The organism is Micromonospora sp. NPDC049366 (assembly GCF_044466625.1).
In the GTDB taxonomy this organism is placed as follows: domain Bacteria; phylum Actinomycetota; class Actinomycetes; order Mycobacteriales; family Micromonosporaceae; genus Micromonospora.
This window is the reverse complement of sequence record NZ_JBITMV010000016.1, coordinates 112,498-216,309: the sequence shown is the minus strand read 5'-3', so window position 1 is coordinate 216,309 and position 103,812 is coordinate 112,498. Positions and strand designations below refer to the sequence as shown.

General features: G+C 73.2%; 101 protein-coding genes, 1 pseudogene and 1 riboswitch (1 of these 103 only partly in view). Of the genes and pseudogenes, 66 read left to right on the top strand and 36 right to left on the bottom strand.

Going from position 1 to position 103,812, the window contains the following annotated elements; genetic code table 11:
* Nucleotides 1–370 precede the first annotated feature (370 nt).
* Nucleotides 371–1,054 carry a hypothetical protein gene (locus ACIBTV_RS23200; protein WP_396707962.1) on the bottom strand — a complete coding sequence of 228 codons (684 nt, stop codon included), beginning with the start codon at nt 1,052–1,054 and terminating at the stop codon, nt 371–373.
* A 69-nt stretch (nt 1,055–1,123) separates the two neighbouring features.
* Here ACIBTV_RS23200 and ACIBTV_RS23195 point away from each other — a divergent pair, with 69 nt between their 5' ends.
* The 3 genes from ACIBTV_RS23195 to ACIBTV_RS23185 are packed head-to-tail and all read left to right on the top strand — an operon-like array spanning nt 1,124 to nt 5,519.
* Nucleotides 1,124–3,742 (top strand): valine--tRNA ligase, encoded by a 2,619-nt coding sequence (locus tag ACIBTV_RS23195; RefSeq protein WP_396707960.1) that lies wholly within the window; start codon nt 1,124–1,126, stop codon nt 3,740–3,742.
* A complete protein-coding gene (locus tag ACIBTV_RS23190) occupies nt 3,739–5,073 on the top strand; it encodes a bifunctional folylpolyglutamate synthase/dihydrofolate synthase (protein ID WP_396707959.1) in 1,335 nt (444 codons plus the stop codon). The genes ACIBTV_RS23195 and ACIBTV_RS23190 overlap by 4 nt, the downstream gene beginning before the upstream one ends.
* On the top strand, nt 5,070–5,519 hold the full coding sequence (locus ACIBTV_RS23185) for a DUF4233 domain-containing protein (protein WP_396707958.1): 450 nt from the start codon (nt 5,070–5,072) through the stop codon (nt 5,517–5,519). Before ACIBTV_RS23190 ends, ACIBTV_RS23185 begins: the two co-directional genes overlap by 4 nt.
* A gap of 121 nt (nt 5,520–5,640) precedes the next feature.
* Here ACIBTV_RS23185 and ACIBTV_RS23180 read toward each other — a convergent pair whose 3' ends face one another.
* Nucleotides 5,641–7,029, bottom strand: coding sequence for a VOC family protein (locus ACIBTV_RS23180; RefSeq protein WP_396707956.1), 1,389 nt, complete (start codon nt 7,027–7,029; stop codon nt 5,641–5,643).
* A 143-nt stretch (nt 7,030–7,172) separates the two neighbouring features.
* On the opposite strand from ACIBTV_RS23180, the gene ndk reads away from it, so the two are divergent.
* Nucleotides 7,173–7,598 (top strand): nucleoside-diphosphate kinase, encoded by a 426-nt coding sequence (gene ndk, locus ACIBTV_RS23175; protein WP_396707954.1) that lies wholly within the window; start codon nt 7,173–7,175, stop codon nt 7,596–7,598.
* Between the two features lie 184 nt (nt 7,599–7,782).
* Here the strand turns inward: ndk and ACIBTV_RS23170 are convergent, their stop codons facing one another.
* Together ACIBTV_RS23170 and ACIBTV_RS23165 are read right to left on the bottom strand one after the other, a co-directional pair.
* Nucleotides 7,783–8,223 (bottom strand): carboxymuconolactone decarboxylase family protein, encoded by a 441-nt coding sequence (locus ACIBTV_RS23170; protein WP_396707953.1) that lies wholly within the window; start codon nt 8,221–8,223, stop codon nt 7,783–7,785.
* A 120-nt stretch (nt 8,224–8,343) separates the two neighbouring features.
* A complete protein-coding gene (locus ACIBTV_RS23165; RefSeq protein ID WP_396707952.1) occupies nt 8,344–9,501 on the bottom strand; it encodes an acyltransferase family protein in 1,158 nt (385 codons plus the stop codon).
* Nucleotides 9,502–9,636: 135 nt separating this feature from the next.
* Between ACIBTV_RS23165 and ACIBTV_RS23160 the strand changes: the two genes are divergently transcribed.
* Nucleotides 9,637–10,332 (top strand): lysophospholipid acyltransferase family protein, encoded by a 696-nt coding sequence (locus tag ACIBTV_RS23160; RefSeq protein WP_396707950.1) that lies wholly within the window; start codon nt 9,637–9,639, stop codon nt 10,330–10,332.
* Nucleotides 10,333–10,339: 7 nt separating this feature from the next.
* Here the strand turns inward: ACIBTV_RS23160 and ACIBTV_RS23155 are convergent, their stop codons facing one another.
* Together ACIBTV_RS23155 and ACIBTV_RS23150 are read right to left on the bottom strand one after the other, a co-directional pair.
* Nucleotides 10,340–11,812, bottom strand: coding sequence for a cryptochrome/photolyase family protein (locus ACIBTV_RS23155; RefSeq protein WP_396707948.1), 1,473 nt, complete (start codon nt 11,810–11,812; stop codon nt 10,340–10,342).
* 66 nt (nt 11,813–11,878) lie between these two features.
* Nucleotides 11,879–13,420: a hypothetical protein gene (locus ACIBTV_RS23150; RefSeq protein WP_396707947.1), complete on the bottom strand. Its 1,542-nt coding sequence runs from the start codon at nt 13,418–13,420 to the stop codon at nt 11,879–11,881.
* Nucleotides 13,421–13,682: 262 nt separating this feature from the next.
* Here ACIBTV_RS23150 and ACIBTV_RS23145 point away from each other — a divergent pair, with 262 nt between their 5' ends.
* The 9 genes from ACIBTV_RS23145 to ACIBTV_RS23105 all read left to right on the top strand — a co-directional run bounded on the left by ACIBTV_RS23145 (nt 13,683) and on the right by ACIBTV_RS23105 (nt 25,189).
* Nucleotides 13,683–15,668: a TIGR03960 family B12-binding radical SAM protein gene (locus ACIBTV_RS23145; RefSeq protein ID WP_396707945.1), complete on the top strand. Its 1,986-nt coding sequence runs from the start codon at nt 13,683–13,685 to the stop codon at nt 15,666–15,668.
* Between the two features lie 131 nt (nt 15,669–15,799).
* Nucleotides 15,800–17,656, top strand: coding sequence for a hypothetical protein (locus tag ACIBTV_RS23140; protein WP_396707943.1), 1,857 nt, complete (start codon nt 15,800–15,802; stop codon nt 17,654–17,656).
* Between the two features lie 111 nt (nt 17,657–17,767).
* A complete protein-coding gene (locus ACIBTV_RS23135; protein WP_396707941.1) occupies nt 17,768–18,577 on the top strand; it encodes a TIGR03936 family radical SAM-associated protein in 810 nt (269 codons plus the stop codon).
* Nucleotides 18,578–18,707: 130 nt separating this feature from the next.
* A complete protein-coding gene (locus tag ACIBTV_RS23130) occupies nt 18,708–21,743 on the top strand; it encodes an Rne/Rng family ribonuclease (RefSeq protein ID WP_396707939.1) in 3,036 nt (1,011 codons plus the stop codon).
* Between the two features lie 140 nt (nt 21,744–21,883).
* Nucleotides 21,884–22,360 carry a hypothetical protein gene (locus tag ACIBTV_RS23125; protein WP_396707937.1) on the top strand — a complete coding sequence of 159 codons (477 nt, stop codon included), beginning with the start codon at nt 21,884–21,886 and terminating at the stop codon, nt 22,358–22,360.
* 165 nt (nt 22,361–22,525) lie between these two features.
* Nucleotides 22,526–22,840, top strand: coding sequence for a 50S ribosomal protein L21 (gene rplU / locus ACIBTV_RS23120; RefSeq protein ID WP_088975625.1), 315 nt, complete (start codon nt 22,526–22,528; stop codon nt 22,838–22,840).
* 11 nt (nt 22,841–22,851) lie between these two features.
* Nucleotides 22,852–23,106 (top strand): 50S ribosomal protein L27, encoded by a 255-nt coding sequence (gene rpmA, locus ACIBTV_RS23115; RefSeq protein ID WP_013288010.1) that lies wholly within the window; start codon nt 22,852–22,854, stop codon nt 23,104–23,106.
* An 87-nt stretch (nt 23,107–23,193) separates the two neighbouring features.
* Entirely contained in the window at nt 23,194–24,669 is a 1,476-nt protein-coding gene (gene obgE / locus ACIBTV_RS23110; RefSeq protein ID WP_396707934.1) for a GTPase ObgE, read from the top strand.
* 70 nt (nt 24,670–24,739) lie between these two features.
* Nucleotides 24,740–25,189 (top strand): GNAT family N-acetyltransferase, encoded by a 450-nt coding sequence (locus tag ACIBTV_RS23105; protein WP_396707932.1) that lies wholly within the window; start codon nt 24,740–24,742, stop codon nt 25,187–25,189.
* Nucleotides 25,190–25,303: 114 nt separating this feature from the next.
* Here the strand turns inward: ACIBTV_RS23105 and ACIBTV_RS23100 are convergent, their stop codons facing one another.
* Both ACIBTV_RS23100 and ACIBTV_RS23095 read right to left on the bottom strand, forming a co-directional pair.
* Nucleotides 25,304–25,963: a DUF6766 family protein gene (locus ACIBTV_RS23100; protein ID WP_396707930.1), complete on the bottom strand. Its 660-nt coding sequence runs from the start codon at nt 25,961–25,963 to the stop codon at nt 25,304–25,306.
* Nucleotides 25,964–26,199: 236 nt separating this feature from the next.
* The gene (locus ACIBTV_RS23095) at nt 26,200–26,682 is read right to left on the bottom strand and encodes a DUF4383 domain-containing protein (protein ID WP_396707929.1); all 483 of its coding nucleotides are present in this window, start codon (nt 26,680–26,682) and stop codon (nt 26,200–26,202) included.
* Nucleotides 26,683–26,944: 262 nt separating this feature from the next.
* Here ACIBTV_RS23095 and ACIBTV_RS23090 point away from each other — a divergent pair, with 262 nt between their 5' ends.
* Genes ACIBTV_RS23090 through ACIBTV_RS23080 form a run of 3 tightly spaced genes read left to right on the top strand, consistent with a single transcriptional unit; the run spans nt 26,945 to nt 28,855 of the window.
* Entirely contained in the window at nt 26,945–27,715 is a 771-nt protein-coding gene (locus ACIBTV_RS23090) for a hypothetical protein (RefSeq protein WP_396707927.1), read from the top strand.
* 31 nt (nt 27,716–27,746) lie between these two features.
* Nucleotides 27,747–28,208 carry a phage holin family protein gene (locus ACIBTV_RS23085; protein ID WP_396707925.1) on the top strand — a complete coding sequence of 154 codons (462 nt, stop codon included), beginning with the start codon at nt 27,747–27,749 and terminating at the stop codon, nt 28,206–28,208.
* Complete coding sequence (locus tag ACIBTV_RS23080) at nt 28,205–28,855, top strand: DUF3618 domain-containing protein (RefSeq protein ID WP_396707923.1); 651 nt, start codon at nt 28,205–28,207, stop codon at nt 28,853–28,855. Before ACIBTV_RS23085 ends, ACIBTV_RS23080 begins: the two co-directional genes overlap by 4 nt.
* Nucleotides 28,856–28,945: 90 nt before the next feature.
* Here the strand turns inward: ACIBTV_RS23080 and ACIBTV_RS23075 are convergent, their stop codons facing one another.
* The gene (locus tag ACIBTV_RS23075; protein ID WP_396707921.1) at nt 28,946–30,193 is read right to left on the bottom strand and encodes a cytochrome P450; all 1,248 of its coding nucleotides are present in this window, start codon (nt 30,191–30,193) and stop codon (nt 28,946–28,948) included.
* Between the two features lie 264 nt (nt 30,194–30,457).
* Here ACIBTV_RS23075 and ACIBTV_RS23070 point away from each other — a divergent pair, with 264 nt between their 5' ends.
* The gene (locus ACIBTV_RS23070) at nt 30,458–30,847 is read left to right on the top strand and encodes a hypothetical protein (RefSeq protein ID WP_396707919.1); all 390 of its coding nucleotides are present in this window, start codon (nt 30,458–30,460) and stop codon (nt 30,845–30,847) included.
* 4 nt (nt 30,848–30,851) lie between these two features.
* Here the strand turns inward: ACIBTV_RS23070 and ACIBTV_RS23065 are convergent, their stop codons facing one another.
* Nucleotides 30,852–31,070: a DUF397 domain-containing protein gene (locus ACIBTV_RS23065; RefSeq protein ID WP_091346888.1), complete on the bottom strand. Its 219-nt coding sequence runs from the start codon at nt 31,068–31,070 to the stop codon at nt 30,852–30,854.
* Between the two features lie 69 nt (nt 31,071–31,139).
* On the opposite strand from ACIBTV_RS23065, the gene pepN reads away from it, so the two are divergent.
* Complete coding sequence (gene pepN, locus ACIBTV_RS23060) at nt 31,140–33,656, top strand: aminopeptidase N (protein ID WP_396707917.1); 2,517 nt, start codon at nt 31,140–31,142, stop codon at nt 33,654–33,656.
* 164 nt (nt 33,657–33,820) lie between these two features.
* Here pepN and ACIBTV_RS23055 read toward each other — a convergent pair whose 3' ends face one another.
* Both ACIBTV_RS23055 and ACIBTV_RS23050 read right to left on the bottom strand, forming a co-directional pair.
* The gene (locus tag ACIBTV_RS23055; RefSeq protein WP_396707915.1) at nt 33,821–35,014 is read right to left on the bottom strand and encodes an FAD-dependent monooxygenase; all 1,194 of its coding nucleotides are present in this window, start codon (nt 35,012–35,014) and stop codon (nt 33,821–33,823) included.
* A gap of 156 nt (nt 35,015–35,170) precedes the next feature.
* Nucleotides 35,171–35,779 carry a PadR family transcriptional regulator gene (locus ACIBTV_RS23050; protein ID WP_396707914.1) on the bottom strand — a complete coding sequence of 203 codons (609 nt, stop codon included), beginning with the start codon at nt 35,777–35,779 and terminating at the stop codon, nt 35,171–35,173.
* A 155-nt stretch (nt 35,780–35,934) separates the two neighbouring features.
* Here ACIBTV_RS23050 and nadD point away from each other — a divergent pair, with 155 nt between their 5' ends.
* The 9 genes from nadD (at nt 35,935) to ACIBTV_RS23005 (ending at nt 44,629) form a co-directional block, all read left to right on the top strand.
* The gene (gene nadD, locus ACIBTV_RS23045) at nt 35,935–36,531 is read left to right on the top strand and encodes a nicotinate-nucleotide adenylyltransferase (protein WP_396707912.1); all 597 of its coding nucleotides are present in this window, start codon (nt 35,935–35,937) and stop codon (nt 36,529–36,531) included.
* 110 nt (nt 36,532–36,641) lie between these two features.
* The gene (gene rsfS, locus ACIBTV_RS23040) at nt 36,642–37,049 is read left to right on the top strand and encodes a ribosome silencing factor (RefSeq protein ID WP_396707910.1); all 408 of its coding nucleotides are present in this window, start codon (nt 36,642–36,644) and stop codon (nt 37,047–37,049) included.
* Nucleotides 37,046–37,675, top strand: coding sequence for a histidine phosphatase family protein (locus tag ACIBTV_RS23035; protein ID WP_396707908.1), 630 nt, complete (start codon nt 37,046–37,048; stop codon nt 37,673–37,675). Before rsfS ends, ACIBTV_RS23035 begins: the two co-directional genes overlap by 4 nt.
* A gap of 43 nt (nt 37,676–37,718) precedes the next feature.
* The gene (locus ACIBTV_RS23030; protein WP_396707906.1) at nt 37,719–38,585 is read left to right on the top strand and encodes a DegV family protein; all 867 of its coding nucleotides are present in this window, start codon (nt 37,719–37,721) and stop codon (nt 38,583–38,585) included.
* A gap of 85 nt (nt 38,586–38,670) precedes the next feature.
* Entirely contained in the window at nt 38,671–39,438 is a 768-nt protein-coding gene (locus ACIBTV_RS23025; protein ID WP_396707904.1) for an SDR family NAD(P)-dependent oxidoreductase, read from the top strand.
* Nucleotides 39,439–39,563: 125 nt separating this feature from the next.
* Nucleotides 39,564–40,433 (top strand): helix-hairpin-helix domain-containing protein, encoded by an 870-nt coding sequence (locus tag ACIBTV_RS23020; RefSeq protein WP_396707902.1) that lies wholly within the window; start codon nt 39,564–39,566, stop codon nt 40,431–40,433.
* 140 nt (nt 40,434–40,573) lie between these two features.
* Nucleotides 40,574–42,976 carry a ComEC/Rec2 family competence protein gene (locus ACIBTV_RS23015; protein WP_396707900.1) on the top strand — a complete coding sequence of 801 codons (2,403 nt, stop codon included), beginning with the start codon at nt 40,574–40,576 and terminating at the stop codon, nt 42,974–42,976.
* 226 nt (nt 42,977–43,202) lie between these two features.
* Entirely contained in the window at nt 43,203–44,183 is a 981-nt protein-coding gene (gene holA / locus ACIBTV_RS23010; RefSeq protein WP_396707898.1) for a DNA polymerase III subunit delta, read from the top strand.
* Nucleotides 44,180–44,629 (top strand): hypothetical protein, encoded by a 450-nt coding sequence (locus ACIBTV_RS23005; RefSeq protein WP_396707896.1) that lies wholly within the window; start codon nt 44,180–44,182, stop codon nt 44,627–44,629. The genes holA and ACIBTV_RS23005 overlap by 4 nt, the downstream gene beginning before the upstream one ends.
* Nucleotides 44,630–45,121: 492 nt before the next feature.
* On the opposite strand, the gene rpsT is transcribed toward ACIBTV_RS23005, so the two are convergent.
* Both rpsT and ACIBTV_RS22995 read right to left on the bottom strand, forming a co-directional pair.
* Complete coding sequence (gene rpsT, locus ACIBTV_RS23000; RefSeq protein WP_091595936.1) at nt 45,122–45,388, bottom strand: 30S ribosomal protein S20; 267 nt, start codon at nt 45,386–45,388, stop codon at nt 45,122–45,124.
* A 287-nt stretch (nt 45,389–45,675) separates the two neighbouring features.
* Nucleotides 45,676–46,659, bottom strand: a complete 984-nt coding sequence (locus ACIBTV_RS22995) for a phosphotransferase family protein (protein WP_396707894.1) — start codon at nt 46,657–46,659, stop codon at nt 45,676–45,678.
* Between the two features lie 74 nt (nt 46,660–46,733).
* On the opposite strand from ACIBTV_RS22995, the gene ACIBTV_RS22990 reads away from it, so the two are divergent.
* The 8 genes from ACIBTV_RS22990 to ACIBTV_RS22955 all read left to right on the top strand — a co-directional run bounded on the left by ACIBTV_RS22990 (nt 46,734) and on the right by ACIBTV_RS22955 (nt 54,285).
* Complete coding sequence (locus ACIBTV_RS22990) at nt 46,734–47,270, top strand: DUF4240 domain-containing protein (protein ID WP_396707892.1); 537 nt, start codon at nt 46,734–46,736, stop codon at nt 47,268–47,270.
* Between the two features lie 87 nt (nt 47,271–47,357).
* Nucleotides 47,358–49,235: a translation elongation factor 4 gene (gene lepA / locus ACIBTV_RS22985; RefSeq protein WP_091595942.1), complete on the top strand. Its 1,878-nt coding sequence runs from the start codon at nt 47,358–47,360 to the stop codon at nt 49,233–49,235.
* A gap of 179 nt (nt 49,236–49,414) precedes the next feature.
* Entirely contained in the window at nt 49,415–49,699 is a 285-nt protein-coding gene (locus tag ACIBTV_RS22980; RefSeq protein ID WP_396707890.1) for a GlsB/YeaQ/YmgE family stress response membrane protein, read from the top strand.
* Between the two features lie 299 nt (nt 49,700–49,998).
* Nucleotides 49,999–50,286, top strand: coding sequence for a GlsB/YeaQ/YmgE family stress response membrane protein (locus ACIBTV_RS22975; protein WP_396707888.1), 288 nt, complete (start codon nt 49,999–50,001; stop codon nt 50,284–50,286).
* Nucleotides 50,287–50,505: 219 nt separating this feature from the next.
* The gene (locus ACIBTV_RS22970; protein ID WP_396707886.1) at nt 50,506–51,792 is read left to right on the top strand and encodes a sugar ABC transporter substrate-binding protein; all 1,287 of its coding nucleotides are present in this window, start codon (nt 50,506–50,508) and stop codon (nt 51,790–51,792) included.
* Nucleotides 51,789–52,775 carry a carbohydrate ABC transporter permease gene (locus ACIBTV_RS22965; RefSeq protein WP_396707884.1) on the top strand — a complete coding sequence of 329 codons (987 nt, stop codon included), beginning with the start codon at nt 51,789–51,791 and terminating at the stop codon, nt 52,773–52,775. Before ACIBTV_RS22970 ends, ACIBTV_RS22965 begins: the two co-directional genes overlap by 4 nt.
* Complete coding sequence (locus ACIBTV_RS22960) at nt 52,772–53,602, top strand: carbohydrate ABC transporter permease (protein ID WP_396707882.1); 831 nt, start codon at nt 52,772–52,774, stop codon at nt 53,600–53,602. Before ACIBTV_RS22965 ends, ACIBTV_RS22960 begins: the two co-directional genes overlap by 4 nt.
* Nucleotides 53,603–53,646: 44 nt before the next feature.
* Complete coding sequence (locus ACIBTV_RS22955; protein WP_396707880.1) at nt 53,647–54,285, top strand: MOSC domain-containing protein; 639 nt, start codon at nt 53,647–53,649, stop codon at nt 54,283–54,285.
* 94 nt (nt 54,286–54,379) lie between these two features.
* On the opposite strand, the gene ACIBTV_RS22950 is transcribed toward ACIBTV_RS22955, so the two are convergent.
* Together ACIBTV_RS22950 and ACIBTV_RS22945 are read right to left on the bottom strand one after the other, a co-directional pair.
* Nucleotides 54,380–55,285 carry a phytanoyl-CoA dioxygenase family protein gene (locus ACIBTV_RS22950; RefSeq protein ID WP_396707878.1) on the bottom strand — a complete coding sequence of 302 codons (906 nt, stop codon included), beginning with the start codon at nt 55,283–55,285 and terminating at the stop codon, nt 54,380–54,382.
* 218 nt (nt 55,286–55,503) lie between these two features.
* Nucleotides 55,504–56,361, bottom strand: coding sequence for a hypothetical protein (locus ACIBTV_RS22945; protein WP_396707876.1), 858 nt, complete (start codon nt 56,359–56,361; stop codon nt 55,504–55,506).
* Between the two features lie 404 nt (nt 56,362–56,765).
* Between ACIBTV_RS22945 and ACIBTV_RS22940 the strand changes: the two genes are divergently transcribed.
* Nucleotides 56,766–57,530, top strand: a complete 765-nt coding sequence (locus ACIBTV_RS22940; protein ID WP_396707874.1) for an SDR family NAD(P)-dependent oxidoreductase — start codon at nt 56,766–56,768, stop codon at nt 57,528–57,530.
* A 79-nt stretch (nt 57,531–57,609) separates the two neighbouring features.
* On the opposite strand, the gene ACIBTV_RS22935 is transcribed toward ACIBTV_RS22940, so the two are convergent.
* Nucleotides 57,610–58,410, bottom strand: coding sequence for an enoyl-CoA hydratase-related protein (locus ACIBTV_RS22935; protein ID WP_396707872.1), 801 nt, complete (start codon nt 58,408–58,410; stop codon nt 57,610–57,612).
* Between the two features lie 19 nt (nt 58,411–58,429).
* Here ACIBTV_RS22935 and hemW point away from each other — a divergent pair, with 19 nt between their 5' ends.
* Entirely contained in the window at nt 58,430–59,653 is a 1,224-nt protein-coding gene (gene hemW / locus ACIBTV_RS22930) for a radical SAM family heme chaperone HemW (protein WP_396707975.1), read from the top strand.
* A gap of 57 nt (nt 59,654–59,710) precedes the next feature.
* Here hemW and ACIBTV_RS22925 read toward each other — a convergent pair whose 3' ends face one another.
* Entirely contained in the window at nt 59,711–60,346 is a 636-nt protein-coding gene (locus ACIBTV_RS22925) for a DUF4870 domain-containing protein (RefSeq protein WP_396707870.1), read from the bottom strand.
* A gap of 233 nt (nt 60,347–60,579) precedes the next feature.
* On the opposite strand from ACIBTV_RS22925, the gene hrcA reads away from it, so the two are divergent.
* From hrcA to ACIBTV_RS22910, 3 genes are all read left to right on the top strand, one after another.
* Nucleotides 60,580–61,602, top strand: coding sequence for a heat-inducible transcriptional repressor HrcA (gene hrcA, locus ACIBTV_RS22920; protein WP_091595968.1), 1,023 nt, complete (start codon nt 60,580–60,582; stop codon nt 61,600–61,602).
* A 58-nt stretch (nt 61,603–61,660) separates the two neighbouring features.
* Nucleotides 61,661–62,806: a molecular chaperone DnaJ gene (gene dnaJ, locus ACIBTV_RS22915; protein ID WP_396707973.1), complete on the top strand. Its 1,146-nt coding sequence runs from the start codon at nt 61,661–61,663 to the stop codon at nt 62,804–62,806.
* A gap of 113 nt (nt 62,807–62,919) precedes the next feature.
* Nucleotides 62,920–63,654 (top strand): 16S rRNA (uracil(1498)-N(3))-methyltransferase, encoded by a 735-nt coding sequence (locus tag ACIBTV_RS22910; protein ID WP_396707868.1) that lies wholly within the window; start codon nt 62,920–62,922, stop codon nt 63,652–63,654.
* Nucleotides 63,655–63,842: 188 nt separating this feature from the next.
* Here the strand turns inward: ACIBTV_RS22910 and ACIBTV_RS22905 are convergent, their stop codons facing one another.
* Nucleotides 63,843–64,604 (bottom strand): SDR family NAD(P)-dependent oxidoreductase, encoded by a 762-nt coding sequence (locus ACIBTV_RS22905; protein ID WP_396707866.1) that lies wholly within the window; start codon nt 64,602–64,604, stop codon nt 63,843–63,845.
* Between the two features lie 67 nt (nt 64,605–64,671).
* On the opposite strand from ACIBTV_RS22905, the gene ACIBTV_RS22900 reads away from it, so the two are divergent.
* From ACIBTV_RS22900 to ACIBTV_RS22865, 8 genes are all read left to right on the top strand, one after another.
* On the top strand, nt 64,672–65,031 hold the full coding sequence (locus ACIBTV_RS22900; protein WP_396707864.1) for a histidine triad nucleotide-binding protein: 360 nt from the start codon (nt 64,672–64,674) through the stop codon (nt 65,029–65,031).
* Entirely contained in the window at nt 65,028–66,404 is a 1,377-nt protein-coding gene (locus tag ACIBTV_RS22895; protein WP_396707862.1) for a serine hydrolase domain-containing protein, read from the top strand. Before ACIBTV_RS22900 ends, ACIBTV_RS22895 begins: the two co-directional genes overlap by 4 nt.
* A 193-nt stretch (nt 66,405–66,597) precedes the next feature.
* Entirely contained in the window at nt 66,598–67,656 is a 1,059-nt protein-coding gene (locus tag ACIBTV_RS22890; protein ID WP_396707861.1) for a PhoH family protein, read from the top strand.
* 18 nt (nt 67,657–67,674) lie between these two features.
* Nucleotides 67,675–68,148 carry an rRNA maturation RNase YbeY gene (ybeY, locus tag ACIBTV_RS22885; protein ID WP_396707859.1) on the top strand — a complete coding sequence of 158 codons (474 nt, stop codon included), beginning with the start codon at nt 67,675–67,677 and terminating at the stop codon, nt 68,146–68,148.
* Nucleotides 68,124–69,539 carry a hemolysin family protein gene (locus ACIBTV_RS22880; RefSeq protein ID WP_396707972.1) on the top strand — a complete coding sequence of 472 codons (1,416 nt, stop codon included), beginning with the start codon at nt 68,124–68,126 and terminating at the stop codon, nt 69,537–69,539. Before ybeY ends, ACIBTV_RS22880 begins: the two co-directional genes overlap by 25 nt.
* Entirely contained in the window at nt 69,532–69,918 is a 387-nt protein-coding gene (locus tag ACIBTV_RS22875; RefSeq protein WP_396707857.1) for a cytidine deaminase, read from the top strand. The genes ACIBTV_RS22880 and ACIBTV_RS22875 overlap by 8 nt, the downstream gene beginning before the upstream one ends.
* A gap of 8 nt (nt 69,919–69,926) precedes the next feature.
* On the top strand, nt 69,927–70,823 hold the full coding sequence (era, locus tag ACIBTV_RS22870) for a GTPase Era (protein WP_396707971.1): 897 nt from the start codon (nt 69,927–69,929) through the stop codon (nt 70,821–70,823).
* Between the two features lie 212 nt (nt 70,824–71,035).
* Nucleotides 71,036–72,244, top strand: a complete 1,209-nt coding sequence (locus ACIBTV_RS22865) for an acyltransferase (protein WP_396707855.1) — start codon at nt 71,036–71,038, stop codon at nt 72,242–72,244.
* Here the strand turns inward: ACIBTV_RS22865 and ACIBTV_RS22860 are convergent.
* Complete coding sequence (locus ACIBTV_RS22860) at nt 72,231–73,070, bottom strand: DUF4097 family beta strand repeat-containing protein (protein ID WP_396707853.1); 840 nt, start codon at nt 73,068–73,070, stop codon at nt 72,231–72,233. The two genes, ACIBTV_RS22865 and ACIBTV_RS22860, sit on opposite strands and share 14 nt — an antisense overlap.
* Nucleotides 73,071–73,172: 102 nt before the next feature.
* Between ACIBTV_RS22860 and recO the strand changes: the two genes are divergently transcribed.
* From recO to ACIBTV_RS22840, 4 genes are all read left to right on the top strand, one after another.
* On the top strand, nt 73,173–73,982 hold the full coding sequence (recO, locus tag ACIBTV_RS22855) for a DNA repair protein RecO (protein WP_396707851.1): 810 nt from the start codon (nt 73,173–73,175) through the stop codon (nt 73,980–73,982).
* Nucleotides 73,979–74,791 carry an isoprenyl transferase gene (locus ACIBTV_RS22850; RefSeq protein ID WP_396707850.1) on the top strand — a complete coding sequence of 271 codons (813 nt, stop codon included), beginning with the start codon at nt 73,979–73,981 and terminating at the stop codon, nt 74,789–74,791. The genes recO and ACIBTV_RS22850 overlap by 4 nt, the downstream gene beginning before the upstream one ends.
* 94 nt (nt 74,792–74,885) lie before the next feature.
* Nucleotides 74,886–75,071: a hypothetical protein gene (locus ACIBTV_RS22845; RefSeq protein WP_396707848.1), complete on the top strand. Its 186-nt coding sequence runs from the start codon at nt 74,886–74,888 to the stop codon at nt 75,069–75,071.
* Nucleotides 75,072–75,318: 247 nt separating this feature from the next.
* Nucleotides 75,319–75,546, top strand: a complete 228-nt coding sequence (locus tag ACIBTV_RS22840; RefSeq protein ID WP_396707847.1) for a thioredoxin reductase — start codon at nt 75,319–75,321, stop codon at nt 75,544–75,546.
* Nucleotides 75,547–75,675: 129 nt separating this feature from the next.
* On the opposite strand, the gene gndA is transcribed toward ACIBTV_RS22840, so the two are convergent.
* Together gndA and ACIBTV_RS22830 are read right to left on the bottom strand one after the other, a co-directional pair.
* Nucleotides 75,676–77,118 carry an NADP-dependent phosphogluconate dehydrogenase gene (gndA, locus tag ACIBTV_RS22835; RefSeq protein WP_396707845.1) on the bottom strand — a complete coding sequence of 481 codons (1,443 nt, stop codon included), beginning with the start codon at nt 77,116–77,118 and terminating at the stop codon, nt 75,676–75,678.
* Nucleotides 77,119–77,214: 96 nt separating this feature from the next.
* On the bottom strand, nt 77,215–77,511 hold the full coding sequence (locus tag ACIBTV_RS22830; RefSeq protein WP_396707843.1) for an MTH1187 family thiamine-binding protein: 297 nt from the start codon (nt 77,509–77,511) through the stop codon (nt 77,215–77,217).
* Nucleotides 77,512–77,819: 308 nt separating this feature from the next.
* Between ACIBTV_RS22830 and ACIBTV_RS22825 the strand changes: the two genes are divergently transcribed.
* Nucleotides 77,820–78,068 carry a hypothetical protein gene (locus tag ACIBTV_RS22825; protein ID WP_396707841.1) on the top strand — a complete coding sequence of 83 codons (249 nt, stop codon included), beginning with the start codon at nt 77,820–77,822 and terminating at the stop codon, nt 78,066–78,068.
* A 47-nt stretch (nt 78,069–78,115) separates the two neighbouring features.
* Here the strand turns inward: ACIBTV_RS22825 and ACIBTV_RS22820 are convergent, their stop codons facing one another.
* The 3 genes from ACIBTV_RS22820 to ACIBTV_RS22810 form a co-directional block, all read right to left on the bottom strand.
* Nucleotides 78,116–78,916, bottom strand: a complete 801-nt coding sequence (locus tag ACIBTV_RS22820; RefSeq protein ID WP_396707840.1) for an energy-coupling factor transporter transmembrane component T family protein — start codon at nt 78,914–78,916, stop codon at nt 78,116–78,118.
* The gene (locus tag ACIBTV_RS22815; RefSeq protein WP_396707838.1) at nt 78,913–80,328 is read right to left on the bottom strand and encodes an ABC transporter ATP-binding protein; all 1,416 of its coding nucleotides are present in this window, start codon (nt 80,326–80,328) and stop codon (nt 78,913–78,915) included. The genes ACIBTV_RS22820 and ACIBTV_RS22815 overlap by 4 nt, the downstream gene beginning before the upstream one ends.
* Nucleotides 80,329–80,459: 131 nt before the next feature.
* Entirely contained in the window at nt 80,460–81,053 is a 594-nt protein-coding gene (locus ACIBTV_RS22810) for an ECF transporter S component (protein WP_091596010.1), read from the bottom strand.
* Between the two features lie 72 nt (nt 81,054–81,125).
* Nucleotides 81,126–81,231: riboswitch (TPP riboswitch) on the bottom strand.
* 74 nt (nt 81,232–81,305) lie between these two features.
* On the opposite strand from ACIBTV_RS22810, the gene ACIBTV_RS22805 reads away from it, so the two are divergent.
* From ACIBTV_RS22805 to ACIBTV_RS22790, 4 genes are all read left to right on the top strand, one after another.
* Nucleotides 81,306–82,142 (top strand): alpha/beta fold hydrolase, encoded by an 837-nt coding sequence (locus ACIBTV_RS22805; protein ID WP_396707836.1) that lies wholly within the window; start codon nt 81,306–81,308, stop codon nt 82,140–82,142.
* Complete coding sequence (locus ACIBTV_RS22800; protein ID WP_396707834.1) at nt 82,139–82,888, top strand: sugar isomerase domain-containing protein; 750 nt, start codon at nt 82,139–82,141, stop codon at nt 82,886–82,888. Before ACIBTV_RS22805 ends, ACIBTV_RS22800 begins: the two co-directional genes overlap by 4 nt.
* 152 nt (nt 82,889–83,040) lie before the next feature.
* Nucleotides 83,041–83,541: a DUF6328 family protein gene (locus ACIBTV_RS22795; protein ID WP_396707832.1), complete on the top strand. Its 501-nt coding sequence runs from the start codon at nt 83,041–83,043 to the stop codon at nt 83,539–83,541.
* A 115-nt stretch (nt 83,542–83,656) separates the two neighbouring features.
* Nucleotides 83,657–85,669: an acyl-CoA dehydrogenase family protein gene (locus ACIBTV_RS22790; RefSeq protein WP_396707830.1), complete on the top strand. Its 2,013-nt coding sequence runs from the start codon at nt 83,657–83,659 to the stop codon at nt 85,667–85,669.
* Nucleotides 85,670–85,720: 51 nt separating this feature from the next.
* Here the strand turns inward: ACIBTV_RS22790 and ACIBTV_RS22785 are convergent, their stop codons facing one another.
* The 8 genes from ACIBTV_RS22785 to ACIBTV_RS22750 all read right to left on the bottom strand — a co-directional run bounded on the left by ACIBTV_RS22785 (nt 85,721) and on the right by ACIBTV_RS22750 (nt 90,234).
* Entirely contained in the window at nt 85,721–85,888 is a 168-nt protein-coding gene (locus tag ACIBTV_RS22785; RefSeq protein ID WP_396707828.1) for a hypothetical protein, read from the bottom strand.
* Nucleotides 85,889–85,897: 9 nt separating this feature from the next.
* A complete protein-coding gene (locus ACIBTV_RS22780) occupies nt 85,898–86,503 on the bottom strand; it encodes a hypothetical protein (RefSeq protein ID WP_396707826.1) in 606 nt (201 codons plus the stop codon).
* A 75-nt stretch (nt 86,504–86,578) separates the two neighbouring features.
* Nucleotides 86,579–86,980 (bottom strand): Fur family transcriptional regulator, encoded by a 402-nt coding sequence (locus ACIBTV_RS22775; protein WP_396707824.1) that lies wholly within the window; start codon nt 86,978–86,980, stop codon nt 86,579–86,581.
* A 25-nt stretch (nt 86,981–87,005) separates the two neighbouring features.
* Nucleotides 87,006–87,305: a helix-turn-helix transcriptional regulator gene (locus tag ACIBTV_RS22770; RefSeq protein WP_091596021.1), complete on the bottom strand. Its 300-nt coding sequence runs from the start codon at nt 87,303–87,305 to the stop codon at nt 87,006–87,008.
* 43 nt (nt 87,306–87,348) lie between these two features.
* On the bottom strand, nt 87,349–88,215 hold the full coding sequence (locus ACIBTV_RS22765) for a metal ABC transporter permease (RefSeq protein ID WP_396707822.1): 867 nt from the start codon (nt 88,213–88,215) through the stop codon (nt 87,349–87,351).
* Between the two features lies 1 nt (nt 88,216).
* Nucleotides 88,217–88,978 (bottom strand): metal ABC transporter ATP-binding protein, encoded by a 762-nt coding sequence (locus tag ACIBTV_RS22760; protein ID WP_396707820.1) that lies wholly within the window; start codon nt 88,976–88,978, stop codon nt 88,217–88,219.
* Nucleotides 88,975–89,922, bottom strand: a complete 948-nt coding sequence (locus ACIBTV_RS22755; RefSeq protein ID WP_396707818.1) for a metal ABC transporter substrate-binding protein — start codon at nt 89,920–89,922, stop codon at nt 88,975–88,977. The genes ACIBTV_RS22760 and ACIBTV_RS22755 overlap by 4 nt, the downstream gene beginning before the upstream one ends.
* A gap of 54 nt (nt 89,923–89,976) precedes the next feature.
* On the bottom strand, nt 89,977–90,234 hold the full coding sequence (locus ACIBTV_RS22750; protein WP_396707817.1) for a hypothetical protein: 258 nt from the start codon (nt 90,232–90,234) through the stop codon (nt 89,977–89,979).
* 26 nt (nt 90,235–90,260) lie between these two features.
* Between ACIBTV_RS22750 and ACIBTV_RS22745 the strand changes: the two genes are divergently transcribed.
* The 4 genes from ACIBTV_RS22745 (at nt 90,261) to dusB (ending at nt 94,027) form a co-directional block, all read left to right on the top strand.
* Entirely contained in the window at nt 90,261–90,602 is a 342-nt protein-coding gene (locus ACIBTV_RS22745) for an antibiotic biosynthesis monooxygenase family protein (RefSeq protein ID WP_396707816.1), read from the top strand.
* 24 nt (nt 90,603–90,626) lie between these two features.
* Nucleotides 90,627–91,196, top strand: coding sequence for a hypothetical protein (locus ACIBTV_RS22740; protein WP_396707815.1), 570 nt, complete (start codon nt 90,627–90,629; stop codon nt 91,194–91,196).
* A 134-nt stretch (nt 91,197–91,330) separates the two neighbouring features.
* Nucleotides 91,331–92,710, top strand: a complete 1,380-nt coding sequence (locus ACIBTV_RS22735; RefSeq protein ID WP_396707813.1) for a glycine--tRNA ligase — start codon at nt 91,331–91,333, stop codon at nt 92,708–92,710.
* 144 nt (nt 92,711–92,854) lie between these two features.
* Nucleotides 92,855–94,027 carry a tRNA dihydrouridine synthase DusB gene (gene dusB, locus ACIBTV_RS22730; RefSeq protein ID WP_396707811.1) on the top strand — a complete coding sequence of 391 codons (1,173 nt, stop codon included), beginning with the start codon at nt 92,855–92,857 and terminating at the stop codon, nt 94,025–94,027.
* Nucleotides 94,028–94,237: 210 nt separating this feature from the next.
* On the opposite strand, the gene ACIBTV_RS22725 is transcribed toward dusB, so the two are convergent.
* Together ACIBTV_RS22725 and ACIBTV_RS22720 are read right to left on the bottom strand one after the other, a co-directional pair.
* Nucleotides 94,238–94,891, bottom strand: coding sequence for a C39 family peptidase (locus tag ACIBTV_RS22725; RefSeq protein WP_396707809.1), 654 nt, complete (start codon nt 94,889–94,891; stop codon nt 94,238–94,240).
* 1,097 nt (nt 94,892–95,988) lie between these two features.
* A pseudogene (locus ACIBTV_RS22720) lies at nt 95,989–97,794 on the bottom strand (beta-N-acetylhexosaminidase); the annotation flags it as partial.
* Nucleotides 97,795–98,167: 373 nt separating this feature from the next.
* Between ACIBTV_RS22720 and ppdK the strand changes: the two are divergent.
* From ppdK to ACIBTV_RS22700, 4 genes are all read left to right on the top strand, one after another.
* The gene (ppdK, locus tag ACIBTV_RS22715) at nt 98,168–100,903 is read left to right on the top strand and encodes a pyruvate, phosphate dikinase (protein ID WP_396707807.1); all 2,736 of its coding nucleotides are present in this window, start codon (nt 98,168–98,170) and stop codon (nt 100,901–100,903) included.
* Between the two features lie 196 nt (nt 100,904–101,099).
* Nucleotides 101,100–101,450 (top strand): VOC family protein, encoded by a 351-nt coding sequence (locus ACIBTV_RS22710; protein ID WP_396707805.1) that lies wholly within the window; start codon nt 101,100–101,102, stop codon nt 101,448–101,450.
* A gap of 9 nt (nt 101,451–101,459) precedes the next feature.
* The gene (locus ACIBTV_RS22705; RefSeq protein ID WP_396707804.1) at nt 101,460–102,737 is read left to right on the top strand and encodes a deoxyguanosinetriphosphate triphosphohydrolase; all 1,278 of its coding nucleotides are present in this window, start codon (nt 101,460–101,462) and stop codon (nt 102,735–102,737) included.
* Nucleotides 102,738–102,752: 15 nt separating this feature from the next.
* Nucleotides 102,753–103,583, top strand: coding sequence for a siderophore-interacting protein (locus ACIBTV_RS22700; RefSeq protein ID WP_396707802.1), 831 nt, complete (start codon nt 102,753–102,755; stop codon nt 103,581–103,583).
* Between the two features lie 45 nt (nt 103,584–103,628).
* On the opposite strand, the gene ACIBTV_RS22695 is transcribed toward ACIBTV_RS22700, so the two are convergent.
* Nucleotides 103,629–103,812: the 3' portion of a low temperature requirement protein A gene (locus ACIBTV_RS22695; RefSeq protein ID WP_396707800.1), read on the bottom strand. It continues 1,031 nt past the right edge of the window; only the last 184 of its 1,215 coding nucleotides appear in the window; the start codon falls outside the window, past its right edge; its stop codon occupies nt 103,629–103,631.

Below are 103,812 nucleotides of genomic sequence, written 5' to 3'. Positions count from 1 at the left end.
TGGGAGAGTAGGACACCGCCGGACAATCTTCCCGTCAGGGCCACCCTTTGTGAGGGTGGCCCTGACGCGTTTTCCACCCCAATTCCCGGACGTCGGCCGACAGTTGTGCGAGGAGCCCGGTACCGGCGACCGACCCGAGGTCGGCACCGGACCTTCACGGCGAAGGCTCCGCTGGGGGAGCGGTAAGGCCGTGGAGGCTCGCTGGGCCCGTCAGCGCGGCCGAGGGCCGCGGCGACGCGCAGAGGCGGTCGACGTGGCGCGTCAGGAGGCGCATCCCCGGGATCGCTGACACTGGTGGCGGCGCCAGGAGGCGTACGGGGATCGCTGACACCGGTGGCGCCAAGCGGCGTACCCCCGGAACGGGCCCCGGTCAGTCGCGGGTCTGGATGCCCTCGCGGAGGTCGCGGAACAGCCTGCTCGCGTCGTCGACGCTACGCCCGGGGAACATGGCCATCGCGACGCTGCCGTGGTCGGCCCACCCGCAGATGGCGAAGTCGCCGCCCTCACCGCTGGTGGTGCCGCACTTCATGACGCCGCCCAGGTCGCCGGCGGGCACCTCGCGCAGGCCGTTCACCTTGCCCGTCTCGTCGGACATCAGCCCGAAGAGGCTGTCCAGGTCACGCTCCGGCTGCCACAGCAGGGTGGTGCCGCCGAACACGAGCACCGAACGCTTGTCGTCGGCCGGGTCCCGGTAGACGGTGCCGAAGCTGCGGTCCAGCTGGATGTCGGCGGCGAAGCCGCTGCGCAGGTAGTCGGCGGTGCTGCGTGCCCGCTCGCTGTCGTCCCGGGTCAGCCCGGCCACCCGGTCGGGGCTGGCGAGCTGGGTGTCCTTCTGCTGGGCGATCCGCCAGCCGACCACCCCGAGCGTGCCCGCGCCGGCGAGGCCGATGGCGAGCGCCACCGACCAGCCGATCCGTCGCCGTCGTGACCGCGCCGACCGCTGCTCGGAGCCACCGCCGGGCTCCCGGTTGCTCAGCTGGATCGGTTCCTCGGTCAGCTCGACGGGTTCGGGTCCGTCGTCGAGAGGACGCTCGGTGAGATGTGCGTCGGACATAGCCGACACCGTACGCGAAGGACCGGTGGCGCACGTCAGGTCCGCGGAAGCCCTCCGTAGACTTTCAGGGTGACCGAGAGACTGGATGCCCGACGCCCCGACGCCCCGACCCTTGCCGGCCAGTACCAGCCGAGCGAGGTAGAGCAGCGACGGTATGAGCAGTGGGTAGCCGACGGCCACTTCCGGGCGGACGCGGACAGCGACAAGCCACCGTTCACCATCGTCATCCCGCCGCCGAACGTGACCGGCTCCCTGCACATGGGGCACGCCCTCGACCACACCGTCCAGGACGCCCTGGTGCGGCGGAAGCGGATGCAGGGCTTCGAGGCGCTGTGGCTGCCCGGCATGGACCACGCCGGCATCGCCACCCAGAACGTGGTCGAGCGCCAGCTCGCCGCGCAGGGGCTGTCCCGGCACGACCTGGGTCGGGAGAAGTTCGTCGAGCGCGTCTGGCAGTGGAAGGCCGAGTCCGGCGGCGCCATCCTCGGCCAGATGCGCCGACTCGGCGACTCCGTCGACTGGGAGCGCGAGCGCTTCACCATGGACGAGGGCCTGTCGCGTGCCGTCCAGACGATCTTCAAGAAGCTGTACGACGACGGCCTCATCTACCGGGCCAACCGGATCATCAACTGGTGCCCGCGCTGCCTCACCGCGCTCTCCGACATCGAGGTGGAGCACACCGACGACGACGGCGAGCTCGTCTCCATCCGCTACAGCGACGAGGTGGTGGTCGCCACCACCCGGGCCGAGACGATGCTCGGCGACACCGCGGTCGCGGTGCACCCGGACGACGAGCGGTACCGGCACCTGGTCGGCACCGAGGTCGAGCTGCCGCTGACCGGCCGCCGGATCCCGATCGTGGCCGACGCGCACGTCGACCCGTCCTTCGGCACCGGCATGGTCAAGGTGACCCCGGCGCACGACCCCAACGACTTCGAGATCGGCCAGCGGCACGACCTGCCCGCGCTGACCGTCATGGACGAGCGTGGCGTGATCACCGTGCCGGGGCCCTTCGAGGGGCTGGACCGGTTCGAGGCGCGGCCGGCGATCGTGGCCGCCCTGCGGGAGCAGGGCCGGATCGTGTCGGAGAAGCGGCCGTACGTGCACGCGGTCGGGCACTGCTCCCGCTGCCGTACGACGGTGGAGCCGCGGCTGTCCCTGCAGTGGTTCGTCAACACCACGCCGCTGGCCCAGGCCGCCGGTGACGCGGTGCGCGACGGCCGGGTGCGGATCGAGCCGGCGGAGCTGGCGAAGCGGTACTTCGCCTGGGTCGACAACATGCACGACTGGTGCATCTCCCGGCAGCTGTGGTGGGGGCACCGCATCCCCGTCTGGTACGGCCCGGACGGCGAGGTCGTGTGCGTCGGGCCGGACGAGCAGCCGCCCACGGGTGCGGGCTGGCGCCAGGACGAGGACGTGCTGGACACCTGGTTCTCCAGCGCGCTGTGGCCGTTCTCCACGCTGGGCTGGCCGGAGCAGACCGTCGACCTCGCCAAGTTCTATCCGACCAGCGTGCTGGTCACCGGCTACGACATCCTCTTCTTCTGGGTCGCCCGGATGATGATGTTCGGCCTGTACGCGATGGACGGCCGGCCGCCGTTCGACGTGGTGGCCCTGCACGGCATGGTCCGCGACGAGCACGGCAAGAAGATGTCGAAGTCGTTCGGCAACGTGGTCGACCCGCTGGACTGGATCGACCGCTTCGGCGCGGACGCCACCCGGTTCACCCTGGCCCGCGGCGCGAACCCCGGTGGGGACGTGCCGGTCAGCGAGGAGTGGTGCCAGGGCTCCCGGAACTTCTGCAACAAGCTGTGGAACGCGACCCGGTTCGCGCTGATGAACGGCGCGCACACCGAGGGGCCGCTGCCCGCCGCCGAGCAGCTCTCCACCGTCGACCGGTGGATCCTGTCCCGGCTGCAGCACGTCGTGGCCGAGGTGGACGAGCAGTTCGAGGCGTACGAGTTCGCGAAGGTCTGCGACCTGCTCTACCACTTCGCCTGGGACGACGTCTGCGACTGGTACGTGGAGCTGACCAAGCCGGTGCTCGCCGAGGGTGGGCCGGCCGCCGAGGCGACCCGCCGGGTGCTCGGTCACGTGCTGGACCAGCTGCTGCGGCTGCTGCACCCGATCGTTCCGTTCGTGACCGAGGAGCTCTGGACCGCGCTCACCGGCGGCGAGACGATCATGTACGCGGCCTGGCCGGTCGCCGACCGGGGTCGCGTCGACGACGCCGCGGAGGCGGAGGTCGGCACCGTGCAGCGGGTGGTGACGGAGATCCGCCGGTTCCGCTCCGACCAGGGTCTGCGCCCCACGCAGCGGGTCGCGGCCCGGCTGGAAGGCCTCGCGGGCGCCGGGATCGCCGCGCACGAGCCGCTGATCCGCTCCCTGGTGCGGCTCGACCCGGCCGAGGAGGGCTTCCAGGCGAGCGCGACGCTGGCCATGCCGGGCGAGGTGAGCGTGGCACTGGACACCCGCGGCTCGATCGACGTGGCCGCGGAACGGGCCCGCCTCACCAAGGACCGCGCGGCGGCCGAGAAGGAGGTCGCCCAGGCCCGGGCCAAGCTCGACAACCCGGCCTTCGTCGGCAAGGCGCCCGAGGCCGTCGTCGGCAAGATCCGGGACCGGCTGGCCGTCGCCGAGGCGGACCTGGTCCGGATCGACGCCGCACTGGAGGCGCTGCCGTCGTGAGCGATCAGAACGCCTTCGCCGAGGTCGAGGCCGAGCTGGCCGAGCGGGGTTTCACCCGCATGGTCTTCGAGCTGGACCGCATCGAGTCCCTGCTGCACCTGCTCGGCAGCCCGCAGCGCGCGTACCCGTCGATCCACCTGACCGGCACCAACGGCAAGACGTCGACGGCCCGGATGATCGACTCGCTGCTGCGCGCGTTCGGGCTGCACACCGGCCGCTACACCAGCCCGCACCTGGAGACCGTGCGGGAGCGGATCAGCCTGGACGGCGAGCCGGTCAGCGAGGAGCGGTTCGTCGCCACCTACCGCGAAGTCGCCCCGCTGGCCCGGCTCGTCGACGAGCGGTCGGCCGAGCCGTTGACGTACTTCGACATGACCACGGCGCTGGCGTTCGCCACGTTCGCCGACGCGCCGGTCGACGTGGCGGTGGTCGAGGTGGGGCTCGGCGGCGCCGAGGACTCCACGAACGTCCTCCAGGCCGGGGTCGCGGTGATCACCCCGATCGGGCTGGACCACACCGAGTGGCTCGGCGACACGATCGAGGACATCGCCCTGCACAAGGCCGGGATCATCCACCCCGGGGCGACGGTCATCTCGGCGGCGCAGGAGGAGGAGGCGGCCCGCCCGATCCTGGAGCGCTGCGCCGAGGTGGGCGCCACGGTGGCCCGCGAGGGCGCGGAGTTCGGCGTGCTGCGCCGGGCGGTCGCGGTCGGCGGTCAGGTGCTCACCCTGCAGGGGCTCGGCGGGGTGTACGAGGAGGTCTTCATCCCGCTGCACGGCGCCCACCAGGCGCAGAACGCCGCCGTGGCGCTCGCCGCGGTCGAGGCGTTCCTGGGCGCCGGTGCCCGCCGCCAGCTCGACGTGGAGGCTGTCCGGGAGGGCTTCGCGACGGCCAGTTCGCCGGGCCGGCTGGAGCGGGTACGCAGCGCGCCGACCATCCTGCTCGACGGTGCCCACAACCCGCACGGGATGACCGCGACGGTCACCGCGTTGCAGGAGGAGTTCGCGTTCAGCAAGCTGGTGGCGGTCGTCGGTGTGCTCGGCGACAAGGACGCGCCGGCCCTGCTGGAGCTGCTGGAGCCGGTGGTCGACCAGCTGGTCGTCACCCGTAACAGCTCGCCCCGGGCGATGCCGGCGCGCGAACTGGCCGCACTGGCCGCCGAGGTGTTCGGCCCGGAGCGGGTGGAGGTGGCCGAGGAGATGCCGGACGCGATCGAGACCGCCGTGGCGCTGGCCGAGGAGGACGTCCCCGGTGAGCTGAGCGGAGTGGGTGTCCTGATCACGGGGTCGGTGGTGACCGTGGCCGACGCCCGCCGGCTGCTCAAGCGATGACCCGGCCGGAGCAGCCCCCGTCCGAGCCGGGGCAGGTGCCCGGTGCCGGGTCGCAGCAGCAGCCGGGATCCGGGCCGGAGCCCGGCGGGGACCCGTCGGAGCCGCCGCGGCGGTCCGGGTTGCGCAACCCGGAACGGGCGGTACGCAGCCTCGGTGCCGGCACGCTCGCCATCGAGGCCCTCGTCCTGCTGCTGGCCATCCAACCGATCCGGGTGGTCGGCGGTGACCTGAGCGGCACGGCGATCGGCGTGGTGGTGGCGCTCGCGGTGGCGGCGGTGGTGCTCGCCGGCATGATGCGCCGTTCGTGGGCCTGGCACGCCGGCACCGTCCTGCAGGGGCTGCTGATCCTCGCCGGCCTGCTGCACTGGTCGCTGTTCGTGCTCGGCGTCATTTTCGCCCTGGTCTGGGGGTACGCGCTGCACGTCCGCCGGGTCATCCTCGGCTGACCCGGCGCGCCCGGCCGAACACCGGAGGCCGCCCGGCGCGCCCGGCCGTACACCGAAGGCGCCGGCGCGGTCGGTCGCCACACCGGAGGCTGCCGCCCGGCGCTCGGCGCGGCCGGTTGCGTCAGGCCTCGGCGCGTTCCCGCCACTGGGTCAGCGCGACGCCGTGGCCGTCCGGGTCCCGGAAGGCCGCGGCCCAGCCCTCCAGCCGGGTGCCCTGGTTGAGGAGCCGGGGCTCCGACGTGAAGCGGATGCCGGCCCCGCGGAGCCGCCGGTACGCCGCGTGGATGTCGTCCACCTCGAGGTTGACGTGGACCGCGCGGCGCTTCACCTGCCCGGCCTCGGCGTCCTGCTGGAGCAGCAGCTTGATCGTGCCGGAGGTGAGTACGGCGGTGCGGTCGTCCGCGTCGAGTTCGGTGAAGCCGAGGGCGTCCCGGTAGAAGGCGAGGGACCGGGCCAGGTCGGCGACCTGAAGGGTCAGGCCGAGGCCACTGATCGGCGCCCCCGCTCCGGCCGGCTCGTCCGACGTGGGCTCCGACCCGTAGCCGAAGACAACCTCGTCCAACTGCTCCGGGGTCGGGGTGACGGCCTGGGCCGGCGGGGCGGGCAGCGTCGGATCGTCCAGCGGCAGGTCCAGCGGATCGAGCGGGTCGAGCGGCATGGACCGGGCTGTGCCAGGCCCGCCGGGGGTGCCAAGGTCGCCGGGGGTGTTGGAGGCGCCGGTCCTGGTCGGGTCGTCGGCGGGCGGCGGCTCGTCCGGCAGGACGGCCGAGCCGTACTGCTCCTGCTCCTCGACCGGCGGACGTGGAGCCGGGGTGGCCCGATGCGGCAGGGTGTTGGCCGGCGCGTCGACGACCGTGCCCTCCAGCACCACGCCGGTGCCCGGGCGCGGGTGCTGGACCACCAGCGGCTCGTGCTCGTCGCGCAGCGGGTCGCCGAGGGGGTCGCCGAGCGGGTCGCGGAAGTCGTCGTCGGCCGACCGCCCGGCCCACGGCGGGGCGTCCTGCGCGATCAGCACCTCCTCGACGGGTTCCGGGCCGGCGTACTCGGGGGGCAGGTCGGCGGCCACCGCGGCGGCGCTCTCGGCGTGCGTGGGGACCTCGTCCCAGAGCACCCGCACGTGCCTCTGGTCGTCCAGGGCGACGCGGATGGGCAGCGTCTGCCCGAGCGACGGCCACTTGGAGACCGGCACCCGCGGCTCGATGATCTTCTTGCTCCGCGGCGGCAGCCCCGGGGCGTCGATGACGAGCTGCAGCTCGCAGCGGCCGAAGGCGTACTGGGTGGGTGGCTCGGACGCGCTGTGCACGTGCCCCTCGCCGATCACCCAGGTGCGCCCGCCGCCCCGCACGGTGCCCAGGGCGATCGCCAGCACCAGCAGGGCGACGCCGAGCGCCACGATCGCCCAGCTGGTCATGCCCAGGCCGAAGAGGATCACGAAGGTCGCCACGGTGCCGAGCACCGCCGCGATCAGCTTGCGTACCGGCGCGATGGGTCGGCTCCCGCCATTCGCCACAGTGGACCTCCCGGGGGTCAAGGGCCAGGCTAGGCCGCGGCGGCCACCGGGGGAAAGGCCAGCCGCCGCGCCGGCGCCGGGACCGGGTCGCTAGGCTGACCGTACCCAGCCGAGCCGTCTTCCGTGCACAGGAGGAACCCAGCGTGTCCAGCCCCAACCCCGACGAGCGCACCCTCGTACTGATCAAGCCGGACGCGGTGCGCCGCGGGCTGGTCGGCGAGGTCCTCTCCCGCTTCGAGCGCAAGGGGCTGCGGATCGAGGCCATGGTGACCCGGACGATGGACGCCGCGCTGGCCGACGAGCACTACGCCGAGCACGTCGACAAGCCGTTCTACCCGCCGCTGAAGGCCTTCATGACCGGCGGGCCGCTGGTCGCCCTGGTGCTCTCCGGCGACCAGGCCATCGAGGTCGTCCGGGCGCTGGTCGGCGCCACCGACGGTCGTCGGGCCGCGGCCGGCACGATCCGTGGCGACCTCTCGCTGTCCAACCGGGAGAACCTGGTGCACGCGTCGGACTCGCCGGACAGCGCGAAGCGCGAGATCGCGCTCTGGTTCCCCGAGCTGGGCTGACGCCTTCCGTCGGCACCCGCGCGACGCTCTCCGGCGACCGTGGGGTGACGGCCGGGGACGACGCCGTGCGCGGCCGACCGGACCGACACCGGTAGGCCGCCGGACCGACGCCGGAAGCCCAGCGGAACGACAGCGGCCGGTGCGCGGATCGCGCACCGGCCGTCTCCGTCGCCGTGGTGGCTGCTCAGGCCTCCGTCGGCGGCTGCGCCCGCGTGGTCACGGCGATCCGGTTCCACACGTTGATCGTCGCGATGGCCATCACCAGGTCGGCCAGCTCCTTCTCCGACCACTGCTTGGCGGCGGCGTCCCAGACCTCGTCCGGCACCCCGTGCTCGCCGAGTCGGGTGACCGCGTCGGTCAGCGCCAGCGCGGTGCGTTCCCGCTCGTCGAAGAACGGCGCCTCCCGCCACGCCGCGACGGCGAACAGCCGCCGGCTCGACTCACCCGAGCGCAGCGCGTCGCTGCTGTGCATGTCGACGCAGAACGCGCAGCCGTTCAGCATCGAGGCCCGCAGCTTGATCAGCTCCAGCACCGTGTGGTCGACGTTCGTCCGGACGTACTTCTCCAGGCCCATGACCGCCTGGTAGGCCTCCGGAGCCACCGCGGCCGCGTTCATCCGCTGCATCTGCACCCTCCCTGATCGGTGTGACACCACTGGGACGAGGTGGCCGGTACGGGTCGTGACGGATCCGGGATGTGACGCCGGTCATGCCCGGCGATCAGCGACCGGCGTGGGCTCCGCGGGTCACCGGGTCGGCGCGGCCGTGTCCGCCAGCACCTCGCGGGGCCGGGGAATCTGGGCGACGGGATCGGTCGTGCCGGTCGTCCCTGCGCCGTCGGTGGTGACCTTCGGCCCGGGTCGGGACACCCGGGCGGCCAGGCGGCGGCCGACGTCGATCATCGGCAGCTCGACCCACCGGTACAGCAGATCCGCGCCCAGCAGAGCGACCACCACGGCGGCCAGGAACAGGCCGGTGCCGCGGTGACCGAGCGCCGGCACCACGCCGATCGCCGTTCGCGCCGCGATGGACTGGATGAGGTACATCGAGTAGGACCGCTCACCGACGAAGACGAGCGGACGCAGACCCAGCCCGCGGGCCAGCACGCTGCGGGACAGCAGGGCCGGCAGCAGGACCGCCGCGGCGAGGGCGTAGCTGCCGATCAGCAGCTCCTGGCCGAGCCGGGCCGGCCAGAACTGGACGGACACGTGCACCGCGACGAACGCCACGATCACCACGGACGCGGTGACCGGATGGGTCAGGGGCCGGACCAGGGCGAAGCCCCGGGGGTGGTGCATGACGACCGCGGTCAGGCAGCCCAGGAGGATGGCGACATAGTGGATCGGCCAACTCAGCCAGGCGATGTCCGGCGGGATCAGCGCGATGAAGAGCACGAGCAGGCCGAGCGTCACCGCCAGCCGGCGGCGGAACGCGGCGGTGACCAGCACGAACGCGATGGCCGGCCAGAACAGGTAGAACTTCTGCTCGATGCCGATCGTCCACGAGTGCAGGTACGGCGAGCCCGGCGGCAGCAGCTCGTTGAGGAAGAACACGTAGTACTTCAGGAGGCGTTCGACCGTCGCGGCGCCGCCGTTGAGCCGGGCGAGGGCCCAGGTCAGAAACAGCACCAGCAGGTAGACCGGCATGATCCGGAAGAACCGCCGCAGGTAGAAGGCCTTCAGTGAGACCTTGCCGTAGCGGTGCTCCTCGCGCAGCAGCAGCGTCGTGATCAGGAAGCCGGAGAGGACGAAGAACAGGTGGACGCCGATCCAGCCGGTCAGCCACGTCCAGTTCGGCCCACCGTAGTGGAAGGCGAACACCATGATCGCCGCCAGCGCCCGGAGGCCGTCCAGGGCGGGAAAACGGCGCATGGCCTGAAATTCGTCGTACCGAAGCGAACGCACCGGCGAAGTTTGCGTGAACACGAGAGTGCGGTCAAGCCGTGTAGGAAGGCCCGGTCCCGGGCACTCCCGTGAGCGGAGGCGGCTGCGTCGGCTACCGTGACACCGCCCGCTTCGCACACGACCGCCGGAGGACCAGTGCCGCTGCTCTACACCATCGGCAAGCTCACCGTGGCGCCCGCGATGCGGTTGGCGTTCCGGCCGACCGTGGAGGGGCTGGAGCACGTGCCGGAGACCGGTGGCGCGATCCTCGCCGGCAACCACCTCTCCGTGGCCGACGAGCTGTTCGTCGGCACGGTGGTGCCGCGGCACCTCGCGTTCTGGGCCAAGTCCGAGTACTTCAAGGGCACCGGCCTCAAGGGGGCGTTCTCCAAGTTCGTCCTCACCGGGCTGGGGGCGATCCCCGTCGAGCGGGCCGGCGGGCGGGCCGCCCTGACCGCGTTCGACGCGGCCATCCCGGCGCTCAAGGGCGGCGACCTGGTGGTCGTCTACCCGGAGGGCACCCGGTCGCCCGACGGGCGGCTCTACCGCGGTCGCACCGGCGCGGTCCGCCTGGCCGTCTCCGCCGGAGTGCCGATCATCCCGGTCGGCATGATCGGCACCGAGAAGGTACAGCCGATCGGCGCGCGGGTCCCCCGACCCGGCACCGGGAAGGTCACGATCCGGTTCGGCAAGCCGCTGGACTTCACCGGCCGGCCGGACGACCGCGCGTCCCTGCGGGCGATGACCGACGAGATGATGAGCGAGATCCAGAAGCTCACCGGTCAGGAGTACGTGGCCCGGTACGCCCCGCCGCGCGCCCACCCCGACCCGATCCGCGAGGGCCCGGCCTGACCCGTCGTCACGGTGGGGCGGCGCCGCGCCGCTTCTCCTGGTCGAGCACTGCGTCCACATCCGTCAGCCGGTCCAGTTGGGCCAGTTGCCGAGCCATCCGGGCGTTGGTCGGTATCCGGTCCCGGTTGCGGGCGAGGAACGCCCAGTAGCCGGCGGTGTAGGGGCAGCCCTTCTCACCGAGGCGCTGCTTCGGGTCGTACCGGCAGCCGCCGCAGTAGTCGCTCATCCGGTTGATGTACGAGCCGCCGGCGACGTACGGCTTCGTGGTCATCCGGCCCAGGTCGGCGTACTGGCTCATGCCGACCACGTTCACCGTCATCACCCAGGCGTACCCGTCGACGAAGCTGCGGTGGAAGAAGTCCACCATCTCGGCGGGCCGCCAGCCGCGCTGCAGGGCGTAGTTGCCGAGCACCATGAGCCGGGGGATGTGGTGCACCCAGCCGTGATCGCGCAGGTCGGCCATGACGTCGGAGAGGCAGTGCGCCTGGACCGCGTCGGCGTCGAGGTCGTGGAACCAGTCGGGCACCGACCGGCGGGCGGCCAGTCGGTTGGTGCCGGCGTAGCCGGGTTCGAAGTACCAGTAGAGGTTCCAGACGAAGTCCCGCCAGCCGATGATCTGCCGGATGAACCCCTCCACGCTGGGCAGCGGCGCGCCCTGCTTCCGGTACGCCTGCTCGGCGCCCCGCACCGCCGCCATCGGGTCGAGCAGGCCGAGGTTGAACGACGACGAGAGCAGGCTGTGCGCCATCCACGGGTCGGTGGAGAGCATCGCGTCCTCGTACGGGCCGAAGTGCGCGAGCCGGTGGCGCAGGAAGTGCCGCAGCCGTGCGGTGGCCTCCCGGGTCGTTGCCGGGAAGCGACGGGGGCCGTCCCGGCCGACGAACCGGACACCCTCGCGCTCCCACCGGTCGAGGTCCGCCCGGACCTCGGCGTCGATGTCGTCCTCCTTCGGCATCGGCGGCGGGGGTACGTCCAGCCGCTCCGCGTCCTTCGGCGGCGGCTCCCGGTTCTCCGGGTCCAGGCTCCACCGGCCGCCGACCGGCTCGTCCCCCTCCACGAGGATCCCGTGATGCTGCCGGGCGAAGCGGTAGAACGCCTCCATCCGGAGCGCGCCCCGGCGACCGTCGGCCCACTCGGCGAAGTCGGCGATCGCGGTGACGAAGCCGCGGGGCGGCAGCACGGTGACCCCGTCGAGCCCGCGGACGAAGCGCAGCGCCGCCCGGGACGTCGGATGGCACACCTCGAGGGGCTCGCGCACCTTCCGCAGCGCCTCGCGGTAGGTCTCGGCCCGTAGGTAGATCGCCTGGTCGCCGAGCTCCGCGGCGCGGTGCCGCAGGGCGGACAGGACGAGGTGCGCCTTCTGCCGGTGGAAGGCACGACGCCGGAAGACCGCCTTCGACTCGATCAGCAGCACCGGTTGGTGGCGGTCGTCGAGGAAGTGCGGCCCCAGCTGATCGGCGAACAGCCAACGCCGCGACATGCCCCTATTGTCACTTGTGCGGGGGCTTATCCCCTCAGTAAAGGTGAATTCGAAAACCGTGTCGTCTCAGCTTCGGTCCGCTACGACGATCTGCCCGCGCAGGTCGTCGAGGAGCGCGGCGCTGTCGGCCACGTCCAGCCGGGTGAAGACGCCGGTCGCGATGCTGCCGTGGTCGACCGAGGTGCAGACCACCACGCCCGTCCCGTCGGTACGGCCCACCGCGCAGCGCGCGTACCGGCCACGGACACCGGTGTCGACCGTCTCGACCGACTCGAGCCGGTACCGCTCGGTGAGCCGGGCGATCTCGGCGTCCGCGTCCGCCTCCGGGGTCGGCCGGAAGCCGGTCCCGCCGAAGACCGTGACCCGCTTGCCGTCCGACGTGGCGTACACGCCCGCGAACGTCTCCTCGGCCAGCCAGTGCGCCTTGCGCACCTCGGCCTCCAACTGGCGGGCGGCCTGCTTGCTGCTGCCGTCCTCGCGCAGCGCCAGGTCGTTCACCTGGGCGGGAAGGCTGGCGTTGGCCGGGTACTGCGTCCAGATCGGCATGCCGTAGTAGGCCGGGCAGCCGCAGCAGCAGGCCAGCGTGAGCAGCAGCAACCAGGGCCAACGGCGTCGCTTGCGGACGGGCACCGGCACGTACCCCCGGGGTGCCTGCCAGCCGGGCGGCGGCGCGGCCCCGCGCTTCGACCGCCGCTGCTTCGGCGGTGCCGGCGGCGCGGGCGGTGCCGGACGGGCTGTGACCGGTGGCCGGGCCCCCGGGAACGGTGACGTGGGAGGCGGCGACACGGGCCGGGCGGGCGACACCGGCGCCGGGTGGGCGGCCGGGGGCGGCGACATCGGGTACGGCGGCATCGCCTGCGGCGGAGCCGGGTGCGGTGGCCTCGCGTGCGGTGGCGGGACCGGCACCGGGGCGGCCTCCCCCGGATAGGGGTGCGTGGGTGGCGGCGCCGGATAGGGCAGCGTCGGTGGCAGCGGTGGCAACTCCGCCGAGGGCAGCTCCCAGCCGCCGGTGTCCGCGCCCGCCCACGGGTCGACGGGCGCCCGGTGCTCCGGTAGCTCCGGCGACGCGGGCGGCACCGGGGTCGGCTCGGCCGACTCGCCCCAGGCGCGCTTGCGCGGCGACGGTGGCGGGACGGCGGCGGAGCCGCTCCAGCGCGGCGGCGTCGGATCGCTCACCGCCTCGACGGCGGGCATCCGGCGCGTGCCAGTGGGCCCGGACGCGGGCGCGGTGGGCTCGTCGGTCCCGTCAGGCGTGGCCCGCTGCCCGCCCGAAGCGTCCTGCTCCGTCGGGTCGGACGCTGCCTCGCGTTTCGTGGGGTCGGCCGCTGGCACGGACTCGGCTTGTGGCACGGACCCGGCGTGCGGCACGGGGTGCGTCTCGGGCGCGGACTCGGCTTGCGGCACGGCGTCGGTCTCCGGCGCGCGTTCCGACTGCGGCGCGCGTTCCGACTGGGGCGCGGACGGGGCCGCCGGGTCCGGGCGGGAGACGCTCTCCGGCGGTGCGGGGGAGGAGGCGGTGTCTCCGGCGACGGTCGGCTCGTGGGCCGACCCGGCACCCGGGGTGTTCCCGTCGGCCGGCCGGTGTGCCTCCGGCGGCGGCTCCGACATCGCGGCAATCTCCTCTCGCGCCGGTCCGAGGTTAGTACCGCGCTGCCACCCGCCGGGACCCGCCCAGCGTCCGGCCGCGTGCGTGAGATGTCGGGTGCCGGCCGGCCGGGCACGGCGCTCGGCGGTGACCAGGGGCAGTGACCAGGGCGCGGTCCGGGGTGGCGGCTCCGGCCGGTGACACGGCGGGGTCGGTGAGCGCCCGGGCCTCGCCGCGCGGGCGTGCGCGCGGGGTTCGCCGGGCGGGCGCGTACCCTTGGGCATCATGAGCGTCCCGTCCACCAACTCGCGCCCCGTCGCGGCCAACTCCGTCTGGCCCCGCCTGGAGCCGCTGCTTCCCCAGGTGACCAAGCCCATCCAGTACGTGGGTGGCGAACTGGGCGCCGTGGTCAAGGACTGGGACGCGGCGACCGTGCGTTGGGCGTTGATGTACCCGGACGCGTACGAGGTCGGCCTGCCCAACCAGGGTGTCCAGATCCTCTACGAGGTGCTCAACGAGCTGCCCGACGTGCTCGCCGAGCGGACGTACGCGGTCTGGCCGGACCTGGAGAAGCTGATGCGCGCCCACGGCGTGCCGCAGTTCACCGTCGACGCTCACCGTCCGGTGCGCGACTTCGACGTGTTCGGCGTCTCGTTCTCCACCGAGCTGGGCTACACCAACCTGCTCAACGCCATCAGCCTGGCCGGCATCCCGCTGCTCGCGGCCGACCGGACCGACGCCGACCCGGTGATCCTGGCCGGCGGGCACGCCGCCTTCAACCCGGAGCCGATCGCCGACTTCATCGACGCCGCCGTCCTCGGCGACGGCGAGGAGGCGGTCCTGGAGATCACCGCGATCGTCCGGGAGTGGAAGGCGGAGGGCTCCCCGGGCGGCCGGGACGAGCTGCTGCTGCGGCTGGCCCGCACCGAGAGCGTCTACGTGCCGCGCTTCTACGACGTGGACTACCTGCCGGACGGCCGGATCCAGCGGGTCGTGCCCAACCGGGCCGACGTGCCGTTCCGGGTGCACAAGCGCACCACGATGGACCTGGACGCCTGGCCGTACCCGAAGAAGCCCCTGGTCCCGCTCGCCGAGACGGTCCACGAGCGGTACGCGGTGGAGATCTTCCGTGGCTGCACGCGGGGCTGCCGGTTCTGCCAGGCCGGCATGATCACCCGTCCGGTGCGGGAGCGCTCGATCACGACCGTCGGCCAGATGGTGCAGCAGGGGCTGGAGTTCTCCGGCTTCCACGAGGTCGGGCTGCTCTCGCTCTCCTCCGCCGACCACTCCGAGATCGGCGACATGTGCTCGGGCCTGGCCCAGCAGTACGAGGGCACCAACGTCTCGCTGTCGCTGCCCTCGACCCGCGTGGACGCCTTCAACATCGACCTGGCGCAGGAGCTGTCCCGCAACGGGCGGCGCACCGGCCTGACCTTCGCCCCGGAGGGCGGGTCGGAGCGGATCCGCAAGGTCATCAACAAGATGGTGTCGAAGGACGACCTGATTCGTACGGTCGTCACCGCGTACACCAACGGCTGGCGGCAGGTGAAGCTCTACTTCATGTGCGGCCTGCCCACCGAGACCGACGACGACGTCCTCGAGATCGCGGACATGGCGCACGAGGTCATCCGCGCCGGCCGCGCCGCCACCGGCTCGAAGGACATCCGCTGCACGGTCTCCATCGGCGGGTTCGTGCCGAAGCCGCACACCCCGTTCCAGTGGGCGGCGATGGAGCGGCCCGAGGTGATCGACGGCCGGTTGAAGCTGCTCAAGCAGGCGATCAACGCCGACCGGTCGCTGGGTCGGGCGATCGGCTTCCGCTACCACGACGGCGAGCCGTCGCTCATCGAGGGCCTGCTGAGCCGTGGTGACCGCCGGGTGGGCGCGGTGATCCGCAAGGTGTGGGAGAACGGCGGCCGCTTCGACGGCTGGAGTGAGCACTTCTCCTACCAGCGCTGGGTGGACGCCGCCGCCGAGGTGCTGCCCGCGTTCGGGGTGGACCTCGACTGGTACACCACCCGGGAGCGGGAGGAGCTGGAGGTCCTGCCCTGGGACCACCTGGACTCCGGCCTGGACAAGGACTGGCTCTGGCAGGACTGGCAGGACTCCCTCTCCGAGTACGAGCAGGACGACTGCCGGTGGACCCCGTGCTTCGACTGCGGCGTCTGCCCCGCCATGGACACCGAGATCCAGATCGGCCCGACCGGCAAGAAGCTGCTCCCGCTCACCCCGGTCAACGGTGGCGGCCTGCGGGTTCCGTCCGCCACCTGAGGCCGGTCCCACGCCCCTCGGCTCTGGGTGCGTCGCCGCGCGCCGCGTCCGCTACCGTGTCCGACGTCGGCGCGTGCCCGGCGCCGACAGCCGCTGCGGTCGCGGCGCCGTGACCTGAACCGTGGGGGACGATGGTGCTGCACACCGGTGCGGAGCAGGAGAAGGCTGCCCCGGAGCGGGAGCGCTCGGCCGCGACACGCGAGCCGGACGCCGCCGCCGGGCGCGACGCTCGAGCCGACGGCGACGTCGCGGTCGAGCCGGACCGTCCGGACGCACCCCCGACCGTGCGGCGGCGACCCGGGCCGTCCCGGCGCCTCGTCGTCGTGCTGCTCGTGCTGGGCTGGCTGGCCGGGGTCGCCTGGCGGGTCTGGCTGTCCCGCTCGGTGCAGATGCCGATCGCGCACACGGACGAGGACAGCTACCTCAACGCCGCCCGGGTCTTCGCCGGCGGGCCTGGGGGCTACAGCTCGGAGAACAGCGTCCTGCGGCGGGCCGGCTACCAACTTCTGATCTCGCCGGCCTTCCTCGGCGACCACAGCTTCACCACCAGCTACGGCCTGGTCCGGCTGATCAACGCGATGGTCAACGCGGCCCTGCTGCCGCTGGCGTACCTGCTGGGCACCCGGGTGCTGCGGGTGTCTCGCTGGCCGGCCCTCGGTATCGCGGCCGTCGCGGCGACCATGCCGGCGACCGTCTTCTACTCGCTCTTCGCGCTGACCGACTCCGTGCTGGCGGCGCTGACCGTCGCCTGGATCCTGCTGCTCGCCGCCTGGCTGCGCCGGCCGAACCGGCCGCTCGCCGCGTTCGGCGCCAGCGCCGCGGCGGGCGCGTACTACCTGATCCACGTCCGGGGCACGGTCGTCCTCGCCGTGCACCTCGCCGTCGTGCTGGTCTGGGTGGTGCGCCGCCGGGCGGGTCTGCGGCCGTTGGGGGTCGTGCTGGCCACGGCCGCGGCGGCCGTCGTCCTCAACGAGGTGCTGATCCGGCTGCTCGACGGCAAGCTGGCGCTCGCCGGGTCCGACCCGGGCGGGAGCACCCTGCGGGCGTTGCTCAGCACCAAGGGCGCCGGCTTCGTGTTGGCCAGCCTCGCCACCCAGACGTGGTACGTGCTGGTGATCACCGGTGGGCTGGCGGCGCTCGGCTGGTTCGCCGCCGCGCGCCTGGCGCTGGGCCGACGCACCGACCCGGCGCAGCGCTGGCTGGCGCTGGCCGCGCTCGCCGCGACCGTCGGCGTCGCGCTGGGCTGCGCGCTCATCCTGGTCGGCGTGCCGTCGGCCACCCGCGACGCGGCGTACGCCCGCTACATCCACGCGTTCGCGCCGCTCTGGATGGTGTACGGCCTCGCGGTCGTGTTCCGTGCCCGGCGGCGCGCTCTCCTCACCGGCTACGCGGTGGCCGCCGCCCTGACCGCCGCCGGCGGCGGGTTCGTCGCGTGGCGGCTCTCCGACGCGGTCCGGCACGGCTCGCCGCTGCGCTACGGGGTCTTCGGCGCGCCCGACCTGATGGCGATGACCGCCGGCTGGACCAGCATCCGGCCCCTGGTCGGCACCGCGGTCAGCCTCGCCGTCGGCACCGCGGTGGTGCTGCTCGCCCGGTTCCGGTGGGGCTGGCAGCCGGTGCTGGCCGCGGTGGTGGCCGGCCACCTCGCGATGATGGGCCTGCTGGCCGACCGGGTGCTGGCTCCGCTGAGCGTCTCCCTGTCGCCGACCCCGACCCTGGCGCAGCTGGGCCTGCGGGAGGGCGAGTCGGTGGCCACCAGCTCCGCCTACCACCTGGGCATCCGGCTGAACCAGGAGCACTCGATCACCTGGATGTCCGTGCCGAACTTCGTCTCGCAGCCGCCCGCCTCCGCCGACGTGGTGGTGGCGCGCTGGTACCCGCAGCCCGGGGCGCGGCACAGTTGGGATTGGGACGGCACGAAGTACGGGTATCACCGGATCGGCGGGAACCCCGACCAGCACTGGTCGCTGTGGCGTCGCAACGACTGACCCGTCCCCGGTCCGCCCGGGCGCGCCCGGTGTCCGAGCTGTCCGTTCCCGTTGTCCGGGTCGTCCGTCTCCGGGGAGGCGAGTGGCCGGTCGGGCGGACGCCGCGCGAGGATGGCAGCAACAGATCGAACAAGGAGCAGGACGATCAGTAAGAGACCACAGCCCGAGGGCGGGCAGGCACCCGTCGTCCAGCGCGTCCGGATCCGGTACGCCAAGCGTGGCCCGCTGCGGTTCACCTCCCACCGGGACTTCGCCCGGGCCTTCGAGCGGGCCGTACGCCGAGCCGGCGTGCCCATCGCGTACTCGCAGGGCTTCACGCCGCACCCCAAGATCTCCTACGCCAGCGCCGCCCCGACGGGTGTGGCCAGCGAGGCGGAATACCTGGAGATCGGCCTCCAGGCGCCGGTCGACCCGGTGGCGCTGCGCGCCGCGCTGGACGCCGCGCTCTCGCCCGGCCTCGACGTGCTGGAGGCCGTGGTGGCGGGCGGCGGCAGCCTGGCCGACCGGATCGAGGCGTCGTCGTGGCGGATCGAGTTGCCGGAGGTCGACGCGGCGGTGGTCCGCGCTGCGGTGGACGCGTTCACGGCCGCCGACGAGGTGCTGGTCGAGCGGATGACCAAGCAGGGCCGCCGCACCTTCGACGCCCGCAGCGCCGTGATTGCCATCGATGTGACGGGACCGGCCGAGACGCCTTCCGGGGGACCGGCCGTACCGTGTGCGATACTCGAAGTGGTCGTGCGGCAGGTCACCCCCTCCGTACGACCCGATGACGTCCTTTCCGGCCTCCGCGTGGTGGCCGACCTGGAGCCGCCGGTTCCACCACGGGTGACCCGGCTGGCTCAGGGCACGCTGACCGCGCAGGGCGAGATCGTGGATCCGTTGGACGCGGACCGCGACGGGGCAACCATCGGTGGGCACTGACCGACGGTCAGTGCCCAGGTAGGCAGACTTCGGCCGGTCGCGCACCGCGTGCCCGGCGGAAACACCTTTGCGGCGACCCTGCGTGGCAGCGCTCACCCGCGCCCGGGGCAGCCAGAACTGGAGAACGTCCATGCTCGAGAACGAGCCCGAGGGCGGCGAACGGACCGGCTCACAGCCGGCCGGTGACACCGCCGAGCAGCACGGCCAGGTCGACGGCGGCGCCGTCGGTAGCACCGCCGGGGCGGAGGGCGGCGGCGAGACCGCTGCCGCAGCCCCGGTCAAGCGCGCCCGGGCCAGCCGCCGCCGGACCACCCCGGTCAACCAGCCGGAGCAGACCGACGCGCCGATCGAGGCGCCCGCCGCGGGCACCGGCAGCGGGGAGTCCCCGCAGGCCGAGGTGCTCGCGCCGATCTCCGGCGACCTGGACACCCCGGCGAAGGCGACACGTCGCCGGCGCAAGGCGACCACCACCAAGGCCGCCGAGGAACCGCTGGTCGTGGCGTCGGCCGAGGAGGCCGGCGCCGAGGTGGTGCCGCCGGTCAAGGTGACGCGTACGCGGCGCAAGAAGACCGCCCCCGCGGCGGCCGAGCCGACCGCGGAGACGCTGGCCGAGGCCGCCGGCCTGCCGGCGGACGAGCCTGGCGTCCGGCCGACCGAGCCGGCCACCGACGAGGCCCTCGACACGGAGGCCCCCGCGCCCGAGAGCGGGCCGGCGAGCACCGAGGACCGGCCGGCCCTCGGCGGCGCCGAGGCGCAGTCCGGCGAGGTGTCGCCCGGTGTGGCGGTGCCCGGGACGGCCGAGCCCGCCGAGGTCGTCGAGCCGGAGCAGCCGCGCACCCGCCGCCGACGGGCGGCGCTCTCCGCGCCCACCGTCCTGTTCATGGCACCGCAGGCGGAGGCGCCGCCGGCCCGCGTGGTCGAGCCGGCTCCCGCTCCGGTGCCCACCGTCGAGGAGCCGGCCGCCGAGGAGCTGGCCGAGCCGGCCCGCCGCCGGCGGCGCGGTCGTCGCGAAATCGAGCCGGTGGAGCCGGTCGAGGCCGAGGAGGAGTTGGCCGAGGAGGCCGGCGAGGCCGTCGAGGCGGACGAGGACGAGGACGAGGAGACCGCGGCCGGCCGCCGCCGGCGCCGGCGCGGTCGCCGTGGCCGGGGTCGCGGCAAGGGCGGGGCCGACGAGGCCGAGGACGAGGAGGCCGAGGAGCCGGCGCAGGCCGAGGCCGAGGACGAGGGCGACGAGGACGAGGAGGCCGAGGGCGGCGACGGGCTGACCCGGCGTCGGCGTCGGCGCCGCCGTCGGGGCGCGGGCGACGTCGAGGCGGGCGCCGACGACGGCGTCCCCACCGTGGTCAAGATCCGCGAGCCGCGCCGCACCGTCGACGAGGTCCAGGGCGTCTCCGGCTCGACCCGGCTGGAGGCCAAGCGCCAGCGCCGCCGGGACGGGCGGGAGCAGCGGCGTACGCGGCCGCCGATTCTCAGTGAGTCGGAGTTCCTGGCCCGTCGGGAGGCGGTCGACCGGGTGATGGCGGTCCGTCAGCGCGGCGACCGCACCCAGATCGCGGTGCTGGAGGACGGGGTGCTGGTCGAGCACTACGTCACCCGCAACTCGTCCGGGACCATGGCCGGCAACGTCTACCTGGGCAAGGTGCAGAACGTTCTGCCCAGCATGGAGGCGGCGTTCGTCGACGTCGGCCGGGGCCGCAACGCGGTCCTCTACGCCGGCGAGGTCAACTGGGACACCACCGGTCTGGAGGGGCGGGCCCGCTCGATCGAGCAGGCGCTCAAGTCCGGCGACTCGGTGCTGGTCCAGGTCACCAAGGACCCGATCGGGCACAAGGGCGCCCGCCTGACGAGCCACATCGCGCTCTCCGGACGCCACCTGGTCTACGTGCCGAACGGCAACGCCTCGGGCATCAGCCGGAAGCTGCCGGACACCGAGCGCAAGCGGCTGCGGGACGTGCTGAAGAAGCTCGTCCCCGACGGCGCGGGCGTGATCGTCCGGACGGCCGCCGAGGGCGCCAGCGAGGACGAGCTCGCCCGGGACGTCAAGCGTCTCCAGGCGCAGTGGGAGGACATCCAGGCCAAGGCCGCCGAGGGCGGCGCGCCGGTGCTGCTCTACGAGGAGCCCGACCTGGTGATCCGGGTGGTGCGGGACCTGTTCAACGAGGACTTCCGCGAGCTGGTGATCGAGGGCGAGCAGTCGTACGACATGGTCGAGTCGTACCTGTCGCACGTCTCGCCGGACCTGGTGGCCCGGCTGCGCCGGCACGTCGGCACGACCGACGTCTTCGCCGAGTACCGGGTCGACGAGCAGATCATCAAGGGTCTCGACCGGAAGGTCTTCCTGCCCTCGGGTGGTTCGCTGGTGATCGACCGCACCGAGGCGATGACGGTGGTCGACGTCAACACCGGTAAGTACACGGGTGCCGGCGGCAACCTGGAGGAGACGGTCACCCGCAACAACCTGGAGGCCGCGGAGGAGATCGTCCGTCAGCTGCGGCTGCGGGACATCGGCGGCATCGTGGTGATCGACTTCATCGACATGGTGCTCGAGTCGAACCGGGAGCTGGTGCTGCGTCGGCTGACCGAGTGCCTCGGCCGGGACCGGACCAAGCACCAGGTCACCGAGATCACCTCGCTCGGCCTGGTCCAGATGACGCGCAAGCGGATCGGGGCCGGCCTGCTGGAGGCGTTCAGCGAGACCTGCGAGTGCTGCAAGGGTCGCGGCGTGATCATCCATACCGAGCCGGTGCCGGAGAAGCCGCGCGGCGGCGGGGCCGGCGAGAAGGTCAAGGCGGTCGCGTCGGCGGTCGCCACGCCGGCTGCCGAGACGACCGGCACGTCGCGGCGCCGGGCCCGCAAGGGTGCGTCGGCGGAGCGGACCGTGGCGGAGGTCACCGAGGCGGAGCCGGCCCCGGCGGCCGAGCCGGCCGCCGCGACCGGCACGGACACCGACTACTACGACACCATGGGCTACGACCTGTCCCGCTACGAGGCGGACACCGCCGCCGCCCCGGCGGTCGCCGACAGCCAGGAGGGCGACTCCGCCCGGCTGGCCGCGGCCGACGACCCGGACGCGCTTGGCGAGGACGGCGACGAGGAGGCCGCCGACGGCGCCGTCGGCCGGCGTCGGTCCCGCCGTGGTGGTGCCCGGCGGCGTACCCGCCCGTGAGCGGCTGACCAGGCAGATGTTTGGCAGGGCCCCGTACCCGGCAATGTGACCGGGGGCGGGGCCCTGCCCCGTCCCGGCCCGGAGGCGGCCTGCGCCGACCCGCTGCGCGGGCCGGAACGGACGCTGCTCAGGAGGAGACGATGCGCCGCCTGCTCGCCGCCGCCCTGGTGATCGGCCTCTCGTCCGTGGCGGGCTGCGCCCCCGACGGTCCGCCCACCGACACGCCCGCCACCGGGGTGGCGGAGACGGGCGCCACCGGCTCGGCGGGTGCCGGCCCGGCCACGGGCGGGAACAGCCCCACGGTCTGCGCCGCCGCCCGGCAGGCGGGCGCCGCGGCCCTGGGGACGTACGTGGCGGAGGTCGGTCGGATGGTCGCGGCGATCGGCGCGAACGACAGCGCGACCGCCGAGGCCGCCCGCCGGCGGGCCGAGGCCGCGCTCGCCGGCTGGCGGGCCACCCTGCGGCAGGAGTCGGCCCGGGCCGGCGACCCGGAGCTGAAGACGCTGCTCAGCGACATGGAGACCGAGGTCGCCGCGATGGGCGCCGACGTCGACGCGATCGACGAGACCGCGCTGGACCGGCTCCAGCAGCGCCTCGACCAGCTCTGCCCACGCTGAGCAGCAGGGGCGGTTTGGGTGGCGGGCCGGTCATGGCGTACCCTTGCCGATGGCGCACTTTGGTGTGCCGAGTTCCCGCGTGCCCGCGCCGCCGTGCCACTGCTACCCGGCGAGCCGCCGTGGGAACGACCGCCAGCAGCCTCAACGACAGGGAGTCCGCCTCCGATGTACGCGATCGTCAAGACCGGCGGCAAGCAGTACAAGGTCGCCGAGGGCGACGTGATCGAGGTCGAGAAGCTCGTCGGTGCCCCCGGCGACGCGGTGAAGCTCACCGCGGTGCTCCTCGTCGACGGTGACGACCTGGTGACCGACGCGGCGAAGCTTGCCAAGGTCGCGGTGTCCGGCGAGATCGCCGCGCACACCAAGGGCCCGAAGATCCGGATCCACAAGTTCAAGAACAAGACCGGCTACCACAAGCGCCAGGGTCACCGCCAGCCGCTGACCCAGGTCAAGGTGACCGGCATCTCCAGCGGGAAGTAGGTCGTCCTCCAATGGCTCACAAAAAGGGTGCGTCCAGCTCGCGTAACGGTCGCGATTCCGCGGCCCAGCGGCTCGGCGTGAAGCGCTTCGGTGGTCAGGTCGTCAGCGCGGGTGAGATCCTCATCCGTCAGCGTGGCACCAAGTTCCACCCCGGTGACCTGGTCGGCCGTGGCGGCGACGACACGCTGTTCGCGCTGGCCGCCGGCTCGGTCCAGTTCGGCACCAAGCGCGGCCGCAAGACCGTCAGCATCGTGCCGCAGCAGTAGTTCGACGGCGTCGCGGGCCGGGACCTCGGGTCCCGGCCCGCTTCGCTTTTCTCGTGCGGGACGGTTCCCGCTGGAAGGATTGACGACGTGACGATGTTCGTTGACCGGGTCGTCCTGCACCTGCAGGCCGGCGACGGCGGGCACGGCTGTGTCTCGATCCACCGGGAGAAGTTCAAGCCCTTCGGCGGCCCGGACGGCGGCAACGGCGGGCACGGCGGCAGCGTCTCGCTGGTCGTCGACCCGCAGGTGACCACCCTGCTCGACTTCCACTTCCGCCCCCACGTGAAGGCCCCCAACGGCAAGGGTGGCGCCGGCTCGAACCGCGACGGCGCCAACGGCTCCGACCTGGTGCTCAAGGTGCCCAACGGCACCGTCGTGCAGGCGCCCGACGGCACCGTGCTGGCCGACCTGGTGGGCGTCGGCACCACCTTCGAGGCGGCCCGGGGCGGGCGCGGCGGCCGGGGCAACGCGTCGCTGGCCAACGCCCGTCGCAAGGCGCCCGGCTTCGCCGAGCTGGGTGAGCCCGGCGACAAGCTCGACGTGGTGCTGGAGCTGAAGAGCGTCGCCGACGTCGGCCTGGTCGGCTTCCCGTCGGCCGGCAAGTCCTCGCTGATCTCGGTGATCTCCGCGGCCAAGCCGAAGATCGCCGACTACCCGTTCACCACGCTGGTGCCCAACCTCGGCGTGGTTCGGGTGGACAACCACACCTTCACCGTCGCCGACGTGCCCGGCCTGATCCCGGGCGCGGCCAGCGGGAAGGGCCTGGGCCTGGAGTTCCTCCGCCACATCGAGCGCTGCTCCGTGCTGGTGCACGTCATCGACACGGCGACGCTGGAGCCGGGCCGGGACCCGCTGGCCGACATCGACACCATCGAGGCGGAGCTGAACGAGTACGGCGGCCTGGCCGACCGGCCGCGGCTGGTGGCGCTGAACAAGGTCGACGTGCCGGACGGCCGGGACCTCGCCGAGATCGTCCGCCCCGACCTGGAGGCGCGCGGCTTCCGGGTGTTCGAGGTGTCCGCGGCCACCCGCGAAGGGCTCAAGGAGCTCACCTTCGCCATGGCCGAGCTGGTCGAGGAGGCCCGGGCAGCGGCGCCGCCCGCCGAGCCGACCCGCATCGTGATCCGCCCGAGGGCGGTGGACGACGCCGGGTTCACCGTCGAGGCGGAGCCGGACGGCTCGTACACCGTGCGCGGTGCGCGCCCGGAGCGCTGGGTCCGGCAGACGAACTTCGACAACGACGAGGCGATCGGCTACCTGGCCGACCGGCTGGCCCGGCTCGGCGTGGAGGAGAAGCTGGCGAAGGCCGGTGCTCAGGCCGGCGACCTGGTGCGCATCGGCGAGCGCGAGTTCGACTGGCAGCCCACCCTCTACGCCGGTGTCGAGTTCACTCCGGGTAACCGCGGCACGGACGTGCGGCTGGAGGAGAAGTCGACGCGGGCCAACGCCGCCGAGCGCCTCGCCGCCCGGAAGGCGCGCCGGCAGCGGCCGGACGACGAGATCGAGGCGGCGGCGTCGACCGACGCGACCGACGACCTGGACGACGTCGACGACGCCGAATAGCTCGGTACCGTCCGTGATCGGGTCGTTTGCCGTAAACCTGGCAGAAATCCGCCGGGCCTAATGTGGCCCAGTGCTGATCGAGTCGCGGGCGGCCACCGATCCGGAGATCGCCGCCCTGGTCACCGCCCAGCAGCGTGAGCTGCGCGAGGCAGACGGCGGTCTGGACGGGCAGGTGAGCGTCACCCACGACGACATCCGCTATCTCGCCGGGGTGCTCAACGGCCGGGCGGTCGCCTGTGGCGGTCTCCAGGCGCTGGACGAGGGCACCGGCGAGGTCAAGCGGATGTACGTGCGGCCGTCGTTCCGGGGTCGGGGGATCGCGCGTCAGTTGCTGGCCGCCCTGGAGGAGTTGGCCTTCCGGCGCGGGCACTCGGTGGTGTGCCTGGAGACCGGGACCTATCTGCCGGCCGCGATCGCGCTCTACACCTCGTCCGGCTACGAGCCGATCCCGGTCTACGGCGAGTACGTGGACAACCCGTACAGCGTCTGCTTCGCCAAACGCCTACCCGTCCGCGCGTAACCGGCACCCAGCCCGTCCCGCCGCCCGGTTGTGCCCGTCGCCTCGGCGTGTCGCGGCGGATAACTTCATGATCAGCGCGAGGGGTAGGGGTGCGTGGGCGGCGGGTGGGGTCGGTCAGGAGCCGGTTTGGGCGTGGGGGACGGTGACCGGCTTGGACTCGGGTGAGGCGTGCTGGCGCAGGACGATGCTCAGCACGATCAGGGTGCCGACCGCCAGGAACTCGCTCTGCCAGTTCTGCATGGACTGGAACCAGAAGTCGCTCGTGCCGAGGAACTGCCAGGCGCTGACCGGCGGTGCGCCGCTCTCCAACGCCTGCTCGGCGTTGTACGCGGCCGTGCCGCCGAGCAGGTGCCCGACGAACGAACCGGCGAAGATCAACAGGAGCGCGAGGGACAGGCTGTTCCGGTAGACCACCAGCGGCAGCCCGCCGACCCGGACCGGCCAGGGCGACTCGGGGGTGGCCCGGCGCTCGTCGTCCTCCGGCCGGTCGGTCTGACCCTCCGGCTTCGACTCGGCCGACCCCCGCTGCACCAGGTACGCGGTGAGCAGCACGTAGCCGCCCATCTGGAGGAACTCCGACTCCCAGTTCTCGAAGACGGCCTCGGCGAAGTGCCCGCTGGCGAGGTACGCCGGCCACCCGATCGGGTCCGCGCCGAACTCCACAAGCTCCTCGTTGTGCGTCTGCCAGCCGAACACGCTCTGCAGCACCAGGAAGACGAGGAACGCGGCGAACATCGCGACGGTCAACCCGTTGTTCCGTAACCAGCGCGGCACCCCGGCACCCCCTTCCGCTCGCGTCCCGATCACTGACCGTTGCCCCGGACGTCAAGCCGGCAAACGCCGGACCGGCGTGGCGTCGGCCGGCCGGAAGTGTCCGGACGGACGGGCGTACGACCCAGGCCAGGACGCCTCGGCCCAGGGCGGGGCGCGTACGACCCAGGGCGGGCGCGTACGAACGGGAACCGGCCGGGACCCGGGTCGGGTCGCCGGCCGGCGTGGGCGGTCGTGGCTCAGGGACGGTCGAAGGGCCGGTCCAGGCGGCCGCCGGTGCCGACCTGGTTGGAGAGGAGCAGGCCGAACGCGAGCATGCCGAAGCCGAGCCCCAGGTGCAGCCAGTCGTCGGCGTCGTTCAGCGGCAGGAAGTTGGCCACGCTCTCCTTGTTGACGGCGAAGCCGTACAGCCAGAGGCCCAGATAGATCGCGCCACCGGCGCCGAGGTAGACCCGGGCGCCGGCGACGCTGCGCGCCATCGCCAGGCCGAGGAGGCCGAAGAGCAGGTGCACCGAGTTGTGCAGGATCGACACCTGGAAGACGCCGAACAGCTTTGCCCCCGAGTGGTGGGTGGCCCCCTGCAACTGGTCGTAGTCCGTGGTGACGCCGGGAATGAAGCCCAGCACTCCGACGACGAGGAAGACCAGGCCCACCGCCGCCGCGGCCAGCTGGACCAGGGGTTTCGGACCCGCCGGTCGGCCCCCGCGTGCGCCCCGTGCCATCGATGCCACCTCCGTGGTCCGTCCCGCCCGCCACTACGTGTGCGGGCCCGGAGGTGAGAACTTCTCAACCTCACGACCGGTGACGCGACGTCACACAGCCCGACGATCCTCCATTTTGAAGTCGACTCCGACGTCGGCGCAGAGAAATGAACGAACAGGTATGGACTCGGCGACCCAGGGTAGGTGAATCGGCGTCGGCGGCGCGTTCGGCCGCTGAAATCCCCAGGACTACCGCGACGACTTTCCGAGCGGAAGGGACATCATGACCTACGATCTGTCACCCACGCCGACGCCCTACGGCCAGGAGTCGACCAACGGCGGTGGCGTCCGCGAACAGGCCCGCCACGTCGGGTCGGAGGCCGCCCACGCGGGCGGCGCGGTCGCCGAGACCGCGAAGGAGCAGGGCAAGGAGGTCGGCCGCGAGGCCGCCCGGCAGGCCCGCAACCTGTACGGCGAGGCCCGCACCCAGCTCGCCGCCCAGACCGGTGAGCAGCAGCGCCGGGCCGCCGGCGGGCTCCGGTCGCTGGCCGACGAGATGCGCGCGATGGCCGACAACGGCGGCCAGGCCGGCCCGGTGAGCGAGCTGGCCCGCCAGGCCGCCGACCGGGTGCACGGCGTCGCCGGCTGGCTGGAGGCCCGCGAGCCCGGCGACCTCATCACCGAGGTACGCGACTACGCGCGGAACAACCCCGGCACCTTCCTCGTCGGCGCGGCCGTGCTCGGCGTGCTCGCCGGGCGGCTCACCCGCAACCTCGCCGCCGGTGGCGACTCCGGCGCCGGGCAGCACCAGGCCCCCGCCGCGTACGACCCGGAGCGGACCGCGGTCCTGCCCACCCCCACCCCCACCCCGCGCCCGGCCCCCGAGCAGGCGCCCCCGGGCGGCTACCTCGACCCGACCCCCGGCGCGTACGCCGACCCGCAGACCACCACCGGCTACGCCGACCCGGCGGGCGGCACCGGGCAGCCGCTGCCCCCGGTGACCCGGACCGACCCGCTGCCCGGCGTGCCGTCCAGCGGGAACGTGCGCCCGTGAGCGACCGAACCATCCGAAGGGAGGCGGCGGCATGAGCATGCCGACGCAGGGGCCCGGACTGGACTCCGGGCACGCCACCGGTGCTCCGCACACCGCGGCGGAGGTCAAGGGCAGTTCCCTCGGTGAGCTGATGCGCCAGGTCAGCACCGACCTGTCCACCCTGCTGCGGCAGGAGGTGGAGCTCGCCAAGGCCGAGATCCGCCAGGAGGGCCGCAAGGCGGGCAAGGCCGCCGGGCTCTTCGGCGGTGCCGGCTTCGGCGGCTACATGGTGGCGCTGTTCCTCTCGCTGGCCCTCTGGGCCGGGCTCGCCAACGTGATGGACGCCGGTTGGGCGGCGCTGATCGTCGCCGTCCTGTGGGGCGCGATCGCCGCGGTCCTCTACTCCATGGCCCGGAAGAACGCGCAGCGCGTACGGGGGCTCAGGCAGACCAACGAGAGCGTGCAGCGCATCCCCGACGCGCTCAAACCCCACCCGGAGGGAGTCACCCGATGAGCACCGACCCGGACCAGATCCGCCGGGAGATCGAAGCCACCCGCAGCAACCTGAGCTCCGATGTGGACGCGCTGGCGTACAAGGTCAGCCCCGGCCGCATCGTCGACGACCGCAAGCAGCGGGTCCGTACCGCGCTGCAGAATGTGAGGGACAAGGTCATGGGAACCGCGTCGGACCTCGGCCACGGCACCGGCCACGCCGCCCACTCGGTGGGCGACCGCGCCTCGTCCGCGGCCTCGACCGTCAGCGACGCCGCGCACTCGGCGGCCGCCACGGTGAGCGACGCCGCCCACCGGGCGCCGCAGGTCGTCCGCCAGAAGTCGGAGGGCAACCCGCTCGCCGCCGGCCTGATCGCGTTCGGCGTGGGCTGGCTCGCCTCCTCGCTGATCCCGGCCAGCCGCCGCGAACAGCAGGTGGCGACCCAGGTCAAGGAGAAGGCCGGCGAGCACGCCGGTGTGGTGAAGGAGAAGCTGACCGAGGTCGCCGGTGAGCTGAGGGACGAGCTGCGGGAGCCCGCGCAGCACGCCACCGAGTCGGTGAAGGCCACCGCCCAGGACGCGGTGGAGGTCGTCAAGGACGACAGCCGCTCCGCGGCGCAGGACGTCAAGGACCAGGCGCAGCACGCTCGCCAGCAGGTGGGCTCCTGACCGTTCCCCGGTCGTACGCGCAGCTCGCGGTCACCTCCGGCGCTCCCCGCCGTGACGTGGCCGCGAGCTGTCGGTTCGCGGCCCGGCGGCTCAGGCGGTCCGGCGGACGTTGGCGACCAGGAAGCCACTCGGTGGCAGAGTCGGCACCCGGTGCAGGTCCAGGGCGAGATCCTGGGGCGGGACGTCGTACCGCATGCAGCTGGTCAGGTTCGTCACCGCCCGCTTCATCAGCTCGATCGTGAGCCACTCGCCGGCGCAGCGGTGACCGGTGGTGTGATCCCCACCGCCCTGCGGGATCAGCCGGTACGCGTCGGGCGGTCCACCGTCGAACCGTTCCGGTCGGAACCGCTCCGGCTCCGGCCAGAGCGCCGGGTGGTGGTTGGTGCCGTAGAGGTCGAGCAGGACCCGCCGCCCCCGCGGAAAGTGGTAGCCCTGCCAGTCGAAGGAGCGCCGTACCCGGGCCGCCGCGACGGGGAAGAACGGGTAGTACCGGCGTACCTCCTGCACGAAGCTCTCGGTGGCCGCGTCGTCGCCGCGGACCCGTTGCCGCCAGGCCGGATGGTCGTGCAGGGCGAGCGCGGCGAAGACGACGAACCGGTCGACCGCGACGGTCGGCCGCAGCACGTTGAGCAGTTCGACGGCGGCGATCCGGCGGGGCAGCGGTCGCCCCCGGGAGTCGCGGTGGTCGGCGATGACCCGCAGGGCGCTGCCGGCGGGTGCGGGCAGGGCGCCGGCCCGGACCCGGTCGACGAGGTCGGCGGCCCACCGTTCGCTCCGGCGACGGGCCAGCAGGCCGCGCCAGTGCCGCGGGCCGAGCGCGGCCCCGCTGTCGATCATCGAGTGCAGGTCGGCGGTGCGCCGGCAGACCTGGGACTCGGCCAGCGGTACGCCGGCCCAGGCGCACGCGGCCCGGGTCAGCATCCGCCCCACCTCGTCGTAGAGCACGATCGGCCCCGTGCCCTCCCACGCCGGGATCCGCGCCCGCCACTCGTCGTCGAAGAGCTGGCCGAGGTGCCGGACGGCCGTCGGCGTCATGAGCGACATCAGCATCGCCTTGCGGTCCCGATGCGCCGTGCCGTCCAGCCCCTGCACGCCGCCGCGTCCGGTCAGCGTCCGCTGCACCCGCAGCGGCATGGCGCTCGCCCGCTGGAAGCGGTCCGCGTCGTAGAACAGCACCGCGGCGGGCCGGCCCCGCATGCAGATCGTCCGTCTCAGCAGCAGCCGCGTCTGGAAGATGTCCGTGCCGTGGTGGGCGCAGCGGTCACCGATGAACCGGTAGCCGCCGCGCCACAGGGCGTACGTGCTCTCCGGGCTGCGGTCGGCCGGGATGCTCGCCATCGGGCCTCCTGACGCGGGTGGCGGCCGTCGCCGCCGGAACTTGCGGGCCGACTACCCGGGCCGGGGCCCCTTATCCCACGGCCGAGCCGCACGACCGGCCCGAAGCGGGGGAGGGGGCCAGTCGACCTCGACGTCCGCTGGCCCCTCCCAGGGGCGCGGAAACCTGGTTCGCTGCGAGGAGCGGTCGAGCGTGGTCGGCCGCAGGCGAGCCATCCGGTCCGGGTGGCGCCGGCTCCGGGCCGGCCGGCGACGACGGGAGGACGCATGCGGGGCGACAACTCGCCGCACTGGCGGCGGATGATCGGGGCGCTCGGCGCAGGGCCGGGCAGGGCGGACGTGCCCCTGATCGCACCGCCCCGACGGGCCGGGCGACCGCACCGGTTCTTCACCGCGCATCTCGGCTTCACCGCGGCCGGCCCGACCGAGGCCCGGGAACTGGCGGTCGGCTACGCCGAGGCGCTGAGCCTGCTCCGGCCCGAGCTCGCGCTCGGCGCCGCCGCTCTGTCACCGGCGGACGCCTGGCACCGGGCCGAGCGGCTCTTCTGCGGCGCGGTCGGCCCCGACGGGGAGCGGTGCGCCGACGTCGCCGGCCACCCGGGCTTCCACCACGCCGCCGGGCCGGGCGGGCTGGGGTGGGGCGATGGCGACGGGTGACCGTTCAGTCCAGGTCGAACTCGCCGTCCTGGGCGCCGGCGACGAAGGCGTCCCACTCGGCCTGGGTGAAGACCAGCACCGGGCCGTCCGGCTCGGCGGAGTTGCGCATGCCGATGAGGTCGTCGACGAAAGCGACCTCCACGGCGCTCTCGGAGGTGTCGCCCTCGGCCCGCTGCCAGACCGCCCGGGACAGGTCGAAGTCGCCCTTGGGGTGCTGAGCGATGGACATGTTCTTCCTCCACTGCCTTGGATGAGGGGAAGGCATTCGATCCCCATCGGGCAGGATAAGCGGATGCCCAGCCTGACCCGTGTAGAGGCGACCGCGCGTGGCGCGGCGATTACCGTCGACTCCTACCAGGTGGACCTCGACCTGACCGGCGGTGGCGAGAGGTTCCGCTCCCACGTGACCATCGAGTTCCGAGCCACCCCCGGGGCCGAGACCTTCGTCGAGGTCAAACCCACGAAACTACTCGCCGTACGCCTCAACGACGCCGATCTCGACCCCGCCGCGCTGGACGACAACCGGCTGCCGCTCGCCGCGCTGCGCGACCGCAACACGCTGACCGTCGAGGCGGAGATGGCCTACTCCAACACGGGGGAGGGGATGCACCGCTTCGTCGACCCGGCCGACGGGGAGGCGTACCTCTACGCCATGTCCTTCCTCGACGACGTGCAGCGCGTCTTCGCCGCCTTCGACCAGCCGGACCTGAAGGCGCCGGTCACCCTGACCGTCACCGCCCCGCCGGAGTGGACGGTCGCGGCGAACGGCCAGGTCGCCGCCACCCCGCGACCGGGGCGTTGGGAGTTCGCCCCGACCGCGCCCCTGGCCACGTACTTCTTCTCGCTGATCGCCGGGCCCTACCACGTCCGCCGCGACGAGCACGACGGGATCCCGCTGGGCATCTACTGCCGGCGGTCCCTCGCCGCGCACCTGGACGCCGACGCCGAGGAGATCTTCACCATCACCCGGCAGTGCCTGGACCGCTTCCACCAACTCTTCGCCGAGCGCTACCCCTTCGGCAAGTACGACCAGGCGTTCGTGCCGGAGTTCAACGCCGGCGCCATGGAGAACCCGGGCCTGGTCACCCTGCGCGACGACTACGTGTTCCGCTCGGCGGTGACCGACACCCAGCGGGAACTGCGCGCCACCACGATCGCGCACGAGATGGCCCACATGTGGTTCGGCGATCTCGTCACCATGCGGTGGTGGGACGACCTGTGGCTCAACGAGTCGTTCGCGGAGTACCTGGGCACCCGGGTGACCGCCGAGGCGACCCGGTTCGACCGGGCCTGGACGACGTTCGCGTTGCGCCGCAAGGCGTGGGGCTACGCCGCCGACCAGCGCCCCTCCACCCACCCGGTCGCCCCGGAGGAGGTGGCCGACGCCGCCCAGGCGCTGCTCAACTTCGATGGCATCTCGTACGCCAAGGGCGCCAGCGTGCTGCGGCAACTCGTCGCCTGGCTGGGCGACGACGCGTTCCTGGCGGGCCTGAACGCCCACTTCGCGGCGCACCGGTTCGGCAACGCCACGCTGGCCGACCTCCTGGGCAGCCTGTCCGCCGCGAGCGGGCGAGACCTGACCGGCTGGGCCCAGCGGTGGCTGCGCGAGGCGCAGGTGAACACCGTCCGGGCCGAGGTGACCGTCGACGCCGACGGTCGCTATCGCGAGGTGGCCCTGGTGCAGACGGCGCCCGCGTCCCACCCCGTGCTGCGGCCGCACCGCATCGGCGTCGGACGCTACGACGCGGACGGCGCGGTGGACCGCGTCGAGGTCGACCTGGACCCGGACGCCGATGGCGGCCGGACCATCCTCGCCGAGCTGACCGGGGCGCCGGCCGCCCGGCTGCTGCTGCCCAACGACGGTGACCTGACGTTCGCCAAGGTGCGCCTCGACCCGGCCTCGGCGGACGCCGTGCCCCTGGTGCTGCCGAGTCTCGCCGACCCGCTGGCCCGGGCGCTGCTCTGGGGTGAGGCGCTGGACGCGGCGACGGACGGCGAGCGACCGGTGACCGGTGTGGTCGCGCTGATCGCCGCGGCGCTGCCCGGCGAGACCGAGGTGATCATCGCCGAGGACGTGCTGTCGTTGAGTCGGTCCCTGGTGGACCGTTACCTCGACCCGGCCGCCCGGGAGACGGCGCTGGCGCTGATCGCGGTGGCCTGCGGCCGGATGCTCGACGCCGCGCCGGCCGGTGGGTCGATGCAGCTGGCCGCCGCCCGCGCGCTGATCGGGGCCACCACCGACGCCGACCTGTTGACCGGTTGGCTCGCCGGCCGCGCGGTGCCCGCCGGGCTGGCGGTCGACGCCGAGCTTCGGTGGGCGGTGCTGCGCCGGCTGGTGGTGCTGGGCGCCGCGGGCGAGCCGGAGATCGCCGCCGAGGCCGCCGCGGACCCGAGCGCGGCGGGTGCCGAGCGCGCCGCACGGTGCCGAGCGTCCCTGCCCGACCCCGCCGCCAAGCAGGCCGCATGGGAGATCATCGTCAGCAACACCGAGCTGTCGAACCGACTTATCGAGGCGACCGCGGAGGGCTTCTGGCTGCCCGAGCAGGCTGAGCTGACGGCGGCGTACGTGGACCGCTACTTCGCCGACATGCCGGAGGCCGCGCGCCTGCGTACGCCCTGGACGGCCGAGCGGGTCGCCAGCCTGGCGTTCCCCCGCTACGCCGTGACGCAACCGACGCGGGAGGCCGCCGAGGCGCTGCTGGCCCGCGACGACCTGACCCCGGGTCTGCGCCGAGCGGTGACCGACGCCGCCGACGACCTGCGCCGGGCCCTCATCGCCCGCACCGCAGTAGCCGCCGCCGCAGCCTGACGCCGCCCCCCCCGCCCGCCGTCTCCCGCCCCGCCACCCCGCCCGTCCCGCGATCGTGCACTTTGTGCCCCGGCGACACGGACGATCGCCGCCGACCGAGCGCCGCACGTGCAAGATCGCGGGATGAGGGAGGGGGCGGGGAGCGGGCAGGGAGGAGGTGGGGGCTAGGCGGGGGTGACGGGGGTGTGCCAGTCGATGACGTAGCGCTGTTCGGGGGCGAGGGTTCGTTCCGGGTTCATCGCCGTCCTGACGAGCAGCGGCATGAGCAGCGGCATCACCGCGCGGGCCACCGGGCCGGGCGCCTTGGCTCGGTTGATCCGTGCCGCCCGGGCGGCGACCCTCTCCACCCGGTCGCGCCGCAACCGCTCGTACGCGGTGAACGCGGAACCGACGTCGGGCAGGTCGCGCAGACAGCGGGCGAGCTGCACGGCGCTCTCGATCGCCAGGGACGCACCCTGGCCGGAGCTGTTCGACGGGGCGTGCGCCGCATCGCCGACCAACACCATCCGGCCTCGGTGCCAGTGCGGCACCGGCGGCATGATGAGCAGCGAGCCGACGACCTGAAGCTCGTCGGCGTCGCTGGTCTCCATCAGTTGACGGCCGGGGTCGTCGTCCCCGTACGCCGCGCGCAGCCTGCGCAGCCACTCGGTCGTCGGCACGGCCCGGGCCTCCGTCAGGGTCGTCGGGCGTTCCTGCGGCAGGTTGACACCCCAGCGGGTGCCGCCGCCCGGCTCCGGCCAGTAGAGGTAGTAGCCGCCCCGGCCGAAGGCGAAGGTCATGGTCCCCGGCTCGATGTCGACCACGTGCCGCGCCACCGCCTCGAACCCGAGCAGCCCGGTGTGGCGCGGTCCCGGCGCGTCCGGGTCGATCAGCGTGCGGACGGTCGAGCGGATCCCGTCGGCGCCGACCAGGATGTCGGCGGTGGCGGTGGTGCCGTCGGCGAAGTACGCGGTGATGCCGTCGGAGGTTTCCCGCGCGTCGACCAGGCGCCGGCCGTGCTCGATGACGACGCCGCCCGCCACGGCCCGGTCGTGCAGAGCGCGGTGCAGCGCGGCGCGGTGCACCACCTGCAGCGGCGGGACGTCGGCCAGCGCCGGCAGGTCGATCCGCTTGCGGCCGACCGCCATCGCCGTGCGGTGCACCGGGGTGGCGATGCCGGTGACGGCGTCCGCCGCGTCGACGGTGCCCAGCGCGGCCACCCCGTTGGGGGCGAGCGCGAGGGTGCCTCCGACGCCGTCGGCGGTGCTCGGGTACGCCTCGTAGACGGTGGCGGCGATGCCGGCCCGGCGCAGGGCCAGCCCGGTCACCGGGCCGGCGATGCCACCACCGATCACGATGGCGGTGCTCACTGTGGTCATGGTCCTCTCCTTGGTCGTGGCGTGCGTACGTGGCACCGACCTGGGAGGGAGCCCGGCTATCCTCTGGTTGCCGCTTCGGGCCGGTGCACCTTCCCAGGTGCGGTTCCGAGGTAAGGCTCCGGCGCGGTGTTGGCGCACCGCGTCGGAGCCGTCCAGTCACTGCGCGGGGCCGCTCCTCTCGTGGTAGGCCCGCCAGTCGTCGAGCCCGGGATAGCTGCCGTCGGTGAGTTCGGTCAGCAGGGCACGCACCCAGGCGGCCTCGGCCTCCCGGATGGCGAGGTCGTACTCCGACTCGACCAGAAACAGCCGAGGGATCTGCCCTCGGTGCTCGGCGAGTGTGTCGCGCGCGGCGCGTACGCCCTGCTCCAGCAGGTCGAGGCGCTGACGCAGCAGCGCCGTGGCCTCGTCGGGGTGCAGGGCGGCCAGCACGGAGAGCCCGGCCCGGAAGCGTGGATGCTCCGGCTCCGGCGTGGACACCAGCTCGCGCGCCCAGTCGACCAGCTCGGCCCGGCCGGCGTCGGTGATCCGGTAGACGGTGCGCTCCGGGCGTCGTCCCGCGCGGACGTTCTCCACCGCCTCGATCAGATCGTGCCGGTCCATGTTCCGGATGACGGTGTAGAAGGACCCCCACTTGATCTCCATGTCCTGCTCCTTGCCCCAGGCGCGGAGGGTCGTGGCGATCTCGTAGGGGTGCATCGGTCGTTGGGTCAGGGCGGAGAGCACGGCCAGGGCCAGCAGGTTGCCGACCTTGCGCTGTTTCGGCATGCCACCCTCCCGTTGCTCGTCGACGATTACTCGTCGCCGAGTATATGACCTGTCGGCCACCCCTCGCGACCCCGCCGAACCACCTGCCGCGGCCCCGGGTGTGGGCCACGGCACCGTAGGAGGTGCCCCGCCAGCGGTCGGCCTACGATCACGGGGTGGAGGAAGATATCCGGCGGATCGGGATCATGGGTGGCACCTTCGACCCGATCCACCACGGGCACCTCGTGGCGGCCAGCGAGGTGGCGGACCGGTTCGGGTTGGACGAGGTCGTCTTCGTCCCCACCGGTCAGCCGTGGCAGAAGGCGGACGAGCCGGTCAGCCCGGCCGAGGACCGGTACCTGATGACGGTGATCGCCACCGCCTCCAACCCGCGTTTCCACGTCAGCCGGGTGGACATCGACCGTGGCGGCCCGACCTACACGGTCGACACTCTGCGGGACCTCCAGGCCGAGTACGGCCCGAAGGTGCAGCTCTACTTCATCACCGGCGCCGACGCCCTCGGGAAGATCCTCTCCTGGAAGGACCTCGACGAGATCTTCGAGCTGGCCCACTTCATCGGCGTGACCCGGCCCGGGTTCGTGCTCAGTGACCGCCACCTGCCGGCCGACACGGTGAGCCTGGTGCAGGTGCCCGCCATGGCCATCTCGTCCACCGACTGCCGCGCGCGGGTGGCCCGGGGCGAGCCGGTCTGGTATCTGGTGCCCGACGGTGTGGTCCAGTACATCGCCAAACGCCGCCTCTATCAGCAGTGAGCGTGCCCGGTATGTCACCGTTCCGGCGGGTAGTGGGCCAGAACTGACAAGTCGCGACGCCGCCACGTGTGAGACGCTTGGAGGGTCGCACGGTTGATCGAAGGAGAACGGTGACAGTTTCCGAACGCGCACACGAGTTGGCGATCGCCGCGGCTCAGGCCGCTGCCGACAAGAAGGCGCAGGACATCGTCATCATCGACGTGGGCGACCAGCTCGCCATCACCGACGCGTTCGTGCTCGCCGCGGCCCCGAACGAGCGGCAGGTGCTCGCCATCGTCGACGCCATCGAGGAGCGCCTGCTGGAGCTGCCCGAGAAGGCCAAGCCGGTGCGGCGCGAGGGCGAGCGCGGTGGCCGCTGGGTGCTGCTCGACTACGTCGACATCGTGGTGCACATCCAGCACACGGAGGAGCGTGAGTTCTACGCGCTCGACCGGCTCTGGAAGGACTGCCCGACGATCCCGTTCGTCGACCGCGACCTGGTCGACGCCGAGTCCGGCGCCGGTTCCGCCGCGGAATGACCCGGCTGATCGTCTGGCGGCACGGCAACACCGACTGGAATGCCGCCAACCGGGTGCAGGGCCAGACCGACGTACCCCTGAACGACCTCGGTCGGGAGCAGGCCCGGGCGGCCGCTCCGCTGCTGGCCGCGCTGCGCCCGGACGCCCTTGTGGCCAGTGACCTGAGCCGCGCCGCGGACACCGCCGCCGCGCTCGCCGCGGTGACCGGGCTGCCGGTCCGCAGCGACGCTCGGCTGCGGGAGCGCCACTTCGGGCACTGGCAGGGACTGACCCTCACCGAGGTGGCCGAGCGGTTCCCCGCTGAGCACGTCCGCTGGCGGGCCGGCGACCCCGACCCGGGGACGGGCATCGAGACCCTCGACGACCTGGGCAAGCGGGTCGGCGCAGCCCTGGCCGAGGCCGCCGACGCGGCGCCCGGCGGCACCGTCGTGGTCGCCACTCACGGTGGGGCGGCCCGGCAGGGCGTGGGGCACCTGCTCGGCTGGGATGCCGTCGTGCTGCGCACCCTCGGCTCACTGCAGAACTGCCACTGGACGGAGCTGCGCCGCGACGACGTGCGGGGCTGGCACCTGCGGGCGCACAACGTGGGTGTGGTCGCCGCTCCGGCCGTGGCCGACGCCGTCTGACACGGTCTCGTCGCGCCGGCCGAGATCGGCTAGCGTGCCGGGCATGCCCGTCGCGGTCGTCACCGACTCCACCGCCTACCTTCCACCCGAACTGGTGCCCGCGCACCGGCTGACCGTGGTGCCGTTGACCGTCGTGTTCAACGGTGCCGAGGGCCTGGAGGGCGTGGAGATCTCGCCCGCCGACGCGACCCGGGCGCTGGGCGGCCGGCGGGTCACGGCCACCACCTCGCGTCCGGCCCCGGAGCAGTTCGCGCAGACGTACCGTCAGCTGCTCGACGCCGGCGCCGACGGAGTGGTGTCGGTGCATCTCTCGGCGGACCTGTCCGGCACGGTCGAGGCGGCCCGACTCGCCGCCGACGAGCTGGGCGGCCGGGTCGCCGTCGTGGACAGCCGATCCACCGGCCTGGGACTCGGGTTCCCGGTGATCGCGGCCGCCGAGGCCGCCGCCGGGGGTGCCGACCTGGAGGGCGTACGCCGGGCCGCGCTCGACGCCGTCGACCGCACCACCATCTACTTCTACGTGGACACGCTGGAATTCCTCCGCCGCGGCGGCCGGATCAACGCGGCCGAGGCCATCCTCGGAACCGCGCTCTCGGTCAAACCGATCATGCACATGCCGGACGGCGCCATCGTCCTGCGCGACAAGGTCCGCACCGGGAGCCGGGGCATCGCCCGACTGGTCGACCTCGCGGTCGAGGCGGCCGGGGACGGGGAGGTCGACCTGGGCATCCACCACCTCGCCGCGCCCGAGCGGGCCGAGGCGCTGCGCACCGCGCTGGCGCAGCGGCTCGGTGAGCGGGTAGGGGAGACGTACGTGTCGGAGGCCGGCGCGGTCATCGCCGCGCACGCCGGGCCGGGGCTGGCGTGCGTGGTGGTGCACCGCCGCCCGGAGGTGCCGCCCGAGGTCTAGGGGCGCGGGCCGGGTCCGACCGGGTCTGCGCGGAGGCTGTCGAGCTGCCCCAGAAATGGGGCGAGGTGCCGTGGAGGGAGCGGCGATGTCCTGTGTGGTGACCGGAGGCGGTCGGGGCGTCGGCCGGGCCGTCGTGGAGCGGCTCGCGCGCGACGGCGGCACGGTGGTGGTGATCGAGCACGATGCCGACGCGCTGGACTGGCTGGTCGGCCACCCGGCCGGCGACCGCCTGGTGCCGGTGGTCGGGGACGCCGGTGACGAGGCGGTCGCCGCCCGCGCCGCCGACCTGGCGGAGCGGAGCGAGCCGCTGACCGGGTGGGTGAACAACGCTGCCGTGTTCCGCGACGCCTCGGTGCACGCCGCGCCGGTCGGCGAGGTGCTCGACCTGATCGGGGCGAACCTGCGGCCCGCCGTCGTCGGCACCGCGACGGCCGTCCGCCGGTTCCTCGCCGCCGGCACCGGCGGCGCGATCGTCACCGTCTCGTCCCACCAGTCGGCTCGCCCCGTGCCCGGCTGTCTGCCGTACGCCACCGCGAAGGCGGCCGTGGAGGGGCTGACCCGGGCGTTGGCCGTGGAGTACGGACCGCGCGGCATCCGGGCCAACGCCGTCGCGCTCGGGTCGATCGGCACCGAACGGCACCGCGCCTTCCTGGCCGGTCAGGATCCGGCAGACGCGGCGCGGGTCGACGCCGATCTGGCCCGGCTGCACCCGGTCGGCCGGATCGGTCGGGTCGGGGAGGTGGCGGACGCCGTCGCGTGGCTGCTCTCCCCGGCGGCGGCCTTCGTCACGGGGGTCACCCTGCCGGTCGACGGCGGACGGGCGGTGCTCGGGCTGGACCCGGAGGCGCACTGATCGGCCACGACGGTGCCGCTAGCAGATGACGGCATGATCAGGGGGTTGTCCACAGCGCGCGTCGCTGTCCACAGGTGACGTCATCGTGGCCCCGAGGTGACCGTCGGTCGCCGTAGCGTCGCCACGTGTCAGACGACGAGGAGATCGTGCGGCGGCGGCTGCGGGGGCTGGTAGTGCCACCGGCGGGCTCGTCGCTGTCCGCCCCCGCCCCACCGTGGGAGTTCGGCGGTCGGCCACCGGCGGACGATCCGTCCACGGCGGATGGACCGAGGGCGCACGAGCCTGGCGGGCGGGTGCTCGCGCAGGAGACGTCCACGGCTGACGGCCTGCGACCGGGAGCGCCCGAGCCCGGCGCGGGCTCCGCCCGCCGGTTGCCCGGCCCCGGCGCGTTCGATCCGGGGCGTCGGGGCGTGCGGGCCCTGGCCGTTGTGGCGGCGGTGGCGGTGCTCGGGGCCGGCCTGTGGGCCTGGCGGTCCCGTCCCCGCGCCGAGCCGGTCCCGCCGATGGCGACCGCCGAGGTTGCGGTGGCAGGCGGCGCGGTCGAGACCGCCGCCGGCCCCCCGGGCGAGCTGGTGGTCGCGGTTGCCGGCAAGGTACGCCGGCCCGGCCTGGTGCGGTTGCCGGCCGGCGCCCGACTGGCCGACGCGGTGGAGGCGGCCGGCGGGGCGCTGCCCGGAGTGGACGTGGCCCTGCTCAACCCGGCCCGCAAGGTGGCCGACGGCGAGCTGATCGTCGTCGGGGTGACACCACCACCCGGGGCGGCTCAGCCCGGTGCCGCGCCGGGCGCCGTGCCCGGGCCGGGCGGTCGGCTGAACCTCAACACCGCCACGCTCGCGCAGCTCGACGCGCTGCCCGGTGTCGGCCCGGTGCTCGCCCAGCGCATCCTCACCCACCGTGAGCAGCAGGGCGGCTTCCGCTCGGTCGGCGACCTCCGCCAGGTCGAGGGGATCGGTGATGCCCGCTACGAGCAGCTCAAGGACCTGGTGACGCTGTGAGCGGCCCCGCCGACCGGGCCGCGCCGGCCCGGCCGCGAGTCTCGGCGGCACCAGCCGGGCGCTCCGCCTCGACGGCGCCGACGCGGCCCGCCTCGACGGGGCCGGCGCTGCCTGCCCCGCGTTCCACTGGCGGACCGGCCGTGGCCGGCCTGGCGGAGCGGCCGGAGGGCGGCTTCGGCGCAGCGTCGGAGCCGCCCGACCTGCGGCTGGCCGGGCTGGCCGTGGCGGCCTGGCTGACCGCCCTGGCGGGGTTGCACCTGGACGCCGCGACCGCGCTGGTGATCGCGGGCGTCGCGGCCGTGCTCGCCGTCGCCGGGACGCTGCACCTGCTCGGCCTGCTCGGCCGGCCTCGGCCCGCGGTCCGTCGTCACGGGTGGATCGCCGTCGCGGTGGGCCTGGGCGTGGTCTGCGGCGGGACGACGACGGCGGCGCGGGTGGCCGTACGCGACGCGGCTCCGCTGCGCGCCCTCGTCGAACAGCGGGCGAGTGTCATCGCCGAGCTGCGGGTGCGCGACGATCCGCGGCCGGTCCGCGGCGTGCCCGGCCGACCGCTCACCCTGATGGTGCCCGTCGAGCTGGTCGGCCTCGACGCCCCGGACGGTCGACGGGTCGCCGCACACGTCCGGGTGCTGGTGCTGGCCAACGACCCGGCCTGGCGTGAGTTGCTCCCCGGGCAGCGGCTTCGCGCGGAGGGCCGGCTCGCCGTGCCGCGTGGCGGTGACCTCACGGCCGCCGTGCTCAGCGCCGCCGGCCCGCCGCTGCGCCACGGCACACCGTCCTGGTCGCAGCGGGCCGCGGGCTCGCTCCGCGCGGGCCTGCAGCGGGCCTGCGCGCCGCTCCCCGACGAGCAGGGCGGCCTGCTGCCCGGGTTGGTGGTCGGCGACACCAGTCGCCTCCTGCCCACCGTCGAGGAGGACTTCCGGGCCACCGGCATGACCCATCTCAACGCGGTTTCCGGCTCCAACGTCGCGATCGTGGTGGGTGCGGTGCTCCTGCTCGCCCGCTGGGCGCGGGCCGGGCCCTGGCTCGCCGCCGGGCTCTGCGCGGTCGCCCTGGTGGGCTTCGTCATCCTGGTACGCCCCTCGCCCAGTGTGGTGCGTGCCGCGACGATGGGCGCGATCGGCCTCGCCGCGTTGGCGGCCGGCCGCCCCCGGGCGGCGCTGCCCGCGCTGGCCGCCGCGATCACCGTGCTGGTGCTGGTCGACCCCGAACTGGCCGGCGATCCGGGTTTCGCGCTCTCCGTGCTGGCCACCGGCGGGCTGCTGCTGCTCGCGCCCCGCTGGCGGGACGCACTGCGCGCGCGGGGCGTACCGGCGGGGCTGGCGGAGGCGCTTGCCGTGCCGGCGGCCGCCCAACTGGCCTGCGGCCCGGTGGTCGCCGGGCTGTCCGGCACGGTCAGCCTGGTCGCGGTGCCGGCCAACCTGCTCGCGGTGCCCGCCATCGCCCCGGCCACGGTGCTGGGCGTCGCGGCGGCGGTGGTGTCGCCGTTGTGGCCGGCGGGCGCGGAGTTCGCCGCCTGGCTGGCGAGCTGGCCGGCCTGGTGGCTGGTCCTGGTCGCCCGGCACGGCGCCGGGTTGCCGGCGGGCACGCTGCCCTGGCCGGGCGGGGTGTGGGGTGCGCTGCTGCTGGCGGTGCTGACCGTGGCGCTGCTGGTCGCCACGCGGCGTCCCGTGGTCCGTCGACTGGTGGCGGTGGTGACCGTCGCGGTGGTGCTCGGCGCCCTGCCGGTCCGGCTGGTCGCGCGGGGGTGGCCACCGCCGGGCTGGGTGGTGGTGGCCTGCGCGGTCGGGCAGGGCGACGCGGTGGTGCTGCCGGTCTCGGCGGGTCGGGCGGTGGTGGTGGACGCGGGGCCCGAGCCGGGAGCCGTCGACGCGTGCCTGCGCCGGCTCGGGGTCCGCGAGGTGCCGTTGCTGGTGGTCAGCCACTTCCACGCCGACCACGTGGGCGGCGTCGCCGGGGTGTTCCGGGGGCGGCGGGTGGGCGCGGTGCTCACTCCGGCGTGGGCGGAGCCGGAGAGCGGTCAGGACCTGGTGCAGGCCGCGGCCGCCGCCGGGCGCGCCGATCTGCTGAACGTCGCGGCGGGCTGGACGTACCGGGCCGGTGGGCTCACCCTGGTCGTCCTCGGCCCGCCGTACCCGCTGCGCGGCACCCGGTCCGATCCGAACAACAACTCCCTGATCCTGCGGGCGACGGTTGCGGGCACGCGGGTCTTGCTTCCGGGCGACGCGGAGTCCGAGGAGCAGCGGGCCCTGCTCGACCGGACGCCGGCCGGCGCGTTGCGGGCCGACGTGCTGAAGGTGGCGCACCACGGTTCGGCCTACCAGGAGCCGGCCTTCCTGGCGGCGGTGCGGCCGGCGGTCGCGCTGGTGCCGGTGGGAACCGGCAACACCTACGGGCACCCGCACCCGGCGCTGCTCGCCCGGCTGACCGCCGGCGGGGCACGGGTGCTGCGCACCGACACCGACGGCGACGTGGCGGCGGTCCACGGCGACGGCGGGCTGGCCGTGGTCGCCCGCGGTGTCGCACCTGGGAGGCGATCGTGACCCACCGTCCCCGAGCCCTTCGCCGACCGGTCGAAGTGCGTCCGACGCCGGGCGCGAGCAGCAGCGGAATCCGGCCTGGCCGGTGGGTCACATCAGGGGCGAAAGAGGCTGGCATTTTGTCAATTACGGGGCGGATTGACATAAATGTCTGGATTTGCACTGAGTGCGGGCTCCGCCGCCCGAGCGCCTGATGAGCAGGCACGAACCCGCTGCGGGGCGTGCGAATATGGGCGACGTGCCTCCCGCCAGCTTCGCCCCCATTCTGCTCGTCCTCGGCGACGAGGAACTGCTCGCCACGCGCGCGGTGACCGAAGCCGTCGCGAATGCGCGCAGCGCCGACCCCGATGTGGACGTCCGCGAGTACCAGGCGGGTGCGCTCACCGTGGGAGAGATCGCCGAGATGCTCAGCCCGTCCCTCTTCGGTGGCCGCCGGCTCCTGGTGCTGCGCTCCGGCCAGGACGCCCGCAAGGACCTGGTCGCCGCGCTGCTGGCGTACGCGAAGAATCCCGACCCGGACGTCCAGCTGATCGTGCTGCACTTGGGCGCCGCCAAGGGCAAGGCGTTCGCCGACGGGCTGAAGGCGGCCGGTGCGACGGTGGTGCCGGCGGCGAAGCTCAAGGGGCACCGGGACCGGGTGGCGTTCGTCCGGGACGAGATCCGCCGGGCCGGCGGCAAGTGCACCGAGGACGCGGCGGAGGCGCTCATCGCCGCCGTCGGCAACGACCTGCGCGAGTTGGCCGCCGCCTGCTCACAGCTGATCGCCGACACCGACGGGCGGATCGGCGCCGACACGGTGGCCCGTTACTACCGGGGCCGGGTTGAGGTCAGCGGCTTCACGGTGGCCGACGCCACGATGGTCGGTGACGTCCCGGCCGCGCTGGAGGCGTTGCGCTGGGCGCTGCACGTCGGGGTCGACCCGGTGCCGATCGCCGATGCCCTCGCCGACGGTGTCCGGACGGTGGCCCGGGTGGCGTCCGCCGGGCGGGGCAGCCCCTATCAGCTGGCGAGCAGCCTCGGGATGCCGGCGTGGAAGATCGAACGCGCGCAGCGACAGGGCCGCGGCTGGACGCCGGAAGGGCTGGTCCGGGCCATGCAGGTCGCCGCGGAGTGCAACGCGGCGGTTAAGGGCGGCTCGGACGACCGGGCGTACGCGTTGGAGCGGGCGGTGTTCTCGATGGCCGCCGCCCGCGGGGGCGGCACCCGGTGAGCGGAGCGCCCCGGACCTCGTGGGCCACGCTCGCGGCGGACGAGGACCAGTACCGGCCGCTCTACGCGCGCGCCCTCGGGCTGCGGTTCGTCAACCCGGGCGGGGTGCTGTGCTTCCTCTTCTTCGAGGGAGTGGTGGCGCTGGCCGCGCTGCTGGCCCTCGCCGAGCTGGTCAGCTGGTGGGCGGTGCTGATCCTGCCGGCCGCGGTCGCGGTCATGGTGAAGCTCAACGACATGGTGGCGGCGGTCGTGGTGCGGTCCGCCGCGCTCGTGCCCGAGCAGGAGCGGGACCGGTTCCGTCGACAGATGGAGCCGGTGGTCGGCCGGGCCCGGGTGGGCTGGCTCCGGCACAGCCTGCCGGGGATCGTCGTGTCGGTCGAGACCATCACCCCGAGCGCCTCGGCCGACGACTCGACGGCCGGTCGAAGCCGCGACGTGTCCTCCTGACCGCGCCGCTGGTGGCCGGCTGGAATGGTGAGGCACGACAGGCCTACGAGTAGCGGCAGTCGCGTTGGCGCGGGTGACGCCGAGTCGTTCACGACATCAGCTCCACAGCACGCGAGACCGGGGCCCGCACGGCCGGGCTTGCGCGGCCGTGGGCCGCACCGCCGGGGATCGCGCGACCGGGGCGCCCTCAGGCGATCGGTCTCGGTCCGGGCACGCGCGCCGGCCGGTCCGTCCCGGCATCGGGACGCTCAGCAGAGCGCGAACAGGCCTCGGTCAGCGGAGGCGCGGGTCAGCGGAGGCGCGAACAGCCGGAGGTCAGCGGAGGCGCGAACAGGGCCCGGTCAGGGGAGACGCGAGCAAGGCTCCGGTCGGCGGAGACGCGAACGGGCCCCCGGTCAGGGGAAGACGCGAACCCCCGGTCAGCGGAGACGCGAACAACCGGAAGCCCCCGGTGTTGCCGGGGGCTTCCGGTGAAGTCTGGCGTCGCCTCGGTCAGGCGGCCAGCGAACCGACGCGCTTGGCGATCGCGGACTTACGGTTCGCGGCCTGGTTGGCGTGGATCACGCCCTTGCTGACGGCCTTGTCGAGCTTGCGGGAGGCGTCCCGCATCAGGGCGGCAGCCTGCTCGACGTCGCCGGTCTCGGCGGCCTCGTGGAACTTGCGGATGGCGGTCTTCAGCGACGACTTGACCGACTTGTTACGCAGCCGGCGCTTCTCGTTCTGCCGGTTGCGCTTGATCTGGGACTTGATGTTCGCCACGCGACAGCCTCGTCTTGATAGCTCGGGTTGGTCAGCTTCCGCGCAACGAGCATGCGTCACCGTCGCGCGAAAAGCCAGGTTACCAGGTCCGCCCCGGACGAGCCAAAACGGCCCTGTTCCGGCCGCGTCCCATTCTGCCCGGCGCCCGCGGTTGGCGGGGAGGGCGCTTACAGATCTTGGAGGATTGGTGCCCCTATAGGCGGGTTCAACTCACCAAGATCTACGGGGCTGTCCGGCCGCCGCAGCGCACGCGAGCCCGGCGGGCCCGCCCGGTGAGGGCGTCTGCGTCAGGTCCAGCCCTGGCGGGTGGCGAGCCAGGCCAGGGACTGCTCGCCGCTGAAGCGGTGGTGTCGGTGGATCGCCGCGGAGGCGGTCGGCGGAGTGGCGGCCGCGGTGGTGAGGAAGTAGCCGGCCAGGGCGGCCAGGGTCACGTCGAGGGCGTCCGCGGGGGCGCCGGCCGCCGCCGGATGGTCGGCGAAGAGCCGGTCGGCGTCCAGGCCGCTGGCGTACGCGGCGATCAGCAGACCGGCCAGGTCGAACCAGGCGGGCCCGCGGGTCAGCCACGTCCAGTCGCAGAACCAGGCGCGCCCCTGGCGGTCGACGAGCACGTTGTCCAGCCGCAGGTCGCCGTGGATCAGAGCGTCCGGCGGGGCCGCGTCGGCGTACCCGGGCAGCCGGGACTCCAGCGCGACCAGTTCGGGCAGGCGGGCCGCCAGCGTGGCGGGCAGGGCGGGTGCGGGCTCCCGGCCGGCGGCCACCTCGCCCCACCAGAGGATGTCGTCACGAGCCAGGTCGGCGAGGCGGGGCGGGTCGAGGGCGAGCAGGCCGGGGGGCGGGTCGGTGAGCGCGGCGGCCAGCTCGGCGTACCCGGCGAGGGTGGCGTCCAGCTCCGCCGGTGCCCAGGGCAGACCGGGCGTCCGGCCGTCGACGGCGTCCAGACAGATGGCGTGCCAGCCGGCCGCGTCGAGGGTCCAGCGCAACCGGGGGACCGGCAGCCCGGTGGGGAGCCGGGCGAGGACGGCCGCCTCCCGGGCGTACCAGTCGACCAGTCGTGGCTGCTCGACGCGCCCGGCCGCCTTCACGAAGGCGGAGCCACCGTCGGCGGTGGTCAGCACGGCGGCGAAACCCCGGGTGAACCCGGCTCCGGCCACCCGGGTCGCCGTGACGGGCGCGCCGAGCCGGGCGGTGATGGCCGCGCGCAGGCCCTCGGGGAGGGTGGCCCAGCCGGGCCGGGCGGCGGTCGCGTGATAGAGCGGAGGTGGTGCGGGCACCCTCCCATGCTGGCGTACGCCGCCGCGCTCTTCCTGCTGCCCGCGCGGCGGGCTGTCTGCGAGACTGCCAGGCCATGAGGACCGACGACTTCTGGCAGTTGATCGACGAGGCGCGGGCCGGCGGTGGCGGTGAGGCCGGCGCGGTGGCGGCTCGTGCCGTGGCCCTGCTGGCCGAGCGCGACCCCGCCGAGATCGTCGGCTACGCCCACCACCAGCAGCGCGTGCTCGCCGCCTCCTACAAGGTCGACCTGTGGGGCGCCGCCTACCTGATCAACGGCGGGGCCTCCGACGACGGCTTCGAGTACTTCCGGGGCTGGCTGATGACCCAGGGCCGGCAGGTCTTCGCCCGGGCGGTCGCCGACCCGGACTCGCTGGCCGAGCTGCCGCAGGTCCGGGCCGCCGCGCTCACCGGTGAGGAGTTCGAGTCGGAGGACATGCTCGCGGCGCCCTGGGAGGCGTACCGCAAGGCGACCGCGACCGACCTGCCGGCCGACCGCGACCCGGTGCCGACGCCGGATCTCAACGACTTCTGGGACTTCGACGACGAGGCCGAGGCCCGGCGGCGCCTGCCCCGGCTCGCCGCGCTCTTCGTGGAGCCGCCGGAGGAGTGATCTGACCGCCCCGGGGCCGGCGTGGGAGCATAGAGGGGGCCGGCGTCGCGTCGGCCCGCTCACGTCAGCCGACCAGAACGGACAGCTGTGCCACCGACGCTCGATTCCGGCGCGAACGCTCCTGGTGCCACCGACCCGGCGCGGATCAGGAACTTCTGCATCATCGCCCACATCGACCACGGGAAGTCGACCCTGGCCGACCGGATGCTGCAGCTCACCGGCGTGGTCGACCCGCGGCAGATGCGGGCCCAGTACCTCGACCGGATGGACATCGAGCGCGAGCGCGGCATCACCATCAAGAGTCAGGCCGTACGGATGCCGTGGACGATCCGGGAGGGCGACCGCGCCGGCGAGCAGGCCGTGCTCAACATGATCGACACCCCGGGCCACGTCGACTTCACCTACGAGGTCTCCCGGTCGCTGGCCGCCTGCGAGGGTGCCATCCTGCTGGTCGACGCGGCGCAGGGCATCGAGGCGCAGACGCTGGCCAACCTCTACCTGGCGCTCGAGAACGACCTGCACATCATCCCGGTGCTCAACAAGATCGACCTGCCGGCCGCGCAGCCGGAGAAGTACGCCGAGGAGCTGGCCCACCTGATCGGCGGCGACCCGGCGGACTGCATCAAGGTCTCCGGCAAGACCGGCGAGGGCGTGCCGCATCTTCTCGACGAGATCGTCCGGCAGTTCCAGCCGCCCGTCGGGAACGCCGACGCGCCCGCCCGAGCGATGATCTTCGACTCGGTCTACGACGTCTACCGGGGCGTGGTCACGTACGTCCGGGTGATCGACGGGCTCATCAGCGCCCGCGACCGGATCAAGATGATGTCGACCGGCGCCGTGCACGAGCTGCTGGAGATCGGGGTGATCTCGCCGGAGATGGTGAAGTCCGAGGCGCTCGGGGTCGGCGAGGTGGGCTACCTGATCACCGGCGTGAAGGACGTCCGCCAGTCGCGGGTCGGTGACACGGTCACCATCAACGCCCGGCCGGCGACCGAGGCCCTGGGTGGCTACAAGGACCCGAAGCCGATGGTCTACTCCGGCCTCTACCCGATCGACGGGTCCGACTACCCGAACCTGCGGGAGGCGCTGGACAAGCTCAAGCTCAACGACGCCGCGCTGACGTACGAGCCGGAGACCTCCGGCGCGCTCGGGTTCGGGTTCCGCTGCGGCTTCCTCGGCCTGCTCCACCTGGAGATCATCCGGGAGCGGCTGGAGCGTGAGTTCAACCTCGACCTGATCTCCACCGCACCCAACGTGGTCTATCGGGCGATCCAGGACGACGGCCAGGAGGTCGTGGTCACCAACCCGAGCGAGTACCCGACCGGCAAGCTCGCCGAGGTCTATGAGCCGACGGTACGGGCCACCGTGCTGACGCCGAACGACTACGTCGGCGCGGTGATGGAGCTCTGCCAGGGGCGGCGGGGCACGCTGCTCGGCATGGACTACCTGTCGGCCGACCGGGTGGAGCTGCGCTACACCCTGCCGCTCGCCGAGATCATCTTCGACTTCTTCGACCAGCTGAAGAGCCGGACCAAGGGCTACGCGTCGCTGGACTACGAGCCCTCCGGCGAGCAGGCGTCCGACCTCGTCAAGGTCGACATCCTGCTGCACGGTGAGGCGGTCGACGCGTTCAGCGCGATCGTGCACAAGGACAAGGCCTACAACTACGGCGTCTCCATCGCGGCGAAGTTGCGCAACCTCATCCCGCGGCAGCAGTTCGAGGTGCCGATCCAGGCGGCGATCGGCAGCCGGGTGATCGCCCGCGAGACCATCCGGGCGATTCGCAAGGACGTGCTCGCGAAGTGCTACGGCGGTGACATCAGCCGGAAGCGCAAGCTGCTGGAGAAGCAGAAGGAAGGCAAGAAGCGGATGAAGATGGTGGGCCGCGTGGAGGTGCCGCAGGAGGCCTTCATCGCCGCGCTCTCCTCCGACTCCGCCGAGGGCAAGCCCGCCGGTAAGAAGTAGGGCCCGCACCTCTTCTGACCTGCGTGGACGGTGCCCCGGCGTGGTTCCGCGCGGGTCGGGAATCGACGTTCGCCGAGAGGTCGTACGCGGATTCGGTTTGGGTTTCGCGCGCTTCGGGAACTTGTCGCCCACGACAGGGAAACACACATCGTGTGACAGGTTCTTGGAGGAGGGCGACCGTGGAGCTGACCGTTTGGGGCATCATCACCGCGCTCATCGTTGGTCTGATCGTCGGGGCGCTGGGTCGTCTGGTCGTCCCGGGCCGACAGGACATGCCGATGTGGCTGCACATGCTGATCGGTGTGGGTGCCGCGCTGCTCGGTACGGTGCTGGCGCGGGCGCTGGGCATCGCGACGGAGACCGCGGGTGTGGACTGGGGCGAGCTGCTGGTGCAGGTCGTGCTGGCCGCCATCGCGGTGGCTCTGGTGGCCGGCGTCGGCCGACGCCGCAGCGTCACCCGCTGACGGGGCGACCGATCCGGCGCCGCCGCCGGCCTGACCGCCGGCGTACGCACCGAAGCACGTTTCGACGGGCGCCCGACCCTCGTGGTCGGGCGCCCGTCCGCGTTCGTCCACTCCGCTGGGTGGCCATGGCCGGGCGCGGTCGCGGCGGCGTTCTCGGGGGAGCGGGGTTCCTGCCGTTCCGCGCGCTCCGGTGTCTCTGTTCCGGAAGTCGGTTTGATTTTTCGGCCGATCGGGAACTCAGCGGTCACGACAGGAAGCACACGGACATCGTGTGACAACTTGGTTGAAGGAGGGCGACCGTGGAGCTGACCGTTTGGGGCATCATCACCGCGCTCATCGTTGGTCTGATCGTCGGGGCGCTGGGTCGTCTGGTCGTCCCGGGCCGGCAGAACATGCCGATGTGGCTGCACATGCTGATCGGTGTGGGTGCCGCGCTGCTCGGTACGGTGCTGGCGCGGGCGCTGGGCATCGCGACGGAGACCGCGGGTGTGGACTGGGGCGAGCTGCTGTTGCAGGTCGTGCTGGCCGCCATCGCGGTGGCTCTGGTGGCCGGCGTCGGCCGACGCGGCAGCGTCACCTACCGGTAATTCGCGCACATCGATCCACGAAGGGGCGCCCGACCGGACGGTCGGGCGCCCCTTCGTCTGGGTACGGTCCGGTTCGCCCCGCTGTCTCTGCCGCACCGACCTGACCTGCGGTACGGTCGCGTCGCTTCCCGTCGATCGCCCCCTCTGTCGTAAAGGATTTTTTCCTACTAAGGTGCGGCGGAGAAGGTAAATGCCAAGCGGTGCGAGGGGAGATGTGGCGTGAACAGGTGGAAGCGGCTGGCCCCGGTCACCGCCGTGGTGGCTTCGGCCGCGATGGTGCTCGCCGGCTGTGGCGGCTCGGGCGACGACACGGCCGACACCAGCAAGCTGACGGTCTGGATGATGGGCGAGGGCAGCGACGCCCAGACGACGTTCCTCGACGGCGTCGAGGCCGAGTTCCGGCAGAAACACCCGGACACCGACGTCGTCGTGCAGTACATCCCGTGGCTGGAGGCGCCGAAGAAGTTCCAGGCCGCCCTCGCCGGCGGTGAGGGGCCGGACGTCACCGAGCTGGGCAACACCGAGACCCAGGGCTGGGCGGCGCAGGAGGCCCTCGCCGACCTGAGCGGCCGGATGAGCGGCTGGGCCGACGCCAAGGACATCCTTCCCGACCTGGTGCGCAACGCCCAGCTCGACGGCAAGCAGTACGGGGTGCCGTGGTACGCGGGCGTACGCGCCATCTACTACCGCACCGACTGGTTCGCCGAGGCCGGCGTGAAGCCCCCGACCACCTGGGACGAGCTGGTCACCGTCGCCAAGGCGGTGCAGGCCAAGAAGCCGAACACCTACGGCATCGCCCTGCCGGGCAACTCGGAGCTGCCCTTCTACTCCTTCCTCTGGGGCGCCGGCGGTGAGATCGCGACCGAGCAGGGCGGCACCTGGAAGTCCGGCTACACCAGCCCGGAGGCGCAGAAGGCGGTCAAGTTCTGGACGGACCTGGTGACCGTCCACAAGGTCGCCCCGCCGGCCGCCGCCGGTTGGAACGAGATCGACGCCCGGACGCAGTTCGCCACCGGCAAGGCGGCGATGGCGTTCGCCGGCAGCTGGCAGCAGGGCGCGATCAAGAAGGACAACCCCGAGATCGAGAAGGTGTGGGGAACGTTCCCGATCCCCGGCCCGGACGGCAAGGCCGCGCCCGGATTCGCCGGCGGCTCGGACATCGCGGTCTGGCGCGACAGCGAGCGGCAGGACCTCGCCTGGGACTACCTGACCGTGCTGCTGAACAAGAAGAACGCCCAGACCTTCGCCGACAGCCTCGGCTTCTTCCCGGTCTACCAGGACCTGGTTGCCGGCGGCACGTACGCCAATGACAAGATCATGTCGGCGTTCGCGACCACGATGCAGAACACGAAGGTCACGCCGCTCACCCCGAAGTGGGTGGAGGTCAGCCGCACCAAAACGGTGACCCAGGCGATGAACAGCTCGGTCATGAAGGGTCAGAAGACGGTCGAGAAGGCTACCGCCGACGCGGCCGCGGAGATGGAAAGCATCCTCAACGCCAAGTGACCACGCTGACCGAGGCGCCCGAGACGCCCGCCGCGCGGGAGACCCCCGCGCGGCGGCGTCGACGGGTCGACCGCCTGCCGTACCTGCTGCTCCTGCCCTGCCTGGTGATCATCGGCGGCCTGCTGCTCTGGCCGCTCGGCCAGGTGGTGGCGATGTCGTTCTACCGGCTCAACAACGTGCGGCAGCTTCGCGGCGACCGTGAGTGGCCGTGGGTGGGGCTGGACAACTACACCCAGATCCTCGGCGACCCGTTCTTCCGCACGGTGCTGCGCAACACCGTGATCTTCGCGGCCGCCAACGTGGTGCTCACGATGATCCTGGGCACCCTGGTCGGGCTGCTGCTCAACCGGCTCGGCCGAAAGATGGCCACCTTCGTCGCGAGCTGCGTGATGCTCGCCTGGGCGACCCCGGCGCTGACCGGCACGATCGTCTGGAAGTGGATCTTCGACGACACCAGCGGGCTGGTGACCTGGCTGTTCAACGCGCTGCCGGACGGGCTTTCGCAGAGCCTGTTCGGGCGCACCGACTGGACCGGCTACGGCTGGTTCAACTCGCCGCTGCTGTTCTTCTCCATCCTGACCCTGGTCGTGGTCTGGCACTCGTTCCCGTTCATCGCGGTCAGCGTCCTCGCCGGCCTGAAGAGCGTGCCGAGCGAACTGCACGAGGCGGCCCGGGTGGACGGCGCCGGTCCGTGGCGGGTGTTCTGGCGGATCACCTTCCCGCTGCTGCGCCCGGTCTTCGGGATCCTGATCGTGCTCTCCACGATCTGGGACTTCAAGGTCTTCACCCAGCAGTTCGTGCTGGCCGGCGGCACGCAGGACCGGCCGACGTTCATGCTCTCCATCTACTCGTACGCGGAGGCGTTCTCACCCCCGCCTAAGTACGGCCTCGGTGCGGCCATCGCGGTGATCCTCACGCTGATCCTGCTCATGGTGACCGGCCTGTACGTACGGATGGTGCTCAAGCAGGAGGACGAGTCGTGAAGAAGGTCGCCCTCAACGGCGCCGGGCTGCTGGTGGCGCTCTTCGCGGCCTTCCCGGTCTACTGGATGATCGCCACCTCGCTGAAGCCCAGCCGGGAGATCTTCTCGGCCACGCCGCAGCCGGTGCCCACGCACCCCACGTTGGAGCACTATCGCGACATCCTGACCGGCAACCTCATCCCCGGCGTGACCTTCGCCGACTTCTTCCTCAACAGCGCGCTGGTCGCCGTCTCGACGGTGGTGCTCAGCGGCCTGGTCGCGCTGCTGGCCGCCACGGCGGTGGCCCGGTTCCGGTTCCGGCTGCGCACCAGCTTCCTGATCATGCTGCTGGTGGTGCAGATGATCCCGCTGGAGGCGCTGGTCATCCCGCTGTTCCTGATGATCCAGCGGCTCGGGCTCTACAACACGCTGCCCAGCCTGATCCTCACCTACCTGGGCTTCTCGCTGCCGTTCGCGGTCTGGATGCTGCGCGGGTTCGTGGCCGCGGTGCCGAAGGAGTTGGAGGAGGCGGCGGCCATCGACGGGGCGAGCCGGGCGCAGACGTTCCGGCGGATCCTCTTCCCGCTCGTCGCGCCGGGCCTGGTCGCCACCAGCATCTTCTCGTTCATCACCGCCTGGAACGAGTTGATCTTCGCACTCACCTTCATCAACGACCAGGACCGCTACACCCTGCCGGTGGCGATGACCTTCTTCTTCGGCCGCGACGACACCGCCTGGGGACCGGTCATGGCGGCGTCCACCCTCTTCACGCTGCCGGTGATCATCTTCTTCCTGCTGGTGCAGCGGCGGATGGTCTCCGGGCTCGTCGCCGGCGCGGTCAAGGGCTGAGCGGCCCGGAGCCCCCGTTCAACCCGCACACTAGGCTGGTGGCCATGACGGGCAGAGTGGCGGCGGTGAACCTCGGCGTGGTCACCGAGGCGGCGTGGGCGGGCGACGCGAGCGGCCGTACCGGCATCGACAAGCGGCCGGTGGACGGGCCGGTGCTGTTCCGCGTCGACGGAGTGGCCGGTGACTTCATCGGCGAGCGCGCCCACCACGGCACCCCGGACCAGGCGGTCTACGCGTACGCCGAGGAGGACGCCGGCTGGTGGTCCGGTGAGCTGGGCCGGTCCGTCGGGCCGGGTGGCTTCGGCGAGAACCTCACGACGTACGCGGTGGACGTGACCGGGGCCGTGATCGGCGAGCAGTGGCTCGTCGGGTCCGCCCTGCTCCAGGTGACCAAGCCGCGTACCCCGTGCCGGACCTTCGCCGGCTTCTGGGGCGTACCGGACCTGATCAAGCGGTTCACGGCGCGGGCGCTGCCCGGGGCGTACCTGCGGGTGCTGCGCGAGGGGGAGGTCGCCGCCGGCGACCCGATCCAGGTGGTGGAGCGGCCGGCGCACGGGGTGACCATCGGTGAGGTGTTCCGCGCGACGAGCCTGGAACCGGAGCTGCTGCCCCGCCTGCTGGACGCCCCCGACCTGCCCGAGTCGATCCGGGAGAAGGCCCGCCGCCGGCTCACCGCCCGCTGACCGGGGGTCGGACCACGGCGGCCCGCGCGACCCGGGGGTCGACCACGGGAAAGGGGCCCCCGCGCCGCGCGCGGGAGCCCCTTCCGGTCGGTGCTCAGCGGAGCCAGGGGATGTTGCGGTCCAGCAGGTCGCGCTGCTTGAGCTCCTTGCGCAGCGGGATCTCGTCGTCGATGTAGCCGTCCCAGTTGATGCCCCAGTAGTTCGCGGTGTGCGTGCCCTCACCGAGCAGCTGGCGCTGCACCGGCGTGCGGTTGGCCCACCACTCGGCGTCCTTGTCGACGTGCAGCTCGTCCAGCGGGCGGATCCACCGGTAGGTGTAGCCGACGAAGAGCATCTTGCGGGTGATGGTCGACAGGTTCGTCGACCGGGAGTGCCACTGGCGGCGGTCGAAGATGAACGCGTCACCCGGGTTGGCGGTGATCTCCACCGTGCCCTCCGGGTCCGGGTTCTGCACGGTCAGGTCCGCCGGTCGCGGCAGCGAGTTCCACAGGTGGCTGCCCGGGATGACCTTGGTGGCGCCGCGGCCGGTCTCGGACAGGTCGGAGAGCACGTACGCGACCTTGAGCGAGAACATCGGGCGGGGCAGGTTCGGGTCCATCGTCTCCGGGTCGGAGTTCTGCCGGTACCCGTCCTGGTGCCAACCCCAGTACGGCTTCTCCGGCTCCAGCGCCGGCGGGGTCACGTCCAGGTGGTTGTGGTGGGTGTAGATGTTCCAGCCGGCCAGGCCCCACATGTACGGGAAGGAGATGGGGTGGGTCAGCAGCTCGCCGAAGAGCTCGTCCCGCTCCAGGAAGCCCAGCAGGTGCAGGGTCCCGTCCTTGGTGGTGTTGCCCTTCGCCTGCTCCTCGGCGTAGACGCGGTCGACCGCCTCTTCCAGGGCCGCCCGGTGGTCCTCCGTCAGGACGTTGCGCAGCAGCAGGAAGCCCTGCTCGTGAAACTCCTTGCGGTCAATGTCGCTGATCGGCTCGTAACCGGTCCGGCCTCCGTAGTCGAAACCCACGTCGTATCCCTCCCCATGCGGAACCCGTGTCTGACACAGGCCGCCGAGCGTAACGCGCTGTAGCGGTGAGTGCGGGGCGCCGATGCTCGGGACTGGGGTAAAACGGGACGCTAGGCCGTCAATTGGTTGCTGAGTGTGATGCCCATGACGGGATTGAGCCATCTAAGTGGTTTGTCTGTTCGTTCATCTTCTGATGAAGCTGTAATCCGGGGGAGGGCTCAGGAGTCGCCGAAGACCTCGGCCACCACCCGGCCGGTCGCCTCCGGCTCGGCCGCCACCTTGGCCCAGGTGCCGTCGCGGGCGGTCCACTCCAGGCCGCCGAAGCGCACCCGCTTCACCCCGTGGTCCTGTGCGTGGGAGACCAGCCAGTGCGCGTACCGCCAGCCGTTGCGCTGGTCGCTCGCGGCCAGGGTGAGGCCGGTCAGGTCCGTCGGCACGGCGCTGCTGGCCAACCCCCAGTCCAAGGTCAGGTTGCGGGTCAGGGCGACCGCCGCGGCCTCACCGCGCATCACCGGAGTGCGCGCGACCGTGCACGCCACCGCGCCGGTGGCGTCGCCGAGGAGCGCCTTGCTGAGCACCTCCGACTCGTCGGCCCACTTCTCGTAGGCCTCGGGGAACGCCGAGCGCTGCACCCGCTGTGCGGCGTCGGTGACCCGCATCCGCTCCCAGCCCCGGACCTTCCGCAGCGCCTTGTAGAACCGGGTCGCGGCATAGCGCGGCTCGCGGATGCGTTCCGGGGTGCCCCACCCCTGGCTGGGTCGCTGTTGGAACAGGCCGACCGAGTCGCGGTCGCCGCCGGCGAGGTTGCGCAGGCCGGACTCCTGGTAGGCGGTGGCCAGGGCCACCACGACGGCCCGCTCCGGCATCTCCAACTGCGCGCCGATCGCCGCGATGGTCGCCGCGTTGGCCATCTGGTCGGCGTCGAGGGTCACCCGGCCGTCGGCCTGCACGGTGCAGGTCCGCGTCGCCGTCGGCAGGCGCAGGTCGCTGCCGAGTTTGCGGACGACGAGGAGGACACCCACCACCGCGAGTAGGACGAGAACGACGCCACCTGCCACGACAGCCCGAGTTCGCACCTACACCCCCTGCTCGACAGTCCGCCAAGAGTACGTCCCGTGCCGGCCCGTTCGGGTCGTCCGACCGGTTCGGGCCGGCCCTGCGCCGTCGCGTACCGATCGATGTTTCCCGCTCCGGCCCGCCTCTCACCTGCCTGTTGCCATGCTTCCCGTCCGGCCGATTTCGGCCGTTACCGAGGTTGCCGGGGTCGCTGGTGCGTTATCAACCAGTCATGGCAGTCCGCCGCGCGCCGTCTCCTGTTGCCCGTGTCACGCGACGGGTGACCCCGGAAGTTCTTGACCGGTCAAGCGGTTCTCGCAATTGACATGTCAATCAGGGGTGCGTCGGCCGACCCGGCGACGCGCCCGAGGGGCCCGCCGGCGGCGCGCCGAGCGCCACCGGGGGCCACGGATGGAGGAGAACCATGGGAACGCTGGACGGCAAGGTCGTGCTCATCACCGGCACCGGCGGCGGCGTGGGCCGCGTCGCGGCGCTGGCCTTCGCACGCGAGGGCGCCCGGGTGGTCGGCGCGGACATCCAGGTCGACGGCAACAACGAGACCGCCGAACTGGTCCGCCGCGCGGGCGGCGAGATGACCGCCATCGCGCCGGTCGACCTCACCGACCCGGAGCAGGTACGCCGGTTCGTCGACGAGGCCGCAGCGGCGTACGGCGGGCTCGACGTCGTCTACAACAACGCGGCGGCGCTCCGCTTCGGTCCGATGCCCGACTTCTCGGTCGAGGACTGGCGGGCGACCATCGTCGGCGAACTCGACATTCCCTTCTACGTGTCGAAGTTCGCGTGGCCGCACCTGGTGCGGCGCGGCGGCGGCGTCATCATCAACGCCGCGTCCATGGCCGGCATGATCGGTGGTGCCGTGCCGCCGATGGTCGGGCACGCCGCCGCGAACGCCGGGATCATCGGCATGACCCGGCAGCTCGCGCTGGAGGGCGCTCCGAGCGGGATCCGCGCGGTGGCGATCAGCCCGGGGCCGATCCTGACCCCGGCCAGCGACCGCGACCTGGGCGACAACCAGGCCGCGCGGGACGCGGTCACCGCGAAGACCCTGCTCAAGCGGTTCGCCCGGCCCGAGGAGGTCGCCGAGCTGGTGGTGTTCCTCGCCTCCGACCGCGCCGGCTACATCACCGGCGCGAACTACCCGGTCGACGGCGGCGCGACCGCGTGGTGAGCCGAGCGGCGGCCGGGACGCGGCCCACACGGGCCGCGTCCCGGCCGCCGTCCCGATCCAGTGCCGGGCCGGCCCGGGGTCAGGCGGTGTGATCCCCGTCCGAAGCGGGCACCCACCGCGCCGGCCTCCTGCTCCGGAAGGCCGCCACGCCCTCCCTCCCCTCGTCGGAGAGGAAGTAGGTGGTCGACAGCGCGGCCAGGTCGGCGACCTCGGCCCGCAGGTCGGTGGCCGCGGGGCGGCGCAGCAGCCGCTTCGCCCCGGCCAAGGCGCCGGGGGCGCCGCGCACCAGGGAGGCGCAGTACCGCTCCACCGCGGCGTCCAGCCCGTCGGCCGGCACGGCCGCCGTCACCAGCCCGATCTCGGCGGCCCGCCGGCCATCGAAGGTGTCCCCGGTCAGGTACAGCTCGGCCGCGGCGCGCGGGTGCAGCCGGGGCAGGACGGTCGCCGATATCACCGCCGGGATCACGCCGATCCGCACCTCGGTGAAGGCGAAGGTCGCCTCCTCGGCGCAGACCGCCAGGTCCGCCGCCGCGATCAGACCCAGCCCGCCGGCCCGGGCCGGCCCGGCCACCCGGGCGAGCACCGGCTTCGGGCACTCCCACACCGCGGCCAGCACGTCACCGAGCATCCCGGCCGGCACGGTCCCGCTGGCGTACGCGGCGGCGGTCTCCTTCAGGTCCGCTCCCGAGCAGAAGACCGGCCCGGTGTGGTCGAGCACGACCATCCGGACGGCCTCGTCCGCGACCGCCGCGGCCAGCCCGTCGAGCAGCTGCCTCATCAGCGGCGTGGAGAGCGCGTTGCGGTTGTGCGGGCTGTCCAGGGTGAGGGTGGTCACCCCGCGGGCCGTGGCGACCCGCACGAGCACGTCGGGAGAGGTCATGCCGGGCACACTAGTGGCCATGCCCGGCGTGCTTCCAGAAGGTGAGACGGTCCCCGTCGACGGATCGCTGCCGCCCACGGCGACTGCCGCGGTCGGCGAGCGCGGCTTCGGCGTGTACGTCCACGTGCCGTTCTGCGCCAGCCGCTGCGGCTACTGCGACTTCAACACGTACACGGCCGCGGAGCTCGGCGGCGGGGCGAGTCGGGACGCGTACGCCGACACCGTGCTCGCCGAGCTGCGGCTGGCCGCCCGGGTGCTCGGCGACACCCCGCCGAAGCGGGTCGACACCGTCTTCGTGGGCGGCGGCACCCCCACCCTGCTCCCGCCCGACGACCTGGCCCGGATCCTCGACGCGATCGACCGCACCTGGGGGCTGGCCGCCGACGCCGAGGTGACCACCGAGGCCAACCCCGAGTCGGTCAACCCCGCCTCGCTCAAGACGCTGCGCGCGGCCGGCTACACCCGGATCTCCCTGGGCATGCAGTCCGCCTCGCCCGGGGTGCTGGCGATCCTCGACCGTACGCACAGCGCCGGGCGGGCCACCGCCGCCGCGCTGGAGGCGCGCGACGCCGGTTTCGACCACGTCAACCTGGACCTGATCTACGGGACGCCGGGGGAGAGCGCTGAGGACTTCGCCGCCTCGCTGGACCAGGTGGTGGCCGCGGGCGTCGACCACGTCAGCGCGTACGCCCTGATCGTCGAGGACGGCACCCGGCTCGCCGCCCGGATGCGGCGCGGTGAGCTGGCGTACCCCAGCGACGACGTGGCGGCGGACCGCTACCTGGCGGCGGAGGCCGCGCTCGACGCGGCCGGCTTCTCCTGGTACGAGGTCTCCAACTGGGCCCGTACGCCCGCCGCCCGGTGCCGGCACAACCTGCTCTACTGGAGCGGAGCCGACTGGTGGGGCCTCGGGCCCGGGGCGCACAGCCACGTCGGCGGGGTGCGCTGGTGGAACGTCAAGCACCCGACCGCGTACGCCCAGCGGCTGGCGGCCGGGGCGTCACCCGGCCTGGCCCGGGAGGTGCTGAGCCGGGACGAGGCGCACATGGAGGACGTCATGCTGCGGCTGCGGCTCGCCTCGGGGCTGCCGCTGGACGTGCTCGACGACGCCGGGCGGGCCGGGGCCGAGCGGGCGCTGGCCGACGGGCTGCTCGCCCCGGCCGAGTACGCCGCCGGTCGCGCCGTGCTCACCCTGCGCGGGCGGCTGCTCGCCGACGCCGTCGTGCGTGACCTGCTGCCCTGACCGCGTCGGTCAGGGCAGGCGCGGTGCCCGACCGGCCGGGGGAGCGGCCGGCCGGGGTCACTTCACGAGGTTGACGGACATCGGGTAGCGGTAGAGCTGCCCCTCGTTGGCCTTGATCCCGGCGAGGATGCCGAAGAGCGTGCCGAGGATGACCGCCGCGCCGACACCGAGGAAGCCGATCAGGATGCAGGAGAGCACCCAGCCGACCAGCCCCACGATCGACCAGACCAGTTGGAAGTTGAGCGCCGACACGGCGTGCGCCCGGACGGTCGGTGACTGGTTGCCGCGGGCCAGCAGGGCGACCAGCGGGGCGATCCAGCCGAGGACCCCGGCGCTGAGGAACATGCCGGCGGCACCGCCGAAGTGGGCGACGAGCGCCCAGGTCTTGTCCTCGTTGCCGCCGAACGGGCCCCCGGGGGCGCCGCCGTAACCGCCGCCGTAGCCACCGGTCGGGTAGCCACCGCCCGGCGGGGGGTAGCCGCCACCGGGGGGTGGGTAGCCGCCCGACGACGGTTGGTCACCAGCGGGCGGCGGATAGCCACCGGGTGGGGGATAGCCGCCCGGGCCGGGTGCCCCGGACAGTGGTGCGGTGGGGGGTTCGTCCCCGGCGGACGGGCCGGGGGCGGCCGACGGCGGATACGGCTGGTTGTCGCCGGGCCCTGCGGCGCCGGGAGGGCGAGGTGGTTCAGTCATGAATGTCACGGTAGGGGCCGTCGGCAACGCCGCACCAGAGCGACATCGCCCGGCTCGCCGGTCCGTTCGGCCCGCGTCCCGCGGTGACGTGGGCGGGGCCGCACCGGCGGTCCGTCGTTGATCATCGCGTCGGCGGGCTCGCCGACGTAGACTGGCACTCGCAACAGACGAGTGCCAGGATGTCGTCCGCCGCCGCCCACAGCGGCGGCCGATGCGCGTAGGAGGTGGGGAGGATGGGTCTCGACGACCGGAAGCTCGCCGTGCTCCGCGCGATCGTCGAGGACTACGTCGCGACACAGGAACCGGTCGGCAGCCGCGCGCTGGTCGAGCGCCACCAACTGGGTGTCTCGCCGGCGACGGTCCGCAACGACATGGCGGTGCTCGAGGAGGAGGGCTACATCCGGCAGCCGCACACCAGTGCCGGCCGGGTGCCCACCGACCGCGGCTACCGCCTCTTCGTCGACCGGCTCTCCCGCGTCAAGCCGCTGAGCCCGGCCGAGCGCCGGGCGATCGAGCGCTTCCTGGTCGGCGCCGTCGACCTGGACGACGTGGTGCACCGCACGGTCCGCCTGCTGGCCCAGCTGACCCGGCAGGTCGCCGTCGTGCAATATCCCAGCCTGGCCCGCTCGACGGTCCGCCACCTGGAGCTGGTGCCCATCTCGACCACCCGGCTGATGCTGGTCATGATCGCCGACACCGGGCGGGTCGAGCAGCGGCTCGTCGAGATGCCGGCGCCGATCCTCGCCGACGACGTCACCGACCTGCGCCGGCTGGTCAACGAGAAGCTGGTCGGCAGCCGGTTCTCCGACACGCCGCCGCTGGTGCAGGCGCTGGTCGACGAGGCCCGCCCCGACCAGCGTCCGGCCATGGCGACCCTCGCCACGGTCCTGCTGGAGACGCTGGTCGAGCGCCACGAGGAGCGGATCGCGCTCGCCGGCACGGCCAACCTGACCCGGGGTGGCCTGCTGGATTTCCAGGGCTCGCTGCGGCCGATCCTCGAAGCGCTCGAGGAGGAGGTCGTGCTGCTCAAGCTCATCGGCGAGACCGAGCCCAGCACCACCCGGGTGCTGATCGGCGACGAGAACGAGATCGACAACCTCCGCGCCGCCTCGGTGGTGAGCACCGGCTACGGGCCGGGCGCCACCATCGTCGGTGGCCTGGGGGTGCTGGGGCCGACCCGGATGGACTACCCCGGCACCATCGCCACGGTGCGGGCCGTGGCACGCTACGTGGGCGACCTGCTGGCCCAGAACTGACCGCAGCCAAGGCCGACGACCGGCGCAACGCGAGACGAACATGAGGACACGGAACGCAGTGGCCAGGGACTACTACGGCATTCTCGGTGTGAGCCGGGGAGCCTCCGACGACGAGATCAAGCGCGCCTACCGCAAGCTGGCGCGCCAGTTCCACCCGGACGTCAATCCGGATCCGGAGGCCCAGGAGAAGTTCAAGGACATCAACGCCGCGTACGAGGTCCTCTCGGACGACCGGAAACGGCAGATCGTCGACCTGGGTGGCGACCCGCTCGCCCCGGGTGGCGGGGGCGCCGGCGGCCCGGGTGGCCCCGGCGGCGCCGGCCCGTTCGTCGGGTTCCAGGACATCATGGACGCCTTCTTCGGGGGCGCGGCGGGCGGCTCGCGCGGCCCGCGTCCGCGTACCCGTCCGGGGGCCGACGCGATCCTGCGCCTCGAACTGGACCTGCACGAGACGGCGTTCGGCGTCGAGGCGCCGATCACCGTCGACACGGCCGTCCTCTGCACCACCTGCTCCGGCGCCGGCACGGCGGCGGGCACCCACCTCGCCACCTGCGAGGCGTGCGGCGGTCGCGGTGAGGTGCAGTCGGTGCAGCGCACCTTCCTCGGCCAGGTGGTCTCCGCCCGGCCGTGCACCGTCTGCCAGGGCTACGGCACCACCATCCCGCACCCCTGCCCGACGTGCGCCGGCGACGGCCGGGTGCGTACCCGCCGCTCGCTGACCGTGAAGATCCCGGCGGGCGTCGAGGACGGCATGCGGATCCGACTGGCCCAGCAGGGCGAGGTCGGCCCGGGCGGTGGCACCGCCGGCGACCTCTACGTCGAGATCCACGAGCGGCCACACGACGTCTACTCGCGCAAGGGCGACGACCTGCACTGCCGGGTGACCGTGCCGATGACCGCGGCGGCGCTCGGCACCCGGCTGACGATCAAGACGCTGGACAGCGAGGAGACCGTCGACGTGAAGCCCGGCACGCAGCCGGCCAGCACGCTGCGGCTGCGCGCCCGCGGTGTGCCGCACCTGCGCGGCACCGGCCGGGGTGACCTCTACGTCCACCTCGACGTGCGCACCCCCACCAAGCTCGACGCCGACCAGGAGCGGATGCTGCGGGAGTTCGCCAAGACGCGGGGCGAGGAGGTCGCCGAGCTGAGCAAGCAGGGCGGCTTCTTCTCCCGCATGCGCGACGCCTTCAACGGTCACGCCTGATCCGGCCGGCCTCCATCCTGGCCGTGCCTTGATCCTGGCCTCGCCCTGACGTGGTCGGGTCTTGATGTGGCCTAGCCGCCCCGGCGTCCGTCGGGGCGGCTAGCCTGACCGTCGTGTCCGCGCCACTGTTCCTCGTCGAGTCGCTGCCCACCGCCGATTCCCTGACCCTCGGTGGCCCTGAGGGGCACCACGCGGCCACCGTGCAGCGGCTGCGGGTCGGGGAGGAGCTGGTGCTCGCCGACGGCCACGGCGGCACCGCCACCGCCGTGGTCACCGCCGTCGGCCGGGGAAGTCTGGATCTCGACGTCACCTCCCGGGCGTACGCGGACGCGCCCGTACCGCGGCTCGTGGTGGTGCAGGGCATCGCCAAGGGCGACCGGGGCGAGCTGGCCGTGCAGGCCATGACCGAGGTCGGCGTCGACGAGATCGTCCCCTGGGCGGCATCCCGGTCGGTGGCGCAGTGGCGCGGCGACCGGGGCGTACGGGCCCGGGACAAGTGGGTGGCGACCGCGCGGGAGGCGGCGAAACAGGCTCGCCGTCCGTGGCTGCCGGTGGTGGCCGGCGCCCCCGACGAGTCGACCACCCGGGTGGCGCGTCGGATCGCCGGTGCCGCTGCCGCGTTCGTGCTCCACGAGGAGGCCGACGAACGGCTCACCACCGCCGACCTGCCCGACCTGGGGGAGATCGTGCTGGTGGTCGGGCCGGAGGGCGGCATCGCCCCGGCCGAGCTGGACGCCTTCGCCGAGGCCGGCGCCCGCCCGGTGCGCCTCGGTCCGTCGGTGCTGCGCACCTCCACGGCGGGCGTGGCCGCCCTGAGCGTGCTCGCCACCCGCCTCTCCCGCTGGTAACCGCGCCCGCTGCCCTGCCCCGCGCCCGCGCCCCGCGCCCGCGCCCCGCGCCCTGCCCGGCGTCGATCATGCAGTTGTGGTGCCGCACAAAAGCGGCGAGGCGGTTGATACTGGGCACCACAAGTGCATGATCGTCGGGAGCGGGAGCGGGAGCGGGAGCGGGAGCGGGAGCGGGAGCGGGAGCGGGGTCAGCTGCGCAGGTAGGAGGCGCCGTTCAGGTCGACGATGGTGCCGGAGGCCCACTCCGCCTCGGGGGAGGCGAGCCAGTGCACCGCGGCGGCGATCTCCTCCGGCCGCGCGACCCGGTTGAACGGGCTCTGCGCGCGGACGGCCGCACCGCGCTCGGCCTTCAGGTGCTCGTTGGTCATGTCGGTCTCGACGAAGCCGGGTGCCACGGTGGCGACCGCGATGCCGTACGGGGCCAGCGCCACGGCCAGCGACTGCCCCAGGGCGTTGAGCCCCGCCTTGCTCGCCCCGTACGCCGGGTTGGCCGGCTCACCCCGGAAGGCGCCCCGGGAGGAGACGTTGACGATCCGGCCGCCCCGCTCGCGCATGTGCTGGGCGGCGCACCAGGTGGCGTTGGCCGCGCCGAACAGGTTGGTGTCCAGCACCTCCCGCCAGCGCTGCCGCCACTGCTCGTAGGAGCTGTCGAAGACGGGGTGCGGCGGGTCGGCCGGCCCGAAGACGCCGGCGTTGTTCACCAGCACGTCGAGGCCGCCCAGCCGCTGCGCGGCCTCGTCCACCATCGCGCGGACCGCGTCCGGGTCGGCGAGGTCGGCCCGGACCACCACGTGCCCGTCGCCGGGCAGCTCCGCGCGGAGCTTCTCGGCCAGCTCCGCCGAGTCCCGGTGGTGGATCGCCACCCGGTCACCGCCGGCCGCGAAGGCCCGCACCACCGCCCGCCCGATACCGCGCGAGCCCCCCGTCACCAGCACCGCCCGTGAAGTCACGCGGCCATCATGCCCGAGCGGCCCGGCTTCGCTCACCGGCCCCCGGGGCAGCGCTTAGGCTGCCCCGATGGGAACCGACTGCCTCTTCTGCCGCATCGTCGCCGGGGAGATCCCGGCCACCGTCGTCCGGGAGACCCCGACCACGCTCGCGTTCCGCGACATCGCACCGAAGGCACCCGTACACGTGCTGATCATTCCGAAGGAGCACTACGCGGACGTCGCCACGCTCGCGCAGGGCGACCCGGCGCTGGCCGGCGAGGTGCTGGCCACGGCCGCCGCGGTGGCCGAGGACGAGGGCCTGCTCGGCGACGGTTTCCGGCTGATGTTCAACACCGGGGCGTACGGCGGCCAGGAGGTCTTCCACGCGCACGCGCACCTGCTGGGCGGCGCGCCGCTCGGCCCGATGCTGGCCCGGGATCTCGCGTGACGTCGGCGGCGGACCGGCTGGCGCGGATGGTGCGCCAGGTCCAGGCGAAGGCCCGGGTCCCGGCCGTGTCGGCGGCGCTTCACCGGGCCGACCGGCCGCTGTGGACCTGCACGGTGGGCTGGACCGGGAACGAGACGGCCCTCGACCCGCAGACCCGGTTCCGGATCGGCTCGGTCACGAAGACCTTCACCGCGGTGCTGACGATGCAGTGCCGCGACGACGGCCTGCTCGACCTGGACGACCCGATCGGCCGGCACCTGGACGTGCCGGCGCACGGCGAGCTGACCGTGCGCCGGCTGCTCTCGCACACCTCCGGGCTGCAGCGGGAGCCGTACGGCGACGTGTGGGACACCCTGCGCGCCCCGGACGCGGAGCAGTTGCTGGCGGAGCTGGCCCGGGCCGAGCGGGTGCTGCCGCCGGGTCGCCGCTACCACTACTCCAACCTCGGGATGGCGCTGCTGGGCCGGCTGGTGGGTCAGCTGCGCGGCGGCACCTGGGCGGAGGTGCTCACCGAGCGGGTGCTGATCCCGTTGGGGCTGACCACGACCACGGTGGCGCCGGGCCGGCGCGCGGCGACCGGGTTCCTGGTCGACGCGTACTCCGACGAGGCGCACCCGGAGCCGCCGACCGACTTCGGCGCGGTCGGCCCGGCCGCGCAGCTGTGGAGCACCGCCGGGGACATGGCCCGGTGGGCGGCGTTCCTCGCCGACCCGGCGGCCCTGGACGCGACGGGCGCGGTGCTCGCCCCGGCCACGCTGGAGGAGATGCGCTGGCCGGTGACGGTGACCGACGAGGCGCTCTGGGGTGGCGGCTTCGGGCTCGGCCTGATCCTGGTGCCGCAGGGCGGGCGGGTGATGCACGTGGGGCACGACGGGGCCATGCCGGGCTTCCTGGCCGCGGCGTACGGCCGGCGCGGCGGGGAGGGCACGCCGGCCGCGATGGGCGCGGCGGTGCTGGTCTCCTCGGGCACCGCGGCGGAGGCCCTCGACCTGCCGCACCGGCTCCTCGCCGCCGCCGTCGAGCACGACCCGGCCGAGATCGAGCCGTGGCGGCCCGGCCCGCCGGCGCCGGAGGCCCTGCGCGGCCTGCTGGGCCGCTGGTGGGGTGAGGGCTACGAGTACGTCTTCTCGTGGCACGACGGGACGCTGCGGGCGCGTGGGGCGGACGACGCGTCCGGCCGGCCGCCGGCGGTGTTCGCGCCGCTGCCCGACCAGCCGGACGTGTTCCGCACCGTCTCCGGCCGGGAGGTGGGTGAGCTGCTGCGGCTGACCCGCGACGACGACGGCGTCGTGGTGCGGATGCACTGGGCGACCTACCGGTTCACCCGCCACCAGGAGACCTTCGACCGGTACGACTTCCGCGCGGGCGCCTGACGGACGCGAACCCGGGGGAATCCGCCTGTTTCCTCCGGGTTCCGCCCGCCCGCCACCCGGGTTCCGGGTCGCGGAAATGCACGCGGTGGCAGCGCTGTTGAACCGATACGATGGGTGGAACGTCCGTACGCCGCGCCACCAGGGCCGGCGCAGAGATCGAGAGCAGGTGGCACAGGGCCCCTCGGCCCGACCTATGACCGGCACCCCACCTCCCGGCCCGCCCCAGGTGCAGACTCGGATCACCGTCCCCGATCCGAAGATCATGGTCAACCTGCTCGGCGCGGGTGACGAGATCCTGCGACTCGTCGAGCGCTCGGTCAACAGTGACGTGCACGTCCGCGGCAACGAGATCACCATCACCGGCGCGCCGGCGGACAACGCCCTCGCCGAGCGACTCTTCACCGAGCTGCTCGAACTCATCGAGAAAGGCGAGACCCTGACCACTGACGCCGTCCGGCGTACCGTCGGCATGCTCGAGCAGGGCAGCGCCGAGCGGCCCGCCGAGGTCCTGACGCTCAACATCCTCTCCCGGCGCGGCCGCACCATCCGCCCCAAGACGCTCGGGCAGAAGCGCTACGTCGACGCGATCGACGCGCACACGATCGTCTTCGGCATCGGTCCCGCCGGCACCGGCAAGACCTACCTGGCGATGGCGAAGGCCGTCCAGGCGCTCCAGGCCAAGCAGGTCAACCGGATCATCCTCACCCGTCCCGCGGTCGAGGCGGGTGAGCGGCTGGGCTTCCTGCCCGGCACCCTCAACGAGAAGATCGACCCGTACCTGCGGCCGCTCTATGACGCGCTGCACGACATGCTCGACCCGGACTCCATCCCGAAGCTGATGGCGGCGGGGACGATCGAGGTCGCGCCGCTGGCGTACATGCGTGGGCGGACGTTGAACGACGCCTTCATCATCCTGGACGAGGCGCAGAACACCACACCCGAGCAGATGAAGATGTTCCTCACCCGTCTCGGCTTCGGTTCGAAGATCGTGGTGACCGGTGACGTCACCCAGGTCGACCTGCCGGGCGGGACGACGAGCGGCCTGCGTATGGTCCGGGACATCCTCGCCGGAGTCGAGGACGTCCACTTCGCGCAGCTGTCCAGCTCCGACGTGGTCCGGCACCGGCTGGTCGGGGAGATCGTCGACGCGTACGCCCGCTGGGATGCCGAGCGGGAGAACCAGCAGGCGCAGAGCGTGCACGCCGTGCCGGGGCGGGCCGCCCAGGGCGGTCGTTCCGGCCGGCGCCGCTAGATCAGGGGAAGAATTCAGTTGTCCATCGAGATCGCCAACGAGTCGGGTGTCGAGGTCGACACCGACGCCGTGCTGGCCGTCGCCCGCCACGCCCTCGACGAGATGGGGGTCAACCCCCTCGCCGAGCTGTCCGTGCTGCTGGTCGACATCGACTACATGACCGAGCTCAACCACCGCTGGATGGGTGGTGACGGGCCGACCGACGTGCTCGCGTTCCCCATGGACGAGGGCAGCGTCGACCACGGACCGGGCGAGAGCGCCCCGGCCGGCGGTGAGCCCGCCCTGCTCGGCGACATCGTGCTCTGCCCCGAGGTGGCGGCCAAGCAGGCGGCCGCGGCCGGCCACTCCGCCGCCGACGAGCTGCACCTGCTCACGGTGCACGGTGTGCTGCACCTGCTCGGCTACGACCACGCCGAGCCGGAGGAGGAGCGGGAGATGTTCACGCTCCAGGCCCGACTGCTGTCCAGCTGGCGGTCGAGCCGGTCCCAGTGATGACCGTCCAGGCGTCCGCCGCCGGCGCCACCGCCGGCCTGCCGGACCTGCAACTGCTCGCGTTCGCCGCCGGGCTGGTGGTGCTGGCCGGGCTGATCGCGATGACCGAGGCGGCGCTCGCCGCGGTCTCGCCGGCCCGCGCCGCCGAACTCGCCCGGGACGGCGCCCGCGGGGCCAGGGCGCTGCAGGCCCTGGCCGGCGACGTCGTACGCCATCTCAACCTGCTCCTGCTGCTGCGGCTGCTCGCCGAACTGACCGCCACCACGCTGGTGGCGCTGGTCGCGGTGGACACCTTCGGCGCGGGCTGGCGGGCGGCGCTGGTCACCGCCGGCGCGATGACGGTGGTCAGCTTCGTGGTGGTCGGGGTGGCCCCGCGCACCCTCGGGCGGCAGCACGCCTATCCGGTGGGCCGCGCGGTGGCCCCGCTGGTCCGCTGGCTGGGCCGGGCGCTCAACCCGCTCGCCTCACTGCTGATCCTGATCGGCAACGCGGTCACCCCCGGTCGTGGTTTCCGGGAGGGCCCGTTCGCCACGCAGCTGGAGCTGCGGGAGCTGGTCGACCTGGCCGAGCAGCGCGGCGTGGTGGAGCACGGCGAGCGGCAGATGATCCACTCCGTCTTCGCCCTGGGTGACACGATCGCCCGCGAGGTGATGGTGCCGCGCACCGAGATGGTGTGGATCGAGGAGGGCAAGACGCTCTCCCAGGCGCTCGCGCTCTTCCTCCGCTCCGGTTTCTCCCGGATCCCGGTGATCGGTGAGAGCGTCGACGACGTGCTGGGCGTGCTCTACCTGAAGGACCTGATCCGGCGGGTCAACGGCGACGACGGCGCGGCGGAGCGGCTGTCGGTCGCCGAGCTGATGCGGCCGGCGACCTTCGTCCCGGAGTCGAAGCCGGTCGACGACCTGCTCTCCGAGATGCAGGCCGCCCGCAACCACCTGGTCATCGTCGTCGACGAATACGGTGGCACCGGCGGCCTCGTCACGATCGAGGACATCCTGGAGGAGATCGTCGGCGAAATCACCGACGAGTACGATGTCGAGCGCCCGCCGGTCGAACGCCTGGCGGACGGGTCGGTGCGGGTCACCGCCCGGCTCCCGGTCGAGGACCTGGGCGAGCTGTTCGACACCGAACTCCCCACCGACGAGGTGGAGACGGTCGGCGGTCTGCTCGCCCAGTCGTTGGGCCGGGTGCCGATCCCGGGGGCGCAGGTCGAGATGGCCGGCCTCCGGCTGATCGCCGAGGGCACCACCGGCCGGCGCAACCGGATCGACACGGTGCTCGTGAGCCGGGTCGAGCCGACCGACGAGCAGGAAGGTCCGGGGCGCGGCGAGTCCGCCGAGCCCCGCAACGATCAGAACCGAGCCGAGGAGAGGCAACCCGCCGATGCCTGAGTCGTCCGCCGTGCCCGCCGCCCGGCCCGCCCCGTCCGCGCCGGTCGAGCTGAGCGCCGAGGACGCCAAGCTGGTCGTCCTGGCCCGGGGAGCCCGCGCCCGCGTGGGTGCCGTGGAGGGCGCGGCCGTCCGCGACCAGGACGGTCGGACGTACGCGGCGGCGAGCGTGGCCCTGCCGTCGCTCGCGCTCACCGCGCTGCAGCTCGCGGTCGCCTCGGCGGTGGCCGCCGGCGCGAGCCGGTTGGAGGCCGCCGTGGTGGTCACCGAGGCGTCGACGCTCGACGGGGCGGGGCACGCCGCCGTCCGCGACCTCGCCGCCGACGCGCCGATCCACGTCGCCGCGCCGGACGGCACCGTCCTCGGCACGGTGGCCGAGTGAGCGGGCCGGTGGCGGGCCCGCAGGAGCGGCCCTACCGGGCCGGTTTCGCCTGCTTCGTGGGGCGGCCGAACGCGGGCAAGTCGACGCTCACCAACGCGATCATCGGTCAGAAGATCGCGATCACCTCGAACAAGCCGCAGACCACCCGGCACGTCATCCGGGCCGTGCTGCACCGCCCCGAGTCGCAGCTCGTGCTGGTCGACACGCCGGGCCTGCACCGCCCGCGTACGCTGCTCGGCGAGCGGCTCAACGACCTGGTCCGCGAGACGTGGAGCGAGGTCGACGTGATCGGTCTCTGCATCCCCGCGAACGAGCCGATCGGCCGGGGCGACCGGTTCATCACCGGCGAGTTGGCCAGCCTGAAGGCCACCGTGCTCGCCGTCGTCACCAAGACCGACCTCGTCGACCGGAAGCGGCTGGCCGAGCAGTTGCTGGCGGTCAGCGAGCTGGCCGAATTCGCCGACGTGGTGCCCGTCAGCGCGGTCTCCGGGCACCAGGTGGACACGCTCGTCGACGTGATGACCGGCTACCTGCCGGAGTCGCCGCAGCTCTATCCGGACGACATGCTCACCGACGACCCGGAGCAGGTCATGGTCGCCGAGCTGATCCGGGAGGCGGCCCTGGAGGGCGTCCGCGACGAGCTGCCGCACTCCATCGCGGTGGTGGTGGAGGAGATGATCCCCGAGGGTCAACTCCTCCGGATCTACGCCGACGTGTACGTCGAGCGACCCAGCCAGAAGGCGATCGTGATCGGTCACCGGGGAAGCCGGCTGAAGGAGGTCGGCACGACCGCCCGCCGGCAGATCGAGGAGTTGCTCGGCACGCGGATCTACCTCGACCTGCACGTTCGTGTCGCCAAGGACTGGCAGCGCGACCCGAAGCAGCTGCGCAAGCTCGGCTTCTGACGGTTTCGTAGGGGTTCGGCCGGCGACGTCCGTCGGCCGAACGGCTCGCTCCGGGTCCACTTCGGGCGTCCGGGCGTCGGGCGACGGGCATGGTCGTCATCGGTCGAAGGTATGGGGAGTCTCACTTCTGGTCGGGGCGCTGGCTGTTTGCCGGCGGTCCGGCGGAGGGTAGGAGACATTGGCGCCCGTGCCCCCGACACAGATGCAGGCTGATGCGAAACAGATACCTGGACCTGCTCCGCTTTCTGGCCATCGTCCGAGTCGTCGTCTACCACGTCACCGGCTGGGCCGCGCTGACCCTGGTCTTCCCGGCCATGTCGGTGATGTTCGCGCTGGCCGGTTCGCTGATGGCGGCATCGCTGGAGCGGTCCGGGCCCGCCGCGGTGGTCCGTCGGCTGCGTCGTCTCCTACCGTCGCTGTGGGTGCTGGCCGCGGTCTTCGTGCCGGCGATGCTGCTCAGCGGGCTCCCCCTCACCCCGCGCGTGCTGCTCTGGCTCTTCCCCGTCTCGGACCCGCCGGCCAACTACTGGGGAGCGTTGGCGCTCAGCGTGATCTGGTACCTGCGCGACTACCTCTGGTTCGTGCTCGCCTCACCGGTCGCGCTCTGGCTGTTCCGCCGGGCGCCGCTGCCCACCCTGCTCGCCCCGTACGCCCTGCTCGCGGCCATCGAGTCCGGGATCTGGGCGACCGCACCCGGGATCGCCCGGGAGTTCGGGCTCTACTTCGGCGCGTGGCTGCTCGGCTTCGCCCACCACGCGGGGATGCTGCGCCGGATGGCGAACCGGGTGCTGGTCCCGACGGCGGCGCTCCTCGCGGCGGCGGGCGGGGCGTGGATCGTCACCCACCCGGGACCGCGCGGGTACGACCTGAACGACATCCACCTCGGCAACGCGCTCTGGTCCGCCGCGTTCATCCTCGTCGTGCTCGGCCGCGGCCCGGCCGGCGCGGACTGGATCGCGCGCAGCGCCCTGTTCGACCGTGCGGTGACCGTCGTCAACCGGCGGGCGCTCACCATCTACCTGTGGCACATGCCGTTCGTCGTCGCGCTGACACCGCTCGTCGACGTCGTGGGCTGGTCCCACCAGGACCCGCTCGGGTTGGCCATCCGGGTGGTGCTCGTCTTCGCGCTCGTGGGCGTGGTGACGCTCGCGGTGGGCTGGGTCGAGGACGTGGCCGCCCGCCGGCGCCCCGAACTCATCCCGGGGAGCCGCCGGTCCGTGCCGGCCGGGGCGCCTCCGACCAGCCCACCGCCGGCCGGTGCCGCCGCGCGTCCGGTGCCCGTGGGTGCGGCCGTCGGCGGCGCCAACCCGCCCCCCGGCGGGAACTCGTCCGGTCCGTACGCCGGATCGGCCGGCGGCCCGGCGCGCGTGCCCGCCCCCCGCGCCCCCGCTGACGCGGACGCGGACGTCAACGCTGGGTGATCGTGACGTCGCCGCTGCCCGTGGTGACGTCGAGGACCAGGGTGGCGGCGGGGTCGTCGGCGACCCCGACGGTGACGTCGCCGGAGTCGGCGCTGGACCGCACCCGGTAGCGGCCGGCCGGGACGCTCAGGCTCACGTTGCCGCTGGACGCGTGCGCCCGGGCGGACACCGGCTGGTCCAGCTGCACGTCGACGTCCCCGGACTTCGCCTCCGCGTCGACCTGGCCGGTCAGCCGCCGGGCCGAGATGTTGCCCGAGGACGCCCGCAGGTTGAGCGACCCGGTGACCTCGGACACGTCGATGTCACCCGAGCCCGTCTCCACCCGGACCGGGCCACTGGCGCCGGTGAGGCGTACGTTGCCGGAGCCCAGCTGCATCTCCACCGCGCCCACCCGGCTCAGTTCGACGTCACCGGAGCCGGACTCGCCGCGAACGGCCACGCCCGCCGGGGCGATCACCTCGTAGGAGATGCTGCACCGCGAGCCGCACTCCGTGTCCAGCACCAGTTCCTCGCCCGTGATCCGGTACTTCGCCTCCGGCTGGGCGCCCTGGTAGCGCACCACCCGCTTGACCCGTACCTCCCCGGCCGGACCGGTCGCCCGGACCACCACGTCCCCCGCGCCGGGCAGCACGCGGATCGTGCTGATCCGGGCCGTCTCGGTGTCGGTGAAGTCCAGCCGGCGGTACGCCAGGTTGTCACACCCGGTGAGGACGATGAGAGCCGTGGCCGTGCCCAGCGCGACCGGTGCGACCCGGCGGCGCCTGCCCACGTCGCGGGCCGGGGCGTGCGGCAGGGCGCGGTCGGTGGTGGTGCGGAGCAGGGCCATGGCGAGCACGCTACGGCCGCCCCGGCACCCGGCGCATCGGGGTTCGTCCGGCCCGCCACCCCGAACGGACCCTGATTTCGTACCCCGAGGGAGAATGGCCTGATGGCCGGTTACCGCCGACAGCTCTACCGCGACGACGCGGTGGTGCTGCGCGTGCAGAAGCTCGGCGAGTCCGACCGGATCATCACGCTGCTCACCCGCCGGCACGGCCGGCTCCGCGCGGTCGCCCGGGGCGTCCGGCGCACCACCAGCAAGTTCGGCGCACGGCTGGAGCCGTTCGGGCACGTCGACCTCCAACTCGCCGGCGACCCCAAGGGCAACCAGGGCAGTTCGTTGCACACGGTGAGCCAGGTCGAGGGCATCGACCTCTACGGCAAACGGTTCCTCGGGGACTACCCGCGCTACACCGCCGCCAGCGCCATCGCCGAGACCGCCGAACGGCTCACCCCCGTCGAGCGCGAGCCGTCGCTGCGGCTGTTCCAACTCACCCTCGGCGCGCTGCGGGCGCTCGCCGACGGCAGCCACGCCACCACGCTGGTGCTCGACGCGTACCTGCTGCGCGGGATGGCGCTCGCCGGATGGGCGCCGGCCCTGGTCGCCTGCGCGGTCTGCGGCACGCCGGGGCGGCACCGGGCCTTCTCCATCCCCGCCGGGGGCGCGGTCTGCCCGGACTGCCGGCCCCCCGGCGCCGCCCATCCCGCGCCGGCGACCATCGACCTGATGTCCGCGCTCAGCACCGGTGACTGGCGGGTCGCCGACGCCACCGAGCCCGGGACCCGCCGCGAGTGCAGTGGGCTGGTGGCGGCGCACCTGCAATGGCATCTGGAACGCGCGCTACGCTCGCTGCCGCTGGTCGACCGGGGTGGCCCGACCCCCGGGGGCGACGGCGCGAACAGGGGGAGACAAGAATGATCCGTACGACCAGGTCCGCCCGCCGCGAGCCGGTGCCGCCGACACCGCACCCCTCCGGTGCCCGCCCGCCCGCACTGCCGTCCGAGGCGCTGCCCCGGCACGTCGCCGTGGTCATGGACGGCAACGGCCGCTGGGCCAAGGACCGCGGGCTGCCCCGCACCAAGGGGCACGAGGCGGGGGAGCACTCGCTCTTCGACACCATCGAGGGCGCCATCGAGATGGGCATCCCCTACCTGTCGGCGTACGCCTTCTCCACCGAGAACTGGCGGCGCTCCCCGGAGGAGGTCCGCTTCCTCATGGGCTTCAACCGCGACGTGATCCGCCGACGTCGTGACCAGCTCGTCGACCTCGGCGTACGGGTGGTCTGGTCCGGTCGGGCCGGCCGACTCTGGAAGAGCGTCATCTCGGAGCTGCAGACCGCCGAGGAGATGTCGCGCGGCAACTCGACGCTGACCCTGCAGTTCTGCGTCAACTACGGCGGCCAGGCGGAGATCGCCGACGCGGCCGCCGCGATCGCCCGGGACGTGGCGGCCGGCCGACTCGACCCGGACAAGGTCACCGAGAAGACCGTGTCGAAGTACCTCTACCACCCGGAGATCCCCGAGGTGGACCTCTTCCTGCGCCCCTCCGGCGAGCAGCGCACCTCCAACTTCCTGCTGTGGCAGACCGCGTACGCCGAGTTGGTCTTCCTCGACACGCTCTGGCCCGACTTCGACCGTCGGCACCTCTGGTACGCCTGCGAGCTGTACGCCCAGCGGGACCGGCGCTTCGGTGGCGCGCTGCCCAACCCGGTGGCGCCCCAGATCTGACCCTTCGGCGGGGGCCTGGCGTCGACGGAGGCTTATCCGGGCGTCACGCTGGGTATCACTCTCCCCAGGAGCCACTGACGGAGGTGAGACCCACATGATCCAGAAGCGCATCGCCCAGTGGGCGCTGATGGCGGTAGCCGTGCCGCTGGCGGCGGCCGGCGCACGCCGGCTCAGCCACGCGCTGGAGGCGCGTCGCGGCCCCTCCGGGGTGTCCCGCCTGCTCGCCAAGGGCGCCGACACCCTGCGCCCGCAGAAGGCCAAGCGCCGCCGGTTCTGGTAACGCCCCCGGCACCCCTCCTCCCAGGCGTGCCCCCATGATCGCGTCGATCATGCAGTTGTGGTGCCTCGCGAAAGCCGCGTATCGGTATCAGTCAGGCACCACAACTGCATGATCCACTCGGCGTCGGGGTGGGCCGGGGGGTGGGTGGGCCGGGGGGTGGGTGCGGGAATGGGGGATGGGTGGGGGTTTGCGCGAATAGGATTCTCGGTGGGGGCGTCGTGGGTGCGCGCTCGGCTCGGGGGTGGGGATGCGGGATCTCCGGTACAAGATGATGGTCGCGTTGAACGCCGCCGACCTGGACGACCCGATCAGCGAGCAGGTGGCCGAGATCTGCGCCGAGGTGGCCGAGCGGCACTGCGCCGAGCTCGGTCACGCTCCGCAGGTGCGCTCCGGCGAGATCGGCGAACTGGCCACCGGGGAGCCGGCGCTGACCTGGGCACCCGTCGAGCCCGACACCCAGCAGCGCGCCTGGTGAGCGCGGGCCGGTGAACGGCCGCCCGGCCTGGTGAGCGCGGGCCGGTGAAAGGCCCGCCGGTCTGGTGAGCGCGCGGGCCGGCGGGAAGCCCGCCGGCCCGACGGTCGAAGTGGGGCGAACGAGCGCCGGTCACGCCTCCACTTCGGAGCCGTCGCCCGCCCAGAGGGTGTGGAAGGTGCCCTCCCGGTCGACCCGGTGGTAGGTGTGGGCGCCGAAGTTGTCCCGCAGCCCCTGGATCAGCGCGGCGGGCAGTCGCTCGGCCCGCAAGGCGTCGAAGTAGGACAGCGACGAGGCGAACGCGGGGGTGGGCACCCCGGCGCGGGCCGCGTCCGCCACCACCCGGCGCCAGCTGGGCACGCCCGCGCCGACGGTGTCGGCGAACCACGGCGCGACCAGCAGCGTCGGCAGGTCGGGCTGCTCGTCGTACGCCTGACGGATCCGGTCCAGGAAGCGGGCCCGGATGATGCAGCCGCCCCGCCAGATGGTGGCGGTGCCGCCGAGGTCGATGTTCCAGTCGTACTCCTGGCTGCCGGCGCGGATGTGGTCGAAGCCCTGCGCGTACGCGACGATCTTCGACGCCAACAGCGCGCGGCGGACGTCCTCGACGAAGGCGTCCCGGTCGTCCACCTGCCACGTGCTCCCCGTGTCGGCGAACGCCCGACGGGCCGCCTCGCGCTGGTCGACGTGGCCGGACAGCGAGCGGGCGAAGGTCGCCTCGGCGATGCCGGTGATGGGGATGCCCAGGTCCAGCGCGCTCTGCACCGTCCACCGGCCGGTGCCCTTCTGCTCGGCCCGGTCCTGCACGACGTCGACGAACGGGCGGTCGGTGGCCGCGTCGGTGTGCGCCAGCACGTCCGCCGTGATCTCGATGAGGAAGGACTCCAGCTCGCCGCCGTTCCAGGTCCGGAAGATCTCCGCGATCTCCGCCGGCTCCGCGCCGAGACCGGCCCGGAGCAGGTCGTACGCCTCGGCGATGAGCTGCATGTCGGCGTACTCGATGCCGTTGTGCACCATCTTCACGAAGTGGCCGGCGCCGTCGGGGCCGATGTGCCGGCAGCAGGGCACGCCGTCCACCTGGGCGGCGATCTTCTCGAAGATCGGCCCGAGCTTCCGGTACGACTCCTCCGAGCCGCCCGGCATGATGCTCGGTCCGTGCAGCGCGCCCTCCTCGCCGCCGGAGACGCCGGTGCCGACGAAGTGCAGCCCGTGCTCGCGCAGGGCCTCCTCACGGCGGCGGGTGTCGGCGAAGTGCGCGTTGCCGCAGTCCACCACGATGTCACCCGGGTCGAGCAGCGGCACCAACTCGTCGATGACGGCGTCGGTGGGCGCGCCGGCCTTGACCATCACGATCACCGCGCGGGGGCGTTCCAACGAGGCGACGAACTCCGCCATCGACTCGCCGGGCACGAACCGCCCCTCGTCGCCGTGTTCGGCGACCAGGCTGCGGGTGCGCTCGGGAGAGCGGTTGTGCACCGCCACCGTGAACCCGTTGCGGGCCAGGTTGCGGGCCAGGTTGCGGCCCATCACCGCCAGGCCGGTGACCCCGATCTGTGCCGTCGACTGCTCCGCCATGCCTGCGCCACCTCTCGCTGTCGCTGTCCGCGATCTCGAACCTATCGCGGCGCCCGGCAGCGCGTGGCCGGGCGTCGACAGCCGGTCACCGGGCGGTCACCCCTCGGCGAGTCGCGCCTCCACCCGGGCCACCTTGCCGGTGAGCGCGTCGGCCACGCCGGGGCGTACGTCCGCCTTGAGGACGACGCTCACCCGCGGGGCCTGCGCGGCGACCGCGTCGACCGCCCGCTTCACGACCGCCATCACCTCGTCCCACTCGCCCTCGACGGTGGTGAACATGGCGTCGGTCCGGTTGGGCAGGCCGGACTCGCGGACCACCCGCACCGCCTCGGCGACCAGGTCGCCCACGGAGTCGCCGACGCCGAGCGGGGTGATCGAGAACGCGATCAGCATGGGCCGATCGTGTCAGGTAATTCGCGTGCGCGCCCGCCGGGCACCGGATAGCGTGCGGGTATGCGTAAGTGACGCCCCATCTTCCGAGCCGGCCCGCCCCCGTGTGCGCGGTCTGTGCGCTCCCGGGCGTCCCATTCCCACCTGCCGCCGAGGCGGCGGTGTCCGTCGTGGTCGATCCCGGGATCCGTCCCCGTCCGTCGTGACCGCGGCTGCCAGCCAGCCCGGTTCCCGCCCAACCGCGACCGTCCCCGGCCGCCGCGACCGTTGCGGTCGCGCCCGCCGGCCGGTTCGCCGAGAAGGAGGCCCGGATGCCCGCCAGACGTAACCCGAAGAAGATCCGTAGCCCGAAGACGTCGCCGAGCGTCGCGGCGCTGACGCCGCCCGACCTCGACCAGCTGGCCGTGACGCCGGTGTCGGCGCCACCGCTCGACGCCGCTGCGGCGGCCCGGCCGGTCGCGCCGAAGGCCGGCCCGCCGGTGGCCCATGGCCGGTCAGCCGGTGGGCGCGGTGGCCAGCGGTCCGCGCAGCCCCGCCGGTACGCGTTCCGGCGCAGCTGACCGGCCCCGGTGCGGTCCGCCGTCGGTTGGCGGACCGCACCCGCGGGTCAGCCGATCAGCGGGCGGAAGGTGCCGAGGAGGATGCTCGTGGTCAGGGCCGCCCCGGCGAGCGCCGTCGCGCCGGCCACGAGGAGGGCGTCGGCGGTGGTGAACCGCTGGCGCCGGGCCACCGTACGCGGGGTGCCGGCGTCGAAGCCGCGCGCGTCCATCGCCACGGCCAGCCGGGTGCCCCGCCGGATCGCGCCGACGAGCAGGGTGAACGCGGTCGAGACGAAGAGCCGCAGCTTCGCCAGCGGATTGCGGCCGGCCTCCACCCCGCGCGCCCGCCGGGCCATGCTGATCATCTGCCACTCCTGGCCGAGCAGCGGCAGCAACCGGAACGCCGCGAGCGCGCCGATGGCGAACCGGGCCGGCGCCTTCGCGTTCTGCACCAGGGCGTCGGCGAGGTCGGTCGGGTCGGTGGTGGCGAACACGATCACGCCGGGCAGCGCCACCGCGAACATCCGCAGCACCAGACCGAGCGCGGTCAGCAGCACCCCGGAGGTGACCACGGCGGGGCCGGCCTCGACCAGCACCCGGCCCGAGCGGTCGGCGGCGAAGAGCACCAGCGTGACCACGATGCCGACGGCGCTGACCAGCAGCGGCCAGGTGCGTCGGGCCAACGCCCGGTAGCGGACGCCGAAGAGCGGCAGCAACGCCAACTCGACCGCGATGGCGATCGCCGGCGCGACCGGGTCGAGCGTGGCGACCAGCACGAACGAGAACACCAGCGCCGCCGCCAGCTTGGCCACCGGGTTGCGCCGGGCCAGCGGCGCCCCGGGCACGGCGACCGGCTCGAGGCTGATCACGGTCGCTCCAGGGTGAGCCGCCGGTCGGCCAGCGCGGCGACGAACTCCGGGTCGTGGGTGACGGTGACCACCCCGTGGCCGGCGTCACGCAGCTCGGCGAAGAGGTCGACCAGCTCCCGCCAGGTCCGCCGGTCCTGACCGAAGGTCGGCTCGTCGCAGACGAGCAACCGGGGCGCGGTGGCCAGGGCGGTCGCCACGCTCAGCCGCCGCTTCTCGCCACCCGACAGGGTGTACGGGTTGGCCCGCGCCAGCGCACCCAGCCGCAGCCGGTCGAGCAACCCGTCCACTATGGAGCGGATCTCCGCCTCGGGGCGTCCGGTGCGGCGGGGCCCGAGCGCCAACTCGTCGAAGACGGTGCTCGTGACGAACTGGTGCTCCGGGTCCTGGAAGACGGAGCCGATCCGCCCGGCCAGGGCGGGGGCCCGCCAGCGGTGCGGGGGAGTACGCGCGTCCCGGCCGGCCAGCGTGGGACTCGCGGTCACCGTGCCGGTGCCCGGCCGCATCAGCCCGCCCAACAGCAGCGCCAGCGTGGATTTGCCGGCCCCATTCGGACCGAGCACGGCGAGCGCCTCGCCGGCGCGTACGGTCAGGTCGGTCGCGGCCAGCCGGGGCGGCAGACCGAGCCGTTCGGCGGTGACCAGCGGGTCGCCGGGGGTCGTGGCGGCGCGGCGGGGCGACACGGTCCGGCCGGGCACCCACACCCCTTCGGCGGCGAGCGCGTCACCGTGGACGCGGAAGACCTCGTCGGGGGCGCCGTCGGCGCGAACGCCGCCGCCCGGTTCGAGCACCACCACCCGCTCCACCAGGGGCAGGGCGTCGGCCACCCGGTGCTCGACCAGGATCAGCGTGGTGTCGGTGTCGAGCGCGCCGGCGACCGCCGAGCGGACCAGCGCGGCGCCGGCCGGGTCGAGGTTGGCGGTCGGCTCGTCGAGCAGCAGCAGGTGGGGGCGCAGGGCCAGGACGCCGGCCAGGGCGAGTCGCTGCTGCTCGCCCCCGGAGAGCGCCGCGGTAAGCCGGTCCCGGTCGTAGGGGAAGCCGACCCGGTGCAGCGCCTCGTCGACCCGGGGCCAGATCTCGGCGCTCGGTATGCCCCGGTTCTCCAACCCGAACGCGACGTCGTCGCCGCTGCGGGCCATGACCAGGTGGCTCTCCGGGTCCTGGAAGACGATGCCGACCCGCTCCCGCCCCTTGCGCGGGTCCAGCCCGTCGATCTCGATGCTGCCCTCCTGCTCGCCGGAGTCCTCGGGAAGCAGCCCGGCGAGGGCCGCGAGGAGGGTGCTCTTACCCGCGCCGGAGGGCCCGAGCAGCAGCACCCGCTCGCCGCTCTCGACGCGCAGGTCCAGGCCCCGGACCGCCCAGCGCTTTCGCCCGGCGTGCCGCCACCCGAACCCCCGCAGACTCACCGCCGCCACCAACTCACCCCCCTCAACATCCGCCCGCCCTCCGGGCCCCCATCCTGTCGATCATGAAGTTGGTGCACTTCGCGACGGTGTGTCGGAGCGACAACTTCATGATCAACGAGGGTCGGGGAGGGCGGCTCAGGTCAGATCGCGGCGCGTTCGCGGCCGGCGGGGAAGCGGTCCAGGACGCCGGTGTTGGCCAGCGCGCGGGTCAGGGCCCAGCCGCCGACGCCCGCCACCACGGTCGCGCTGACGACGGTGAGCAGCGCGTACGGGATGCGGTAGCTGGTCAGATCGGTCTCGACGTTCCAGTAGACGAAGTCGAAGATCGCGGCGCTCAGGCCGGTCAGCGCGCCGGCCAGCAGCGCGGTCGGCAGCCGGAACGAGCGGTAGCGGAAGGCCGCGAACGCCAGCTCGGCGCCGATGCCCTGCATGAGGCCCTGGAGGATGACGATGCTCGCCCACTGGCTGCCCAGCAGGGCGGAGAGGATCGCCGCCACCGTCTCGCAGTAGAGGGCCGCCCCCGGCTTGCGGATCACCAGGCCGCCGAGCACGGCCGGCACCAGCCAGACGCCATAGATCAGTGTCTGCGCGGGCGGGAAGAACGCGAAGGCCGCGTCGGTGGCGCTCCAGACCAGGCCCCAGGCCCAGAAGATGACGCCGAACGCGACCGCGATGACCGAGGCCACGACGATGTCGATCGTCCGCCAACGGTTCGTGGAGGTGGTGTCTGTCATGATCGCTCCCAGTTCAGGCGAGGAACCAGGAGAAGACGCACGCCGCGCCCGGTGGGACCGGACGGCGGCGCGGCTGGAGGTCGACCGAACTCCCTGCGCTGGCATTACCCAGATCAGGTTCGAGGGTCTGCGGGCGTGGCCCGCACTCTCAGCGCTGTGCGCTCCCCTGTCGGATGTGAAGTTGTTTCCGCAGACGCTAGCACCGTGGGCAGGGGCGGGGCGATGCCGCCCGACCTGGGTAGGCTGCCGATCATGCGCATCGACGCCCGGGGACTCACGTTCGACGTCCGCGCCGGTGGCCCGGAGGACGGGCCGGCCGTGCTCCTGCTGCACGGTTTCCCGCAGCACGCCGGGGAGTGGGACGACGTCGTGCCCGCCTTGCACGCCGCCGGCCTGCGCACGTACGCCCTCGACCAGCGCGGCTACTCGCCCGGCGCCCGACCGGCCGACGTGGCCGCCTACCGGGTGCCCGAGCTGGTGGCCGACACGACGGCGGTGCTCGACGCGCTCGGCGTCGACGCCGCGCACGTGGTCGGCCACGACTGGGGCGCCGTCGTCGCCTGGGGCCTCGCGGCGCAGCACCCGGCCCGGGTCCGCACGCTGACCGCGGTGTCCGTGCCCCACCCGGCCGCCTTCGTGTACGCCCTGAGCCACGACGTGCGGCAGAAGGCGCGCTCGTCGTACATGGCGCTGTTCCGCCAGCCCGGCGGCAAGGCGGAGAAGGTGCTGCTGGCGCTGAACGCCGTCGCGCTGCGGCGGATGCTCTCCGGTGTCGGCGACGCCACCCGGGTGGCCCGCTACGCCGACCCGATGCGGGCGCCGGGTGCCATGACCGGCGCGCTGAACTGGTACCGGGCGATGTCGGGGGCCGACCTGAAGGCGGTCGGTCCGGTGACCGTGCCCACCACGTACGTGTGGAGCGACCGGGACACCGCGATCGGCCGGACCGCCGCGCAGGCCTGCGCGGCCCACGTGCCGGGCGACTACCGCCTGGTCGAGTTGACAGGTGTGAGCCACTGGATCCCGGACGAGGCTCCGGCGGCGCTGGCCGAGGCGATCCTCGCCCGGGTGGGGACGGAGGAGTCATGACGCTGAGCGCCGAGAGTTACCTGGCGACGGTGACCGCGACGATGGACCGGGTCGCGGCGAGCCAGCGGGAGGCAGTCGGCCGGGCCGCCGACCTGATCGCCGACGCGATCCGTGCCGACGGGGTGGTGCACGCCTTCGGCACCGGGCACTCCGAGGCGCTGTCGATGGAGATCGCGGGGCGGGCCGGCGGGCTGGTGCCCACCAACCGGATCGCGCTGCGTGACCTGGTGCTGCTCGGCGGGGCGCCGGCCGACCTGCTCGGGCCGACGTTGGAGCGGGACCCCTCGGTCGCGCACCGCCTGTACGAGCTGGCGCCGATCCGACCGCAGGACGTCTTCGTGGTGGCCTCGAACTCCGGCGTGAACGGGGCGATCGTCGAGTTCGCGGCCCTGGTGAAGGAGCGCGGCCACGGGCTCGTGGCGATCACCTCCGCGCAGCACTCCGGACGGATGACGTCCCGCCACCCGTCCGGGCGGAAGCTGACCGACTTCGCCGACGTGGTGCTGGACAACGGCGCCCCGTACGGCGACGCGACGCTGCCGCTGCCGGGCGGCGGCGCGGTCGGCGCGGTCTCCTCCATCACGGCGGCGCTGCTCGCGCAGCAGATCACGGTCGAGGTGGTGGCGCGCCTGCTGGACGCGGGGGAGCAGCCCCCGGTCTACCTGTCGGCCAACATCTCCGGCGGCGACGAGCACAACCACGCGCTGGAGGCCCGGTACGCGGGCCGCATCCGCCGCGGTTCCTGACGGGATGACGCCTCCTCGCCCGGCCTGATCCATCGATCAGGTGGCGCCGACGGGCCCGGTCGTGAGCTGGTTTCGCGGATCTCCCGATCGGGCATTGGCGTGCTGCCGGCGGCCGGGACCCGCCGGCAGTAGCGCCGGACCGGAGGTAGCGCGTGTCGAAGGAAACCGAGAAGCAACGCTGGCAGCGCAACTTCGCGGACCTGCTCCAGGAGCTGCGGGTGGCGCAGACCGGCGTGCAGATCCTCTTCGCGTTCCTGCTGACCCTGCCGTTCAGCAACGGCTTCACCAGGACCAGCGACTTCCAGAAGGACGTCTACATCGTCGCGCTGCTCGCCGCGGCGTCCGCCACCGCGCTGATCATCTCGCCGGTGGCGTTCCACCGGGCGCTGTTCCGTCAGGGCCGCAAGCCGGAGCTGGTCCGCTTCGCGCACCGGATGGCCACCGGCGGCCTGGCGTTCATGCTGATCTCGATGGTCAGCGCGGTGCTGCTGATCACCGACTTCGTGCTCGACCGTCCGATCGCCTTCCTGCTCAGCGCGCTGACCGGGCTCTGGTTCCTCACCTTCTGGGCGGCGCTGCCGTTCGCCCGGCGTAACTGGGGCGACGACGACATCGACGACGAGGACGACAGCCCACGGGTGGCGAACGACTGACCGCCGATCGGCGAAACTCGATCATCACGGAACGCTACCCCTGGGTAACACCCGGGGGTAGCGTTGCGGGTGTCGAGCACGTTGACGCAGCGGACCGAGGTTCGAGGGGGCAGCCGTGACCACGACGCAGAACAGCCGACCCGCGCCGGGCGAGTCCGGCGACGGCCCGGAGCGACCCGACACCAGCGGTGGCGCCGCCGCCCCGCTGCCCACGGAGGCGGGCCAGGTCTCCGAGAAGGAGGCCCGCCAGGTCGCCGAGGCCGCCCGTCAGTCCACCTGGGACCGTCCGAGCTTCGGCAAGGAGCTCTTCCTCGGCCGGTTCCGGCTCGACCTGATCGACCCGTGGCCGCGTTCCGATCCGGCGGAGGACGCCCGGGCCGAGGAGTTCCTCGACCGGCTGCGGGTCTTCCTCACCACTGAGGTCGACGGCGTCGCGATCGAGCGGGACGCGCACATCCCCGACGAGGTGTTCCACGGTCTGGCCCGGCTCGGCGCGTTCGGCATGAAGATCGACCGCTCCCACGGCGGCCTCGGGCTGAGCAACCTCCAATACTGCCGGGCGCTGATGCTGGCCGGCTCGATCAGCCCGGCCATCGGCGCGCTGCTCTCCGCACACCAGTCCATCGGCGTGCCGCAGCCGCTGAAGATGTTCGGCACCGCCGAGCAGAAGCAGCGGTTCCTGCCCCGGCTCGCCGCCGGCGAGGTGTCGGCGTTCCTGCTCACCGAGCCCGACGTCGGCTCCGACCCGGCCCGGCTGGGCACCACCGCCGAGCCGACCGAGGACGGCACCGGCTACCGGCTCAACGGGGTGAAGCTCTGGGCCACCAACGGCACCGTGGCGACGCTGCTGGTGGTGATGGCCCGGGTGCCGGCCGCCGAGGGGCGGCGTGGCGGGATCACCGCGTTCGTCGTCGAGGGCGACGCCGAGGGCATCACCGTCGAGCGGCGCAACTCGTTCCTCGGCCTGCGCGGCCTGGAGAACAGCGTCACCCGGTTCCACGACGTCTTCGTGCCGTCCGAGAACGTCATCGGTGGCGAGGGCAAGGGTCTGAAGATCGCGCTGACCACCCTGAACACCGGCCGGCTGTCGCTGCCCGCGATGTGCGTGGGCGCCGGCAAGTGGTCGCTCAACGTGGCCCGGGAGTGGGCGGCCGACCGCGTGCAGTGGGGCCGGGCGGTCGGCGAGCACGAGGCGGTCGCCCAGAAGCTCTCCTTCATCGCCGCGACCACCTACGGCATGGAGACGATGCTCGACCTCTGCTGCCTGCTCGCCGACGACGACCGCAACGACATCCGCATCGAGGCGGCTCTGGTCAAGCTCTACGCGAGCGAGATGGCCTGGCGGATCGCCGACGACCTCATCCAGATCCGGGGTGGCCGTGGCTACGAGACCGCGGAGTCGTTGACCGCTCGCGGCGAACGCCCCGCCGCCGTCGAGCAGATGCTGCGTGACCTGCGGATCAACCGGATCTTCGAGGGCTCGACGGAGATCATGCACCTGCTGATCGCCCGCGAGGCCGTCGACGCCCACCTGTCCGTCGCGGGCGACATCATCGACCCGGACGCCGGTCTCGGCCGCAAGGCCAGGGCGGGCGCCCGCGCCGGGGCGTTCTACGCGAGGTGGCTGCCGACCCTCGCCGTCGGCCGCGGCCAGGCACCCGGGTCGTACGGGGAGTTCGGCCGGCTCGCCGGCCACCTGCGGGTGGTGGAGCGCTCGTCGCGCAAACTGGCCCGGTCGACGTTCTACGCCATGTCCCGCTGGCAGGGAAAGATGGAACGCAAGCAGGCTTTCCTGGGCCGGGTCGTGGACATCGGCGCGGAGCTGTTCGCGATGGCCGCGGTCTGCGTCCGGGCGCACGCCGAGCGGGACACCCGGCCGGAGAACGTCGAGTTGGCCGACGTGTTCTGCCGCCAGGCCCGGGTCCGGGTCGACGCGCTCTTCACCGCGCTGTGGGACAACACCGACTCGGTGGACGTGGCCGCCGCCAAGCGCATCCTGGCCGGCCGCTACGCCGCCCTGGAGGACGGCGTCGTCCTGCCGCCCGCCGACGCACCCTGGGTGGCCGCCTGGACGCCCGGCCCGTCGACCACCCCCGACGTCCGCCGCCGGATCCCGCCACCGCAGTGACGCTCCGGTGCCCATCGGCGGGAGCCGGCGCGCCGCGCGGCCCCCGGCGGTTCAGCGTGCGATCGCCCAGGCCAGGATCGCCGCGAGGATCAGCCCGTTGAGCGCCGCCAGGCCCAGGTAGGCCGCGGGCGGGATCTTGCGACCCTTGCGGACGAAGCTGACCAGGACGGCGGCGTAGCCGAGCAGCAGTGCGGCGATGACGAGCAGGAAGTAGAACACCCGAAGACCTTAGCGGCCGTCGCGCAGGCCGAGGCGGCGCAGCTCCAGGGAGGCGAGCGCGTCGACCGTCGCGTCGTCGCCCCGACGCCACGCCTCGGCCACGTCCGGGGCGATCCGCGTCAGCCGGCCCAGCGGCTGGGTGGCGAGGGCGCGCAGGGCGAGCAGGTCCCGGCCGGCGGGCGCGGCGGCCAGCTTCGCGGCCGACCCGGCGCGACGCATCCAGCGCAGCCGCAGCGGCAGCCACCCGACGAGCACCAGGCCGAGTGGGAAGACCAGCACCGCGATGGCGAGGGCGAGGGCCAGCTGGTCGACCAGGTGCTGCTGGTCGCGTCCGGCCTCGGCGAGGGCGCGGGCCGCGTCGGCCGCGCGTTCGAACGGCGCGGTCAGCTCGTCACCTACCAGCGGCACCCGGCCGACCTTGCCGCCGGCCTCGGCGAGGTTGTCGGCGAGACCGCCGCCGGCCCCTTCCAGCTTCTGCCCGGGTACGGCGAGCTTCTGGACCAGATCGTGCAGCCACAGCGCGAAGCGGATCGCCGCGTACACCCAGGCGACGACGAGCAGGTCGGTGAGGAACTGACGGACGGCGGTCGGGAAGCGATCGGCGTAGATTTTCACGCCGGACAGCGTGCCACGGATGGCCGTCCCCGGCATCCGCCCCGCGCCCCGGCGGGAAGCCGTGCGGTCGGGGCGTCAGTGGACGCAGGACCGGCAGGTGCCGAAGATCTCCAGGGTGTGGCTCACGTCGGCGTAGCCGTGCTGGTCGGCGACCCGTTCGGCCCAGGACTCCACCGCCGGCCCGGCCACCTCCACCGTCCGCCCGCAGGCCCGGCAGACCAGGTGGTGGTGGTGTCCCTCGCTGCACCGGCGGTAGAGGTGCTCGCCGCCCGGCGGGCGCATCACGTCGATCTCGCCGGCGTCGGCCAACCCCTGCAGCGTCCGGTAGACCGTGGTCAGACCGACCCGCTCGCCGCGCGCGCGGAGCATCGCGTGCAGGTCCTGCGCGCTGTGGAAACCCTCGACCTCACCCAGCAGGGCGCTGACCGCGCTGCGCTGGCGGGTGTTGCGGACGGCGGCACCGCTGTCACTCACCATGTGCCACCTCCGACCGGTCGCAGAATCATGAACCCTCCCCGGCGTGACTCACCGCGTCCGCCACGATGTGCGCGACGTGCTCGTCGACCAGGCTGTACGCGATCTCCCTACCGCGGCGCGAGCCCCGCACCACGCCGGCACCCCGCAGCACCCGCAGGTGCTGCGACACCAGCGGCTGCGCCACGGCGAGCTTCTCCACCAACTCGTGGACGCACCGCTCGCCGCCGGCGAGTTCGCTGACGATCGCCAGCCGGATGGGCGCCGACAGGGCACGCAACAGCTCGCTGGCACCCTCGAAGCCGTCGTAGCCGGATCCGCCGCTCACGCTGTAACGGTAACCAATACCGCGGGCCGCGCGACGATCAGCATCACTGGAGCACGACCTCGTGCGGCTCGGGCGCCGGGACCGGGGCCGGTGCGGCGCGCCGGCGCAGCAGCCGCCACGCCGCGGCGGCCAGCGCGACCACCAGGAACGAGGCGATCGCCATCAGCACCACCGACGCGCCGGGCGCGGTGTCGGCGGTGGCCGCCACCCAGACCCCCGACCCGGCGGCGAACAGTCCGAGCGCCATGGCGGCCGTCATGGTGGTGAGGAAGCCGCGGGCGACCTGCTGGGCGGCGGCGACCGGCACCACCATCAGCGCGCTGATCAGCAGGACGCCGACCGCGCGCATGGCGATGGTCACGGTGACCGCGGTGGTCACCGCGATCAGCATGTTCAGCGTCCGCACCGGCAGGCCGGAGACGCGGGCGTACTCCTCGTCGTGGGAGACCGCGAACAGCGCCGGGCGCAACGCGAGCATGAGCACCAGGATCGCCACGCCGAGGATCACGATGGTGGTCAGGTCGGGCGTCGAGATGGTGATGAGCGACCCGAACAGGTACGAGACGAGGTTCGCCGGGGTGCTGTCGGAGAGCCCGACCAGCATCACGCCGCCGGCGATGCCGCCGTAGAAGAGCAACGCCAGCGCGAGGTCTCCCGACGTACGCCCGCGGGCGCGGACCACCTCGATGGCGATCGCGCCGAGGCTGGCCACGATCACCGCCACGAGCACCGGGGACCGGTTGAGCAGCAGGCCGGCGCCGACGCCGGTCAGCGCCACGTGCCCGATCCCGTCGCCGATCAGGGCCAGCCGACGCTGCACCAGGTAGATCCCGAGCGCCGGGGCGGCCAGGCCGATGATCAGCGCGGCGATCAGGGCGCGCTGCATGTAGGGGTACTGGAAGAGTTCCATGTCAGTTGCTCCAGAGCCCGACGGGCTCGTCGGGACAGTGCGGGTGCACGTGGTCGTGGCCGGGCTCGGCGTGGTGGCCGGCGGGATCCGGCACCGGGCCGTCATGGCAGATCCCACCGGCGTGGACGACCACCGCCCGGCTGATCAGCGGGCGCAGCGGCCCAAGTTCGTGGGCCACCAGCAGCACCGTCCCGCCGCCGGCGACGAAGTCGCGCAGCGCGCCGGCGAAGGCGTCCTGGCTGGTGGCGTCGACCCCCGCGGTGGGCTCGTCGAGGACCAGCAGCTCCGGCTGGCCGGCCAGGGCCCGGGCGATCAGGGTGCGCTGCTGCTGCCCGCCGGAGAGGGTGGCGACCGGGTCACCGGCGCGGTCGGCGAGGCCCACCGCGCGCAGGGCCGTGTCGACGGCCACCCGGTCGGCGGCGCCGGACGGGCGGAGGATGCCCCGTCGGGCGAGGCGGCCGGAGGCCACCACCTCCCGGACGGTGGCCGGGACGCCGCCGCCCGCGCCCAGCCGCTGCGGGACGTACCCGATGCGCTCCCACTGCCGGAACCGACGCTGCGGGCGGCCGAAGAGGGTGACCGAGCCGGCGGTCAGCGGTACCAGGCCGAGCACCGCCCGGATCAGGGTCGACTTGCCGGAGCCGTTGGCGCCGAGGACCGCGACCACCTCACCGGCGGTCACGGTCAGCGAGACGTCCCGGAGCACGGGGCGGCCGTCATAGCCGACCGCTCCGTGCTCGACCTGGATGACGGGTTCGGTCATGAGCAGTCCAAGGCTGTCCGCAGGGTCTGGAGGTTGCCGCGCATCGCCGAGAGGTAGTCGCCGTCGGCCGGCCCGCCCTCGATCGGGTCGAGCACGGCGGTCTTCGCGCCGACCTCGGCCGCGATGGTCTCGGCGACCTTCGGGCTGACCAGGGTCTCGAAGAAGATCGTGGTGGCCTTGTGCTCGCGTGCCTCCTGGGCGACCGCGGCCAGCCGCTGCGGCGAGGGCTCGGTCTCCGGGGCGAGACCGGTGATGCCCACCTGCTCCAGGTGGTAGCGCTCGGCCAGGTAGCCGAACGCGGTGTGGCTGGTCACGATCTCCCGCCGCGCGCAGGTCTTGAGCCCGGCGGTGAAGTCGGCGTCCAGCTGCTCCAGGTCGGCGTGCAATGTCTTCGCCCGTGCCGCGTAGTCGGCGGCCCGGTCCGGGTCGGCCTTGCCCAGCCGTTCGGCGAGGCGGTCGGCGACGGTGGCGAGGCGGGTCGGGTCGAGCCAGAGGTGCGGGTCCTTGCCGCCGCTCTCCGCGTGGTCGTCGGCCGCCTCCTCGCCCTCGTGCTCGTGGCCGCCGGCGGCGGCGTCCCGCAGCGGCTGGACGGTCGTGACGTCGAACGCCCGCTCGGTGGCGTTCTGGTCGACGGCCTCGTCGACGGCGGGCTGGAAGCCCTTGAGGTAGACGATCAGCTCGGCCTCGGTGATCTGGCCGACCTGGCCCGGGTTGAGCTCCAGGTCGTGCGGCTCAGCGCCCGGCTTGACGAGGTTGGTCACCCGGACGGCGTCACCGCCGACCCGCTCGGCGATGAACTGGAGCGGGTAGAAGGCGGCCACCACGTCGACCCGCTGCGGGTCGGCGCCGGCCGGGCCGTCGGTGGAGCAGGCGGCAGCACCGCCGAGGGTGAGCAGGGTGGCGGTGGCCGCGGCCAGGACGCGCGAAGTGGAGCACTTGTTCATGTTCTCAACTGTCCGCGGGAACGATAATGATTGTCAAAAACGCATGATTGCATGTCAGAGCAGCTTCACCAAGGCGACGGCCACCAAGAGGGTCAGCATCACAAGCCGAAGCAGCCGGGTCTGTGGCGCCTGCACCCGCCAGGTCGTCGCCAGCAGCGCGATCAGGGCGGCGGCCAGCGCCAGCAGCAGCGCCCCGCCGACCGGGCCGGGCGCGAACAGGGCGATCAGCACCAGCACCAGGGTGATCAGGAACACCGCGGTCGGGTTGGCCCGGGCCAACCGGACAAGCAGGGGGTTCTGCGTACGCTGCATCCCACAGACTCTACGAGGAGGCACCGGTGCTGGTGACCAACCGGTTCGTGGTCGAGGTCGATGTCGCGGACGACTTCACGGAGCGGGCGCACGCCGCCCTCACCGCGCTCGCCGCCTGCCCCGGCTACCTCCGCGGCCAACTGGTCCGGGCACTCGACGACCCGCGGCACTGGAGCCTGGTCACCGAGTGGGAGTCCGTGGGCGCCTACCGCCGGGCGCTCGGCGGCTTCGAAGTCAAGGTCAGCGCCGTCCCGCTGCTCGCCCAGTCGGTCGACGAGCCGTCCGCGTACGAGGCGCTGGCCAGCGCCGCGCCGGGCGGGGCGGTCGTGGTGACCGCGAGTGATCGGGCCGCTGGTCCTTACCGCTGAGCCCGCGGGCACTACCCTGCTCGTATGACCGCTCCCGGACCGGCGGCCCCACCGCCGCACCCCGCGCCGCCCGGGCACGACGGCGGGCAGCCGCCCGGCGTACCGGCTCCGCCGCCCGGGCCGCCGGCCCCCCCGCCGGGCCCCGGGGTGGCGCCACCGTTCGCCGCCCCACCCACCGAGGGCCGTCGGGCCCGACTGTGGCTGGCCCTCGGGGTCGGCGCGCTCGCCCTGGTGCTCTGCTTCGGCGGGGGTGGCGCCGCGGTCGTCGGCCTCGCCGTCAGTGGCGTGCAGGCGGTCCGGGAGCAGGGCCGCACGGTCTCCACCGACTACTACCAGGCGCTCGTGGACCGGAAGTTCGGCGCGGCGTACGACCAGCTCTGCGACGACGCCAAGCGCGGCGAGTCGCGGGCGGAGTTCGAGCGGCGGGTCGCCGCGGAGCCGCAGGTCGCCACGTTCCGCGTCGGTGAGGTCGACACCACCAACCTCACCGTCCCCGTCGACGTGACCCTGGAGGGCGGGCGGCGCGAGCGGCAGCAGGTCATCCTCGGCCAGGACCAGCAGACCGGCGGCATGGAGGTGTGCGGGGTCAACTGACCCGCCCCCCGGTATTCTGCTGGGCCCGGGGCCCGACGGGTCGTACCGTGGTCCCGAACTGATCCATTCGTCCCTGTCCGGTCCCCAGCGACCAACCGCGTCCCCGCCGGCCGCCAGCCGGCGTAGGAGGAAACATGCCAGCCGACCGTATCGACGCCATCGTCAGCCTCGCCAAGCGCCGAGGCTTCGTCTTTCCCTCCAGCGAGATCTACGGGGGCACCCGGTCGGCGTGGGACTACGGTCCGCTCGGCGTGGAGCTGAAGGAGAACGTCCGCCGGCAGTGGTGGAAGGCCATGGTCCAGCAGCGCGACGACGTCGTCGGCCTGGACTCGGCGGTCATCCTGGCCCGCCAGGTCTGGGAGGCGTCCGGCCACATCGCCGAGTTCGTCGACCCGCTGACCGAGTGCCAGTTCTGCCACAAGCGTTACCGCGCCGACCACCTGGAAGAGGCGTACGCCGAGAAGCACGGCAAGCCGCTGACATCGCTCTCCGAGCTGAACTGCCCCAACTGCGGGAACAAGGGCACCTTCACCGAGCCGAAGATGTTCAACGGCCTGATGAAGACCTACCTGGGCCCGGTGGAGAGCGACGAGGGTCTGCACTACCTGCGGCCGGAGACCGCCCAGGGCATCTTCGTCAACTACAAGAACGTCGAGACCGTCGCCCGCAAGAAGCCGCCGTTCGGCATCGCGCAGACCGGCAAGTCGTTCCGCAACGAGATCACCCCGGGCAACTTCATCTTCCGTACGCGTGAGTTCGAGCAGATGGAGATGGAGTTCTTCGTCGAGCCGGGCGCCGACGAGCAGTGGCACGAGTACTGGCTCCAGGAGCGCTGGAACTGGTACCTCGACCTGGGCCTCTCTCGGGACAACCTGCGCTTCTACGAGCACCCGAAGGAGAAGCTCTCCCACTACTCGAAGCGCACGGTCGACATCGAGTACCGCTTCCAGTTCGGCGGCACCGAGTTCGCCGAGCTGGAGGGCGTCGCCAACCGGACCGACTTCGACCTGTCCACGCACAGCAAGCACTCCGGCGTCGACCTGTCGTACTTCGACCAGACCAAGGGCGAGCGCTGGACGCCGTACGTCATCGAGCCGGCCGCCGGCCTCACCCGGGCCGTGCTCGCGTTCCTCCTCGAGGCGTACGACGAGGATGAGGCGCCGAACACCAAGGGCGGCGTGGACAAGCGGACGGTCATGCGCTTCGACCCGCGGCTGGCGCCGGTGAAGGTCGCGGTCCTGCCGCTGTCGCGCAACGAGGCGCTCTCCCCGAAGGCCAAGGAGTTGGCGGCCACGCTGCGCAAGCGCTGGGTGGTGGAGTTCGACGACTCCCAGGCGATCGGCCGCCGCTACCGCCGGCAGGACGAGATCGGCACGCCGTTCTGCGTCACCGTCGACTTCGACACCCTCGACGACAACGCCGTGACCGTCCGCAACCGGGACACCATGGCCCAGGAGCGGGTCTCCCTGGACCAGGTCGAGCGCTACCTGATCGAGCGCCTGCCCGGCTGCTGAGCACCGCGTCGAGGGCCCCGACCACCGCCGGTCGGGGCCCTCGACGCGTTCAGACCGGGGTGTAGACGGCCAGCGTCAGTCCGGGGGCCGCTCCCGGCTCACCGTCGTCCGACCGTGAGCCGGCACCCTCCGTACACTTGTCCGGTGACCGCCGCGACCCTGCCCGCCCTGCGCCCGCTCACCCTCGGCCCGCACCAGGTCTGGCCGCCGGTGGTGCTCGCGCCGATGGCCGGGATCACCAACGTCGGTTTCCGGCAGCTCTGCCGGGAGCAGGGCGGCGGCATCTACGTCTGCGAGATGATCACCACCGTCGCGCTGGTCGAGCGGAACCCGAAGACGCTGCGGATGATCGCCTTCGGCGAGGACGAGAAGCCGCGCAGCCTCCAGCTCTACGGCACCGACCCGGAGACCACCGCCGCCGCCGTGCGGATCGTCGTCGAACGGAACCTCGCCGACCACATCGACCTGAACTTCGGCTGCCCGGTCCCGAAGGTCACCCGGCGTGGCGGCGGGGCGGCCCTGCCGTGGCGGCGCCGGCTCTTCGCCCGGCTGGTGCGGGCCGCGGTGGACGCCGCCTCACCCGCCGGCGTGCCGGTCACCGTCAAGATGCGCAAGGGCATCGACGACGACCACCTGACGTACGTCGAGGCCGGGCTCGCCGCCCAGGACGCCGGCGTCGCCGCCGTCGCCCTGCACGGGCGTACGGCCGCGCAGCGCTACTCGGGCACCGCCGACTGGGACGCGATCGCCACCCTCAAGCAGGCGCTGGACGTGCCGGTGCTCGGCAACGGCGACATCTGGGAGGCCGACGACGCGCTGCGGATGGTCGCGCACACCGGCGTCGACGGGGTCGTGATCGGGCGTGGCTGCCTCGGGCGGCCGTGGCTCTTCGCCGACCTGGAGGCCGCCTTCAACGGCCGCCCCGAGCGCCGGCTGCCCAGCCTCGGGGAGGTCGCCGCCACCATGCGCCGGCACGCTGAGCTGCTGGTCGACCAGTTCACCGTCGGCTCGCGTACGCCGGAGCGGGGCGAGCGGGACGGCTGCACCGACTTCCGCAAGCACGTCGCCTGGTACCTCAAGGGCTTCCCGGTCGGCAGCGAACTCCGCCGGGAACTGGCGATGATCGAGAGCCTGGCCCAGCTGGACGACCTGCTCGGCAAGCTCGACGGGGCCGAGCCGTTCCCGGTCGCCACCCTGGGCCAGCCGCGAGGCCGTACCAACTCGCCCGGCAAGGTCTTCCTGCCCGACGGTTGGCTCGCCAGCCGCGACGACGACACGGTCCCCGAGGGCGCCGAGCTGGCCGACTCCGGCGGCTGACGCTCTCGCCGGTCGCCGGTCGCCGGTCGCCGGTCGCGGGTTGCTGGCTGCTCGTCGCGGGTCGCCCGGTCGCCGGTCATCGGTCGGCGGTTGCTGGCTGCGGGTCGGTTCGCCGGTCGGCGGCTGCGGTTGGCACCTCCGACACGACGAAGGGCCGGCCCCCGTGATGGGGGCCGGCCCTGTCGGTTTCTGCTGTGGTGCTGTTTGGGGTCAGTTGGTGGAGTAGCCGCGGGTGGCGATCCAGTCGGCGAGGTGGTCGACGGTGACCCAGTAGGAGGCGGTGTTGGGGTCGGCGGAGTCGGCGATCTTCACTTCGGTGCCGCCGTCGCGGTAGCCCACGACGCTGATGTAGTGGCCGCCTTCGAAGGAGTGGGTGTTGCCGTCGGTGTCGGTGGTGGTGCCGGCGATGTTGGCGACCACGGCGCGTCCGTCGTCGACGGTGCGCACAACGTCAGTCTTGAGCTGGTCGGTCTGCTTGTCGTTGGCGTTGGGGTTGGAGATCTCCACCGAGTGGTAGGCGTTGCTGCCGGTCTCCTTGTTCAGGACGGGGGTGATGTCGTTGATGGAGTTGGTGCCGGCTTCGGTGGTGCCCATTTCCTTGGCCATGGCGTCGACGTTGATGTCCTTGCCCTGGACGGAGAGGGCGTTGCGGGTGGCGGCGGGGCCGCAGTAGTAGAAGTTGGGCTGGGCTTCGTAGCGGACGTTGAGTTCACGCTCGCCGCCGGTGTTCTTGCGGTCCTGGACCTGGCTGGCGGGCTTGGCTTCGGCGGCGTGGGCGGCGATGGCGGGGCCGGCGATGCCGCCGCCGGCGGCGGCGATTCCGGCTGCGGTGAGGACGGTCTTGCGGATCAGATCGGTACGCATGATGTGTGTGCCTCTCTGTTCGGGGGTGCGCGGCAGCCCGCAAGGGGGGGCGGGTGCCGGGAGAGATTCGGGGGGTGGAGTCCGGCGGCGGCGTGGCCTGCCTGGTGGCTCCGGGGGGTGTGCAACGACCGGGGCGGCCGGGTGATTCCCGGGGCCGGGTCGGTGACGGCCGCGCCTGTGGGGCTGGCGGCGTCGGGAGTGTTCAACGACCGGCGGGGGGCGGTGATTCCGCGACCCGGTCGGTCGGTGACGGCCGCGCTTGTGGGGCTGGCGGCGTCGGGGGTGCAACGACCGGCGGGGGCCGGGTGATTCCCGGGGCCGGTCGGTCGGAGACGGTCACGGCCGGGGGCTCGTGGCGTCCGGGGTGTTCAACGACCGGGGCGGCCCGGTGATTCCCGGACCCGGTCGGTGACGGCGGCAGCTCGGGGCTGGCGGCGTCGAGGTTGTGCAACGACCGGGGTTGGTCGCTTGTTCCCGATCCCTGGCGGGTGTGGCCGGGGGTGCGGGGGCCGGCGGCTCGGGGCCGCGCGGCGTGCCATGTTCAACGACCCGGGCCGGTCGACGATTCCGCCTCAAGGGTGGCCCCGCCCACGGGACCCGAACCCCCAAACCCGGACACCCCACCCACCCAAACCGGACATACCGCACCTGTGGCGCGGTTGGCGCGGAGGGCGCCCGCAGATCTTGGACGATTAGTGCCCCCATAGGGGCCGCAACTCACCAAGATCTACCGTGCCTCGCCCGGCTCGACCTGTGGCGGCGGTCGATCATGCAGTTGTGGTGCCTCGCAAAAGGTGCAAATGCGGGTTTGTCAGGCACCACAACTGCATGATCGCCGGAAGTGGGGGCGGGTGAGGTCCGGGTTGGGCGGGTTGGGCGGGATGGGTGGGTCAGGTTTCGGCTGGCGGAATCGACCCGCCTGCGGGGACCGGTGGGGTGATCGGGGCTGCCGGGGCGGTTGGTTGGGTGGGGATCGTGGCGCCGGGGGCCGCGTCGGGGCCGATGGACGGTACGGGAGCAGGGGCGCCGGGTGCGGTGGGCCAGCTATCCCCGGTGGGCGCGGGAGCAGAGGCGCCGGGTGCGGTGGGCCGGGTATCCCCGGTGGGCGCCGTCGGATCTGCGGGCTTCGCCGGGGTCGTCTGCTCCGTGGGCTTCGCCGGGGTCGTCTGCTCCGTGGGCGCGGTGGGCGCCGCTGGCCAGGGCACCTCGGGTGCGGCGTGGAAGGTGATGCCCGCGGTCGCCCAACGGGGCGCTTGACCGGCCAGCCGCTCCCGGAACCCGACCCAGTCGTGCGTCGACCGGGATGACCAGCCGAGCTCGGCCACGGCGGGCAGCCGGGGGAAGAGCATGAACTCGATCTCGGGCAGCGACGTGACCGACTCGGTCCAGAGGGGCGCCTCCACGCCCAGGATCGCCTCGGCCGGTACGCCCGTGAGGTGACTGCCCGGGTCCCAGTCGTACGCCTGGCGCACGTCGATGAGACCGGCCCAGTCGTGCCCGATCGGGGTGTCCGGGGCGTACTTCATGTCCAGGTAGATGAGGTTCGCGGGGGAGAGGATGACCTGGGCGCCGCGGCGGACGGCCTCGGCGGTCGTGGGGTCGTCGGACGTGGTTCCCCACCACTGGAGCACCCGGCCCTCGGCGTGCGCGGCCGGGGCGATCTGGTGCCAGCCGACGACCGTCTTGCCGGTGGCCGCCACGAGGCGCTGCACCCGCTCCACGAAGCCGGTGTACGCCTCGCCCTTCACCTTGAACGCCTCGTCGCCGCCGATGTGCAGCCACGGCCCCGGAGTGTGGGCGGCCACCTCGCCGAGGACGTCCGCGATGAACTCGTACGTCCGCTCGCTGGCCGGGTCGACGTAGCTGAAGCCGACCTCGGTGCCGGTGTACGGCGTCGGCGGCTCGACGCCCTCCGGCGCCAACTCCGGGTACGCCACGAGGGCGGCGTTGGTGTGCCCGGGCAGGTCGATCTCGGGTACGACGGTGACGTGCCGGTCGGCGGCGTAGCGGACGATCCGCTGGTAGTCGGCGGTGCTGTACGACCCGCCCGGCCCGTCGCCCACCTCGCCCACCCCGCCGACGGTGGTGAGCCGCGGCCACGCGTCGACCGCGATCCGCCAGCCCTGGTCGTCGGTGAGGTGCAGGTGCAGGTGGTTGAGCTTGTAGCGGACCAGGTGGTCGATCACCCGCAGCACGTCGGCGACGGGGAAGAAGTGCCGGGCCACGTCGAGCATCGCGCCCCGGTAGGCGAAGCGGGGACGGTCGACGATCGACCCGCCGGGAAGGATCCAGGGCCCGGCGACCGGGGTGGCGTTCTCGACGGCCGCGGGCAGTAGTTGGCGCAGCGTCTGAACGCCGTAGAGCAGGCCGGCGGGCCCGGGCGCGGCGATCCGCACCGTCTCGCGGTCGACGTCCAGCCGGTAGCCCTCCGGGCCGAGCGTGTCGTCGTCCGTCAGGATCAGGGCGATGCCGCCGGCCCTTCCGACGTCGGTGAGGTCGGTGACGGGCAGCGGGTAGCCGGTGGCCGGGCGCAGCAGCGCGGTCAGCTGGTCGGCGACGGCCCGCGCCGCGGGGTCGGCGCTGACCCGGATCACCGTGTCGGGGGCGAGCCGGTGGTCGGCACCGGGGTCGGGCTGCACCCACTCGGGCGCCGGCACCACGTCGCCGAGCCGGGCCGGGGGCGTGTCGCCGAGCCGGCTCGGGGTCACATCGACGAGGTCGGCGGCCGGCGGGGCGAGCAGTTCGGTTGCGGCCCGGTCGGCGGCCCGCGCCAGGTCGGCGACGTCGGCGTCCCGCAGCGGCACCCCGTCGACACCGGTGCCGGCCGGCTCGCGCGGCGGTACCTCGTCGGCGGCCGGCTCGCGCGGCGGCACCTCATCCACGGCCGGCTCGCGCGGCGGCACCCCGTCGGCGTCGGCGACGGTCGGCGGGGTCCGGTCCCGGTCGGCGGGGGAGGAGAGGGTGGACACGACAGCGGCTCCGGGGTGTATTTGCGTTGGTTATGGCAAAGGTGAAGTTCACCGAAACGCGTGCCTCAAGGGTACGACGGGCGGCGGTACTGCGTGTTCGTGCGCGTGGAAGCGTTCCCAAAAACCGGTACGAACGCGGATAGTCGTGATAGCTGTGCCTATTGTCACCGAACGGTCCCAGGTCACCCGATGTTCGCTTAACCTTCGCCCACCGACCGCTGAGCACCGCCGGATTAACGGTGGTTGCTCGCGGGGTATGTCCGAACTGAACCTTCGTTAAGTGTCAATGGCGCGCGTGGGAGGTCTGGTGGCAGTGCGAGAGACGGTGGATCAGAAGTACGTATACGACTTCGCCGAGGGCAACAAGGACCTGAAGGACCTGCTCGGCGGCAAGGGCGCGAACCTGGCCGAGATGACCAACCTCGGTCTGCCGGTGCCGCCCGGTTTCACCATCACCACCGAGGCCTGCAAGGCGTACCTGGCGACCGGCGAGGAGCCGGCCGGACTCGCCGACCAGATCGCCGCGCACCTGGAGTCGCTGGAGCGGGAGATGGGCCGTCCGCTCGGTGACCCGGACGATCCGCTGCTGGTCTCCGTCCGCTCCGGCGCCAAGTTCTCCATGCCCGGCATGATGGAGACCGTCCTGAACGTCGGTCTCAACGACCGCAGCGTGGAAGGACTCGCACGACAGGCCCGCGGCAGCGCCGACCCGGCGGCCTCCGGCGGCGCCGACCGGTTCGCTTGGGACTCCTACCGCCGGCTCATCCAGATGTTCGGCAAGACCGTGTGCGAGGTGCCGGGCGAGGAGTTCGAGCACGCGCTCGACGAGGCCAAGCGCGCCAAGGGTACGACCAGCGACCTCGACCTCGACGCCGATGACCTGCGCGGGCTGGTCGACGCGTACAAGAAGATCTTCTCGAAGCACACCGGCCGGGAGTTCCCGCAGGAGCCGCGCGAGCAGCTCGACCTGGCCATCCGCGCCGTGTTCGAGTCGTGGAACGCCGAGCGCGCGGTGGTCTACCGCCGGCAGGAGCGGATCCCGGCCGACCTGGGCACCGCGGTGAACGTGGTGGCGATGGTCTTCGGCAACCTCGGCCCGGACTCCGGCACCGGCGTCGCCTTCACCCGGGACCCGGCGAGCGGGGCGCAGGGCATCTACGGCGACTATCTGGCCAACGCCCAGGGCGAGGACGTGGTCGCCGGCATCCGCAACACCGTCCCGTTGCAGGAGCTGGAGCGGATCGACAAGACGTCCTACGACGAGCTGCTCAGCTACATGGCCCGGCTGGAGGAGCACTACCGGGACCTGTGCGACATCGAGTTCACCATCGAGCGCGGCAAGCTGTGGATGCTCCAGACCCGGGTCGGCAAGCGGACGGCGGCGGCCGCCTTCGTCATCGCCGGCCAGTTGGTCGACGAGGGCCTGATCGACCTGGACGAGGCGCTGCACCGGGTCAACGGGGCGCAGCTCGCCCAGCTGATGTTCCCCCGGTTCCGCCTCGACCACGAGTTCGAGCCGGTGGCCAAGGGCATCGGGGCGTCGCCGGGCGCCGCGTCCGGGAAGGTGGTCTTCAGCTCGGACCGCGCCGTCGAGCTGGCCGCCGAGGGGGAGTCGGTGATCCTGGTCCGTCGGGAGACCAACCCCGACGACCTGAACGGCATGATCGCCGCCAAGGGCATCCTCACGTCCCGGGGCGGCAAGACCAGCCACGCTGCCGTGGTGGCGCGGGGGATGGGCAAGACCTGCGTCTCCGGGGCGGACGAGCTGGACGTGAACGTCCCGCAGCGGAGGTTCACCGTGGCCGGGCGGACCGTCGACGAGGGTGACGTCGTCTCCATCGACGGCACGACCGGCAAGGTCTACCTCGGCGAGGTGCCGGTCATGCCCTCCGAGGTGGTGCAGTACTTCGAGGGCACCCTCGACGCGGAGAACACCGACGACCCGCTGGTCCGGGCCGTACACCGGATCATGACGCACGCCGACCAGCGGCGGCGACTGGCGGTTCGGACGAACGCCGACACCGCCGAGGACGCGGCCCGGGCGCGGCGCTTCGGTGCCGGCGGCATCGGGCTGTGCCGCACCGAGCACATGTTCCTCGGTGACCGCCGGGAGCTGGTCGAACGTCTGATCCTGGCGCGGACCGGTGAGGATCGGGACGCGGCGCTCGCCGCGCTGCTGCCGTTGCAGCGGACCGACTTCGTGGAGATCTTCCGGGCGATGGACGGCCTCCCGGTGACCGTCCGGCTGATCGACCCGCCGCTGCACGAGTTCCTCCCCCCGTTGGAGCAGCTCGCGGTCGACGTGGCGGTCGCGCAGGAGCGTGGCGAGGACGTGGCCAAGGAGGAGGCGCTGCTCGCCGCGGTGCGCCGTATGCACGAGCAGAACCCGATGCTGGGCCTGCGTGGCGTACGCCTGGGGCTGGTCGTCCCCGGCCTGTTCGCGATGCAGGTCCGGGCGATCGCGGAGGCCGCCGTCGCGGTGGTCCGGGACGGCGGGTCGGCCTGCCCGGAGATCATGGTGCCGCTGGTCGGGGCCGTGCAGGAGCTGGAGACCGTACGCACCGAGGCCGAGAAGATCATCGCCGAGGTGGTCGGCGACAGCGGCGTCGAGGTGCTGATCGGCACGATGATCGAGGTGCCGCGGGCGGCGTTGACCGCCGGCCAGATCGCCGAGGCGGCCGAGTTCTTCTCCTTCGGCACCAACGACCTCACGCAGATGGGCTGGGGCTTCTCCCGTGACGACGTGGAGGGCGCGTTCTTCTGGCGCTACCTGGAGTTGGGCATCTTCGGCATCTCGCCGTTCGAGTCGATCGACCGCGAGGGCGTCGGCCGGCTGGTCCGGATCGCCGCAGAGGAGGGCCGCGCGGCCCGACCCGGGCTGAAGCTCGGCGTCTGCGGCGAGCACGGCGGTGACCCGGAGTCGGTGCACTTCTTCCACTCCGTCGGTCTGGACTACGTGTCCTGCTCGCCGTTCCGGGTGCCGGTGGCGCGGCTGGAGGCCGGCCGCGCGGCGGTGGAGACGGCCGGCTCGGACAGCCGCTGACCGGGGCGAGGCGCGCGGCGGGAACCGGCCCGCCGCGCCCCCGCCGCGCCCGAATCCCGCCGCGCCGCTTCGGCCCGGGCCCGCCCGCCGGCACGGCCGCGTCGACCAGGAGCCCGGCTCGCCCGGCGCGCCGAGACGGCGGTCCGGGCGTAACCTTGGCTGGCTCGTACCCCGTCGATGCGGAAGGGTGGACTGCATGAGCAGCGTCTGGGAGAGCCTGACCGTCGACGCCCGCGACCCGGCCCGGTTGGCGCGCTGGTGGGCCGAGGCCCTCGGCTACCAGGTGGTCAACGAGCGGCCCGACGAGGTGGAGATCCGCCCGTCGGCGGAGCGGCTCCCCGGCATCGTGTTCGTGCCGGTCACCGAGCCCAAGGAGGGCAAGAACCGGCTGCACCTCGACCTGCGCCCGACCGACCAGGAGGCCGAGGTCGAGCGGCTGGTCGACATGGGCGCCCGGCACGTCGACATCGGCCAGGGTGACGTGGAGTGGACGGTGCTCGCCGACCCGGAGGGCAACGAGTTCTGCGTGCTCCGGCAGCGGAAGTAGGTCGACCGGTTGAGCGGTCAGCCGCCCGGCGGCGCGCCGGACGACGAACGGCGGGTCGCGGAGCCGCCGAAGGACAGCGGTCACGGCCGTTCCCCGTACGAACGGGACCGCGCTCGCGTGCTGCACTCGGCGGGGTTCCGTCGGCTGGCCGCGAAGACGCAGGTGCACACGGCCGGCACCGACGACTTCCTGCGGACGCGGCTCACCCACTCGCTGGAGGTCGCCCAGATCGCCCGGGAGATGGGGGCGCGACTGGGCTGTGACCCGGACGTGGTGGACGTCGCCGGCCTGGCGCACGACCTCGGGCACCCGCCGTTCGGGCACAACGGCGAGGCCGCCCTGGACCTGCTGGCCAGCCCGTGCGGCGGCTTCGAGGGCAACGCGCAGACGCTGCGGGTGCTCACCCGCCTGGAGGCGAAGGTGGTGGCGTCGGACGGGTCGTCCGCCGGGCTGAACCTCACCCGCGCCTCGCTGGACGCCGTGGCGAAGTATCCCTGGCCGCGCCGCGTGGGGGAGCGCAAGTTCGGGGTGTACGCGGACGACGCCGACGTGTTCGGCTGGATCCGGGCGGGCGCGCCGCCCGGTGACCGGCGCTGCCTGGAGGCGCAGGTCATGGACTGGGCCGACGATGTGGCGTACTCGGTGCACGACGTCGAGGACGGCATCCACGGCGGGTACGTCACGCTCCGGCCGTTGCTCGTCGACGCCGACGAGCGGGCGGCCCTCTGCGCCGACGTGGCGGCCGCCTACTCCGGCGAGTCCCCGGCCGACCTCGGTGAGGTGCTGGTCGAGTTGCTGGCCGACCCGGTGCTCGCCCCGCTGGCCGGCTACGACGGCAGCCACCGCGCGCAGGCGGCGCTGAAGGCCACCACCAGCGTGCTGACCGGTCGGTTCGTCTCCGCCGCGGTGGCCGCCACCCAGGAGCGGTTCGGTCCCGGCCCGTTGCGCCGCTACGCCGCGGACCTGGTGGTGCCCCGGCGGGTGCGGGCGCGCTGCGCCCTGCTGAAGGGGATCGCGCTGCGGTACGTGATGCGCCGCGCGGGTGCGGGGGAGCGCTACGACCGGCAGCGGCAGATCCTCGCCGAGCTGGTCGCGGCCCTGGTCACGGGGGCGCCGGACGGGCTGGACCCGGTCTTCGCCCCGCTGTGGCGGGCGGCGCCGGACGACGCCGCACGGCTGCGCGTGGTGATCGACCAGGTCGCCTCGCTGACCGACCCGGCGGCGGTGACCTGGCACACCCGGCTGGTCCGCCGTGGCGCACCGCCCGCGAGCAGGGCAGCTGGTTAGGGTAGCCTAACCAATATGACGGAGCGTCGTACGACCGTGACGTCGGTTCGGGTCCTGCGGACCGAGCGGCCCACCCCGCACCTGATCCGGCTGATCCTCGGTGGCGAGGAGTTGGCCGGCCTGCCGGTGGGCGAGTTCACCGACCACTACATCAAGCTGGTCTTTCCGCAGCCCGGCGTCGACTACGCGATGCCGCTCGACCTGGCCGCGATCCGTCGGGACCTGCCGCGCGACCAGTGGCCCCGGCTGCGCGCGTACACCGTGCGGGCGTGGGACGCGGCCACGGGCGAGTTGACGGTCGACGTGGTCCACCACGGCGACGAGGGCCTGGCCGGCCCGTGGGCGGCGCGCCTGCGTCCCGGTGACCCGGTGCACTTCGTCGGCCCCGGCGGCGCGTACGCCCCGAGCCCCGAGGCCGACTGGCACCTGCTGGTCGGCGACGAGAGCGCGCTGCCGGCCATCGCCGCCGCGCTGGAGCGGCTGCCGTTCGGCGCGCCCGCCCGGGTGCTGGTCGAGACCAGCGGCCCGGCGGAGGAGCAGCGGCTGCGCAGCCCGGGTGTGGTCGAGCTGACCTGGCTGCACCGCGGGGACCGCCCGGTCGGCGAGGCGCTGGTCGCCGCGGTGCGCGCGATGGACTTTCCCGCCGGTGCCGTGCACGCCTTCGTGCACGGCGAGGCGACGTTCGTGAAGGAGCTGCGCCGGCTGCTGCGCGTCGAGCGCGGCCTCCCCCGGGACATGCTCTCCATCTCCGGCTACTGGCGGGTGGGTGTGGACGACGAGGGCTGGCGGGCCAGCAAGCCCGAGTGGACCCGGCAGGCGGAGGCCGAGGAGTCCGTCGCGGCCTGACCTCCGGCCCCGAGCCGCTGGGTGACGACGAAAGGGACGTCCGGTTCAGTCGGTGGCGGTGAGCTCGCCCGGCGCCTGCCTCGACCGTTCGCTGCCGAGCAGGACGGTGAACAGCGCCGCGTACCCGGCGATCACCGTGCTGAGCAGCACGAGCAGCAGGAAGGGCGAGGAGACGGCCAGGGCGAGCGCCCAGACCGCGGCGGCGGCGAACCCGAAGAGCAGCGTGGCG

Excerpts from the sequence above, each read along its gene's own strand:
- ACIBTV_RS23200 (WP_396707962.1), bottom strand. The coding sequence starts at position 1,054 with ATGTCCGACGCACATCTCACCGAGCGTCCTCTCGACGACGGACCCGAA.
- ACIBTV_RS23185 (WP_396707958.1), top strand. The coding sequence starts at position 5,070 with ATGACCCGGCCGGAGCAGCCCCCGTCCGAGCCGGGGCAGGTGCCCGGT.
- ACIBTV_RS23170 (WP_396707953.1), bottom strand. The coding sequence starts at position 8,223 with ATGCAGCGGATGAACGCGGCCGCGGTGGCTCCGGAGGCCTACCAGGCG.
- ACIBTV_RS23155 (WP_396707948.1), bottom strand. The coding sequence starts at position 11,812 with ATGTCGCGGCGTTGGCTGTTCGCCGATCAGCTGGGGCCGCACTTCCTC.
- ACIBTV_RS23150 (WP_396707947.1), bottom strand. The coding sequence starts at position 13,420 with ATGTCGGAGCCGCCGCCGGAGGCACACCGGCCGGCCGACGGGAACACC.
- ACIBTV_RS23145 (WP_396707945.1), top strand. The coding sequence starts at position 13,683 with ATGAGCGTCCCGTCCACCAACTCGCGCCCCGTCGCGGCCAACTCCGTC.
- ACIBTV_RS23140 (WP_396707943.1), top strand. The coding sequence starts at position 15,800 with ATGGTGCTGCACACCGGTGCGGAGCAGGAGAAGGCTGCCCCGGAGCGG.
- ACIBTV_RS23135 (WP_396707941.1), top strand. The coding sequence starts at position 17,768 with ATGGCAGCAACAGATCGAACAAGGAGCAGGACGATCAGTAAGAGACCA.
- ACIBTV_RS23130 (WP_396707939.1), top strand. The coding sequence starts at position 18,708 with ATGCTCGAGAACGAGCCCGAGGGCGGCGAACGGACCGGCTCACAGCCG.
- ACIBTV_RS23125 (WP_396707937.1), top strand. The coding sequence starts at position 21,884 with ATGCGCCGCCTGCTCGCCGCCGCCCTGGTGATCGGCCTCTCGTCCGTG.
- rplU (WP_088975625.1), top strand. The coding sequence starts at position 22,526 with ATGTACGCGATCGTCAAGACCGGCGGCAAGCAGTACAAGGTCGCCGAG.
- rpmA (WP_013288010.1), top strand. The coding sequence starts at position 22,852 with ATGGCTCACAAAAAGGGTGCGTCCAGCTCGCGTAACGGTCGCGATTCC.
- ACIBTV_RS23095 (WP_396707929.1), bottom strand. The coding sequence starts at position 26,682 with ATGGCACGGGGCGCACGCGGGGGCCGACCGGCGGGTCCGAAACCCCTG.
- ACIBTV_RS23090 (WP_396707927.1), top strand. The coding sequence starts at position 26,945 with ATGACCTACGATCTGTCACCCACGCCGACGCCCTACGGCCAGGAGTCG.
- ACIBTV_RS23085 (WP_396707925.1), top strand. The coding sequence starts at position 27,747 with ATGAGCATGCCGACGCAGGGGCCCGGACTGGACTCCGGGCACGCCACC.
- ACIBTV_RS23080 (WP_396707923.1), top strand. The coding sequence starts at position 28,205 with ATGAGCACCGACCCGGACCAGATCCGCCGGGAGATCGAAGCCACCCGC.
- ACIBTV_RS23075 (WP_396707921.1), bottom strand. The coding sequence starts at position 30,193 with ATGGCGAGCATCCCGGCCGACCGCAGCCCGGAGAGCACGTACGCCCTG.
- ACIBTV_RS23070 (WP_396707919.1), top strand. The coding sequence starts at position 30,458 with ATGCGGGGCGACAACTCGCCGCACTGGCGGCGGATGATCGGGGCGCTC.
- pepN (WP_396707917.1), top strand. The coding sequence starts at position 31,140 with ATGCCCAGCCTGACCCGTGTAGAGGCGACCGCGCGTGGCGCGGCGATT.
- ACIBTV_RS23055 (WP_396707915.1), bottom strand. The coding sequence starts at position 35,014 with ATGACCACAGTGAGCACCGCCATCGTGATCGGTGGTGGCATCGCCGGC.
- ACIBTV_RS23050 (WP_396707914.1), bottom strand. The coding sequence starts at position 35,779 with ATGCCGAAACAGCGCAAGGTCGGCAACCTGCTGGCCCTGGCCGTGCTC.
- ACIBTV_RS23035 (WP_396707908.1), top strand. The coding sequence starts at position 37,046 with ATGACCCGGCTGATCGTCTGGCGGCACGGCAACACCGACTGGAATGCC.
- ACIBTV_RS23030 (WP_396707906.1), top strand. The coding sequence starts at position 37,719 with ATGCCCGTCGCGGTCGTCACCGACTCCACCGCCTACCTTCCACCCGAA.
- ACIBTV_RS23025 (WP_396707904.1), top strand. The coding sequence starts at position 38,671 with ATGTCCTGTGTGGTGACCGGAGGCGGTCGGGGCGTCGGCCGGGCCGTC.
- holA (WP_396707898.1), top strand. The coding sequence starts at position 43,203 with ATGGGCGACGTGCCTCCCGCCAGCTTCGCCCCCATTCTGCTCGTCCTC.
- ACIBTV_RS22990 (WP_396707892.1), top strand. The coding sequence starts at position 46,734 with ATGAGGACCGACGACTTCTGGCAGTTGATCGACGAGGCGCGGGCCGGC.
- ACIBTV_RS22955 (WP_396707880.1), top strand. The coding sequence starts at position 53,647 with ATGACGGGCAGAGTGGCGGCGGTGAACCTCGGCGTGGTCACCGAGGCG.
- ACIBTV_RS22940 (WP_396707874.1), top strand. The coding sequence starts at position 56,766 with ATGGGAACGCTGGACGGCAAGGTCGTGCTCATCACCGGCACCGGCGGC.
- ACIBTV_RS22935 (WP_396707872.1), bottom strand. The coding sequence starts at position 58,410 with ATGACCTCTCCCGACGTGCTCGTGCGGGTCGCCACGGCCCGCGGGGTG.
- hemW (WP_396707975.1), top strand. The coding sequence starts at position 58,430 with ATGCCCGGCGTGCTTCCAGAAGGTGAGACGGTCCCCGTCGACGGATCG.
- ACIBTV_RS22925 (WP_396707870.1), bottom strand. The coding sequence starts at position 60,346 with ATGACTGAACCACCTCGCCCTCCCGGCGCCGCAGGGCCCGGCGACAAC.
- hrcA (WP_091595968.1), top strand. The coding sequence starts at position 60,580 with ATGGGTCTCGACGACCGGAAGCTCGCCGTGCTCCGCGCGATCGTCGAG.
- ACIBTV_RS22900 (WP_396707864.1), top strand. The coding sequence starts at position 64,672 with ATGGGAACCGACTGCCTCTTCTGCCGCATCGTCGCCGGGGAGATCCCG.
- ACIBTV_RS22890 (WP_396707861.1), top strand. The coding sequence starts at position 66,598 with ATGACCGGCACCCCACCTCCCGGCCCGCCCCAGGTGCAGACTCGGATC.
- ACIBTV_RS22875 (WP_396707857.1), top strand. The coding sequence starts at position 69,532 with ATGCCTGAGTCGTCCGCCGTGCCCGCCGCCCGGCCCGCCCCGTCCGCG.
- ACIBTV_RS22865 (WP_396707855.1), top strand. The coding sequence starts at position 71,036 with ATGCGAAACAGATACCTGGACCTGCTCCGCTTTCTGGCCATCGTCCGA.
- ACIBTV_RS22860 (WP_396707853.1), bottom strand. The coding sequence starts at position 73,070 with ATGGCCCTGCTCCGCACCACCACCGACCGCGCCCTGCCGCACGCCCCG.
- recO (WP_396707851.1), top strand. The coding sequence starts at position 73,173 with ATGGCCGGTTACCGCCGACAGCTCTACCGCGACGACGCGGTGGTGCTG.
- ACIBTV_RS22850 (WP_396707850.1), top strand. The coding sequence starts at position 73,979 with ATGATCCGTACGACCAGGTCCGCCCGCCGCGAGCCGGTGCCGCCGACA.
- ACIBTV_RS22845 (WP_396707848.1), top strand. The coding sequence starts at position 74,886 with ATGATCCAGAAGCGCATCGCCCAGTGGGCGCTGATGGCGGTAGCCGTG.
- ACIBTV_RS22840 (WP_396707847.1), top strand. The coding sequence starts at position 75,319 with ATGCGGGATCTCCGGTACAAGATGATGGTCGCGTTGAACGCCGCCGAC.
- gndA (WP_396707845.1), bottom strand. The coding sequence starts at position 77,118 with ATGGCGGAGCAGTCGACGGCACAGATCGGGGTCACCGGCCTGGCGGTG.
- ACIBTV_RS22830 (WP_396707843.1), bottom strand. The coding sequence starts at position 77,511 with ATGCTGATCGCGTTCTCGATCACCCCGCTCGGCGTCGGCGACTCCGTG.
- ACIBTV_RS22825 (WP_396707841.1), top strand. The coding sequence starts at position 77,820 with ATGCCCGCCAGACGTAACCCGAAGAAGATCCGTAGCCCGAAGACGTCG.
- ACIBTV_RS22810 (WP_091596010.1), bottom strand. The coding sequence starts at position 81,053 with ATGACAGACACCACCTCCACGAACCGTTGGCGGACGATCGACATCGTC.
- ACIBTV_RS22805 (WP_396707836.1), top strand. The coding sequence starts at position 81,306 with ATGCGCATCGACGCCCGGGGACTCACGTTCGACGTCCGCGCCGGTGGC.
- ACIBTV_RS22800 (WP_396707834.1), top strand. The coding sequence starts at position 82,139 with ATGACGCTGAGCGCCGAGAGTTACCTGGCGACGGTGACCGCGACGATG.
- ACIBTV_RS22775 (WP_396707824.1), bottom strand. The coding sequence starts at position 86,980 with ATGGTGAGTGACAGCGGTGCCGCCGTCCGCAACACCCGCCAGCGCAGC.
- ACIBTV_RS22765 (WP_396707822.1), bottom strand. The coding sequence starts at position 88,215 with ATGGAACTCTTCCAGTACCCCTACATGCAGCGCGCCCTGATCGCCGCG.
- ACIBTV_RS22760 (WP_396707820.1), bottom strand. The coding sequence starts at position 88,978 with ATGACCGAACCCGTCATCCAGGTCGAGCACGGAGCGGTCGGCTATGAC.
- ACIBTV_RS22755 (WP_396707818.1), bottom strand. The coding sequence starts at position 89,922 with ATGAACAAGTGCTCCACTTCGCGCGTCCTGGCCGCGGCCACCGCCACC.
- ACIBTV_RS22750 (WP_396707817.1), bottom strand. The coding sequence starts at position 90,234 with ATGCAGCGTACGCAGAACCCCCTGCTTGTCCGGTTGGCCCGGGCCAAC.
- ACIBTV_RS22740 (WP_396707815.1), top strand. The coding sequence starts at position 90,627 with ATGACCGCTCCCGGACCGGCGGCCCCACCGCCGCACCCCGCGCCGCCC.
- ACIBTV_RS22735 (WP_396707813.1), top strand. The coding sequence starts at position 91,331 with ATGCCAGCCGACCGTATCGACGCCATCGTCAGCCTCGCCAAGCGCCGA.
- ACIBTV_RS22725 (WP_396707809.1), bottom strand. The coding sequence starts at position 94,891 with ATGCGTACCGATCTGATCCGCAAGACCGTCCTCACCGCAGCCGGAATC.
- ACIBTV_RS22710 (WP_396707805.1), top strand. The coding sequence starts at position 101,100 with ATGAGCAGCGTCTGGGAGAGCCTGACCGTCGACGCCCGCGACCCGGCC.
- ACIBTV_RS22700 (WP_396707802.1), top strand. The coding sequence starts at position 102,753 with ATGACGGAGCGTCGTACGACCGTGACGTCGGTTCGGGTCCTGCGGACC.